The sequence below is a fragment of the Pseudomonas sp. AC255 genome (assembly GCF_979258175.1).
Genome location: NZ_OZ409841.1, coordinates 2162850 through 2278192 on the forward strand (window position 1 = coordinate 2162850; position 115343 = coordinate 2278192).

Below are 115343 nucleotides of genomic sequence, written 5' to 3' on the forward strand. Positions count from 1 at the left end.
CAGCTCCCACAGACTTCTGTGCCGAATCACAAAGCCCGGTCAGCCCCGGGTTTCTCTGTGGGAGCGAGCCTGCTCGCGAAGGCGTCAGGTCAGCCACATCCACACTGACTGACACACCACATTCGCGAGCAGGCTCGCTCCCACAGGTTTTTGTGGTGACCAACAATGTTCATTCCACCCCGAATCCCTGTGGGAGCTGGCTTGCCAGCGATTGGTCGGCACATCCACCACCTTTTTTGACGGACCCACCGCAATCGCTGGCAAGCCAGCTCCCACAGACTTCTGTGCCGAATCACAAAGCCCGGTCAGCCCCGGGTTTCTCTGTGGGAGCGAGCCTGCTCGCGAAGGCGTCAGGTCAGCCACATCCACACTGACTGACACACCACATTCGCGAGCAGGCTAGCTCCGGCAGTGCGTCTACACTTCTGAAACCCTTTTGGGAGCAAGCTTGCTCCCAAAAGGGATTGTTTCAGTGAAATCAGGAGTGGCTGATGTCTTCCAGCGTTGCCCTGCGGTTGCCGTCCATTGATGGGTTGTTGCGTCATCCGGCGTGCGCGCCGTTGGCCGAACGTTACGGCCGGGATTCGTTGCTGACTGGCCTGCGTCAGTTGCTTGATGAGCTGCGGCCCGGCGTATTGAGCGGGCAATTGGCGGCCGTGGAGATCGGCCCCGAAGTGCTCGCCGGCCGCGTCGGCGAACGCCTGGCGCAACAGCAGCGCAGCCAGGTGCGCCGGGTGTTCAACCTGACCGGCACGGTGCTGCACACCAATCTCGGCCGCGCCTTGCTGCCCGAAGAAGCCATCGAAGCGGTGCAAATGGCCGCACGTTATCCGCTCAATCTCGAATTCGATCTGGCGAGCGGCAAGCGCGGTGATCGTGACGACCTGATCGAAGGGCTGATCCGCGAACTGACCGGCGCCGAAGCCGTCACCGTGGTCAACAACAATGCCGCTGCCGTGCTGCTCACGCTCAACAGCCTCGGCGCGCGCAAGGAAGGCATCATTTCCCGTGGCGAACTGATCGAGATCGGCGGCGCTTTCCGCATCCCCGACATCATGGCCCGGGCCGGCGTGCGCCTGCACGAAGTCGGCACCACCAACCGCACCCATGCCCGGGATTACCAAGCGGCAATCGGTCCGCGCAGCGGGTTGATCATGCGCGTGCATGCCAGCAACTACAGCATCGAAGGCTTCACCGCGCGAGTGGCGACTGCGGAACTGGCCGAGTTGGCACACGCTCATGGCTTGCCGTTGCTGGAAGATCTGGGCAGCGGCAGTCTGCTCGACCTGACGCGCTGGGGGCTGCCGGCGGAACCGACCGTGCGGCAGGCGCTGCTCGATGGCGCCGACATCGTCACCTTCAGCGGCGACAAATTGCTCGGCGGGCCGCAGGCCGGGTTGATCGTCGGGCGCAAAGAACTGATCGCGAAGATCAAGAAGAATCCACTGAAGCGCGCACTGCGGGTCGATAAATTGACCTTGGCCGCGCTGGAAGCGGTGCTCGGTCTGTACCGCGATCCGGATCGCCTCGCCGAGCGTCTGCCGAGCCTGCGCCTGCTGACCCGGCCCCAGGCCGACATTCATGCTCAGGCTCTGCGTTTGCAACCGTTGCTCGCCGATGTGTTGGGCGAGGTCTGGCAGGTCAGCGCGGTCGAGGCGTTGGGCATGATCGGCAGCGGCAGCCAACCGGTGGCGCGCTTGCCGAGTGCAGCGCTGTGTTGCCGCCCGCAAGTGTCCAAGCGCTGGCGCGGGCGTTATCTGCTCAATCTCGAAGCAGCGTTGCGCGGTTTGCCGATCCCGGTGCTCGGGCGAATCGGCGACGATGCGCTGTGGCTGGATCTACGCCAGCTCGACGCTGAGCCAGCGTGGCTGGCGCAGTTGCCGCAATTGCAGGTCGATCCGTGATCGTCGGCACGGCGGGGCACATCGACCACGGCAAGACTTCGCTGTTGCAGGCGCTGACCGGGCAAACCGGCGACCGCCGCCCGCAGGAGCGCGAACGCGGCATGACCATCGATCTGGGTTATCTCTACGCCGAACTCGCAGCGGGCTCCGGGCTGACCGGCTTCATCGACGTGCCCGGCCACGAAAAATTCACCCACAACATGCTCGCTGGTGCGCAGGGCATCGATCTGGTGTTGCTGGTGGTAGCGGCCGACGACGGCGTGATGCCACAGACGCGAGAGCATCTGGCGATCGTCGAACTGCTCGGCATTCCCCGCGCGCTGGTGGCGATCACTAAATGCGACCGGGCGGGAGCGGGCAGGGTGGAAGAGGTGCAGCGCCAGGTCCTGGACCTGCTCGCGCCCGGACCATTTGCTGATGCGCCGATTTTTACCGTGTCGAGTGTGAGCGGGCAGGGCGTCGATGGATTGCGCGCGGCGTTGTTGCAGGTGCGGAGCGAGGTGCAGGCGCGCGGTTGCGAAGGCGGCTTTCGTCTGGCGATTGATCGGGCTTTCAGCGTCGCGGGTGCGGGGATCGTGGTCACGGGCACCGCGCTGTCGGGCACGGTTGCGGTCGGCGAAAAACTGGTTCTGGCGCCTGCCGGCAAATCGGTGCGCATCCGTGGCCTGCACGCGCAAAACCAGGTCGCCGAGCAAGCGTTCGCCGGCCAGCGCGTGGCGCTGAACCTCAGCGGCGAACGTCTGGAACTGACGCAGATCCACCGTGGCCAATGGCTGCTGGCGGACTGGCTGCATGCCCCGACCCAGCGCATCGACATCGACTTTCATCTGTTGCCGGGCGAGCGCACCTTCGAACACTTCCACCCGGTGCATCTGCACCTCGGCACCCAAGATGTCATCGCCCGCGTCGCCTTGCTGCAAGGCCCGCGCCTGAGCCCCGGCGAGCGCATGTTCGCGCAACTGCTGATCAACGCGCCGGTGCACGCAATGAATGGCGATCGATTGATCCTGCGCGACGCCAGCGCCCAGCGAACCCTCGGCGGCGGTGTTGTGCTCGACCCATTCGCCCCGGCGCGCCAACGCCGCAGCCCGGAACGCCTTGCGCAACTGCAAACCCTTGTCCTTAGCGTCAGCCTCGAACAGGCCCTGCCGACACTGCTCAACCACAGCCCCGGCGGCTTCGACCCGCAACGCCTCGAACGCCAGTTCAACCGCCCGCGCGCGCAGTGGACGCTGGCGGAAAACATCCGCCTGATCGACACCCGCCAAGGCCCGCTGCTGTTCAACGTGCAGCGCTGGGGCCAGTTGAAATTCACCTTGCTCGAGCAACTGGCGCGATTCCACGAACAGGAACCCGACCAGATGGGGCCGGACCGCGATCGCCTGCGCCGCTTCAGCGCGCTGGCACTGGAACGCTCGACGTTCATCAGCCTGCTCGACGAACTGCTCAACGCCGGCTCGATCCTCGCCAGCGGCCCCTGGCTGCACCTGCCCGACCATCAGGTGCGCCTGAATGCCGACGACGAAATCCTCTGGCAGCAATTACAGCCGTTGTTCGAACAGGCCGGTTTCGACCCGCCGTGGGTACGCGATGCCGCGAAAATGCTCGGCGAAGACGACGCCAGTGTCCGCCTGCTGCTGCGCAAACTCGCACGGCTGGGCCTGATGCACCAGGTGGTGCGCGACCTGTTTATCAGCGACATCGTTCTGCGGCAAATGGCGGCACTGCTGCTGAAACTCGCCGAAGAAAATCCAGCGATTGAGGTGACAACTTTCCGTGATGCGCTAGGCTTGGGACGCAAACGCTGTATTCAGTATCTGGAATATTTCGACCGACTCGGCCTGACCCGCCGGCTCGGCGAATCCCGCCAGATCCGCCCCGACAACGCGCTGGCTAACGCTTGCGCACCCTGAGTTCAGGAAGACAATCGCGCCCGGTGGCGCGGCCGGGCTTCAAACCCGGTTGGGGACGGCATCCGTTCCCGGGCAGGTTCGACTCCGGCTGTCTTCCGCCATCATTATTAAAAGTAAAGATCGCAGCCTCCGGCAGCTCCAACACCGATTTGCAGGAGCTGCCGAAGGCTGCGATCTTTTGATTCTGAATGCAGAAGAAACGTAGTCTGGCCCGTTTGGTTCGCCAGTTATTCAGAGGCAGCCGCGAACTTATGTGGGAGCGAGCCTGCTCGCGAAAACGGTATAACAGTCGACATCTCAGGGATTGACCCACCGCATTCGCGAGCAGGCTCGCTCCCACAAAGTTGGCGGCGTGAATGAAGCTTTGTGATTGACAGAAAACCCTGTGTAGGATTGCCCGCGACGGCGCCTCACTCAGCATCCTTTAGCGAGGCCCGCGACTGCGGCAACTCCAGATTATCCAGCACCCGATCCACCGCCAGTTCCCCGAGACTAGATTGGAGCAGTGGCGTGGATCGGCGTTATCTAAGTAAGTCTTAGAGAACGACGTGTGCTTGCAGTGTGGCCGCTTTTAGCACGGCTAATGAAGGCGCGGCCAAAAATTTATTGGGCGCCGTCTTGCTTAATATGAGAGATCCTATGGTTTGTTTTCAATATTAATCAATGTAATGGTTTGAGGCACCAAGCGGACCACTTTGCCAACGGTACGTCAGAAAAGTAGCCGTTATCATTGCGCTCCTTCATTAAATACCAAAAATCTCCAGGGATTTGAGACGTTTCTGCGCAAAGCCAAATCCCTTGAGCCCTTGGTAACGGTACATTGTAAACAAGGCTTATATCCTCATTAAACTTGAATTTCATTGTCGAACTGCCGCCAATCGAGTTCATCCAGTCTACCGATTCTGATGCTCGCATTTTTACATCATTCACCACCAGGCTCCACACATTAGTCACGCTGACTGGGTATGAAACTTCATTCTGCATTTGGTCGGTCACAAAAATCGTTGCCTCGCCGATCCTGTTGCCGGTAACTTTCCCTTGCTGATCAACTGAAGCAATATCACTGTTACTGGATCTATAGTTATAAGGTGAAACACCGCCCTGAGGCTGGCGAGAGTCAGTGTTGCCAACAGAGTCTCTACCTGTTTTTGGCCATTCGGGAACTTTTACTGAGAACCCATCTAGATTCATTTCGCTTGAATCAATAGTCAACTTTGCCACCACCTTCATGGTTCTTTCGGGTGACGAAGGTAGACCAGTGCCGTATAACGGTTTGGCAGTAAAGCTATACGACTTGATGCTTAACCCGGAAATGCTAAGTGTCCAATTCCCGGTTGTAACGTCGGCATCGGGCTGGCCTTTGGAGGTTGTGCCGTCGAGTACATCGACTTTCTGACCTTTGGCGGCGATCCCGCTGAGGATTACAGCGGTTTCGACGGTAGCGCCGCCGTTGGGAATCTCGGCGCCACTTGGTGAGCCTTTTACCGAGTCCAGGGTCGGCGCTATGTTTTCGTAGGCCTTGACCTTGTAAGTACGTAGAGCAAACGTCACGGCCTCGCTCTCGACTTGACTGCCGTCAAAGCCCGCTTTGAACTCCAATTCCAGATCGCTGTCTTGTTCCAGGTTTCGCAAGTCCACCCACAGAAAGTCGTGAGTGTAAAAACCCTGGTCGATCCACGTCGTATTGGTCTGCGAAGCCGGCGGTTGCCAAAAGGTTTTCGAGTACACACCCCCGCTTTTTAAAGTCCCTTTCGCTTTGAGCCAGACATATTGTTTCAGCGCAATAAGGGGATAGCTGTTCACGCGAAGGGTGGCGTTGGAGGTCAATTGGCTGACGTCCAGCTCGGGGCCTTCGCCTGCTTCGGATGCCTGCGTGATCAGCGGCTTGGGCAAACGGCTTTGGGCAATTGGTAACACCGCCAACGTACGCGTCTGCGAGTCTTTCGGGTCTTGGGTGCCGCGTGTCACGGAGTAATCAAGGGTGATTGACTTGGCGAGGTTGAAGGCGAGCACCGAGACTGCCAAGGGTATTTCCTGCGGGCCGACGGTGGTAACCGGCCATGGATCCGTGGTGTGCGAACCGGCAGGCAGCGTTCCGGGGGCGCCGGTCCAGCGGACGATGATCTTGTCGCCGACCAGCATGCCGTCATAGTTGATCACCGCCGTCAGTGCTTTCTGGGCATCCAGCGGATCGAGGCTGGTGTCGTTCGGCGCTTCCTTGATTTTTGGTTCCTTCAGACCCAGCGCCACCCCGACACTGAACTCCAATGGCTCGGCGTAACTGATCCCGCCAGCCGCGCGTTTGATTTGGTATTTGGCGATCACCGTCCCGCCTTCATTACCCTTGATCACCGCGGCCGGGATCGGGAACGGCACTTCCTTGCCGGCGGTGAGTCCGTTCAGCTTGATCGAATCGGGATACTCACCGGTGATCGAGCCGATCCAGAACATGAAGACTTCGTCGCCGGTTACTGTTTCCGTGTACTTCACGGTCAGGGTGGTGCCGGCCGTGTCGGCTGGCAGGACGCCATCCACCACGCCGTCCACCTCCGGTTGAGGCAGTTCCAGGCGTGGTTTGCCGACTCGCAGGATATCGCTGTGGATCGACTCGCGAACCGCGCGGGTGGCCTCGAACGGGTTCAGCGTGTCGAGCACTGTATCCGGGATCTGTAATTGGTAATAGAACTCCGCCGTGCCGCCGTTGACCGGGTTCAGGTGCGCGCCATCGATGTAGTACCACAGCGATTTGGCTGCGACGACGTCGTTGTGGGTGATGGGCCGAGTTGGCAGGTCTGGCAGGTAAGGCTTGAGGCCTGGCGTGGTGCCGAGCATGACTATCGTGAGGACGTGACCTTCGGCAAAGGATTTGTCGAAGGGAATCTCGAGTTCTACTCGGGCCAGCGCCGGGTCCAGTGCTCCGGAGTCCTCATCCGTCAAGATCGGCGCGGCCAGGCGCTTGACTTCGCCGATGGCGCGGATGAACTGGCTATTGGAGTGTAAATCAGCGGAATTGTCGGCTTTTTTCAGGCGGTACGACAAGGTGATCTGCGACTTGGCCAACAGGCGCAGCACAGAGTTGGGAGCCTTGTGTTCAAAAATGCTCGGCACATTTTCCAGCTCCACGCCCTCTAACTCCACGTCTATCAGCGGCCCTTCGACGGGCGTTCCCTTGATCCTGATGAATACAATGTCACCGACTTCGAACTTGTTCGTATCCCTGGCAACAATTTGCACGGTGCCATCGGCGTCGCCCAGCTTGTCGACGTCCAGTACGTTGTTCAACGTTTCCTTGAGCAACGGCGCGTCCGGCCGAGTCGTATCCACCGCGACCGGTACACGCTGCTCCGGGCTCCAGTCTTCGGAACGGTTGAACACGCAGTCGTACACTTCGAACACCACGGCCACGCCGGGCGCTTCCGCATCACCGGCCTCGCGGATGACGGCTTCTTCAATTTTCACGATGATCGGCGCTTTACCTTCGGCCTGTTCCTCGGTCAGCGGATCGCCGTAGACGAAAATCCCGCCCCAGCTGACGCGACAGACATCGCCGGCCGCGGCGAAGGGATAGGGCGGCGTGCCCTCAGCCTTGCCAATGCTGATCTTCACGCCATCCTTGACGTTGCCTGCGTGGATGCCGTCAAGAATGTCCTGAGGAATGATCATGATCAGTTTGGAATGCCCGTCGTCGCCGTTGTCATCGTGCCCGCCCGGACGAGTGAGCTTGACCAACACCTGCATGACCTCGGACGGTTGATCCGTGCCGCCCAGGGGTTTGACCACATAGGACACCGCGAACTGGCCATCGACCATATGTCGGGTGGGCACGAACATGCTCAGTTGCGTGCCGACCTCGTTTTTGTCGACGGTTTCAACCCAGACGTTCTGCCCGGTGCCCCAAAAAACGGTCAACTTGTCGCCAATCGCCATGTTCCCCCACGGGCCAGCGTGGCACCGCAGCCCGTTAAGCGGAAAATTGCCCAGCGCGGCGGCGATGTTAATGCCCCAGACATCGGGGTCCGTCGACACCGGCTCCTTGCTGCCGCCAGGAATGACGAGTTTTGCGAGTAGCAGGGGGTTGTTGGGGCTGGACATGGCGCTGACTCCGTGTGGTAAGGGACGGAGTGAGTTAACGCGCGTTGCCGGAATTGCGCACCTGTCAAAGTTGACAGGTGCGCAGTGGTATCCGACGAGTGGTTGTCGCCGCGAACCGGCCCGCAGCCACGCTTGGAATGCGGTCAAACTGTGGGAGCGAGCCTGCTCGCGAAGGGGGCTGAAAGGACAGTGAATAACTCAGCTTTCCTGCATTACTGCGGCAACTCCAGATTATCCAGCACCCGATTCACTGCCAATTCCCCGAGCATGATCAACTGCGCGATGCCCATCAGCGTTCGGCGCTGCGATGGCTTGACCAGCCCGGCGAATTCCTGGGCGATGGTTTTGGCCGAGGCGAGGGTTTCGCAGGCGTTGGCCAGCAGGTCTTCGTTTTTCGTGTCGGCGGTGACGGCGTACATGGCGCGGGGGCTGAAGGGTGGTGGGGTCGAGCCGGGTGGGCAGAGGTAGTGGTCGAGGGCGCGATCGGCGGCTTCGTGAAGTTTTTTGAGTCGAGGGATTCGTAGGGGGAAATGGGGTCGGTTTCGGGTGGGTTGGGTGTGGGTTTGATCATGGTAAAGCTCCTTGAGAAATGGAGCCGTCAGCCTTCGCTGCTAAACGAAGAGGGTGGCGGCTTTACGCGGGTTAGCAGACCAGGCTCAAGGATCCCGGCGCACCGAAGTGCCCCACGCAAGCCGCCATAAATAGAGAGGCGGAGCCAGCGTACCTTGAAAATTTGCCAGGCTGCTAAACCCGATCACTGAACAGTCAGCGACCGCACCACAATAGAACCCGCCCTCAAGGCGCACAAGCCGGCGGATTCTGGCTTGGCTGTAGGCAATGGCGCAAGGATTTGTAGCCTTGAGACCGTGTCAGCAGGTGTCTTTTAAACAGCTTCGTTTAAATCGAAGAATTGCGACGGCATTGATGGCCTCTTCGCGAGCAGGCTCGCTCCCACAGTTGGAATCCCGTTTTCAGCAAGAGCTGAGTGGGCTATTCAGAAACCCAGCGGGTACTGGATGACCACGTAAATCCGGTCAATATCATCGCCAGCCTGCGCCTCGTTGGCGCGGTGGGTGACGTGCGACAGCTGCACCGACAGATCCTTCGCGGCGCCGGATTGCACGACATACTTCAGGTCGATATCGCGTTCCCAGTGTTTGCCGCCGCTGCCTTGTTGCGGTTGATAGTCGCCGCTGTCGGCGTCGAACGGGTTGTAGGCGCCGCCCTTCGGCGCGTGCGTACCGTCGATGTGGCTGCCGCTGACGTAGCGGGTCATGAAGTTCAGGCCGGGGATGCCGAAGGCGCCGAGGTCGAGGTCGTAGCGGGCTTGCCAGGAGCGTTCGTTGGCGCCGTTGAAGTCGGCGTATTTGATCGAGTTGGCGAGGTAGATCGAGTCGCCGCCGACGAAATCGAACGGCGTGTCGCCATTGATCCGCTGCCAGCCGAGCATCACCGCGTGTGGGCCGAAGCTGTATTTGCCGGAGAGGCTGAAGGCGGTGTTGTCGATCTCGCCGGCCACTGCGCGGCCGGTGTCGCGGGTGTGGTAGAGGTTGGCGTCGAGCAGCACGCCGGACTGTTTAAAATGCAGGTTGCCGTAATACTGATGCCAGGTGTCGCTCAGTTCTGAGGCGTAGAGTGCGCCGCCGATCGGGCTTGAGCTGAACAGATCGGCACCGACGAAGCTGATGCCACCCGCTTCGGTGTTGGCGCCGTAACCGTAGAAGTCGCCTTGGCCGGAAGAGCTGTCCTGATTCTTGAACGCGGTGAAGTGCCCGGCGACCAGATTGACGTTGTCGAACTCGGCGCTGTTGAGCAAAAAGCCTGTGGCGTATTCCGGTTGCAGGCGTTTGTCGGAGGTGTCGAAGACCGGGGTTTCCACGGTCATTTCGCCGAAGGCCAAAGTGGTGCGCGAGACCTTGAGCTTGAACGCACCGCCAGCGCTGGAATACTTGTTTTCACTGCGACCATCGCTGTCGACCGGTAGCAGACCGGTGCCGGAATGGCCCTTGCCGCCGTCGAGTTTCAGGCCGGCGAAAGCGTGGGCGTCGATGCCGAAACCGACTGTGCCCTCGGTGAAACCGGATGAGAAGTTGCCGATAAAGCCCTGTGCCCATTCCTGTTTGTAGTTTTTTCCGGAGGGCGTGGGCGAGCGGTAGTCGTTGCTGAGGTAGAAGTTGCGCAGCAGGACATCGCTTTTGGCATCGTCGAAAAATCCGCTGGCATGGGCGGTGCCGGTCAGACCGCAGAGCATGGCAAGCAGGGTGAGGCGGGAGGGCGCGCGGTTGATCATGGTCAGGGCCGGTGGTGATTCGAATGGCGCTGATGATCGAAGATTGGGAACAAAGAGGATTGGGTTGATGTGCTGAGTTGGCAGCTTTCACCACAAAACCTGTGGGAGTCGGGGGTAGTCAATTAGAACTGTGGCGGCCGTCAGGCCGCCATCGCTGGCAAGCCAGCTCCCACAGGGTTTGTGGGAGCTGACACAGTGCATTAAGCCAGCGGCGGTGTGCGCGGTGGGATCTGGCGTTTGCTGCCGGTGGATTCGAAAGCGGCGGCGAAGCGCAGCAGGTTCGAGTCGTCATAAGCGCGGCCGGCGAAGGTCAGGCCGACGGGCATGCCGATGTCGGCCATCACGCCCATGGGCACGGTGACGGTCGGAACGCCGAGGTGGCGGATCGCGAGGTTGCCGTTGGCCACCCAGACGCCGTTGCTCCAGGCGATGTCGGCCGAAGCAGGATTGACATCCGCGTCGGCCGGGCCGACGTCAGCGACGGTCGGGAACAGCACGGCGTCGAGGCCGAGGTTGTCCATCCAGTCTTCAAGGTCGATGCGTCGGGTCTGCTCCAGACCGCGCAAGCCATCAGGCACGGTTGGGATTTCATTCCACGGCGTGATGCCGCGTTCGGCCATGCGCACGTATTCGTCCATGCCGGCGGCCAGATCACCTTCGCGGTTGGGCAGGGTGCCCGGGTCGTGCGGGAAGATCTTCGGCCCGTCGACGTCAACCAGACGATTAAGCTTCGGGTCGCCGTTTGCTTGCAGGAAGTCGTCGAACGCCCACGCGGTCAGATCCCACAGTTCATGATGTAGAAACTCTTTCGACACCAGCCCACGGGTGAACACGGTTGGCGCGCCAGGGCGGTCGCCTTCGCAGTTGGAGACCAGCGGAAAGTCGGTTTCGACGACTTCGGCGCCAGCGGCCTCGAGGGCTTGGCGCGCCTGCTTCCACAAATCAATCACGGACGCGCGGGTGTTGATGCGCTGGCCGGTCGGGCCGCCGATGCCGGGGGCTTCGCTGGTGCCGGCGTCCGGGTCGGCGTTGATGTACATGCGCGGGATTGCGAAGCGTTTGCCGGCCAGGGCTTTGGCGTCGGCGGCCAGTTCGCTGTAGGCAGCCGGGCGCACTTCGCTGACACGGGGGATCGGCACCCACGGTTGCAAGCGCCAGAGGTCGCCGCGGGTGTCCGGGTCTTCGGCGACGACCACGTCGAGCACTTCGAGCAGGTCGGCCATGGTCCGCGCGAACGGCACGACGACGTCCATGGTCGGGGTCAACGGCCAGTTGCCGCGCACCGAAATCACCCCGCGCGACGGGGTGTAGGCGCACAGGCCGTTGTTCGACGCAGGGCCACGGCCGCTCGACCAGGTTTCCTCAGCCAGGCCGAACGCAGCGAAACTCGCAGCGGTAGCGGTGCCGGCACCGTTGGACGAGCCGGAGGCGAACGGGGCGGTGAGGTAAGCGGCGTTGTACGGACTTTCGGCGCGGCCATAGACGCCGCGTTGCATGCCGCCATTGGCCATCGGCGGCATGTTGGTCTTGCCCAGGCAGATCGCCCCGGCAGCGCTCAGGCGTTCGATGGTGAAGGCGTCGCGATGGGCGACCAGATCGGCAAATGCCGGACTGCCGGAAGCGGCGGTCAGGCCCTTGACCAGATAACTGTCTTTGGCGGTGTAGGGGATACCATCGAGCGGGCCGAGGGTTTCACCGTTGGCGCGGCGGGCGTCGGAGGCGCGGGCTTCGTTCAGCGCTTCAGGGTTGCGCACGACGACGGCGTTGAGTGCCGTCGAAGTGTCGGCGCCATCGTAGGCATCAATGCGCGCCAGATAGGCCTGCACCAGCTCCACGGCAGTGGTCTGGCCGGATTCAAGGGCGGCGCGCAGTTGGGCAATGGAGACTTCGGTGACTTCGATCATCGGGTCACCTGTTGAGCGTGGATGTTTGGGGCAGGGGTATTCATAGCGGTTCTCGTTGCACGGCTTTAAGCGACAAGGTCAAGACTGGCGCCTATTTAACACCAAGCCGCGCTTCGAGTAATCGGCGGGGTGATGGCCCCGCCGATTTTTTCTGCGTCTAGCGGATCATTCATTGATGCGCGGATGCTGCTGGACCAGCACTTTGCGCTTGGCCTCCAACTCGGCGATCTCGGCATCGATGTCTTCGATTTTCTGCTCGATGTTGTCGTGGTGTTCTTGCAACAACTCCTTGGCCTCTTCCAGGTCGGAAGCCGCCGGGGCCGCGCCGCGCAGGGGCTTGTTGGCGGTTTCCTTCATGGTCACGCCAGTGACCAGACCGACCACGGCGATGACCATCAGGTAATACGCAGGCATGTACAGATCGTTGGTGCTTTCCACCAGCCAGGCCACGGCAGTCGGGGTCAAACCGGCGATCAGCACCGAGACGTTGAAGGCACTGGCCAGCGCGCTGTAGCGGATGTGCGTGGGGAACATCGCCGGCAGGGTCGAGGCCATCACGCCGATGAAGAAGTTGAGCAGCACCGCGAGGATCAGCAGGCCGGAGAAGATCAAGGCGATGCTGCCGCTGTTGATCAGCATGAACGCCGGAATGGCGAAGATGAACAGGCCAATGCTGCCGACGACGATGAAAGGCTTGCGGCCGATCTTGTCGCTGATGAAACCGATCAGCGGCTGCACGAAGAGCATGCCGACCATGATCGCGATGATGATCAGTACACCGTGGTTTTCGCTGTAGTGCAGGTTGTGCGTCAGGTAACTCGGCATGTATGTGAGCAGCATGTAATAGGTGACGTTGGTCGCCGCCACCACACCGATGCAGGTCATCAGGCTGCGCCAGTGTTTGGTCGCGACTTCCTTGAACGACACTTTCGGGCCACCGGCTAGGCCTTCGCGGTCGCCTTGTTCGAGTTTTTCCACGTGTTGCTGGAACGCCGGGGTTTCTTCCAGGGCGTGGCGCAGATACAGGCCGATCATGCCCAGCGGCAGGGCGAGGAAGAACGGAATCCGCCAGCCCCATTCTTCGAAGCGCTGTTCACCGAGGATGGTCGAAATCAGCACCACCACGCCGGCGCCGAAAACGAAACCGGCGATCGAGCCGAAGTCCAGCCAGCTGCCGAGGAAGCCGCGTTTGCGGTCCGGCGCGTATTCAGCAACGAAGATCGAGGCGCCGGTGTATTCGCCACCGACCGAGAAACCCTGCGCCATTTTCGCCAGCAACAGCAGGATCGGCGCCCAGATGCCGATCGAGGCATAGGACGGAATCAGGCCGATGGCGAAGGTGCTCAGGGACATGATGACGATGGTCGCGGCGAGGACTTTCTGTCGTCCGTATTTATCGCCGAGCGCACCGAAGAACAAACCGCCAAGCGGACGGATGAGGAAGGGCACGGAGAAGGTCGCCAGCGCAGCGATCATTTGCACGCCGGGATCGGCGCCGGGGAAGAAGACCTTGCCGAGCACATAGGCGACAAAGCCGTAGACGCCAAAGTCGAACCATTCCATGGCGTTGCCCAGCGCGGCGGCGGTGATCGCCTTGCGCATCTTGGCGTCGTCGACAATGGTGATGTCTTTCAAACCGATCGGTTTGACGGTGTTCTTGCGTGATTTCATTGCGCTGTTCCCGCTCGCTGATCCAGATTACCGCTGCGATGCCATCTCCATGATGGCGCCGGCTCTTCTGGCTCAGATACATGCGGACACGAAATAATTCACCGATAGGCTGGAATTAATTTCGACAGGTGGGGGAGGCGCAACTCCGAGCCTTGTTGGAGCTGTATTGCCTGACCCACCGCTATCGCTGGCAAGCCAGCTCCCACAAGGGTTTTGGGTGTTGCCGGGATTTTGTGTCCGCCGTCAAACCCTGTGGGAGCTGGCTTGCCAGCGATGACGCCATGACATCCATTACAAGGCTTAAAGCGCAGCCTTCACCTGCAAGCCCACCACCAGCGCATTGTCGATGTCCTGCCCGGAAAACGCGCCCGGTTCGATGATGTATTGCAGGTTCGGGCGCAGGGTCAGCCATGGGGTGGCCTGGTAGCCGTAGCCCAACTCGATCAACTGCTCGGCACTGTCCAGATTCGGGAACGCAGCACCGCTGGCCTGCGCGGCATCCTGTTGCACATCGCGGCTGCGCGGGTTCGGCACGGCGCGGCCATAGCCCAGGGCCACGGTGTCACGCGGGCGGCCTTCGAACGGTTTGTACAAAACCACGCCGGTGCCGTACCACTTGCTGAACGGCGAGGCGGCTTCACTGGCCGCCGAATACTGACCGAACGCATGCAGGCTGCGGCCCTCGGAGGTCGGCGAACGCCATACGGCCTGATCGATCAACAAATAATGCCCGCCACGACCGGACACTTCGTCGTCGCTGCCAATGCGTTTGACGTCAGAGCTGTCGTAGTAATAGCCGAGCTTGTACTCACCCGGCAGCTCGCCGGCGTGCTTGTACACCAACTCGATCGGCACGACGGTGCCGGTGGTGTGCTTCGGCCCCAGATGCCAGGCGCGGCTGGAATTGCCGTTGCTCTCGGGGTCGACGTTGAACGCAGCCACACGCAGTTGCCAGGACGGCGACAGGTCGTATTTGACCCGCACGCCCAGACGCGCGTTGGGGTAGTTGGTCCAGCCGCTGCCGCCGGACATGTTCAGCGGGTGACCGCAGAAACCGGCGTTCATGAAGTTGCACAGAATGCCGCTGTCGAGGCCGCCGAGGTCGTTACCCATGGCCATGTAACCGAGCTTCACATTCAGCGCCGGGGTGAACAGGCTGCGCTCGTAACTCAGTTCAGTCAGGCGCGTGTACAGGCCGCCGTAGTTTTCCTGAATCGGCAGGCGGTTGCCGACCAGATCTTCCGAAGCGCTGTTACCGCGACGGTCGTTGATGGTCAGTTGTACTTTGCCGGCGTTGTCGACGCCGTAGAGTTTGCTCAGATCAAACTGCACGCCGAGCTTGATGTTCTGCGAGTAGCGCGCCGAACGGTGCAGGCCGCCGTCGGCGTTGTAAGCGGTTTCGCCGCTGTAATCGCCAGTGAACTTGATGCCGTCTTCATCGAGTTGATGACGCAAGCCGCCCCAGTCACCGGTCAGGGTGCTGCGGGTCAGCAGACCGGAATCGCTGGCGGCCAGCGCGGGTAGGGCAGTAGCGCAGCTCAGGCCCAGCAACAGGCCAGTGGAAAGCTTGGTACGAGAAAAGCGAACAGCCGATGACATGTGAATCCTTCCTGCTGAAATCTTTGACGCAATAAAACAGCGACGCGGTGCTTTGGGGCACCGCGCGCTTGGGGAGGTTGGTTGTGCGGCAGCGAGTTACGGCAGGGCGTAAGCCATCACGTAATCGCCACGATCGGTCGACTGGCGTGCGCCGCCAGCGGTGACGACGATGTACTGCTTGCCGGTCTTCGGCGAAACGTACGTCATCGGGCCGCCCTGACTGCCGACCGGCAGACGGGCTTTCCAGACTTCTTCGCCGTTGCCGCTGTTGAAGGCGCGCAGGTAGAAGTCCTGGGTGCCGGCAATGAAGATCAGGCCGCCCTGGGTCGACAGGGTGCCGCCGAGGGTGGGGAGACCGATCTTGATCGGCAAGTGCATGCGGATGCCCAGGGGACCGGTGTCTTCAACGGTGCCGACCGGAACCTGCCACGCGACTTTCTGGGTCTTCATGTCGATCGCGGTCAAAGTGCCGAACGGCGGCGCCTGGCACGGAATGCCGGCCACCGACAGGAAGCGGTTCTTGTTCACCGCGTACGGCGTGCCTTTGAGCGGAACAGCGCCCATGCCGGTGTTCAGCGCTTCACCACCGCCAGCGGCCTGGCCTTTGTTCTGCGACGGGATCATCTGGATCCACAGACCCAGGCGCATGTCGTTGACGAAGATGAAACCGTGCACCGGGTCAGTGGAGATGCTGCCCCAGTTCATGCCACCCAGCGAACCCGGGAAGCTCAGCGATTTGTCGGTACCCGGCGCTGTGTACAGGCCGTCGTAGCGCATGCTCTTGAAGTCGATACGGCAGAGCAACTGGTCGTACGGCGTTGCGCCCCACATGTCCGATTCGGTCAGGTGCTGCGCGCCGATCTGCGGCATGCCCACGGATTTCGGCTGAGTCGGCGAGTACGGCTCGTTAGGGATGTTCGCAGCTTTCACCGGTACTTCTTTGACTTCGGTCAGCGGCTTGCCAGTGGCGCGGTCGAGCACATAGATCTGCCCGGCCTTGGTGCCGATGACCAGCGCCGGAACGCTTTGACCGTCCTTGTCGAAATCGATAAGGCTCGGCTGCATCGGCAGGTCGAAGTCCCACAGATCGTTGTGCACGGTCTGGAACACCCAGCGTTCTTCACCGGTGCTGGCGTCCAGCGCGAGGATCGAGGCGCCGTACTTGTGGTCCAGTTCGCTGCGCTCGACACCATAGATGTCGGTGGACGAGCTGCCCATCGGCAGGAACACCGTGTTGGTCGCCGCGTCATAGGACATCGGTGCCCAGCTGTTCGGCGTGCTGCGCACATAGGTGCTGCCGTCGGCCGGTGCGTTGCGGTCCTGCGGGTTGCCCGGGTCGAACGCCCAGCGCATGGCGCCGGTGATCACGTCAAAACCGCGAATCACACCGCCGGGCATGTCGCTCTGCACGTTGTCGGCAACACGACCGCCAACCACTACGGTGGTGCCAGCCATCAATGGCGCGGACGACAACTGATAGTAGCTGTCCGGAACATCACCCAGACCGGCCTTCAGATCGACCTGGCCGTTGTTGCCGAAACCCTGGCAGAACTCGCCAGTGTCAGCGTCGACCGCGATCAGGCGAGCATCGATGGTATTGGTCAGCAGACGACGCTGGCAGTTGGCAGCCGGCGCCGGTTTGGCTTCGATGATCGAAGAGTTGCTCGGCTGAGCGATGGTCGCGGTGGCGTCGAAATAGGCCATGCCACGGCAGCGCTGCCAGACTTTCGATTGCGCGTTGATCGCGTTCTTCCAAAGCTCTTCACCGGTGTCGGCATCGAGGGCGATCAGGTTGTTGTGCGGGGTGCAGATGAATACTTTGTTGCCGACCTGCAGCGGGGTGAGCTGGTCTTCGGCGCCGTTGCCATCGCTCTCGGCGACGTCCCCGGTGTGGTAGGTCCACGCGACTTTCAACTTGTCGACGTTGTTGCGGTTGATCTGGTCGAGCGCGGCGAAGCGGCTGCCACCTTCGGTGTTGCCGTAGTGCGCCCAGTCTTTCTGCGCCTTGGCCGGCTCGACCGGAGTCAGGCCCGGGCCAGTGCCAGTGGCGGCAACGGTTGGGTGAGCGACAAACATGTTGCCGGCGGCAACCGCGACACCGACCGCGAGCACAGCGGCCACGGCATACGCACCACGACCGGCCACGCGGCCATTGGCGCGCGCCAGCAGCGGGTAGACCAGCGCGACGACCATACCGATGGCGCTGAACATGAACAGCCGCGAGAACACCGGCCAGAACACCAGCCCGGCGTCAGCCACGGCCCAGATCGCGGTGGCCACGAGAAACGCGGCGAACAACCAGGCGCCTGCGGTTTTCCTCAGTGCGATCAGCACACCGGAAACGGTCATCGCCAGACCGCCGACCAGGAAGTACCAGGAACCGCCCAGGCTGACCAGCTTCACACCGCCGACCGCGAGCGCCAGACCGAGCAGGGCGATGATCACGCCAAGGCCGACCAGAATGAACGTTGAAACGCCTGAGACGCGTTGACTGTGGTTCACATTGAAAGTCCCGTTTGAATGAAGCGCGGGATTATAGCGGTAACTAACCATTCAGTTAACCGCAGTTTTGCCATGAAAACTTGCACTTCTGTGAATCAAGCGTGGTGCAGGATTAGCAAAACGCAAGTTGAGAGGGGTTTCTCGAGGTTTCAGCAGGAGGGGCGGATTGAGCGTGGTATTGCAATGCACATGCTTGGACACCGCGCTGGATTCACCCCTCACCCCAGCCCTCTCCCCGAGGAGAGGGAGCTGATTTGTGGGCTTTTTGAGACCTGTGTTCGCCTCGGTATCTCAGGTCGGTGTAACTCGCGCATTCAACTCGGTCAGTCCTCTCTCCCTCTGGGAGAGGGAGCCGATTCGTGGGCTTTTTGAGACCTGTGTTCGCCTCGGTATCTCAGGTCGGTGTAACTCGCGCATTCAACTCGGTCAGTCCTCTCTCCCTCTGGGAGAGGGAGCCGATTCGTGGGCTTTTTGAGACCTGTGTTCGCCTCGGTATCTCAGGTCGGTGTAACTCGCGCATTCAACTCGGTCAGTCCTCTCTCCCTCTGGGAGAGGGAGCCGATTCGTGGGCTTTTTGAGACCTGTGTTCGCCTCGGTATTTCAGGTCGGCGTTACTCGCGCATTCAGCTCGGTCAGTTCCCTCTCCCTCTGGGAGAGGGCTAGGGTGAGGGGCTTTTGAGGTTGGCCGCGATGGCAACCTTGCCCTTTGCCCGGCCTTTTTCTACGTAGTGCAAGGCGTCAGCTATCTGATCGAACGGAAAAGTACGATCGATCACCGGTTTGATCACCCCGGCCTCAATCAACGCAGTGATTTTCTGCAACTGGATGCCGTCGGCACGCATGAACAGAAACGAATAACCCACCCCACGCTTGCGCGCCTTGCGCCGAATACCACTGCTGAGCAGACGCATGACCAGCCCGAGCAGCCACGACAAACCCTGCTCCTGAGCGAACTGCGCAGTCGGCGGCCCTGACAGGGAAATCAGTTGCCCGCCCGGTTTCAACACCCTCAACGATTTTTCCAGCACATCGCCGCCGAGGCTGTTGAGCACCACGTCGTAGTCGCGCAGCTCAATGGCGAAATCCTGCTGTTTGTAATCAATCACCACATCGGCGCCCAGCGCTTTGACCCACGCAACATTCGCCGTGCTGGTCGTAGTCGCAACAAAAGCGCCGAGGTGTTTGGCCAGTTGAATGGCAACCGTGCCAACGCCACCGGAGCCGGCGTGAATCAGTACCTTCTGGCCTTTTTGCACGTTGGCGACTTCGACCAGTGCCTGCCACGCCGTCAACGCCACCAGCGGCATGCAAGCCGCCTCGGTCATGGCGAGATTGGCGGGTTTCAACGCGACCGCTGTTTCATCGACAGCGATGCGTTCGGCAAACGTGCCAATCCTGTTATCAGGCGCACGCGCATAAACCTCATCGCCCGGCTTGAAACGCTTGACCGCCGCACCGGTGCTGAGCACCACACCGGCGACATCGTTGCCCAATATCAAAGGCATTTGATAGGGCAGGATCATCTTGAATTCGCCGCTGCGAATCTTCAGATCCAGCGGGTTGACGCTACTCGCGCGCACTTCGATCAGCACGTCGTGAGCGCCAACCAGCGGTTCGGGCAGGTCGCCAATCCGGCCGTTCTGCTTGCCGTAGCGCTCGATGAAAAATGCCTTCATTGCGGATGCTCTTGTCGGTAGAAACCCGCCGGCATAGCGGCGGGTTTGAATGAGGTCAGGCCTGAGTCAGATAACGTTGCGCAACAGCCGACTGGCGGATCTGCCCCAACAGGCCTTGCCGCGCGGTTTGCAGGGCATCCCAGCGCTCGCCCTCGTGCAGCGGCGGGATGGTCACGACTTCGCGACGATCGAAGCCGACCAGAGCGGCGTCGACCATGTCGCCGACTTCCATGATGTCGGTGAGGGTGTTGATGTCGATACCGGCGCGGTCCCAGATTTCCGTGCGGGTGGCGGCGGGCAGGACCGCTTGCACATACACGCCTTGTGGCGACAGTTCCAGGTTCAGGCCTTGAGAGAGGAACAGCACGAACGCCTTGGTCGCGCCATACACCGACATGCCGAACTCCGGCGCCAGGCCCACCACCGAGCCGATGTTGATGATCGCGCCGTCGCCGGCCTTGGCCAGACGCGGCGCGATCGCACTGGCCAAACGCACCAACGCGGTGGTGTTGAGCGCGACCAGTTGCGCCACGCTGTCGGTGCTCTGCTCGATGAAGGTACCAGACTGCGCGGCGCCGGCATTGTTGACGAGGATACCGATGCGCGAGTCGTCACGCAGACGCGCCTCGACGGTTTGCAGATCGCTCAGTTGCGTCAGGTCGGCCTGTAGCACTTCGACATGGACGTTGTGTTCAGCGCGCAAACCGGCAGCAAGGGTGTCCAGGCGCGACTGGTCACGGGCGACCAGCAGCAGATCGTGCCCGCGCTGGGCGAAACGTGCGGCGTAGACGGCGCCGATGCCGGTGGAGGCGCCAGTGATCAGAACAGCAGGGCGAGTAGTCATGGTATTGGCTCTTTTTCAGGTGAAGACTGATTTCGGGCTTTTAGGATGATGACCGAAATCTAAGATGTCAACGGTTTTGATTATGGCCAACATCTATGTATCATCGAGCCATGATTTTTCAGCGCTGGAGGATTCAACATGCGCGTATCCAAAGCTCAGGCTCAGGCCAATCGCGAGCACATTGTCGAAACGGCATCAGTGATGTTCCGCGAACGCGGTTATGACGGGGTCGGCGTGGCTGACCTGATGGCGGCCGCCGGTTTTACTCACGGCGGTTTCTACAAACACTTCGGCTCCAAGGCCGACCTGATGGCCGAAGCCTCGGCCAATAGCCTGGCGCAGTCCACGGCCGCCGCCGAAAGCATGAGCGTGCAGGATTTCATCGACGTGTACGTGTCGCGCGACCATCGCGATGGCCGTTCCACCGGTTGCACTATGGCGGCGCTGTGCGGCGATGCGGCGCGACAGTCCGGGGACGTGAAAGCGGCGTTCGCTGAAGGCATCGAGCGCACGTTACAGACGCTCGGCGAGAAATACCCGAAGGCAGCGGATGCACCGCAAGGTGAGGGCAGAATCCGGATGATCGACCTGCTGGCCCGCGCGGTCGGCGCGATCATGCTGTCGCGGGCCTGTCCGGATGACTCGGCGCTGGCCGATGAGATTCTGGCGGTGTGTCACGCTTCGATGACGGCGTCGTTGCCAGTCATCGAGGCGCCCTGACCCTAACCCTCTCCCAGAGGGGACTGACCGAGTTGTTTGGGCGATTTACGCCAGACGCTGATATCGGGTCGAACTCCGGTTCTGAATGCTCTATAGATCAGCTCCCTCTCCCTGGGGAGAGGGCTGGGGTGAGGGGTGAATCCGGCGCGATACCAAAGCCGAACGCCAGCACTTCGCCTCAGAAACTCAAGCGTGAAACGGATAATCGACATAACCACGCTGATCGCCGCCGAAAAAACTGCTCGGATCCGGCGTGTTCAGCTCAAGGCCATCGTGCAGCCGACGCGGCAGGTCCGGGTTGGCCAAAAATGGCCGGCCAAAGGCAATGATGTCGGCGCGATCGGCGCGCAAGGCCTGTTCGGCGGATTCAGCGTCGTAACCGCCAGCGAGGATCAGCACGCCGTTCCAGGTCTGGCGCAGTTGGGCAATGATCGCGTCCCAGCGCGGATCAAAGTTTTCGTCCTTGACCGTGCCGACCATGGCCGGCTCGACCAGGTGCAGGTAGGCCAGATTCCACTGGTTGAGCGCTTCGACCAGATAACCGAAGGTCGCTTCAGGCGTGTCATCGCCCATGCCCATGAAGCGCCCCATCGGCGTCAGGCGCACGCCGACGCGCTCGGCACCGACTTCATCAGCGACGGCGGCGACCACTTCGAGCAGGAAGCGCGCGCGGTTTTCTACGCTGCCGCCATAGGCGTCGTCGCGCTGGTTGCTGTTGCTGTTGAGGAACTGGTCGAGCAGATAACCGTTGCCGGCATGGATTTCCACGCCGTCCATGCCGGCGTTCAACGCGTTACGCGCAGCGCGGCGATAGTCTTCGACGATGTCGGCAATTTCCGCTGTTTCGAGGGCGCGCGGTACCGGCACATCACCCCACACGCCGTTGCCTTGTTCATCGACGATAAAGGTCTTGCCCGGCACTGGCAGGGCACTTGGCGCCACCGGCAAGCCGGCGTCCGGCTGAAAGCTGGGGTGCGAGACCCGGCCGACGTGCCACAGCTGCATGAAGATCAGACCGTTCGCTGCGTGCACCGCCGTGCTGACTTCGCGCCACGCCTGGACTTGCGCATCGGTGTAGATCCCCGGCGTCCACGCATAGCCCTGGCCCTGTTGGGAGATCTGCGTGGCCTCGGTGATGATCAGCGCGGCACTGGCGCGTTGGCGGTAGTACTCGGCGTTCATTGCGGTCGGCACGTCGCCCGGTTGGCCGGCGCGCGAGCGGGTCAGGGGCGCCATCGCCACACGATGGGCAAGGGTGTAAGGGCCGAGGGCAATGGGTTGGAACAGGCGACGGGTCATGGGTAGCTCCGGATTTCGATGAGTAGGGTTCAAGCGCGGCAGCCAGGTGCCGCGCGCTGTGCAGGTAACTTAACCGGGGGCGGCGGGGCTGATAATCCGTGGCCGGCGCTACGCAGTTTTGCGCGCAACGCAACGGCACCCGCGCTCATCGCTGATGAACGCGGGCGTGGTTCAGGCGGGTTGGGTAGAGCGGGTCAGCGGCAGGTTCAGCCAGCGCCGACCGGTGGCATTGCTGACCGCGTTGCCGAGGGCAGCAGCCATTGGCCCTTGGACGATTTCGGCAGCACCGAGGAAGGGTTCGCCCGGTTGATCGAGCAGGTGCACATCGACCTTTTTTGGCAATTGGGTGAAACGCAGAATCGGATAACCGCTCCAGTCGTAGCTGCGAATGCCGCCGGCGTCGTAGGCGACCTGTTCGTAGAGCGTCCAGCTCGCCGACTGGACGATGCCGCCCTCGACCTGATTGCGCAGGCCATCGGGGCTGACGATCTGGCCGACGTCGACCGCTGTCACCACATGATCGACGCGAATTTCGCCAGTCTGCGGATGCACCCGCAGTTTCACCGCGAGGGCGCAGTAACCCATGATGTTCTTGTAGCGGGCGAAGGCAAAACCGATCCCCGCGCCGGGCTCGTTGCTCTTGTGGGGCCAGCCGATTTCATCACGCACGCGCTCGATCACGGCGCGGGCACGCGGATCGCTCAGATGGGCCAGGCGCAACGCCACCGGATCAAGGCCAGCCTTGATCGCCAACTCATCGATACCCGCCTCGATCGCAAAGATGTTGATGTGCGCACCGAGCGAGCGCATGGCCGAAGTGCGGAACGGCATGGTGGTGACGAAATTCATGTTGATCCGCGTCGCGCTCAGTTCGTACAGCGGCACCGCGTTGCGATCACCGTCACCTTCGGGCTGAGCGATTGGCACCGACGGCGCCGAGGCGAAGGGTTTCGCCAATAGACGTGCCGGCAGCAAGCGCCCGGCATTGACGATGCGTTCGTTGTGCGGCGTGGTCCACAGCTCGTAGTTCCAGTCCTGCAAACGGCCGTGGCTGAGGCCGGCATCGACTTCGGTGACCATCGCCGAACTGTACGGCTCCCAGAGATTTTCCTGCTCGCGCATCCATTGCACGCGCACCGGCGTGCCCGGCAGGCGCATCGCGATCAGCGCAGCATCGGCGGCGGCATCATCGGCGCCGTTGTGGCCGTAGCAACCCGAGCCTTCGGTATGAATGCAGCGCACACGCTCCGGCGGCAGACGCAGCATCTCGGCGATACCAGCGCGCAATGGATAGACACCCTGGGTGTGGGTCCACACCGTGAGCACGCCGTCGTTAAACCAGGCGACCGCACAGGACGGGCCGATCGAGCCGTGCATCAAATACTGCTTGGTGACCCGCGCTTTGAAGCGCATTTCGGTCGCGCCGCCGAGATTGCCGGTGTTGCTGATCGGATAGCGCTTGGAGGGCAATTGCTTGAGCAAATCGTGAATCCCGGCGGCTTCGGGAATCGCCTCGCCGCCGCTCCACTTGGCACTCTCGATGCCGCTGCGCATGGCTTTGATCGCTTGCCACTCATCACCGGCGACCACCGCCAGATAGTTGCCGTCGCGGATCACTTTGACCACGCCGCTGAGCGCCTCAATCGATGCCGTATCGAATGCCTGCAGCGTGCAGCCGGGACGCGGCGGGCGAATCACCCGCGCATGCAGCATGCCCGGCAGGCGCATGTCTTGCACGAACGCCGCGCCGCCGCTGACCTTGGCCGGGATGTCCAGGCGCGGCAGGTTGTGCCCGATCAGTTTGAAGTCGGCCGCCGCCATCGCTGGTGATTGTGCCTTGGCGTATTGGTGCACATCGACATGCTTGACTGCTTCGGCATAAGCCATGCGCTGACCGGCTGGCCCTTCGATAATGCCGTCGCGAGTGCTCAGTTGCGCAGCATCGACTTGCCAACTGCGCGCAGCGGCATCGACGAGCATTTCCCGCACCTGCGCGGCGGCGTTGTACAGCGCGGTGCCGCTGTCGAAAATGCTGTGGCTGCCGGCGGTGTAGCCTTCGTTGGGCGTCAGTGCGGTGTCGGCGGTGAGCAAATTGACGGCGCGGGCCGGCACCTGCAAACGCTCGGCAGCGATTTGCAGCAACGCGGTTTTCACTCCAGTGCCCAGTTCGACCTTGCCGGTGTACACGGTGATGCCGTCGGCGCCAATGCGAATCCACGCGTCCAGGTAAGGGTTGGTGCGCAGGCTGCCGGGCAAATCGGGGGCAAGGACCACGGTGCCGAGGGTGTCGACTTCGGTGTCGGCCAAGACACGCTGCGCTACCGGCATCAGGGTGAAGGCCATCAGTAGTGCGCCGCCACGCAGGAAGGCCCGGCGGCTGGGGTTCAAGCCGTTAGCTTCGCTCATGTCCGGCTCCCGTTGTGCCCGGCCACCTGCTTGATCGCCTCGATGATGCGCAAGTGCGTGCCGCAACGGCACAGATTGCCGGCCATGTGCTCGCGGATGGTTTGTTCGTCCGGGTGCGGATCACGTTCGAGCAACGCCTGCGCGCGCATCAGCATGCCGGCGATGCAGTAACCGCATTGCGCCGCTTGCTTGTCGATGAATGCCGTTTGCAACGGGCCGGGTTTTTCTGCGCTGCCGAGGCTCTCCACGGTGCGGATTTTTTCCTTCAAGGCCTGCGCAGGGCGTGAGGCAGGCGAACACCGGCTGGTCGTCGACGATCACCGTGCACGCGCCGCACTGGCCCAGGCCACAGCCGTACTTGGCGCCGTTGAGGTTCAAGTGGTTGCGCAGCGCATACAGCAGCGGCATGTCCGGCTCCAGCTCCAGCGCTTGGGCGGCTCCATTGACGGTGAGAGTGATCTGGCTCATTTCGTCTCCTGACGTAACGCTTCAATAGTGGAAGAGAGGTCGGCCCATGGCTGCTCGGGTCTGGCTTGCTCGCGCAGATACGCGGCGAGGGCGCCGAGCTGGGCGTTGTCGAGGCTGGCGGCGAACGGCGGCATCACCGGGCCGGGCGCGCCGGGAATGGCGGGCACGCCGTCAAGCACGCTCTTGAGAAAGTTGCGCGGGCTGGCCGCTTGTAGCGCCGAGGTGCTTTCCAGGCCTGGGCGGCCGTCGATTTCACGCATCGGCGCGGCGGGTGCGTGACATCCGGCGCAGGCGCTGCTGAAGAGCAGGGCGCCGCTGCTGTGATCCGCTGGACTGCTCGGCGGCTTTTGCGCAGTGATTTCGGTCACCGCGTGCGGGCTTTGCAGGCTCAGCAGGTAGTCGGCAATCGCCTCGGCTTCACTGGCCGGCAAGCGCGCCAGACTCAGGCTGACCGGACGCATCGGGCCGGCGGGTGTGCCGTGGCCATCGACGACATCGGCGCGCAGGTAGCCGACCAATTGCTCGCGACTCCACGGATTGGCGCGCTGCCCGAGGCCGACCAGGGCCGGCGCTTCCCAGCCATCGACGCTGCCGCCCTGCAGATACTCCGAGGATTTCTCCGCGCCAATCAGGTTCAGCGGCGAATGGCAGCCGGCGCAGTGGCCCGGGCCGTCGACCAGATAGCGTCCGCGATTCCATGCCGCGCTGTGTTCGGCCTGCGGCGTGAGCGGCTCGCCATGCAGAAACAGCAGATTCCAGAACGACACCAGCGGGCGGATGTTCATCGGGAAGTTCATCTGGTTCTGCCGCGCCGGGGCGTGTACGGCGGGGCCGCTCACCAAGTAGGCATAGGCGTCGGCGATGTCTTCGGAGCTCATGCGCCGGTAGTGCACGTAGGGAAAGGCCGGGTAGAGAAAGTGGCCGTCGCGGGCAATGCCTTCGCGCATCGCCCGCTCGAAGGCCGGCAGTGACCATTCGCCGATGCCGGTCTGCGCATCCGGGGTGATGTTGGTGCTGTACAGCGTGCCGAACGGCGTCACCAGCGGCAGCCCGCCAGCCAGGTATTCGCCGCCGGGGCGGGTATGGCACACCGCGCAGTCACCGGCCTCGACCACCCGTGCGCCGCGTTGCAACTGCGCAGTATCGAATGACGTCGGCCGTTTGATTGGCGCGATCGCCGGGCGCCACATCAGCGCGACGGCGACGATCAGGCCGAGTACCGCGAGCACGGCGACGCTGAACCACAGGGTTCTGGATTTGAGCAAATGGCTATTCATGGTCGGCAGAAAAACGCGGCGGACAGTGGCAGGACGAGTGCAGTGCGGGTCATGGAAACGCTCCTTGTAGCAGCCGGGAAGGGCGCCGATGCGGACGTCTGCGCCAGGGCCAAAGCGTAGAGAAGACCCTTGCAGCGGAGAATCACCGGCCCACGCAACAGCGCGTTGCGCCACAAGCAACGTTGCGCGCCGCGCATCAGTGCGTTGTCAGTGGCACGGATTCTCGCCCCCGCCGGCTGACCGTAGCCTTGGCACAACTTTCCCGAACTCAACGAGGTGTCACCATGCTTACGGGCAACCCTGCCGTTGCGGCCCCGGCCGAACAGCCTGCTTCACTCTCCGGCCTGATGGTCGCGTTTCTGGCATTTTGCTGCGGCGCGGTCGTCGCCAACCTGTATTACGCACAACCCATCGTCGAACTGATCGCGCCGCAGATCGGCCTCTCCAGCGCCAATGCCAGCCTGATCGTGTCGCTGACGCAGTTCGGATACGCGCTGGGCTTGTTGCTGCTGGTACCGCTGGCCGACCTGATGGAAAACCGCCGTCTGGTGGTCGGCTTCACCCTCGCTGCCAGCGTGACGCTGTTGTGCGCTGGCCTGACTCATTCGCCGTCGCTGTTTCTGCTGCTCTCTTTGCTGATCGGCCTGACTTCGGTGGCAGTGCAGATCCTCGTGCCGCTGGCGGCGCATCTGGCGCCGGAAGCCAGCCGGGGCCGCGTGGTCGGCAATATCATGAGCGGCCTGCTCTTGGGGATTCTGCTGTCGCGGCCGCTGTCGAGCCTGTTGGTCGAAGTGTTCGGCTGGCGCGGGGTGTTTTACAGCGCGGCGGCACTGATGGCGGTGATCGCGCTGATTACCGCTGTGGCACTGCCGCGCCGGGTGCCGACGCACAAAGCCACCTATGTCGCGTTGATCGGTTCGGTGTTTGCCTTGGCCCGACGCTTTCCTGTGTTGCGCCAGCGTTCGCTGTATCAGGGTTTGCTGTTCGCCAGTTTCAGCCTGTTCTGGACGCTCGCGCCAATTGAGCTGATGCGTCACCACGGTTTCAGCCAGGCGCAGGTGGCGATCTTTGCGTTGGTCGGCGCGGTGGGTGCGATTGCTGCGCCGATTGCCGGGCGTCTGGCCGATGCCGGGCACGGTCGTCGCGGTACCTTGGTGGCGTTGCTGCTGGCGCCGCTGTCACTGTTGATCGCCGCGTTGCCGGGCAGTGGTTACGTGTGGCTGGTGGTGTGTGCGGTGCTGCTGGATTTTGCCGTGCAGCTGAACATGGTCCTCGGCCAGCGCGAAGTCTACGCCCTCGACCCGCACAGCCGCGCACGCCTGAATGCGGTGTACATGACCAGCATCTTCGTCGGCGGCGCCCTCGGTTCACTGGTCGCCAGCCCGCTGTACGAACACTTCGGCTGGAACCTCTCGGCCGTCGCCGTAGCGGTGTTGCCGGCGCTGGCGCTGGCGTTGTTCCTGAGCCGCAAGGCTGATGGCTGAGGTCGCGATGAGGCCCGGCAAGCACGACGATACAAGACGTGTGGCGAGCACTGATGCACAATCAGCGGCGTTCCCTCACCACCGGATCCCGCTTATGGACAAGTTGCTGGCATTGAAGATGTTTGTTGAAACCGTGCGCTGCGGGGGCTATTCCTCGGCGGCGCGCAAGCTTGGGATTTCGACGTCTTCGGTGACACGGCAAGTGGCGGGGCTGGAGAACGAGTTGGGCGCCAGCCTGCTCAATCGCACCACGCGCAACACCAGCGTGACCGTCGCCGGTCAAACCTATTTCGAGAAGGCCGTGGCGATTCTCGATGCCATCGACGAAGCCGATGCGGTGGTCGCCGATCGTGGCAGTGATGCCCAAGGCCGCTTGCGCATCAGCGTGCCGGTGGAGTTTGGCCGCCGGCTGATCGCGCCGCACCTGAGCCGCTTGCTTGAACGCCATCCCGGGCTGGAGATCAGCCTGTCGTTGAGCGATCAGGTCAGCGATTTGCTCAGCGAGCAGATCGACGTTTCAGTGCGGCTCGGTTCTACGGTGGTCAGTGAAGACATCGTCAGCAAACGCGTCGGGCAGTTTCAGCGTTGGATTGTCGCCAGCCCGGATTATCTGGCGCGCAGCGGCGTGCTCGAACATCCGCGGGATCTGCTTGAGCACCAATGCCTGCGTTTCGATTACGGCGGCAGCCATCATCACTGGACCTTTCAGGGCGACGAAGAGCCGATTCAGCTCAACGTTGCGGGCCGCCTGCAAAGCAACAACGCCGACATCTTGCGCGAAGCGGCAATTGGCGGTGGCGGGGTGGCGCTGCTGGCCGACTGGCTGGTGCGCGACGACGTCGCCGCCGGGCGCCTGGCGCGCTTGCTTGAGCACTACGAGGTCAATCCCGGCAGTGCCAGCAGTTGCATCAACGCGCTGTACCTGCCCAACCACCGTGGTTCGAGCCGGATCAACGTGTTCATCGATTTTCTCGTGGAAATCCTCAAACCCGCCGCATCCGCTGTTTAGCACTGCACACTCTGTTGCTGCAGCCGCTGCACACTGCTTGTATGCTTGCGCCCCGGAACACGTGGCCGCCGTGAGTGCCGACGTTCGAATGATGGCTGGAATGGATACCGGACTTCCTTAAGGTACTGACGTGAAGCGTGATACTCGCCTTGTAATGCTCCTGCTGCTGGTGATTGGCTGTTCCCTGACTTCGCTGACGATCTGGAAAGTCTGGTCTTCGCGTGAGCGCGCGCTGGCCGAGGTCGATGTGCATGGCCTGAACCTGACCCAGGCGCTCAATACCTACACCGAAGGCATTGTCCGGCAAAGCTCGCTGCTCTTGCTCGGACTGGTCGAACGTCTGGAAACCGAGGGCAACGGCCCGGCGCAGATTCAGCGCATCCAGAGTCTGATCGACCGCCAGCAGCCGCTGATGCCACAGCTCAGCGGCATCATCATCTATGACCGGAACGGGCATTGGCTGATGTCCTCCAACCGGCCGATTCCGGAGGGCGCCAACAGCAGCGACCGCGCCTATTTCATTCACCACCGTGAAAACCGCAGCCGCGAGCCGTTCATTGGCCCGCCGATCCAGAGCCGTGCCAATCACGAATGGGTGGTGACTATCAGTCGGCGCTTCAACGACGATGGCGGGCAGTTCGCTGGCGTGGTAGCGGTGACGCTGGGGGTGGAAAACTTCCTGCGGGTGTTCGGCAAACTCGACGTTGGCCAGGACGGCGCGATAGGCCTGTCGTACACCGATGGCACGCTGCTGGTCCGCTATCCGTTCCGCGAGCAGGACATGGGCCGCAACTTCTCCAAATCGCCGATCTACGCCAAATACCTCGTTGACCGCTCGGTCGGCACTGCCTCCTACACCTCCAGCCTCGACGGCGTTGAGCGGTTGTACGCGTTCCGTAAAAGCGAAACGCTGCCGCTGATCACCACCGTGGCCCTGGGCAAGGACGAAGCGCTGGCGGCGTGGCGCATCGAAGCGGCGCTGTCGGCGGTGGTGGTGATCGGGCTGCTAGGGCTGACCGGGTTGATCGGCTGGTTCCTGATCCTTGATATCCGCCGCCGCACCGAGGCCGAAGAAGCCTTGCGCGATGCCCAGCAGCAATTGCTCGCGTCCAATCGCCAGCTGGAATTACTGGCGCTGAAGGACGCGCTGACCGGCCTGGCCAACCGCCGCTGTTTCGATGAAACCCTGACGGTGGAAGCGCGGCGCGCGCAGCGTGACGGGACTTCGCTGGCCTTGCTGATGATTGATATTGATCACTTCAAATTGTTCAACGATGCCTTGGGCCACGTCGCCGGCGATGCCTGCCTGCAAGCGGTCAGCAAGATTCTTGAAGGCTGCGTGCGACGCCCCTCGGATCTGGTCGCGCGCTACGGTGGCGAGGAAATGGCGGTGATCATGCCGGCCACCGACAGCGCCGGTGCGACGGTGGTGGCGCAACTGATGCTCGAGCGTTTGCAGCAGGCGAACATCGCCCACCCGGGCAGTCCGTTTGCTCGGATCACGGTGAGTATCGGTATGGCGGTAGGGACGGGCGCCCAGCTGGATTCGCTCCCGGCGTTGATCCAGAACGCGGATCAGGCGCTGTACCGCGCCAAAGCGGCGGGGCGCAACGGGATGGCCGGGCAGGCCTGAGGCGCACTAGAAAGCTTCGCCGCTATCCAGTTTCGCCAACAGCATCTGCCCGCGTTGCCACAGCGCATCCTGCTTGGCCAGCGGCATGCGGTCGAGGTTCTTGTACATCATGCCCATGCGCTGATTGCCACGCAGGATATCGTCGTGGCGCATGAGGAAATGCCAGTACAGCGCGTTAAACGGGCAGGCATCGTCCGCGCTGCTTTCCTTGACCTTGTAGGCGCAGTCGCCGCAATAGTCCGACATCCGATTGATGTACTGGCCGCTGGCACAGTAAGGCTTGGAGCCGAGATAACCGCCGTCGGCATGCATGACCATGCCCAGGGTGTTGGGCAGTTCGACCCAGTCGAAGGCGTCCATGTAGATCGCCAGATACCATTCACAGATTTCCTTCGGCGCAATCCCGGCGAGCAAGGCAAAGTTGCCGGTGACCATCAGCCGCTGGATGTGGTGGGCGTAGGCATGTTGCAGGCTTTGGCCGATGGCCTGGCGCATGCAGTTCATCTGTGTCTGCCCGGTCCAGTAGAACTCCGGCAGCGGGCGCGTGTTGCCAAACACATTGCCCTCGGCGTAATCCGGCATCTTCAGCCAGTACACACCGCGCACGTATTCGCGCCAGCCGATCAGCTGCCGAATGAAGCCTTCGGCCGCGTTGAGGCCGATGCTCCCCGACCAGTAGGCGGCCTCGACATCGCTGCACAGCTGGCGCAAATCGAGCAGGCCGATGTTCAGCGCGGCACTGATCCGCGCATGAAACAGAAACGGTTCATCACTGGCCATGGCGTCCTGGTAATCACCGAAGCCGGCCAGCGCATAGTCGAGAAAGTATTGCCACAGGGCCTGGGCATCGGCGTGGGTCACCGGGTAATTGAAGTCATCCAGCGTGCCGTAATGCGTGGCAAAGCGCTCGCCGACCAACGCCAGCACCTCTTGGGTGATTGCGTCATTGGCGAAACGTGCCGGGTAGGGCGGTTTGGCGTGTTTGGGCAGCGCCTTGCGATTCTCCGCATCGAAATTCCACGCACCGCCGACCGGCGTACCGTCCCCGTTCAGCAGCAGCCGACTCTTGCGCCGCATCTCGCGGTAGAAAAACTCCATGCGCAGCTGCTTCTTGCCGCTGGCCCAATTGGAGAACTCTTCGCGGGAGCAGAGGAAACGGCTGTCTGAATGCCAGTGCACGGGCAAGCCCGAATCTTTGATTGACTGCTCAAGGCGCCAGTCGCCGCATTCGGTGATATGAATCTGTTCGGCGCCGGTGAGGGTTTGCCAGCGCTGCAATTCGCCGGGGATGGAGCCGCTGTTATCCGGGTCGTCGAGGCGGACGTATTGGACGCGGTAGCCTTTATCGCGCAACGCCTCGGCGAAGTGGCGCATGGCGCTGAAGATCAGGGCGATTTTTTGCGGATGATGAGCGACGTGGGTCGCTTCCTCCATGACCTCGACCATCAGCAGCAGGTCGTGCTGGGGATCGAGTGGCTGCAGGGAGGCCAGGTCGAAAGACAGCTGGTCGCCGAGGATCAGGAGCAAGCGGTGGGCAGGGGGCATGGAGCTAAGTCCGGTGAACGATTCGAACTCCAATAGTTATACAGATTGTTTGTTATGTATAGGTTTTAGCGGCCACTGACATCCTATTGTGGGAGCGAGCCTGCTCGCGAAAGCGTCCTGTCAGTCAATACAAGTGCTGACTGACCCACCGCCTTCGCGAGCAGGCTCGCTCCCACAGGAACTTGTTTTGGGTTCTTAGGCGGGGTAGGTCGGATAGTCGATGTAGCCCTCGGCACCGCCGCCATACACCGTCGCCGGATTCAATTGGTTCAACGGCCAGTCATGAGCAATCCGCGCCGGCAGATCCGGGTTGGCCATGAACGGTCGGCCAAACGCAACGAGATCGGCCAGCCCTGACTCAAGCAATTGCGCGCCGGTTTTGGCGGTGTAGCGACCGGCATAAATGATCGCGCCGCTGAACGTGTCGCGCACGGCCTGGCGAAAGGTCTGCGGCATCGCTGGCGCGTTGTCCCAGTCGGCTTCGGCGATCGACAGGTAGGCGATGCCGACGTCTTCGAGAATCTTGATCGCCGCAATGTAAGTTGTGTGCGGATCTTCCTCGACCAGGCCCAGATACGTCCGCGCTTCATCAGTTGTAGTGAACAACGGCGCGAAACGCACACCGACCTTGTCCTTGCCGATGCATTCGGCGACGCCGGCCACCACTTCGCGCAAGAAGCGCAAGCGATTATCCAGTGAGCCGCCGTACTGATCGGTGCGCAGGTTGCTGTGGGCGGAGATGAACTGGTTGACCAGATAACCGTTGGCGCAATGCAGTTCGATGCCGTCGAAACCTGCATCCATCGCGTTGCGCGCGGCCTGGATGTACAGCTGAATCAGTTCCTGCACTTCATCGGTGCTCAGCGCGCGCGGAGCGGACGGCGGCACCAGTTCACCGACACCAGGCGCGGTTTCGATGAACACGCTGACGCGGTCCGTCGCCACCGCAGAGGCCGACACCGGCGCATCACCATTGGGCTGCAACGCCGTGTGCGAGACCCGACCGACATGCCAGAGCTGGGCGAAGATCACACCATCCACCGCGTGCACCGCCTCGGTGACTTTGCGCCAACCGGCGATCTGCTCCGGCGTGTGAATGCCCGGCGTCCACGCATAACCCTGGCCGCGCGGTTCGATCTGGGTGCCCTCGGTGACCAGTAAACCGGCACCGGCGCGCTGCTGGTAATACTCGGCCATCAATTCGTTGGCGACATTGCCCGGTTGCGTGCTGCGCTGGCGGGTGAGGGGCGGCAGGACGATGCGGTTTTTCAGGGTGTGTGCGCCCAATTTGGCAGGCGTGAAGAAAGCGTTTTTCATGGAGTAAGCCTGGAATCTGATTAGACCAGTCGACTAGTGACTGGGCAAAAAAACAACGCCGGGCGGTACGCACGCGGCGTTGATCGGGGTAGAGCGAGGGATTCAGCCGAGCATCTTCAACAGCTTTTCGGCAACGGCGGCGGAGCTGGCCGGGTTCTGGCCGGTGACCAGTTGACCGTCAGCCACCACATGCACCTGCCAATCGGCGACTTTCGAATAGCGCCCGCCCAGACGCTGGAATTCGTCTTCGATGAGGAACGGCACCACGTCAGTCAGACCAACAGCAGCTTCTTCGGCGTTGGTGAAACCGGTGACGTCGCGATCTTTGACGATCGGCTGGCCGTCAGCGCGCACCACATGACGCAACACGCCGGGTGCGTGGCAGACAAAACCGTGAGGTTTGTTGGCGCGGTCGAAGGCTTCGATCAGTGCAATCGAGGCCTTGTCTTCGGCCAGATCCCACAGCGGGCCGTGGCCGCCTGGGTAGAACACGGCGTCGAAATCTTCGGCCTTCACGTCAGCCAAACGGCCAGTGGTGGCGAGTGCCTGTTGTGCAGCCGGATCAGCGCGGAAGCGATCGGTTTCGGCAGTCTGCGCGCTTGGCTCATCGCTTTTCGGATCGAGCGGCGGCTGGCCGCCGGCAGGCGATACCAGCGTGACGTCGGCGCCGGCGTCCTTGAAGGCGTAGTAGGGCGCGGCGAACTCTTCCAGCCAGAAGCCGGTTTTCTTGCCGGTGTTGCCGAGTTGATCGTGGGAAGTCAGAACCATCAAGATTTTCATAGAGCACCCTTGGTTTGGTCAGGCATCGGCACAGGGCGAGGAATTCGCTCAGCGTCGGCACCGCATGAATTTGTGTCTCGGGGCGCAGCATAGGTTCCAATTAGACCAGTCGTCTAGTAATTTTTTCAGAAAATGTTTTTGCTCGTCGGTTATGGCAAACTCCCGGCCTTGAGAAGTATACGACTGGTCTATTGTCTGGAATTTTGCGCACCATGAAGCCGACCTTTGACGACACCCGCCAACACTTACTCGACACCGGCCACCGGATGATGGCCGAGAAGGGCTTCACCAGCGTCGGCCTCAACGAGATCCTGCAGACCGCTGGCGTGCCCAAGGGCTCGTTCTATCACTACTTCAAATCCAAGGAGTTGTATGGCCAGGCGCTGCTCGAGGATTACTTCGTCGACTACCTCGCCGACATGGAGCGCCGCCTGACATTGCCTGGGCTGACTGCGTTCGAGCGTTTGATGGATTACTGGCAGGGCTGGCAGAACCGCTGCACCCTCGAAGGCCACGGCGATGAATGCCTGGTGGTGAAACTCAGCGCCGAAGTCGCCGACCTGTCCGAATCAATGCGCTTGACCTTGCGCGACGGCGCCGAACGCATCGTCGCGCGCATCACCGAATGCATCGAACAAGGCCAAAATGACAAAAGCTTGCCCGAGGGCGATGCGCGGAAGTTGGCAGAGACGCTGTATCAGCTCTGGCTCGGCGCGAGTCTGCTGAACAAACTGCAGCGCACCGGACAGTCGCTGGAAACCTCAATGGCGATGACCCGGCAGCTTTTGCGAGTCTGAGCCTCGCCGCAGGTCCCTGTATGAGTGAACCACCGATCTTGATTCAATCCCCAATCCCTGTGGGAGCTGGCTTGCCAGCGATGGCGGTATATCTGCTACATCAATGCTGGATGTGCTGACCTCATCGCTGGCAAGCCAGCTCCCACAGGGATTTGCGGTGGTTGTCGCAGTTATGTCCAGGGAGTACCGGATCAGGCCACTCAACATTCAGTCAGGGGACTTTTCCTCTTCAGGCAGTTGGGCAAACCACTGCGCATACGGTGTATTGCTCACCTTGAAACGGTTGTAGTCCGGGCTGCCGTCATCCCACCACACCGGCCCGCGTTCACCCAGCGCGACTTTGGCGTCGTTGACGCGAGCTCTCGCCGACTTCAACGCCTGTGCATCCTCCGCACGCTTCGCCTCTTTGACCGCACGCCGCGCTGACATGAGTTCGGTTACAAACGCCTCACGCTTGGCGGCTGGCAGCGATGGGTTGCTGCAACGCCACAGCTGTTGCTTGACCACAAAATAGTGGCCATCGGGGGTGGTGGGGTACATGGGCGATATCCTGCGCGATCGAGTCTTAGACCGGGTAGGACAACTCGCCGATGAGTTTATCCAGCGTAATCGGATAATCGCGCACCCGTACGCCACACGCGTTATAGATCGCGTTGGCGATGGCCGCCGCGGCGCCGCTGATACCCAGCTCGCCGACGCCTTTGGCTTTCAACGGGGTTGCATACGGGTCGACTTCATCGAGAAAGATTACTTCCTGATGGGGAATGTCGGCGTGCACCGGCACCTCGTATCCGGCCAGATCGTGATTGACGAAAAAGCCGATTCGATGGTCCACCGCCAGCTCTTCCATCAATGCCGCTCCTGCGCCCATGGTCATGCCGCCGATGATCTGGCTGCGCGCGGTTTTCGGGTTGAGGATGCGCCCGGCGGCGCACACGGCCAGTTGCCGGCGCAGGCGAATTTCGCCGGTCGCCGCATTGACCGCGACTTCGGCGAAATGCGCGCCGAAAGTCTGCTGGGCGAAGCGCTGGGCAAGGTCACCGTATTCCATGCGGTCCTCGCCCGTCAGCTCGCCATTGGCTGCGGCCTGAGCCAAGCCAACCTGCTGCGAGCCTGCGCGAATCTGTGCATCGACAAACTCGGCTTGCTGCGGGTCAATCCCGACGGCGCGAGCGGCGGCTTCACGCAGTTTCATGCACGCGGCATACACGCCGGCAGTGGAGGAGGCGGCTCCCCACTGGCCGCCGGAGCCCGACGATTCCGGAAACCGCGAATCGCCCAAGTGCACCACGACACGGTCCAGCGGCACGCCCATCATTTCGGCGGCGGTCTGGGCGATGATGGTGTAACTGCCGGTGCCGATGTCGGTCATGTCGGTTTCCACGGTGATGACGCCTTGACGATCGAGACGCACCCGCGCCGCCGAAGCGGTGGTCGGTGCGCCGCGAATCGCCGAGGCCAGCCCGATGCCGATCAGCCAGCCATCCTCACGGCGCTGAGCGGGTTGAGGGTTGCGCTGACGCCAGCCAAAGCGTTCGGCGCCAGTGTTCAGGCATTCCACCAACTGCCGTTTGGAGAACGGCCGCGCCGGTTGCTCCGGATCGACCTGCGAGTCGTTGAGGATGCGCAGTTGCAGCGGATCCATCTGCAGCTTTTCCGCCAGTTCATCCATGGCGATTTCCAGCGCCATCATCCCCGGTGCCTCGCCCGGCGCGCGCATCGCCGAACCCTCGGCGAGATCGAGCACGGCGAGATTCAAACGAGTCATGCGATTGGCCCCGGCGTAAAGCAAGCGGGTTGACGCGGTGGCCGCTTCGGCGCGACCACCGCGCAGATTGCCCGACCAGCTCTCGTGGCCGATCGCCGTGATCACGCCGTCACGGTTGGCACCGATGCGCAGGCGCTGAAGCGTCGCTGGACGATGGGTCAGGTTGTTGAACATCAGCGGCCGCGGCAGCGCGACTTTCACCGCTCGCCCGGCATGTCGAGCGGCCAGGGATGCCAACACAGCGTCGCAAAGAATCGTGCCCTTACCGCCGAAACCACCGCCGATATACGGCGAGATCAGGCGCACATCTTCCTTGGCGATGCCGAGGGTTTTCGCCAGATCGCGCACGCCCCAGTTGATCTGTTGGATCGATGTCCACAAGGTCAACTGCGTGCCACTCCAGCGGGCAATGGTTGCGTGCGGTTCCATCATCGCGTGGGCCTGGTCAGGCGTGCTGTAGTGCTGATCGATTTGCACTGGCGCAGCGTTGAAGGCGCCTTCGAAGTCACCGACGCTGGTCTGCGGCGGCGGGCCAAAACCGGCCGGTGGCGGTGGGGTTGCGGAGTCTTTCGCAGCCGCCAGATCGAATGAACCCGCTTCGGCCACGTAGCGGATGTCGAGCAAGCCGGCGGCCGCGCGCGCCTGTTCAAAGGTGTCCGCGACGACAATCGCCACGGCCTGGTGATAATGATCGACCTGCGGCCCGGCCAAGGCCCTGGCTACGTAAAACTCGCCTTTGGCCAATGCCCCGGCGTTTTCGTAAGTGACGATGGCAATCACCCCGGACGCTTCCCGCGCTTGCGTCGAATCGATCGAGGCAATGCGCCCCTTGCCGATCCCGGCGCCGACGATATAGCCATAGGCGGCGTCCGGCACCGCTGCGTTTTGCTCGTAGGCGTAGGGGGCGGTGCCGGTGGTTTTCAGCTTGCCGTCGATGCGGTCGGCAGGTTGGCCGATCACCTTCAGCTGGTCGATCGGATTGGAGCCGGCCGGGGTGTCGAATTTCATCTGCAAATTCCTTCCAGACAGGCTGGCGACGCACACGTAGCGCGGCGCAGCCATCGGTTGACGTCGGATCTCTACGAGCCTAGGCCATCGACGCGCCACTGATAATGCGCGGATTCAGGATGGAATGATGAATCTCGCTCACCAATCCTGATCAACATGACAAATAGGAATACGTTTCAATTACTAATGCGACCGTATACCATGCGCGACGTTTTCACTGGCGGTTTTGCCCTTCGTTCTGGCCTATTCGTAAAGGTTTTCACCTCATGCGTCGAACTCTGCTTTCCATTTGTGTGCTGCAGGCGTTGTCTTCTTCCTCGTGGGCTGAGTCAGCCGAACCGACTTCTTCAACGCTTGAGCTGGAAGCCACCGACGTAGTCGGCACAGCGGATTACGAACGGGCAGACGGCCCGGTGCAGGGCTACCGCGCGACGCGTTCGGCCAGCGCCACGCGCACCGACACTTCGATTCATGAAACCGCGCAATCGATCAGCGTGGTGACCAAGGATGCCGTTGAAGACCTCGGCGCGACGCGTTTGCAGGATGCGCTGGATTACGCCGGCGGCGTCGGGCGGGCGAACAATTTCGGTGGGCAGGGCCTGACCACCTTCACCGTGCGCGGCTTCACCACGGGCGAGTTCTACCGCAACGGTTTCCCGATCAACCGTGGCTACCCGAACATGCCCGACGCCAACACCATCGAGCGTCTGGAAGTGCTGCGCGGCCCGGCGACCATGCTCTATGGCCGTGGCGACCCAGGCGGTACCTTCAACGTGGTGTCGAAACAGCCGTTGCCCGAGCGCACCGTTACGTTAGGCAGCCAGTTGAACGACCAAGGCATGACGCGCGGCACCCTCGACGCTTCCGGGCCACTCGACGAAGAAGGGCGTCTGGCCTATCGCTTGAATGTGGTGGGCGAGGGCGGTGACACCTTCCGCGATCATGTCGAGAACGAGCGCTACGGCATCACGCCGGTGCTGACCTGGCAGGCCACCGATGCGACCAAGCTGATTTTCGAAGGCGACTTCATGCGCAACAACGCGCCGCTCGATCGTGGCGTCACGCGCTACCCGGCGCAGATCGGCACCGCCTCGCGCGATACCTTCTTTGGCGAGAAGGACGTCGGCAAACTGCACAACGACAACAACATGGCGCAACTGGGTTTCGAGCACATGCTCAACGATGAGTGGACCCTCGGCGGTGGTTTCCAGTGGCTCGACGGCTCGCTCAAGGGCAACGCGATCGAGGCCAACGGCATTGCCGCTGACGGCCGCACGCTGGGGCGCAACTTCAACTACCGCAAGCTGGAATGGACCGACAAGGACACCCAGCTCAACCTCACCGGGCATTTTGATACTGGCGGTCTGCAGCACACCTTGCTCACCGGCATCGAGTATGAAGATTACGATTACAAGTCGATCATCCAGCGCTCCAGCGGCGCGGTCAGTGCCTACCCGATCGACATCTTCAATCCGGTTTACGGCCAGCCACGCCCGGCGCTGACCCGCACGCCGACCCACGACAAAGAGAACCTCAAGACCTACGCGGCATTCGTGCAGGATCAGGTAGCCCTTACCGACAAACTGAAAGTGCTGGCCGGCGCGCGTTTCGAGCGCTTCGAGCACGATTACGAAACCTACGTGCCCGGCGGCAAGAGCTGGCAGGCCAGCGACAACGCCGTCACCCCGCGTATCGGCGTCACCTACGACCTGACCGAAACCCTGGCGGTCTATGCCAACACCGCGCGCTCGTTCAAACCCAACACCGGCGCCAGTCGCGAAGGCAGCGGCTTCGCTCCGGAGAAGGGTAAGTCGTACGAGATGGGCGTGAAGTGGGAAGCGCTGGATCAGCAGTTGAGCGTCGACGCGGCGATCTACCAGATCGAAAAACGCAACGTGCTGACCACCGACCCGGTAGATTCGACCTTCAGCGTCGCCGCTGGTGAAGTACGCAGCCGTGGTTTCGACGTCAACGTCACCGGCAATCTCACCCCAGAGTGGCGAGTAGTCGGCGGTTACGCCTACGTCGACGCCGAGGTGACCAAGGACAACACGCTGCGCTCCGGCACGCGCCTGCTGAACATCCCGAAGAACAGCTTCAGCCTGCTCAATATGTACGAATTCCAGGACGGCACGCTCAAAGGCCTTGGCCTTGGCACTGGCCTGAAATACGTCGACGAGCGCGCCGGGCAGACGTCCAACACCGCGTTTTCCATGGGCAGTTACACCGTGGTCGACCTGCTGAGCTTCTACAAGGTCAACGACAAGGTGCGCCTCAATCTCGATGTGAAAAACATCTTCGATCGCGACTACGAAGAAGGCGCCTTCGGCAACGTTTACGCCTACCCGGGCGCGCCGCGAACCGTGCAGGTGGGGATTTCCTACACGCTGTAAATTGCCGCAGCGGTTGCCGCCGCCCCATGCTGGCCTGAGAGTGGCATGTCGAAATCAGACATCGGCATGCCGCACTCAGGCTAGTTGCGCGGCGGTCGGGCCACGTAAGGTGAAGCATCATTTCGTCGGCAAAGCGTCTGCGTCGCTGCTTTCGCCTGAGTCGACTCAAGGAAATGATGATCGCCTGACGCACAGTCAGTGGCCCAAACGTCGATCATGAGAACAATAAGAACCCATGACTAGCCTGAACCCCAAGGACTCCAACGGTCAGTTGGCGCAAGGTTTCAAACCGCGTCACGTCACCATGCTTTCCATTGCCGGCATCATCGGCGCAGGACTTTTCGTTGGCTCAGGCCACGCCATCGCCGCCGCAGGACCTGCGGTGCTGCTCGCTTATCTGTTCTCCGGTCTGCTGGTCGTGCTGGTCATGCGCATGCTCGGCGAAATGGCTGTCGCGCATCCCGACACCGGCTCATTTTCCACCTACGCTGATCAAGCCATTGGCCGCTGGGCCGGGTTCACCATCGGCTGGCTGTATTGGTGGTTCTGGGTGCTGGTGATTCCCATCGAAGCACTGGCCGCCGGTCACGTGCTCAATCAGTGGTTTCCCCAGGTCGATGCCTGGTTGTTCGCCTTGCTGTCGATCGTCCTGCTGGTGATCACCAACCTGTTCAGCGTGTCGAAATATGGCGAGTTCGAATTCTGGTTCGCCATGGCCAAGGTCATCGCAATCATCGGTTTCATCGGCCTGGGTTTTGCGGTGCTGATGGGCTGGATTCCCGAGCGTGAAGCCAGTGGCTTGAGCACGCTGATGGCCGAGCACGGCGGCTTTGCGCCGAACGGCATGTCGGCGGTGGTCGGCGCGTTCATCACCATCATGTTCAGTTTCATCGGCACCGAAGCGGTGACCATTGCCGCTGCGGAATCGAACAATCCGGCGCAGAACATCGCCAAGGCCACCCGTTCGGTGATCTGGCGTATCGGCATTTTCTATCTGCTGTCGATCTTCGTGGTGATTTCCGTGGTGCCGTGGAATGACCCGCAACTTGCCTCGGTCGGTTCCTACCAGCGCGCACTGGAACTGATGAACATCCCCAACGCCAAATTCCTCGTCGACGTGGTCGTGTTGATCGCGGTGGCCAGTTGCATGAACTCGTCGATCTACATTTCCTCGCGCATGCTCTATTCGCTGGGCCGACGCGGCGATGCGCCGCCGGCATTGAAGGTGACTTCGGCGGCCGGCGTGCCACGCGCGGCGGTGATCGCCAGCACGGTGATCGGCGCAGGCGTGACGTTACTCAGCTATTTCATGCCGGCCGGGCTGTTCCAGTTCCTGCTCGCCAGCTCCGGCGCAATCGCCTTGCTGGTGTACCTGGTGATCGCCATTTCGCAGTTGCGCATGCGCCGCCGACTGGAACGGGAAAAGGTCGAAATGACCCTGCGCATGTGGCTGTTTCCCTGGCTCACCTGGCTGGTCATCGCCTTTATCTGCGCGGCTTTGGCAGTGATGATGATCACCCCTGAACATCGCCTGGAAGTGACCTCGACCATTGGCCTGGCGCTGCTGATCTCGTTCATTGGCCTGGTCACCAGCCGCCAGCACGGGCCGGCGGGCAGAGTGGCGGCGGTGAGCAAAGCCTAAGCAAACAACGCCTTGAGCCCACGGGAAAACCAGCCGTTCGGGCTCGAAGGCAGATGCTCACGTTGATTGAATGAGCCCGTCAACGCGCAGGTTTCACCGGCGAGTGAACCCATCAATTGCGGCAGCAAAAAGCTGCGTTCGCATTCGCTGGCGGACAGTCCGGTTTTCTCTTGCGGCCAAACGACGCTGGTTTCGGCAAACGGCTTCATGGCACACCTCCTCAACATTCAAACATCCAGCACCAGGGTGTCGCTGCCCTGCGCCGGGGCGGCGCAGCAGATCAGCACTTCGTCATCCGCCAGACGCATGGCCGGCGGGGTGAGGTAATGCACCTGGCCGCTGGTAAGGCGGGTTTTGCAGGTGCCGCACGAGCCGCCGCGACAGCTGAACTCAGGATTCAAGCCACGCGCCTCGGCCAGTTCCAGCAAGGTGCCGCTGCCCGGTTCCCAGCGTGCTTCCTTGCCGGACGTGGCAAACAGCACCTTGACCGGCTCTTCCGCGACCGGCACTTGCGGCGGCGCCGGGGTGCTGATTTCGACATCGCGGATCAGCGTCGACGGGCCGAAGGTTTCGGCGTGGATGCGATCGTCCGGGATGCGCATTTTGCGCAGGCCGTCGTACAGCGCCTGGGTAAAACTGCCCGGGCCGCACAGGTAGAAATCGTAGTCATCCAGCGGCAGCAGGCTCTTCAGCAAGGCGATGTCGATGCGCCCGGCATGATCGTAACCCTGCGCTGTTGCTTCCAGCGGCGGCTGGCTGACCACGCGCAGCACCTTGACCTTGTCACCGGCGCGTGCAGCCAAGGCGTCGATTTCTTCGCGAAAGGCCAGATCCTCGACGGTGCGACTGCTTTGCACGACCCAGGTCGGGCGCATGCGGCTGATGCGTTTGCCCTGATAGACCACCTCGCGCAGCATCGACAGCAACGGCGTCACCCCAACCCCGGCGGCCAATAGCACCAGTGGCCGGCGTTCGGTGGCGTCAACGGTGAAATCGCCTTGCGGCGCGCGGGCTTCGATCAAATCCAGTGCCTGGACCCGATCATGCAGATGCGAGGATACCGAGCCATCGCGTTTGACGCTGATACGCAGAAACTCGTCCGACGGCGCGCTGGACACGCTGTAGGTGCGGATCGACGCGGCATCCTGGCCGTCGAGCAAGACCTTGATCGGCAAGTGCTGGCCCGGTTCGAAGCGCGGCAGGCCGAAGCCGTCGTTGGCTTGCAGGTAAAACGAACGGATCTGCGGACTCTCATCGACCACCCGCGTGACGTGCAGCGCGCGCCATTGATTGCGCAGCGCCTCGGCCTGCAAACGCTCGCGGGTCTGCTCCCAGCTGCCGGTCATTTGCGAATTGGGCGAATCGCCTTGCGGCTGCTCGGCCCAGCGCAGCGGCAGCGCGGCCTGACGGTAAACGATGCGCTGCGGCCTGAAGCGCCACAGACGTTCGGCACCCTGGAACGCGGCGATTTGCGGATCATCGAGCAGCACTTCCGCGCTACCGGTCATCTGCAACAGATCGCCGCTTTCAAAATCGATGAAGGTCAGCCCGGCGCGCGGGTTGAGCAGGATGTTGCCCAGGGTGTTGAAGAACAGATTGCCGGAGAAATCCGGGATGGTCAGGGTGCCGTCCTCGTCCATATGGACGAAACCGGATTTGCCGCCGCGATGGGACACATCGACTTGCCGCTCACCGTCGCGCACCACGTAAGTGGCCACGTAGAACGAATCGGCGGCGGTGATCATGTCGCGCACCAAGGGTTCGCTGACCGGCAGGTCGAGCGCGGTGTCGGTGGTTTCGTCGACGAACGCGTAATGGCGCAGGTTGATGTAGCGCGGGCAGTTGCCGTAAGCCTGGGTCACGCCGATCTCGAGGCTGTTGTCAGCGCGGCGGCTGATGTTGCCGTTCATGCGATTGCGCCGACGGGTGTGCAGCTCGATGCCGAGCATGCCGATCGCGTCGCCGGGCTGCAGGCCTTGATTCGCCGGATCGTTAGGCTGGGCGTCGAGTTTGATCTTCAGCACCTGTGGCGACGGCGAATCCATGAAGCCCGGTTGACCGGTGCGCAGCGTCGCCCACGGGTCGCCCTGGCCATCAACGGCGCCGAGCACGACGAAGGGCAGTTGCGCATAGAACTCGCGGTGCTGGTCCGGCATCCAGTCGCGGGCCAGTTGCCGCTGGCCGACACCGACCATCATCTCCACCGCGCCGACGGCACGTTGCAGGGTCAGCTCACCTTCATGCCAGGGCGAGGGCTGCGGTTTCGACGCTGTGTCCATTTCGATTCTCCTCGGGTGCAAACGGGCCGGTGAGCCGCCAGGGGCTGAAGCTCAAGTGGGCTCATGTTCGCCCTCGGCCGGTTGCGAGGGAATGGCCAGAAACTGCAATCCACTGTTTCACGCGGTGAAATGATCCCTACGCGCGCCTAAGGACGAGGATGATTATTTCACTGGCTGAAATGCTCGATTGTATTTGCTGAGGATTCCGCGATTTGCGGCAGGGGAGCAGGATGAGCCCATCGACACGATCAGCGGGTCGACCTCAAAAAATCCAGGAGCACGTCATGTCTCAGTCAGCCGTCAAACTGTATCGCCATCCGTTATCCGGCCACTCGCATCGCGTCGAGTTGATGCTGTCCCTGCTGAATGTTCCGACCGAACTGGTGTTCGTCGACCTGATGAAGGGCGCACACAAAACCCCTGAATTCCTCGCCCTTAACCGTTTCGGCCAAGTGCCGGTGATTGACGACAACGGTACGGTGCTCGCTGATTCCAACGGCATTCTTGTTTATCTGGCGAGCAAATACGGCAATGGCCAGTGGCTGCCGAGCGATCCGGTCGAACAAGCCAAGGTGCAACGCTGGTTATCGGTAGCTGCCGGGCAGATCAGCTCCGGCCCGGCTACGGCGCGCTTGATCACGGTGTTCGGCGCCGGTTACGACGCAGCTGATGCGATCAAGCGTTCCCATGCGTTGTTGCAGGTGATGGAAGACGAGTTGGCCAACAGCGCATTCCTTGCCGGCGACAAGGCAACCGTTGCCGATGTGGCCGCCTACACTTACGTCGCCCACGCACCGGAAGGCAATGTCTCGCTTGAGGATTATCCGAATGTGCGGGCGTGGCTGGAACGGGTCGAGGCGCTGCCGAAATTCGTCGGCATGCAGCGCACAGCGGTGGGCCTGCAAAGCGCTTGATATCAGCACACGCCAAAAACCTTGTGGGAGCGGGCTTGCCCGCGATAGCGGTGGGTCATTCAGCATCGTTGTTGACTGACAGGACGCCATCGCGGGCAAGCCCGCTCCCACAGGGGCCGGTGGGTTTTCAAAATCTTCGACAGGTCCCCAGCTATGGATCGTTTTCAGGAAATGCGCATGTTCCTGGCCGTGGCCGAGGAGGGCGGCTTTGCGGCGGCGGCCCGGCGCTTGAACACCTCGCCCCCAGCGTCACCCGCGCCATTGCCGCGCTGGAACAACGCATCGGCACGCGTCTGTTGTCGCGCACCACGCGCAGCCTGCACCTGACCGAAGCCGGGCATCGTTATCTGGACGATTGCCGAAGAATTCTGTGCGACGTCGACGAAGCCGAAGAGGCCGCTGCCGGCAGTTATCGGGTGCCGTGCGGGCACTTGAGCGTGACCGCGTCGGTGTTGTTTGGCGAGTTGTTCATCGCGCCGTTGCTGGCGCAATACGTCGATGCGTTTCCTTCGGTGCATCTGAAGGCTTTGCTGGTTGATCGCGTGGTGAACATGGCGGAAGAGGGTATCGATGTCGCCGTGCGCATCGGCCATTTGCACGAGAACAATCAGCATGCAATCAAGGTCGGCGAGGTCCGTCAGGTCATCTGCGGCACCCCCGATTACTTCGCCCGCTATGGCCGACCACAACATCCGAACGAGCTGAGCCGCGCCAATATTGTCATGTCGTCCGCCAGTCATTTGCTCAGCGATTGGCAATTCGCCCATGCCGATGGCCCGTTGAGTTTTCGCTTCGAGCCGCGTCTGGTGGTCACCGCGAATCAGGCGGCGATCAACATCGCCAGCTCCGGTTGGGGCATTACCCGGGTGCTGTCCTATCAAGTCGCCAGCCAGGTCGCGGCCGGTGAACTGGAATTGGTGCTGGAGGCCTTTGAGCCGCCGGCGTTACCTGTGCAACTGGTCTATCTGAAACATCCGCGCGTACCGGCGAAGGTGCGCACGTTTGTGGATTTTCTCAGCGAGCGGCTGCAACACCACCCAGCGCTGAAAGCCGTGAACAGGGTTCACGGCTAAGGCTTCAAGGTTCAACTCAGCGCTTGATCACTTCCCGGCCGCAGCGGTTTCGATCAGGCTGGCAACGGCTTTCGGGTTGGACACCATCACCACGTGCGAAGCGCCTTTGACCACGACGGTCTGCTTGGAGTGCGCGCGCTCGGCCATGAACGCCAAGGCTTGCGCCGGGATGTTCTTGTCCTGGTCACCGTAGACGAAGTACGACGGCACGGTTTTCCATGCAGGCTCGGTGGCGGCTTCGTTGAGCGCGGCGACGGTCACCGGGCGCTGGGTGGCGGCCATCAACTTCGCATCTGCCGGGGAAACATCGGCTGCGAACTGCTCATGGAATTTGTCCTGCTGGATGTACAAATCCTTGCCACCATCGGCCAGCTCAACCGGGGCCGACAGGGTCGGGCCAAGGGTGCTGCCAGGGAAACGCCCGGACAGCTCAGCGGCGGTTTCACCCTTTTCCGGTGCAAAAGCTGCGACGTACACCAGCGCTTTGACATTGGCATTGCCGTAAGCGGCTTCACTGATCACCGGGCCACCGTAGGAGTGGCCGACCAGTACCACCGGAGTTTTCACGCTGGCCAGCACATCCGCCACCGATTGCGCATCACCCTTGACCGAGCGCAGCGGGTTGGCAGCGGCGATCACCGGATAGCCATCCTTCTCGAGAATCTTGACCACGCCGTTCCAGCTGCTCGAATCGGCGAAGGCACCGTGCACCAGCACCACGGTGGGTTTGACCGGCGCGGCGAACGCAGCGTTTCCGCCGAACATGGCGGCGGTAAGGGCGAGGGTTGCGAAGACTTTGTTCATGGTGATGTCCTGTCGATTGGTTAAGGTAGTAATGGAAGCGACAGTGGTATTTAGCGCGCTAAATGTGTCAGTTGTGTGTGCGCACGGCCGAACTTCGCATGCGTGTGTATCTGGGGCGGCGAACGCTACACGCTGATACAAAGCGATCCATTCAATCAGATCGCGCGGCGGACTTTGCCCGGGGCCTCGCCGTAGATTTCCTTGAATTTCTTGCTGAAGGCAGCCTGCGACTGATAGCCGACCTGTACGGCAATGTCGTTCAGGCCCAGATGCGAATGGCTCAGCAGACTGAACGCCAGCTCCATGCGCAACTGGGTCAGCAGCACCCACGGCGATACGCCAGCGACCCTGGCGAAGGTGCGCATGAACGTCGCGCGGGACATGTTCGCGGTGTCGGCCATGGCTTCGATGGTCCATTCGTGCGCCGGGTCGGCCAATATCGCCTGACAGGTGCGGCCCAGGCGCTGGTCGCCGAGCAGCGCCAGGGTGCTTTTGTCCTGCTCCGCACGGGCCAGGTGCGCACGCAGAATCAAGGTGAACAACGCTTGGGACAGTGAGTCGAGGAGGAACCGTGCGCCCGGCTGTTCGCTGTCGGCTTCGCTGCGCAACAGCGCAATCAGGGCGGTCAGTGGCGCATCAATCGGCAAGCCATCGTTGGCAATCAACAGGTAATCGGGGAGGGCGGCGAACAGCATCGATGCGCGGTTGTAATGAAAGCCACCGCAGAGCATGTCCAGATCTGCGCTCGCGCCACCCAGCCGATAGATCGGCAACACCCCGCCGGGAACCAGCGTTGGCGACATCGGCGCTACGTCTTTGCCGGCGCTGTGCAGCACATGCGGCGTACCCCGTGGCAACAGCAGAATATCGCCGGCGCGCATCGCCAGGCGTTGCCCGCTGGCCAGCTCAACCCGGCATTCACCCTTGAGCACGACGTGATAGGGCGCCTTGCCCAAGGCTTCCTGTGGGTGATCACGCGCCCAGTCGCCCTGAAACTGGCAGCGCAGATCAAGACTGCCGCGCACGTTGGCCAGGCTGATGAGCTTATCGAGCGAGTTCATTGGCACCCATTACGAAGGAATCCGCAAAGTTGAGACGATTGAGCAAGACGTTGAGCATGACCGACAAAAGCGCGATTCGATAGCACCGCAGACTGACTCCACTTTCATTGATCTGGAGACGTCGCATGTTCACCTCAATCAACGCCGGACTACAACAGCTCGGCAAACTCGATCGCCTCGGCATCCCGCTGATGCGCGTGGCCATCGCCATCGTGTTCCTGTGGATCGGCGCGTTGAAATTCGTCCCGTACGAAGCCGACAGCATTACGCCTTTCGTCGCCAACAGCCCGGTGATGTCGTTCTTCTACGAACACCCGCAGGACTACAAGGCGCACCTGACGCATGAGGGCGAGCTGAACGCCGACAAGCGCGCCTGGCAGACCGCGAACAACACCTACGGTTTTTCCACCGGGCTTGGCGTGGTGGAAATCTTCATCGGTCTGCTGGTCCTGTCCAACCCGCTTTCCCGCCGCACCGGCCTGCTCGGTGGCGCGCTGGCGTTCGTTACGCCGCTGGTGACCCTGAGCTTTCTGGTTACCACGCCTGAAGCCTGGGTCGCTGCGCTGGGCGATGGTCAGCATGGCTTTCCCTATCTGTCCGGTGCCGGACGCCTGGTGCTCAAGGACGTCCTGATGCTCGCCGGAGCGCTGCCTGTCATGGCCGATTCCGCGCGCCAATTGCTGACCGAACGTCAGGCTTGAATTCCCCATCCTTTATAGAGAGATCACACCATGAAACCGTTTTTTGCTTTGGCCCTGGCCATCCTCGCCGGCAACGTGTTCGCCGCCACCGAACCTGCACAGACCGGCGTGCCACTGGACATCGCCAAAACCATCAGCATCACCGACACCAGCGCCGCCTGCGGAATTGTTCCGGTGGAGGTCGTCTATGAAGACAGCCACGGTCAGCGGCATGTCGCCACTTACAGCGTTTTAGGCAATGGCTGCGGTGGCGATTAGCTCAGGTTTGGCCCATAACCGCAGCGGACTCGATTTTCTCAGTCCGCTGCAGCGTTTCCGGGACACCGATCAACAGCAGCAGGAACGCTGCCGCTGCAACCCCGGCAAGGGTCAGGAATGCCGCGCTGTAACCGGCGGCCTCAACGACAAAACCCGCCAGCCCGTTGCTCAGCGCCGCGCCCAGGCCAAACGCTGTGGTCAGCGCGCCAAGGCTGACATTGAAATGCCCGGAGCCGAGGGTGAGATCCTTGACCATTACCGGGAACAGCGCGCCGAACAAACCAGCGCCGACACCGTCGAGCAACTGCACGGCGACCAGCCAGTACGGATCATCCGAGAAGGTGTAGAGCAAGCCACGCAGCGGCAGGATCAGAAAACCCGCCAGCAATAACGGTTTGCGCCCCCAGACATCGGCTTTCGCGCCGGCCAGCAACGCCATTGGCACCATGACCAGTTGCGCGGCTACGATGCACGCCGACGTCAGCGGTGTGGCCAGGTGCAAATTGGCTTGGGCGAGTTTCTGGCTCACCAGCGGCAGCATCGCCGCGTTGGCCAAGTGGAACAGCGCGCAGCACAGGGCGAACATCAGCAACGGGCGATTGCTCAGCAGTACCTTGAACCCGGACGGCTGATGGCTTTGATCGCCAGGCTGCAAACCGCGCGCGACGTCGTGATCTATCGCTTCGGCCGAGACGAACAGCACGGCAATCACGCTGGCCAGCGCCATGACCGCCATCAGATAAAACACCGCCACCGGACCGAACAGATACGCAAACAAACCGGCCAATAACGCTGCGCACGCGTTGCCGGCGTGGTTGAACGTCTCGTTGCGACCGGTGCGCCGGGTGAATGCTCGTGGGCCGGTGATGCCCAAGGTGATCGCGGAGATCGCCGGGGCGAAAATTGACGCTGCCGCCGCGCTCAAGGCTTGAGTCAACGCCACCAGACTGAATGAAGTAATGAACGGCAGCACCAGGCAACTCACCGTGACCAACAGCGCGGCGATGATGACCAGCGCACGTTTCGCCCGGCTGCTGTCAACCAGCGCACCGGCCGGTGTCTGCGTGACCAGCGCGGCGATACCGGCGAGGGTCATGACTACACCGATGCTGGCCGGGTCCCAGTGGTGCACGGCGAGCAAGTAGATAGCGAGGTACGGCCCGAGGCCGTCGCGGACATCGGCGAGAAAGAAATTCAGACTGTCCAGCGAGCGGTTGTTGCGGCGATCGAGATGGCTGATCACGAGGGCAGTCTCTTGAAAGTGAGGTCTGCGTAAATGTATCAACCTCGGCAAACCTAATGACCGAAGCGGCGGGAGATTAGTTGCAGAACGGCGGAGCAGTTGCTGCTCCGCAGATATTCATGCGTCCGGCGTTTGCAGTATCTCGATCCACAATGCGCCTTTGCCGGAGGCCGCTTCACCGACACGCTTCAGCGCGCCATCCTTGCTCACCGCGTACGTACCGACCTTGGCGCTTTTCTCGCCCGTCACCAGCAGCCAGTGGCCATCGGGGGAGAAGGCGATGTTGCGTGGTTGCTGTTCCTGCACTGAGTAGTTATCGAGGAACTTCAGTCCTCCGGTTGCCGGATCCACGGCAAATGCCGAAACGCTGCTGCTGGTGCGCTCACTCATCAGCAGCAGTTTTCCATCCGGCGACATGCGCAGGTCGGCAGCCCAGATGCGCGGGGTCGGGTCGTCTTTGAGGTCGTTGTTGCGCGCATCACGGACTTCGCCTTGGGCCAGTTGCAAACGTTCGGGAATGCCGTTGGCCACAGCGATTTGCGTTAACGCGCCGCTGGCCTCGTCGATTGAAAACGCGGTCACGGTGCCGCTCATTTCACCGACTACGTAAAGGAATTTGCCGTTCGGCGAGAACGCCAGGTGCCGAGGGCCGGTGTTGTCCGGGACGCTGACCGAGCCGTTGCCGATCGGGCTGAGCTCGCCAGTCTTGGCATCCAGGCGATATTGCAGCACCTTGTCGGTGCCCAGGTTGCCGGCGTAGGCAAAGCGATTGCTCGGCTCGGTGCGAATCGAATGCGCGTGCAGGCCGGTCGGATAACGCAGGATGTTGGCGGAAGGTTGCTGATCTTCGCCGATCTTTTGAACGCTGAGGGTGTCGGCGCCATAGGACGCGGCGAGCAGGTAGCGACCTTTTCGGTCAGTCGACAGATAAGCCATGCTCTCTGCCAGGGGCGCTTGGGTGAATTTTGTCAGGTGACCGCTTTGGCGATCGATCCGGTAACCCAGCACCTGAAAGGGTTTGACGCGCAAGGCTGCAAACAGCACCTTGCCATCCGGGGAGAGAGCCATGGGATTGACCTGATCACCGGCCTGGATCTGTTCGACCAGGGTAAGCGCGCCGTTGCTCTGATCAAGGCGATACTGCGAGATCAGACCGTCGCCGGGGCTTGAGATGTAAGCATAGGTGGCGGCATTGGCCGTCACGCTCAACGTGGAGGCGAGCGCAGCAATCAAGAGCGTTCTGTTCATCATTTTCAGCCTTATTGTTGTTGTGATCAGTCATCCTATGAGTGATTGGCAGGGGCATCAATGGCTATTTCGTGAGCCTTATAAGGTCGCTACGCTTATTCATAGGCGCGTATTAGAAGATTTTTATCAGCAAAAATGATCGGAGAGGGTAGTCGCCATTGAGGTTTGACACATTTCTACATACTCTCCTGTTAGCGTTGTTGTACGACATCCTACCTAATGTGCGCACTGCATCAATTCTCACAAAAACAATAACGGAGATACCCCTATGACGAGCATGGCTCCACTCGATCATCAGGCCGCTGCGAAACCGCAAAACCTGTTCCTGCGTACGCTGAAACTGCTCGGCCCCGGCATTATCGCCGTGCTGTCGTGGCTCGGTGCGGGTGACCTGATCACATCCTCCGTGGCCGGTGCGAATTACGGCTACGCAATGATGTGGGTGCTGGCGGTCTCGCTGTTGCTCAGGTACCTGATCGTCAACATCATTGCCCGGTTCCAGCTGTGTAATAACCAAGGCATGACCATCCTGCAGGGCTACGCCCAGCTCAACCCGGTGTTTGCCTGGTTCATGCTGGTTTATGCCCTGTTGATGGGGCATTTGATGAACGCCTACATGATCAAGGGGGCAGGGGAGTCGCTGGCGATGCTGTTCAAGATCGATCAGCCATTGCTGTGCTCGGTGGCGGTGGTGCTGGCGGTCTGGATGCTGGTCGGGCGCAACATCTACACGATGATCGAAGGCGTGATGAAGCTGCTGCTGGCGATCATGACCCTGGCGTTTATCGCCCTGGCGGTGATGTCCGGCCCGGATGTCACAGGCATCATCAAAGGCACCATCGGCTTCAGCATTCCACCGGACGAAGGCGTGCATGGCGCGTTGCTGGTGGCGGTCTCGGTAATCGGCGCGGTAGCCGGGTCGATTGCCAACTTCGTGCACCCGTATGTCATGCGCCAGAAAGGCTGGACCGGGCCGCAGCACAAGCGCATTCAGCGTAACGACCTGCTGTTTGCGGTGTTCGTCGGGATCATCATCAACCTGGCGATCTGGATTGTTGGCGCGGAAATCCTGCGGCCCAACGGCATCGAGGTGAAAACCTTGGGCGATCTGGGCAAGGCGCTGGAAATCTTCTTCGGCCCGATCGGCTGGTACGTGTTCTTCATCGGTGTGTTCGCGACGCTGTTCGCCAGTATTTCAGGCAAGACCACGGCGTTTCCGATGCTGATCACCGATGCCTTCCAGCATGTTCGTCCTGAGCGCCGCGAGAAGTACGGCAAAGAGTTCCATCACGACCCGATGCACAAGTGGTTCATGCTGTTCATCCTGGTCACGCCGCTGATCTGGTCGATGCCGGGCATGCCGGATTTCGTCACCCTGACCATCGGTGTCAGCGCATTGAACATCATTGGTTTGCCAGTGATTTCCCTGGGCTTGCTGATCATGTCCAACCAGAAATCGTTGCTGGACAAGCAATACCGCAACAACCTGTTTGAAAACATCGCGCTGTTGTTTGCCACCGGGCTGGCGCTCTGGGTAGCGTTTCAGTTGGGCGTTGATCTGTTCACTTGATGACGAAAAGTCGAGGGGGCACACGCCCCTCGAATCGCCGCTTACAACGGCACATCCATTTCGATCCGGCGCCAGGCCGCTTCGGAAAAGCTGTACACCGAAAACGCGATCAGCCCCAAGGCCATCAGCATCAACAGCACACCGCCTGCCGGCAGATTCTGCAAAGCATCCAGCGCTTCCTTCATGCCGGGTGGATTGGTCGCTTGATAAACCGAGCCACTGACCGCCATCAACAGCGCAATCTCGATAAACACCACGCCTCGGGCGATCAAGCCAAAGCGCGACACCGGGCGCACGTAACGCATCACTTCGTCATCTGCCTCGAAGTACTTCTCGAACGTGGCCTTCCAGCCTTTGATGATGTGGGCGATACCGACGCCGAGCGGGATCAGCGCGATCAGGTAGATCAACAGGTTCGAATGCTCGAACGACAGCAGCTGCGCAAGCAGATCCTTGGTCTTGCCATCGCCGGAACCGCCCGAACTCCTGAGACCACTCACCAACAGACCCAAGGCGAAGAAGGCCAGCGCCGCGTTGACCAGACCGCCAGCAAGCAAACCTGCACGGATGACCAGACCTTTGAACTCGCTGCCGTGGTGGTCGACATCGCGGATCGCTTGCAGCGCACGCCACGCGGCGAAGGCCAGCAGGCCGGCGACCACAACACCGATCAGCACATAGCCAAAGGGCTGACTGAGCAATGCTTCGAGGCTTTTGTGACTGTCTTTCGGTTTGGTGGAGTCGTGCGCCGCCAGCAGCGCGAAGATACCGATAATCAGATACAGAACACCGCGCGCGGCGTATCCGCCTCGGGCAAGCAGGACAAGCGTGTGTTGAGTGGACATGGGGTTTACTTCCAGGGAATCGATGTGAAGCAGACCCGTGGACGGGACAGGGGTTCGATAAATGCGTCGCCCTTGGGCGACGCGCGCCTTATCAGCCTGCCATTCAGTGCTCGCCGCGCTTGAGCCTCATAAAGGCGTGGTCAGCGAAAACGGAATGCGCAGCTCTTCAACCGGCCCTGAATCCCGACCGCACATTTCGTCGTGCACGCATTGTTGCACCAGTACGCAGGGAAACGCCGGCACGGTCTGCAGCAAGTCGCGCAGGTGAGTGATCGAGCGCAGGTGCATTGGCTTGGCCGCGTCATCGAGCAAGGTGAACTGGCCTTGATCCAGGCGAATCCGCGCCAGATAAAATCCACCTTCAAGTGACAGCAGCTCCAGTTCGCGAACTTCACTGTTGGCCGCACGTTCGGTGAGGGTTTGCAGATTCATGCTTCACTCCTTGCCTACCAGGGCAGGCGTTCTCCATCGTAGGCGAAGAAATGGCCGCTGTCGGCCGGCGTTAGCGTGTCAATCAGAGTCAGTAATTGCCCGGCGGCAATGTCTGCCGGGCGGGCGCTCGAGGCTCCGCGAAAAGGTTGCGACAACGGCGACACTACTGTGCCCGGGTGCAGACTGAGCAAGCGGCTCTGCGGGCGCGTGCGCGAAAGCTCGATGGCGGCGGTCTTGATCAGCATGTTCAGCGCAGCCTTGGAGGCGCGATAGGCGTACCAGCCGCCCAAACGGTTGTCGCCGATGCTGCCGACTTTTGCCGAAAGCATTGCCATCGCGCCTTGAGGCGCAAGCAACGGCAGAAAGTCGCGCAGCAGCAATGCAGGCCCCAGCGTGTTGACCTGGAATACGGCCTGCAGCGACTCGGCTTCGATCGCGCTGTAGCTTTTTTCCGGCTTGATCCGGTCACGATGGAGGAGGCCGGCCGCGTGAATGATCAGGTGATACGGCGCTTCGCCTGCCAGTTCAGCGGCGGCGCTGGCGATCGTTTCGGGTTGCTCGAGGTCGAGCTTCGGCACAGTCTGGCGTCCCAGCGCACGGACGCTGGCGCAGCGTGGATCCTGTTTCAAATGTTGGCAAAACGCCGTGCCGAGGGCGCCACTGGCGCCGATCACCAGAGCGCGATAACCGTCGCCGAACGAGGTCAGGGTCAACCCACTGCTCATGGGTTCGTCCCAGCGTTCTGGCGCCGGAAGAACACCGTCACCTGACCGACTTCGAAACCCCACTTGGACATACGGGTGCGGTTGATCAGCGTGTCCTCGTCGACCAGGTACATCCAGTCGTCCATGCTCATTTCGTAGGTCGAGTCGTCGACTGGCAGGTTCAGGCGATAACGCCAGTGGAAGGTGTTTCCAGCGATCTGGCCCTGAGCAACCCCGACCACATCGTGCGCGCGACCGCTCCACTGACCATTGCCCCCGGGAGTGAGGGTCCAGACTCGGCGTTCACGGGTGCCGTCGCTGTAACGGAAGCGCTCGTCGAGGATCAGGTTTTCACCTTCACGACGGCTGGCGATATCGACCTCGAAACGTTTGACCACTTCGCCGTTGCGCTTCTGGAACATTCCCCAGGCTTTGACGGGCTGGCTGAAAAACTGCTCCAGATTCAATGCCGGTTGCTGATCCGCGTAACGAGCAACATCGACACTGCCGCAGCTTGCGATGCTGAGCGCCAGTCCTAACAGCAGCAGAAATCGGGTCATGTGCCTACTCCTTGAGCTTGTACAGGTAACAGATTATGTATAGGCCTAGCGCCGTCCGATGAGCTGGAGAAATTCCTGCCGCGTCGTCGAGCTGTCGCGAAAGGCACCGAGCATGACAGAGGAGGTCATGATCGAGTTCTGCTTCTCAACACCGCGCATCATCATGCACATGTGCCTGGCTTCAATAACCACCGCGACGCCGGCGGCATCGGTGATCTGCTGGATCGCCTGAGCAATCTGCCGAGTAAGGTTTTCCTGGATCTGCAGGCGCCGCGCGAACATGTCGACCACCCGCGCCACCTTCGACAGCCCCAACACCCGGCCAGTGGGGATATACGCCACATGCGCCTTGCCAATAAACGGCAGCATGTGATGCTCACACAGCGAATAAAGCTCGATGTCGCTGACGATCACCATTTCATCGCTCTGCGACTCGAAGAGCGCGCCATTGGTGACGTCTTCCAGGCTCATCCCGTAACCGTTGCACAGGTATTGCATCGCCTTGGCGGCGCGCTGGGGCGTATCCAAAAGCCCCTCACGCTCGGGGTTTTCGCCGACGCCAACGAGGATTTCACGGTAATGGCTGGCTAATAGTGGGCTCATTCGGGTCACTCGTGGCGGTGCTGCGTGAGGGCCAATGTCTGGCGAAAAGGTTGTACGCATACAGGTTGTCTGTATAGGTTTTATTCAAGATAGGCCGAAAAAATCAACTGACAATGAATCGGTGATTTTTTTGTGCGGGTTTGGGAGTTCAGGCAGGACAAACCTGCGCCAGGTTTGGTGAGCGGCTTGCTTGGCGCAGATGTGCTGGCATCTCGCCTGATAGCTACTCGGGATCGATAACTGCCGGTGGCGACTGGCAGCAATCGGCTACAAGCGTACTCCGCGTGATTCATCTTGAGGCCACGACTCAGAGCGCTAGCCCTACAGCCGCATTACCGCGAGTGCCCTGCGCAGGGGCTCGTCGGATATCTGGATAGGCCCGTGAAATGGTATGTCCATGTCCAAAACAAGGTACACGGAAGCTGCAATGAGCAATGACGAGATGATGAACATTCCTCTCACCATCGAATTACGGGGAGCGCGGTAGCCAAAACTGGCGAAGATGAGCGTCAACCAGGCTACAAGCATCCCGATAAGCGGGCCAGGAATCGCTCCCTCTGACTGTTCGACGATTCTCCAGCGTTGCTCGATGAGCGAATGATATTGCTGACGAATATCCTGAAGCATCGTTTCATGGTAGCGGTCCGCAGGCTTTATAAGGGCCAAAGACTTACCTATGTCATCCAGGTATTTAGCCGCCTCGCTGTTACGGTGCTGCAGCGCCTCGTCTCCTCGATAGGGGGTCTCGATAGCGCGCTCAAGATAGGTGATCAGGCGATTTCGCGTGTCTTGCGCCGCATCGCCATAGCCCCGCAGTGTCCGATCAAAAATGATCATGCTGGTTGCATACCCATGGAAGTTCGCATCAATAGACTCAAAGGTGTTTTTGGCAGAATTGATCATCAAGCCAAAAACCAGCGAGGTCATCACCACAAAAATGTTGGCTACCAGACGAATCACGGAGTTGGTTTCGTCGTCCCTGTGCTGGGCTGCCAGCTTTGGGTACCACTGCATCATGAGAAGCGAGGCAGCAACGAGGCATCCGAAAATGGCCAGTGCTATCCATAGAGAGTTCATACAGCAGTGCCTCGATCAATGTGAGTCAAGTCTTGAAGGATAGACCGCCAGTTCTTCGCGAATCCTGGTCGTCAGTTTGCAGGTCGGCAATGGCGCCAATATCGGTGTGAACGCCAGCGCTGATCACCGGAAGATTGTGATCGATCTCCGTACGTTCAGTTTCTGACGACAGGCAGTTCAACCTCTGACGAGGCTGCCATTGTGAAATAACTTGCAACTCTTGATCGATTGAGAAATCGCACACGGCTCTCTAAATTTTTCCTCACAACGCCGGGCCCCTCTGACAGCGAATCGCTGCCATGTCGGAGTTGCAGTTTGTACAACTTCGACACTAGAGGAGGGGGCTCATGACTGCCCTGGAACCGTTCTTTTTGCCGAGTTTCTCGGCACCGCCACTTGGTTGTGGCTCGTTTTTGTCAGCATCGTTTTGGGCCTTTTGATCTTCGATCTTGGGGTGCTGCACCGTGAGCATCGAGAGATCGGCGTCCGTGAAAGCCTGCTGCTGTCTGCGGGCTATATTGCCGCCGGCTTGCTGTTCGGCTTTTGGGTCTGGCAGGTCAAGGGCGGTGATGCCGGGATGGATTTCTACACCGGCTTTCTGATTGAGAAATCGTTGTCGATGGACAACGTCTTCCTGATGGCGATGATCTTCAGCTTTCTCTCAATTCCGCGTAAGTATCAGCACGAGGTGCTGTTCTGGGGCATTCTCGGTGTAATAGTGCTGCGCGCTATCATGATTGGCCTGGGTGCAGCGCTGATCGCCGAGTTCAGCTGGATTCTGTATGTGTTCGGCATCTTCCTGCTGTTGACCGGGGTAAAGATGCTGTTCAGCAAGATCGATGCCCATCCGGACCTTAGCGAGAACCTGCTGGTGAAGTTCCTGCGCAAGCACATGCGCGTGACCGATCGCTTGCATGAAGGGCACTTCTTCGTTCGCCAGACCGATGCCAGTGGCAAGTCCGTGGTCTGGGCGACGCCGTTGTTCCTGGCCTTGGTGCTGATCGAGTGTGCCGACCTGGTATTCGCCGTCGACAGCGTGCCGGCGATCTTTGCCATCACCCAGGATCCGTTCATTGTCTACACCTCTAACATCTTCGCCATCCTCGGCCTACGTGCGCTGTATTTCGCTCTGGCGGCGATGATCCACCGCTTCGCCTACCTCAAGTACGCCCTGGCGCTGGTGCTGGTGTTTATCGGCGGCAAGATCTTCATGGTCGGCATCATCGGCAAGATTCCGGCAGTCCTGTCTCTGAGCGTGACGGTGACTTTGTTGCTTGGCGGTGTGCTGCTTTCGCTGTGGAAAACCCGCGGCAAGCACTCCGCTGGCCCGCGGGTTTGAACCAGGCAGGAGTCGGCCGCTAAACGAAATTCGCCAACCCGGCGTAAGCGCTGGGTTTGGCGATTTCTGCCTGTTGGGAGGGTTGTAATTGCCCCATGGCTACGACTTGGCTCCCGCAGCCTGACTGATTGCAGGTCAAAATTTTACGGAGAATTTACGCAGTCTTTATTGAGGGCATCCGATACTGCGCGGCGCTAATTTGGAACGCTATCGTGATGTCCCTCGCAGCAATTCGGCTTATCGGCTTCATCTTGGGTATTTTTCTGATCACCCTGGCGGTAAGCATGGCTATACCCATGTTCACGCTGGTGGTCCATGAGCGTAGCGACGATCTGTCGGCCTTTCTCTGGTCGAGTCTGATTACCTTCATCTGTGGTCTGCTGTTGATCGTGCGAGGGCGTCCGGAGACCGGCAATCTTCGGCCCAGGGACATGTACCTGCTGACTACCGCGAGCTGGGTTGTTGTGTGCGCCTTCGCAGCGTTACCAATGGTTTTCATCAGCGACATCAGCTACACCGATGCATTCTTTGAAACGATGTCGGGCATCACAACCACTGGCTCGACGGTACTCACCGGTCTGGATAGCGCCTCTCCCGGCTTGTTGATCTGGCGTTCCATGCTGCATTGGTTAGGCGGCATCGGTTTTATCGGCATGGCTGTCGCGATTCTTCCGCTCTTGCGAGTCGGCGGCATGCGTCTTTTCCAGACAGAGTCCTCGGACTGGTCGGAGAAAGTGACACCACGTTCTCATGTCGCAGCCAAGTACATCCTTTTGCTCTATCTAAGCCTGACGGGTATCGGCACCTTGGCGCTCTGGCTCGCAGGAATGACCCCATTCGAAGCGATCAACCACGCAATGTCGTTGATCTCTACTGGTGGGTTCTCGACGTCGGATTCCTCCATCGGGCATTGGGAGCAGCCAGCAATTCACTGGGTGGCGGTGGTCATCATGATCCTGGGCAGCCTGCCATTCACCTTGTACGTCGCTACATGTCGAGGCAATCGGCGTGCGCTGATCAGGGACCACCAGGTACGCGGGTTTATTGGATTCCTGCTCGTCACATCGTTGGCGGTAGGTACCTGGCTGTATTTTCACAGCGACTACGGATGGTGGGATGCGTTTCGTATCGTGGCGGTCAATGTGACCTCGGTTGTCACGACCACTGGAATTGCGGTTGGCGACTACACCTTGTGGGGCAGCTTCGCTGTTTTGCTGTTTTTCTATCTGACCTTCGTCGGTGGCTGTTCCGGCTCAACGGCTGGCGGGCTGAAAATCTTCCGTTTTCAGGTGGCCGCCGCGCTTCTGGTCAGCAGCTTGAAGCAGTTGATCCACCCTCGCGCCGTGATTCAGAAAAAATACAACGGCCATCCCATCGACGAGGAAATCGTCCGCTCGCTGCTGACCTTCTCGTTTTTTCACCATCACGATTGCCGCCATCGCTTTGGGCCTGGCTCTGATCGGGCTTGATTGGATTACTGCCCTGAGCGGTGCCGCTACGGCGGTGTGTAACGTCGGCCCCGGCCTGGGCACCATTATTGGACCGGCAGGTCATTTCTCGTCACTGCCAGATGCGGCGAAATGGCTACTCACCGTTGGCATGCTGCTAGGCAGGTTGGAAATCCTGACGGTGTTGGTGCTCGTGACCCCGGTTTTCTGGAGGTATTGAGCCAGTCATTCGTAGGCAGAGACGCCGATTGTTGCCTGTTTCGGTGAATAGCACGGCAGTCATGGTTTTACCGCGTGATGATCGTCAGTACGGGGAGCGTCCATCGGTTTCTTCTCCGGTACTGTAAAACTCACTGTCGTACTGGTGATGATCTGGTGCGTCGGGTCGGCCACTTCCAAGAGAACCTTGTGAGCACCGGGGGTTAGCCCGACCAGGATAATCGGGTCTTCACTGGTGTGCGCCCACGTACCTTTCCAGTCATCGACGGTCACGTGAAGGTGACCTAAGCGTGGTGATACCTGCGCAGCCACCTTGCCAAATACCGGCATGATCCTGGCGTGCTCTGTTCGAAACTGGATGATGACCACTCCACGGGCGAGCGGCTCGGCAAGCGGCGCGTAGGCAATGAGTTTCGGCGCACTCTCGGCTGCCAATGGCAGTATCGCCGGTGGAGAATCGCTGTCTGCTGCCCCTTGTCCGAGCACGGATGTGCAAAAGCAGACACCCACAGCCAGGGCCAATAGACATCCGGGAGCGAGGGACATGATCTGGTTCTCCGCGTGATTTCATTCAAGCGTAGATCAACCTGAGTATGCCCGTAGTTAACGGTGCTCGCGGTAACGCGGGCACCGTTTCCTTTACGAAAAAATAGGCTACCCGCCTAATTACCAGTTGTAGCTCAGCTTGGCGGTGATCTCGCGGCCCGGGTTGTAGAAGTTCGCCGTGCCGGAGCCGACCACGTGCTGCTCATCCAGCAGGTTGCTGACGTTCACCGCCAGGTCGGTGCCCTTGGCGATCTTGTAGTTGAAGGCGGCGTCGAACAGGGTAGTGCCATCGCTTTTGCCGGAGTTGGCTGCATCGAAGTAATAAGCGCCGACGTAGCGCGCACCCAGGCCCACGCTGACATCAGTGGCGGGTACGTCGTAGTAACTCCAGAGCGAAGCGGAATGCTTGGGTGCCGTGGCGAACTCGTTGCCCTTCAGGGAACTGCCGTCATACAACGAACCGCGCAGTACCTCGGACTCCATGTAGGAATAGCCACCGATCAGGCTCAGGTTCTGCGTCACCTGCGCTTTGGCCTCCAGGTCGAGGCCACGCGCCCTCGATTCGCCCACCGTCTGCTGCTCGATGATGCCGCTCGGCAGCACCACAGCGATGGTGACATTTTCCTGGGTCAGGTCGTACACGGCGGCGGAGAACAGTGCATCCATCCCCATCGGCGCATACTTCACGCCGACTTCGTACTGCCTGCCTGTCTGCGGTGTCACGCCGACCTGCGGCGGCGAGACGGATTCGACCATGCTCACATAGGTGGAGACTTCATCGTTGACGATATAGGTCAACGCACCTCGGTAGGAGGTTTCGGAGAAGTTGTCTTTCTCGGTGGATTGCAAGCCTTTGCTGGTCAGGTCCATCGAGTCGTTGCGCACACCCCCGGTGACGATGAAACGCTCGTAGAACGACAGGTTCTGCTGAAGGAATACGGCCTTGGTGGTCGCGTCTCGTTTGTTGACGGCATACGGCGCGATTGAGCGTGGAACGCCAGTAAACACCGGGTTGGCAATGTCGATCGGGGTTGTCAGGGCGTAGACCGAGCTTTCCTTGGTGGTCGAATCGAGGTACTCCACGCCCACCAGACTGCTGCTGTCGATGTTCTCGAAACGGGCATCGTATTGCAGCATCAGATTGCCGTTGAACTGATCGGCTTCAGTGTCCGTGCCAAACAGGTATCGATCGACGGTGGTACCGACACGTGCGGCGCTGTCGCTGAGGTACACGTAGCCAAAATCATCGGTCAACTTGCTGTAACGCAGATTGCTGCGCAGTACGAAACCGTTGTCGAAATCATGGGTGACGTTACCGCTGAGGCTGGTGCGCTCGACATCGTGGAAGTTGTAGCTGGGCTCGCCATAAAACTTGCTGCGGTCGTATTCCCGATCCAGTGGATAGCCGCCGCTGTTGGGCGAACTCTCGGTTTTCAGGTAGTCCAGAATCATCGTGGCCGACGTGTAATCCGTCGGTGCCCAGGTCAGGCCACCCATAAACAACTGGTTATCGTCCTGCGAGTGATCGTACTCGCGATCGCTGTTCTGGCCTTTGGCAGTAAAACGGCCGGCCAGGGTTTTCTCGTCGTTCAGCGCATCGCCGACATCGATGCCGGTCTCGACATGGTCAAACGAACCGTAGGTCACATAGCCCTGGCCAAACTTCTCGAAGCGCGGCTGTTTGGTCACGAAATTTACCGAACCGCCCGGGTCCGCAGGGCCAAACAGGGTGGAGTTGGCGCCACGCAGGATTTCGATGCGCTCATAAGCGAACGGATCTTCGCGTACGCCGCGCATCGAACTGAGGGTCAAGCCGTCACGGTAGGTGGTGGCCTGGAAGCCGCGGATCTGGAAATAGTCGTTGCGATCATCCGTACCATAAAAGTCACTGACCACGCCCGGCGTATATTGCAGCGCCTCTTCCGTAGTGCTGACGCTGCGTTGCTGCATTTCCTTGTTGGTCACCACCGACACCGATGCCGGTGTATTGAGAATGCTGGTGGCGACCTTGCCGCCAACCCAGAGCTCCTTGGCCACCACCGAGTTGGCGTCGTCGTCGGCACTGACCCGAACCTTGGCATTGATGATGAGCGGGGCGAGGCGGTAGTCCTCGACGGCCGTTGCATCGAGCTCCAGCGGGCCGGCGGTTTTTGCTTGAGGGTCAGCAGGTAAGCTTTCGCGCCTTGCTGTTCGATCTGCAACTCGCTGCCCTGGAGCAAGGATGACAGCGCTGCCGAGGTATCGAGCGTGCCATTCACGCCAGCCGTGGTGCGGTTCGCCACACTCGACGCGTCGAAGGAAAGGCTGATGCCAGCTTCGCGCGCAAAGCGGTCAAGCGCCGGCGCCAGTGGCCCGGGGGCGATATTCCACTGTTTGACTTGATTGCTGTGATCAGCGCCCGAGGTTTGCGCCAGCGATGGCAATGCGTAGCTGCTCACGATCAAACCCAAGATCGCACCGTGCATGGCACGACTTAATGGATGGCGCTGTGAAACCGGGGACGAACTCATTTTCTCGCTCCAAGAAAGGACATCGGCAGACTGGCCTGTATTCCGGCCTTCCTTAGAGGTCGAACGAGAATGAGAAACCACCTCATTATTTTTCATATAGCAGAAAAATATTCAGGTGGACTCAGGTGGCAGCGGTTACGGTCACCCAATAACGGGTTCGGTAATCAATGTGCAGGCGCAGTGACTGCGCGATCAATGCCAGGACCCGATCGTTGTCGGCGAGCTGGAAGGTGCCGGAAACGCGTCGATCAGCGACCTCTTCGGCGCAGCGCAAGACTCCTGGGCGATAACGCGACAACTCTGCGATGAAGTCACCAAGGCGCATATGGTTCGCACTGATCACACCGTCACCCCAACCCCATAGATCAAGGCCGTTGTCCCTGAACGTTCGGGCGTCACTTGAGGTGAACAGCAGTTGGTTTCCTGCCAGGACGTTGCGGCTCGCAGACGCTTGGCCGGAACCGGGGAAAACCGTGACTGATCCCTCCTGGGCCGCGACCAGAGTGCCGTCGTCACGCTCGCGCACCAGAAAGCGCGAGCTATGGGCTCGCATGATCCCGTCGCGTGATTGCACCCACAACGGTCGTGCTTGCGGGGAGTATTGATCCGCACCGACATTCACGATGATTTCACCGCGGCGCAGGATGATCAGGCGCCGCTGGGCGTCGAAATCGCTGTCGACGGCGCTATCGCTATTGAGCTGGATAAGGCTGCCATCATCGAGTTGGAAACGTCGTTGCTCGCCGGTGCTGCTGCGCTGCTGTGCAAGCATGGAGGGCAGGGGGTGTAGTCGCGGCCGAGCCAGGCTGCCGTGCCGACCGTCGCCAATACGCCCAGTAGCTTCAGGCTTTCCCGCCGGCGCATTCCATGTTGGGCGCCCTTAAGGGTTTGTCGAGCCAGCTGAGCTGGCACGCCTTCGAATTCATCGCCCAGCGTTTCCACACGCTGCCACGCCAATCCATGCTCCGGGCGCTGCTGCAGCCAGTGTTCAAACGAGCGCTGTGTCTGTTCATCGGCTTGATTGAAGCGAAGGCGCACCAGCCATTGGATCGCCTGGTCGACAATGGCCGGATCCAGCGCCTCGGGCTCAGGCCTCGACATAACGCAAGCGATAGCAATGTTGCAGGGCCGTGGCCAGATCGCGCTCCACCGTCGCGCGGGAAACACCGAGCTTTTCGGCGATTTGTGCGCAGGTTAGACCGTCGAGTCGGGCAAATAAAAACGCCTGGCGTACTCTTGGTTTAAGCGAGTCAAGCAGACGGTCTATGCGCTCGAGCGCATCGAGAATCATCAGCCGGCTTTCTTCCGATGGAACCTCGTGTTGAGGCAGCAAGGTGATGCTTTCCAGGTAGGCACGTTCCAGTTCGCGACGACGATACTGATCAATCATCAACCCTCGGGCAATGCTGCTCAAATAAGCACGTGGTTCGCGCAGGGCGCCGGATTGATGACGGTGTTTGAGCACACGGACGAAAGTGTCCTGCGCCAGATCTGCGGCGTTGTCGCGACAGCCGATGCGCCGAATCAGCCAGCCCTGTAACCACGAGAAGTGGGTGCGATAGAGCAGCCCTGGATCTGCAGTACCTAGTGTTTCGTCGCTACGCATCGGCATCCCGGGACATACATGATTGATAATGAATCGCATTCTACTCAGGCGTTGGGCCATCAGGCAAATACGTCGCGCGTAGTGTCTGTTTCGGGCGAAATGACGCCCCGGGTTTCTTGGACAATTGGCCACAGTTCAGGCTGACGCGCCGATCCCGGTAATAGGCCCAGGCTGGGTTGCTGCGTTACTGGTCAGAGGTGCAGTCATTCTTGGTTTGTCCCTTCATCGCATCACCTTGGGTTCGAACGTCTGCTCTTGGCCGATTTCTGCCTCACAAGAGGCTCCCTCCGCTTGCAAAAATCGATCAGGCCGGCATGGGCAAAGGGCACTGGACACCTTGTCATCGATGATCTCCTCGCTGGCCAGACGTCCCACTATCGCCGCCAGAGTAATTCCAGGGTGCATTGCACAAACGTAGACGCCACCTACTTTGGGGAGATAACCGATGATCGGGATGCCATCGGCAGGCATGGGCCTGAGGCCGACACAAGCCCGTTCCAGTTCTATGGAGACGACACCATGGAGTTCGTTCTGGATTGTCTTGGCAGTGCGAAGCGCTATCGCTGCCGGCTGATTTTCCACGGCATCGTTCAGATAATCTTCCGCCGCGAGCAACGCACCATCCGAACTTTGCCGCACTTCCATTTCAGGGCTGGATATGAGGGTGTGTACGAGATCGGGTTGTGACTTGTAACGGATGAAAATGGCAGGGGAGGCCTCTATTGGCAGGGACACTCCAAGCATGTCTGTCAGTTTCGTGATGCCTGCCCCGGCTGCCAATACGACAATATCGGCATCGATGACGCCTTTGGTTGTTTCGATTCCTGTCACCGTTGCGCTCTGGGTTACAAAACCGAGCACTCGCGTCTGAGTGAGAATCTTCGCCCCATATGCCTGCGCACCTGCGATCAACGCATGCGTAGCTGCTACTGCGTCCAGCGCTCCTTCTTCAGCCGCATACAGAGCAGACTGGGGAGGGTTCTTGAGATTTGGTTCCAAGTCGAGAATCTGCGATCGAGACACCTGGTTTACCGAAGCCTGGTGACCTGAGATCGGCAGCGCCTCAATCGCCATCGCACTGTAAGACAAGGCACCTGTCCATCTTATCTCCAGACCTGGCAGCTGCGTTTCGAGTCGGCGGTACTCCTTGATGGCAGAACCGCGCAGTTGCGCGATTGGGTCGGGTTCGGGGTGTGAGGCATTGAGCCAGGCGAATGAGCTGCCAGTCACTCCCGAAGCTATATCTTCAGCTTCTAGCAAAGTGACATTCGCGCCTTTACTTGCCAAGTGATACGCCAATGACGCGAGCCAACGATGCCTGCCCCAATGACAACGACCTTTTTGCCCTGACCATTTCCCATATCAACCTCCGTTTTGTCGATGTGCCGATGGTACGGCAGCCGGATGATTTCATGACATGAGAACCTGATCGTTGAGCTTTTTAAGTGTCTGCTCCTGGCCGAATCCGACAACGGTGCCGCGCGACTGATCCACCCCGGTCCTTCACCCACGTGGAGGGCACCACCATGTACACAATCGCTAAATATCGACCTCAGCCATGAACTAAGGGGAAGCTCGTCGGCCAGAAAGCTCCGCTTCGAGTCAGGGATATCTGAGCCTTGAGGCAATCAATCTCCTTCCATCTACTTATGGCCGATTGATGTGGCTCATCAGGTGCTGCAATCACTATTGACTCACCGATCGCTAGCGGATGAGACCGGCTAAGATGAGTGGTTGGCGACTGCGTAAATCCAGGGAAACCGCACATGCGCAAATATTTGGTCTTGCTACTGATTGGCGTCACAGGCGTTGCCAAGGCGCAATCTCAATGCTCAAACACGTGGTATCAATCGGTCGATAAGGTTCTGCATACGGCTGATATGCAAGGGCACGGACCGGATCTAGGTTCTGATGAATGGAAGTCAGTGATCGAGATAAAGCTGGGGGTTCAAGATGGGTCAGATGTCCCTGAGCGAAGCTCCGAGCAGTGGTGCAATTACATTGATCAGCAAATCAGTGCGATACAGTCGACCGGGGCGCGCACGGGAACATCGTTGGCTATCAATTCGTCACCTGGTCCATCTTACGATTGCTCAAAGGCGGAGCCTGGCGGTATCGAAGCATTGATATGTAAAGACAAGGAATTATCTGCCCTCGATCGCAAACTCTCGGCAGTGTATGCCAGTGCGAGTATCAAGGCCGCCAACGAGCATCCTCCAATGCTCAAAGCAGAGCAGCGGGGGTGGATCAAGGGGCGGGACGAATGCTGGAAGAGTGATGACGTCGGTGCATGCCTGCGCATGGAATACCATAACCGTATCGCTGAGTTGCAAGCACGGTACCGACTGATCTCTGGCACTGGGCCTGTCTTTTACGAATGCGACGGCAACCCTGCAAACGAGGTAACTGTCAGGTTCTTCGAAACTGATCCGCCGACATTAATAGCCGAGCGTGGCGACAGCGTATCGCTGATGTACCAGCAACTCAGTGGCATTGGCATCAAGTACGTCGGGCGTAATGAATCGCTTTGGGAACATAAGGCCGAAGCCATCATCACTTGGGGATATGGTGCGCCCGAAGAGCAATGCAAAAGAAAACCTTGAGCAGCGGTTTGTTCAGGCCAGGTAAATACAAATGGGTGAGAGGCCAGCTCTCATAGAAAGAGCCGCCTACAGGGATCGGGTTGCCATCCATATGGTGTGCGGCCCATGCCAGTAGGTGTGCCATACGTTCGGCAGCAACTGGCGACAGCGTTTTGGGCTGGAGAAGACCATGGGGGCGGCAGCTCTTGGCCGAAAGCGGTTGCCCTTGTGTGGCAACTAACGGCCAAAGGCGAACGCTTTTGGCCGTTAGCGCTATGAAGAGATTACAAGAAGCTATGCACCCACAAACTCGATCACCGTCTTGCCCTTGCCGCGGCCTTCGGCGACTTGGCGAAACGCCTCGTTGACGTCTTGCATTGCAAAGTGCTGTTGATCCACGCGGATCGTCAGTTGACCCGCATTGGCCAGCGCAGCGGCCTCGCGCAGGATAGCGCCGTGATGTTCGCGTCCTTTGCCGGTGAGCAGCGGAGCCAGAGTGAAAACCCCCGAGTAGGTGGCACTTTTGAACGACAACGGTGCCAGGCTGTGCTGGCCCCAGCCCAGGCAGCTCAGCACGTGCCCGGTATAGGCTTTCACGGCTTTGAATGATGCATCCAGCGTGCTGCCGCCGACGGTGTCGTAGACAATGTCAAACCCTTCGCCGGCGGTGTAGTGCTCGACATAATCCTCAACGCTCTGTGCCTGATAGTCGATCGCCGTCGCCCCCAGCGAGCGTATGAAGTCGAGACTGCCCGCCGAACCGGTGGCGTAGACATCGGCACCGCGAGCCTTGGCCAGTTGCACAGCCACTTGACCGACCCCGCCCGCGCCGCCATGAATCAGGACACGCTGACCGGAGCGGATATTGGCGCGATCGACCAGACCTTCCCACGCGGTGATGAATACCAAAGGCAATGCAGCCGCCTCACGCATGCTGAGGGTCTGTGGCTTGACCGCGATCAGGCGAGCATCCACGGCAATGTACTCGGCCATGGTGCCTTGGGCACCGCCGATCCCGCCGGGCATGCCGAAGACTTCCTGGCCCGGGGTGAACCCGTCGACCGCTTCGCCCACTTCAACGACCGTACCGGCGAGATCAAGGCCGAGCACGGCCGGCAGCGTTTGACGGGCGTGAGCCCCTGCGCCGGCGGCGATTTTGGTATCGAGCGGATTGACCCCTGCGGCGTGAACCTTGACCAGGACTTGCCCCTTACCGGCAACAGGGCGGTCGATGTGACGGATGGCCAGCGGGGACTGAGCGGACTCGGCGATGGCGGCAAGCATGGAATGTTTCATGGCGCGAACCTGTGTTGGGATGGACGCTTACAGATTGCCGCGCTTTAATCATTCCGATAAGAAACCCAATTCGCATATGACTTATTCCACAAAGAGAACCAATCGTCGATGGATCTGTTCGACAGCATGCATGTCTTTGTTCGCGTCGTTGAGCGCGGGTCTTTCTCGGCGGTCGCCCGTGAACTGAACATGGGGCAGCCGGCGGTGAGTAAACAAGTGCGCGCGCTGGAGCAGTATCTGGGTGGGCCATTGTTCGCACGCAGCACTCGGCATTTGGCCCTGACCGACCAAGGTCAACGCTTCTACGACCACTGCCAGAAAATTCTCGGCCACGTCGAAACTGCTACACGGAGCTTTACCAGTGGCCAGGAGCAGATCGCCGGCCCTTTACGAGTCGCCGCGCCGGTCAGTTATGGAAGGTTATGCATAGCACCGCTCATAGGGATTTTCCTGCAACGCCATCCTGACGTGCGGATTGACCTGCGCCTGAGTGACCACAATGAAGACCTGCTCAAGGAAAACATCGATCTGGCTATTCGCATTGGCGCAGTGAAGAGCGAGGGATTGGTGGCACTGCCACTGGGCAATAGCCCACGGCGTGTCTATGCCGCGCCCGGTTACCTGGCTCTGCACGGCGTGCCACTTGAGCCAAGCGAACTGTCCGATCACAACTGCATCGGCTTCACGTTGCTGGAGCATTACGACCGTTGGCACTTTACGCACCTCGGCCAGGCGTTCGATGTAGTTATCCAGGGTAATGTCACCAGCAACAGCAGCGAGGCCATCCGCGAAATGGTGCTCTGCGGCTTGGGTATTTCCCTCTCACCGCAATGGCTGTTCACAGCTGACGTCGAGCAGGGCAGGGTGAGTACCGTACTCGACAACTATCAGACCAGCGCGCTGCCTGTCAGCGCCGTACTCAGCCGCGAGCGACGACGTTCAGCGCGGACGATGGCGTTCATCGATTTTCTACGCGAGCAATTGTTGTAGCAGCGCCTTGTCATACGCCGTCCGCTGCTTTCTTCTCCGGGACCCTAAAACTATCTGAGGACAGTCCCGGCATTTGATGCGGGCGAGTATTGGCACGGCAGCGCGTGCCGGGGAGATCAGCTCATGAGCGTACGCCTGCGGCCTGCTGCAACCGCCGCACCGCGTCTCGGGCCTGGGCGCCGAGTTCGGCCAGGTCGAAGTCAGGCAACTGGTCGTCGTGTACGGTCAACCGCCCAGCGACCAGCAAGGCGCGCAAGGTCGGGCGTCCTCCGCCCACCACCGGCCCGATCGCCGGGTCATGCAGGCCGAAGTATCGCGGCTGGTCCAGGCGGTAGATCGCCAGGTCGGCCGCCATGCCCACTTGCACGCTGCCCACGGCGTCCAGCCCCAGCACCCGAGCCCCGCCAGACGTACCCCAGCGCACCACGTCTTCCACCGTGGCCGCGCTGGCACCGCCTTCCTCGTCACCGCCGGCATAACGCGGGCGGGCCCGTTCGCCAAGTCTGGCCCGTTGCATCAGCCAGGCGGCGTGGGTCTCGCTGATCATGTCGCAGGCCTCGTTGGAGGCGGCGCCATCCACGCCAATCGACACTGGCATTCCCGCAGCCTCCATGGCCACCACATCGGCAATGCCACTGCCCAGGCGGCCATTGCTTTGCGGGCAATGGGCAATGCCCGTACCGCTGGTCCCGAGCATGCGTATTTCCTCGGCGTCGAGTTTCACTAAATGCGCGAACCACACGTCCGGGCCGAGCCACTCGTGTTCGGCACAGAACGCCACTGGCGACATGCCGTGGCGTTGCTGCACCTCATTTTGATATTCGACGGTTTCGCTCAGATGGCTGTGCAGGCGAATGCCCAGTCGCCGGGCGACCCGGGCGGTTTCGCGCAGGTGTTCGGCAGGCATGGAGTAGGGCGGGCTGGTGGGCGCCATCACCACCCGCCGCCAGGCATCAGCGGCCGGGTCGTGGTAGCGCCGCACCAGACGCTCGACGTCGTCCAGGTATTGCTCCAGGGTCTCCGGCCCGGCCACGGACTTGCCTTCGGCTTGTCGTGCTTGCGTGGCTCCGCCACGGCAGAGAACAAACCGCAGCCCCAGCCGTTCGGCTTCCTCGAACAGCACCTCGGCACTGTCAAAGCCCATGCCCGGCAAGTACAGGTAATGATGGTCTGCGACGGTGGCGCAGCCGGATCGTGCCAATTCGACCAGGCCAATGCGCGCGGCGAGGCGAAAGCTTTGCTCGTCAAACGCGCCGCGATAGCGATAGGGCACGGCACCCAGCCAGGCTCCCAGACTCTGGTCGATACCTGCGGGAATGCCTTTGAGCAGCGATTGAAACAGGTGATGGTGGGTATTGACCCACGCCGGGTAGACCACGCAATCGGTGGCATCCAGCACTCGCTCGCCGGGCTGGGGTTGCAGGGCGCCGATGGCGCTGATGCGGCCGTCGACGATACGGATATCAGGCCCGGCATGGCGCGCCGCCGCACCGGACAAGCCGGTGAGGATGGTGCTGGCGTTACGTACCAGCCAGCTATTTTGAATCTTCATGTGAGGCTCCATACGCCGCGCCTGCGGCGGATTCAAAGGGTCAGCCGAGTTCGCTTTCATGCCAGTTGCGCAGGCTCAACCGGGCCAGCACGGCCATCAGGCTGAATAACGCGACACCGGTCAAGGCGATCAGCAGCAGGGCAGCGAACAGCCTTGGAATATTCAGTTGAAAGCCGGCCTGGAGAATCTGATACGCCAGCCCTGCACCGGTGCCCCCGGTGCCGGCGACGAACTCCGCCACCACCGCGCCGATCAACGCCAGCCCGCTGGCAATGCGCAGCCCGGCAAAAAACACGGCAGGGCGCTGGGAATGCGCAGGCGCAACAGCACCTGCCAGCGGCTGGCGCGGTTCAGGCGGAACAGATTGAGCAGGCCGGGGTTGACGCTGCGCAAGCCGAGTACGGTGTTGGCGATGATCGGGAAAATCGCCACCAAAGTCGCGCAAATAATCAACGCCAGCGTGGTGTTGCTGCACCAGATGATGATCAGCGGCGCGACGGCCACCACCGGCGTCACCTGCAACAGGATGGCGTAGGGAAACAGGCTGGCTTCCAGCACGCGGCTCTGCACAAACACAAAGGCCGCCAGGGTGCCGATAAGCACCGCCAGCGCAAAGGAGAAAAAAGTGATCTTCAAGGTCATCCACAATGCACCGAACAGCATCGGGCCATCGCTGATCAGGGTGCGGCCGATATCGACCGGGGAGGGCACCAGATACACCGGCACCTTCCAGGCCACACATGCCAGTTGCCACAGACCCAGCAATACCGCGCCGAGCAGCAGCGGCGAGACAATGCGCAACACCGTGGGGTGACGTAACCAGGGAGTAAAGGACGGGTTCATGAGCGGGCTCTCAATAAAGTCAGCAAGGATCGCCATTGGCCTGGGCCAGGAGCTGGGACAGACGTGCGCACTGCGCGATAAAGGCCGCAGAGGTGCGGTAGGCCTCGTCTCGTTCCAACGGGCCGTCGATTTCGATGTCGGCGATTACTCGGCCCGGGCGCGCACCCATCACCACCACCCGCGATGACAGGTAGACGGCCTCGAAAATGCTGTGGGTGACGAACACCACGGTCAGGTCGCGGCTAGCCCACAGTTGACGCAGGTCGCTGTCGAGCTTGTTGCGGGTGAACTCATCCAGGGCGCCGAAGGGCTCGTCCATCAACAGCAGATTGGGCTCGGTGGCCAAGGCCCGGGCAATGGACGCGCGCATTTGCATGCCGCCGGACAGTTCTCGCGGGTACACCTGGCTGAAGCGGTCCAAGCCGACAAGAGCAAGGGCAGCGTCGACTTTTGGCTGGCTCTGGGTTTTGGGCACATTGGCCAGATCCAGCGGCAGGCGCACGTTGTCGCTGACCTTCGCCCAAGGCATCAGGGTCGCCTCCTGGAAAACCATCGCCAGGCTTTGCCCTTGGGTCGGGCTGGCCGGGCTGTCCTTGCCCCACCAGCGGACGTGGCCGGCGGAGGGCTTTTCGAGGCCGGCGAACATTTTCAGCAGGGTGCTCTTGCCGCAGCCCGACGGGCCGAGCAATGAAACGAACTCGCCGCGCTGAATGGCCAGCTTCACCCGGCTCAAGGCCTGGGTACCGTTGCTGTAGGTTTTTTCCACCTGGTTGGCGAACAGCGGCGTTTGCACGCCGACGCTGTCGCCCCGTGGCAACGCCTGTGGCAGGGCGTTGGGCCCAGTTATGGTTTGCATCAACATAGCGCTCTCCCCTTGGGTCATGAGCGTCCGGTAAAGCCCCGGCACACCGGGGCGCTGACTTCAATGGCTGAGGAACACTTCACTTTCACCGTGAGCTTCGAGCAGGCCCAGCAATTGCCGGCGAATCACCAGGCCAGGCTTGTCCGACGGCATGTGCAGTTCCACTCGCCGGCGAGTATCGACACAGGCGTCGTAATCGGTGGCTTCGAGGATGTCGCGGTCTTCGGCGGTGATCGCTGCGTCCCAGTCGATCAGTTCCTGGGTCGAGCATTGCTGTTCACTGTCATTGCGGTACAGCCACTGGACCAGCATCAGGCGCCCGTCTTCCATGGGTGTCGCGCAGTTGTAGATGATGTGATGGATGCCGCTGTCCGGGTACATGCAGCCAAAGCGCCGGGAGAATGGCAGGTAGTAGCGGTTGATCAGATGGCGCTGGGTAATCGGCTCGCGGGTGCCGGTGATGCGATAGCTCTCCTCAGGATTGCGGATCGGCACACGGGTCTCCGCCTCGAAGCCATAGTCGGTTTCGCGAAACTCGTAGCCGGCCGGCGCGGGCTGGTCGAAAAGGCCGAAATTGGCTTTGTGGACGAAGGAAAAATGCGAGTTGTCAAAGGAGTTTTCCATGACCCGCAGCGGGCTGGTTTTCCACTCTTCATAAAACTGGAAGATGCGCCGGTAGCCCGGGGCGCCATCCTCGGGAAACTCAGGGATTGGTTGCAGAGGATCGTCGAGGGCAACCCAGGCGTAGCCGTATTTTTCCTGGCAGTGAAAGGCCTGGACCGAGGCGCCCGGCGGAATCATGCCAGCGGGGTTTTGCGGGATCTTCACGCAGGTGCCGGTGCAATCATATTCCCAGCCGTGATAGCCGCAGGCGATGTTACCGTCCTCGCTGACAAAACCTTTCGAGAGCCTGGCGGTGCGGTGGCAGCAACGGTCGCGCATGGCCACCGGGGTGCCGTCGGGGCGCTTCCACAGCACCAGCGCCTCACCGAGTAAAGTGAAGGGCTGCGGGCCGGCATCCAGCGCGGTCATGGGCAGCAGGGCATACCAGAAACGGCGCAATACAGGTTGTTTGGTGACCAACATAACAAGTGTCCTCACGGTATTCGTTCAGCCGGCTCTTGGGCTCGGGCTCTGGGTTCAGCAGTCTTGCAATCAGGCTCAGCGGCTGGCGGACTGTTCGGCGCCAGGCAGTACCTTCAAGTCCTCGACGAAGCGCGTGGTGTAGGCCTTCTGCCAAGGCGCATCGGCACCGAGCAGGCCGGCGTCGACCATGAAATTTCGGGTGGCCTGCCAGCGCGCATCGCTCATCACGCCGATGCCTTGGGTGGCGGCATCACCGCCGGTGACCAGGCGATATTGCTTGAGCGTCGACAAGCCCCAGGCGAGCAATTCATCGCTCATGTTCGGGTTATCGGCCTTGATCAGGTGGTTGGCGCTCGGGTTATCGAGGTAGCGCTTCCAGCCCTCCATCGAGGCGCGAACAAAGCGCTGGACTCGCTCAGGATGCTGATCGATCACGTCTTGGCGAGTGGCCAGCGTCGAGCCGTAGGGTGGGTAACCGGCGTCGGCGAACAGGAAGAAGTTGGCTTTCTCCCCGATCTTCAACGCCTGGAACAACTCGGAGCTGGCATAGGCCTGCTGCGTGGTGTTGGCGTCCGCGAGGAAGGGTTGCAGGTTGAAGGTGTAGGGACGGGCCTGGCTGTCCTTGAGCTGATATTTGCCCTTGAGCCACGGCCACCAGGTTTGCTGGCCGGAGGTGGAAACCAGCACCTGCTTGTTCTGCAAGGCATCCAGGCCGCTCACATCGGCATGGGTCAGCAGACCCTGAGGATCACCTTGAAAGGGCGCGGCCACGGCCACCACCGGCAGGCCTTGCTCCACACTTTTGAGAATCTGCAAGTCGTAGTTGACGATGAAATCGGCCTGCTTGTTGAGCAGCAGCTGCATGCCATTGACCTGCGGCCCACCCATGCGGATGGTCACGTCCAGGCCTTCTTTTTCATACAGTCCATCCGCCAGGGCCTGGTAGAAACCACCCTGTTCGGCTTGGGCATACCAGGAAGTGAGCAGCACCACCTTGTCATTGGCCGAAGCCAGTGGAGACGCGATCAGGGCGGCGGGCACAAGCGCCATGGCCAGTAGCGAGCGAAGCGGTTGACCCAAGGCAAAGCGAATTTTCATGATGTGTTCTCCACAACGATTCGAAAACCGCCGCGCGCCAATCGGCACGCCAGCGCGGAACCGATTGGAGAGAACAAGGGGAGGAGAGAGGGCGTATATGCGTAGTTACACGGCTGACACTTCTCTCTTGCCCGGGGCGCTGGCGCCGCGTTCAAGCATCCAATCGGACGTACGCCCACAGGGAAGGGCGCAAGAGCAATGCCCGGTGCCATTGCTGGCACTGACCGCTTCTACTCGAAAGTGGTAATAGCCAAAAGTGTGCCAAGCCGTCGCAGGCCCGCCCTCACGGGATCCGGCGGGCGAGGCAATCAGCAGGAGGTGGGCAGGCGAATCGCAACAGTGCGAATTCAAGTGGGCGCGCCTCAATCTGGTGCGCAACCGATGGCTGCAAAGTATTCAGTTTTACGCATCGATTGTGCTGAATGAGGGTTGAAGATTGTATTCGCTCAGTTGGCACAACCTCTGCTTAGTCTGGAATCGAGTAGAAGCGGTCAGCACAGTGGGCTCTCAACAGGACCCGAGGTGCAGGGCATTGCTCTGGCGGCATTACGCCGCGTACCCGGCAAGGGTCGCCCCTCGTTAATTTGAGGGCCAGAGCAGCTGCTTGATCCGCAGCTCGGGCATGCCTTGCCGGTGATATCCGCCAATCACCTGAAAAGGGCAGCCCATGAAAACATCGCGTATTCCATTACTTGCACCTTCGCTGCTGCGTCGCAGCCTGCCTCCGCTGTTTGCGCTGGCCAGCGCCGGCGCCGAAGCTGGCCCTCTGTTGTGGAACGACAACAGCTTGAGCTACCTCTACGGCCAGCATTTCAAAGTCGACGGCACTGGCGACGATACTCAGCAAACGCTGAGCTTCGAACACGTCAGCGGCTGGACGTGGGGCGATATCTTCATGTTCGTCGACAACAAATGGTCCAGCGGACTCTCGGGTGCCGACGGCCATTCCTACTACGGTGAATTCTCCCCACGGCTGTCGCTGGGCAAAATCAGTGACCGCTCCCTGAGCTATGGCATCGTCAAGGACGTCCTCATCGCTGCCACCTACGAGCGCGGTGAAAACCGCAATCGCAAATACCTGCTGGGTCCTGCTGTCGACCTCGTGCTTCCAGGCTTCGATCGCTTTTCCCTGAATACCTACTACCGCAAACCCGACGGCATCACCGGTAAGGCCTCAGGTCAATGGCAGATCAACCCGACCTGGTCCATGACCCTCCCGGTGGGTCGCTCCGACATTCTTTTCGACGGCTATCTGGAGTGGTACGTCAACGACGTCGGCAACAAAGGCACCTCCAACTATGTGGCCAGGAGCTTTCACTTCAACCCACAAGTCAAATACGACGTGGGCAAGGCGCTGGGGCAACAGCAAAAACGTTTTTATGCGGGACTTGAGTGGGATTACTGGTCGAATAAATACGGGATTGAAGACACGAGCGGATTCCCTACCGACCAGAACGCGTTGAGTCTCTTGCTCAAGGTGCATTTTTGATGGGGGCCGATCGCCCATTGCAGAAAGCGGCCTTGACGCACCACCTCGGCCAACTGGCGAAATCGGTGAGGTTCATCGCCATTACACCTGCGCTGCAAGCGCCTCAATCAGTTCTTGGGTAGTCACGATTGAATGAGCGAAAGTCGGCCCGTTCAACTCGTGGGCGGCGTGCATCATTTCCGCACGGAAAGCGGCGGTCGCATCGCGCACCAGCGTGACGTGGTAGCCCAGTTCCGAGGCGTAGCGGGCGGTCGCTTCGATGCAGGTGTTGGCGAGCAGGCCGACGATGATGACGTGGGTGATACCTTTCTGCTTCAAACGAAAATCAAGGTCGGTATTGGCAAAGCCGCTGGAGCCCCAGTGCTCCTGCACGACAATGTCGCCGTCCTTCGGTGCGAAATCGGGATGCCATTCGCCGCCCCATTCACCGCTTGCGAAGTGGTGCATGTGCATGATTTTGCATTGGGTAGGTGTTGGATGGTCCCAGCCTTCATAGTCGCCATGTTCCCAGCGGTGGTGCGGCACGATGACCACCGGAATGTTCTGCGCCCGTACGGCGCGATCGAGCGCCCGCAGGTTGTCGAGCAGCCCGACCTGCTCGGCAATCGGCTTGATCAAGGGGAAGACCTTGCCGTTTTCCGAGAGAAAATCGTTGTACGGATCGACCAGCAGATAAGCGGTGCGGTTCAGCGGGTAAGAGGCGTTCGACATGACGATGTACTCCACGCAAGTTGAGTGACCGATGCCGTGGGCTCGCCCGGGCATCAGTTTTTTATGACGACGAAAAAGCTCAAGTCAGTTGAAGGCGCTGCGGTAGGCAAAGAGGCCAGGCAAGCCGCCGGTCATCACAAACAGTAGATTGCTTCCTGGCGGGTAATCGCCTTGGCGCACGGCAGCGAGCAACCCGGCGAAGGCCTTGCCACCGTAGACCGGATCCGTCAGCAAGCCCTCAACGGAGGCCAGCAGTCGAACCGCTTCCAACATTGATTCGGTGGGGGCGCCATAGGCGTCGCCACGTTGACTGCCATCCACAGTGATTGCGCTTTGCAGAAGGGTTGCGGACGGGTCCAGGAGCTGCAAGGTTTCCCGAGTTTTTCCAGGGTCGCGGCCGTGGCCTGCTCCTCAGTTGCCAACACCGAGTAGCCGATCACTTCGGTTGATGATCGAGCCAGTGCCAGACCCGCCTGCAGTCCTGAATGGGTCCCTGCGCTGCCGTTGGGGATGATGATCCGCTCGAATTGCACACCGAGCGCGTCTGCCTGGCGGAGGATCTCTCCCGCACAAGCGGCGTAGCCCAGACTGCCCCTGGGGCTGGAGCCGCCCAATGGTATGAGGAAGGGTTTTTTGCCTTGGCTTTTGAGCGCGCTGAGCAGTTCGCCAGCGTAGCTATCGGGCGTCAAACCGCGCGGCAGTCGATGGACCTTTGCGCCAAACAGGCCATCGAGCAATACGTTGCCGTTATGGCAAAAATCATCATCACTGCGCACCGCCGACGGGGTCAGGATCAGCTCGCAGCCCAAATCTTGGCGGGCGGCGACGGCGGCGGTCAGCCTGGCGTGATTGGATTGAAAACCGCCCCAGGTAACCAGTGTGTCCGCGCCTTCGGCCAATGCTTCGCCAAGCAGGAATTCGAGTTTGCGCAGTTTGTTACCACCGCCGCCGAGGCCCATCAGGTCATCGCGTTTGACGTAGAGATCGCAGCCATGCAGCTCGGCGGCCCGGCTCAGACGGGACAGTTTCTGAATCGGTGTCGGGCCTTCCAGCAGCGCCACTCGGGGGTAAGCAGCCAGCGCAGTTTCCAGTTGATTCAAGTCGTGAGGCATGACGGTTCACTTGACGTTGATGGAAGGAAGTGGGGCGGTCACTTCAACAAGCCCCGGCGAAATGCTTAATAACTGAGATTGCAGTTAAGTCGCTTTGTCAGGCAGTGGCGGACTCTCGTGCGACTTGCCTGAGGATTTGTTCGTATTCCTTGACGGATAGCGATCCGGACACCAACTGACGACCGTTCAGCACCATGGCCGGGACCGAGTTAATCCCGCGCTCAAGATAAAAACCTTCAAGTTCACGGACCTCGAGAGCGAATGCCTCGCTAGTCAAAATCTCGCGGGCGCGGGTGGTTGAAAGTCCAGCTTCACCGGCCAGGCGCACCAGTGTTTCGTGGTCGCTGGGGTTCTCGCCATTGGTGAAATAAGCCTCGATCAGGATTTTCTTCAGCGCGACCTGGCGGCCTTCCTGCACGGCCCAGAGCAGAAGGCGATGGGCATCGAAGGTGTTGTAGAAATGGCTGCGCTTGTCCAGGTCGAACTGAAAACCGATGGCTTTGCCGCGCGCGACGATCATTTCATTGCGCGTGGCGACTTCTTCGGCGCTGCGCCCGTATTTGCGCATCATGTGCTTGATGGCGTGCTCGCCCTCGGCCGGCATGTCCGGGTTCAGTTCGAACGGCTTGAAGGTCAGCTCCACGGCAACCTCGCCGGCAACATTGGCGATGGCTTGTTCCAGCGCCGTGGCGCTGAGTGCGCACCAGGGGCACACCACATCCGACACAAAGTCGATACGGACGGGGAAAGTCATTTCTTCGACTCCGCCAGCTGTTGGCGGTACTCGGTGGTGGTAATTCCGGCATAGCCCCAGTTATCGGTGTCGACCTCTTCAATGACGATATGGGTGAGGTGCGGGTCCTTGTTGAGGACTGTTTGCATGGTTTTGGTGATCTCGGCGATGACTTGGGATTTCTGTTCTTTGGTAACGCCGTCGCGAGTGATACGAACGCTGATGAAAGGCATGGGATAAGTCTCCTGTGGGCGCCCCATCGACATGATGAGGGGAGCAGTGGGATGGACTTTAGAGTGTTGCGTTCAGGGGATAAATCAGGGGCGGAGAACATCACTTATAACGCGGTGTAATCAATACAACTGGTGGCTTTGCAGAAGGTAAATCGCCCTCCCTGGCTGCAGGCGCGGGGAGGGCGAATGCTACGGCGGGAGGAATCAGTTCTGCGCTTTGCTCATGCGGGTAAATAGCTCGGTGGGTACTTTCTTGCCGTTGGAAATGTACTGGTTGGTTCTGAACTTGTAGACCTCACCTTCCGAAAGAAAACCATCGTGGTTGGTGTCCATCGCTTTGAATTCTTCACCGCCCTGAGGTGCCACAGCCAGCAGCTCTTTAAGAGAAACGAGGCCATCATGGTCGGTATCTGTGCGAGCGAAAGAGTCGTCCCCACATTTGCCTTCACCGCACTTGCCCTCGGCAGTAGCGGACTTGTCGCTGGCTTCGCTGGCGCCGCATTTGCCTTCGCCACACTTGCCTTCGCCGGTTTTATCGGCCGATGCCAGTTGGTAGCCTTGGGGCAATGGCTCAACAGCAAAAGCCGCAGACGATGCCAGGCTCATGCCACCGGCTAAGGCAATTGCGGCCAGGCCGATACTGGTTTTGTTCGACATTGGTTTACGGTACATAGTGTTTCTCCAGATGCTTTGCGCGGCGAGGCCGCGATTCATGTCACGGGGCGGATAGACCCTCAAGGAAGCTCGAGGCGAAGGGCGCAAGCGTCGTCCACTTCGACAGAGCGACCTTATTCGGGCAGGCCTATTTAGCGGGAGTCATGTATCGGCGATGTATCGGCGAGAGGAGCATTTGTAAGCCAATCCCAAGACTTCGCGTTTGGGTACATAGAGATACAAAAACCGACCTCAGCCTTTGCGCGTCAGTCAGGACAACAGCTTTAAACGGGTGTCGCTGCTACCCCGACGGCAGCTTGCGCATGCAGCTGGCGCAGCAGAACCAGTGCGTCAGCGACGAAGCCGGTCACGTCTGAAGCACCAGCCTCCGCAGCCAAAGCGTGCAACTGCGCTCGACCATCCATGTCAGGGAACTGCTCGATCCGCTGCAACAAACGGAACGCGAGAGGGCTGACCTGGGAGAATTGCACCTGGCCACTCTGCACACGGCTGATCAGCAGCAACGTCGGTTGTTCTGGCGGTTCAGAAGGCAGATGACCTGGCCCGAGACGATGTACGGCCCAGGTGTAAGCCAGCGGCCAGACGAGCGGGGAGAGCCTGAGGGGGCGGTCGAGTAAGTGCGCCGCATCACTGGCCTTTAACGGCGCAGCGTCCAACTGTTGCAGCGCCATTTCCACCCACTCGTAATGCGCCAATTCAGGCAAGAACGGGTACCAGGGGTGTTCGTGATCAGGCGAGTCCTCCAGGCTCGCTACGAAGTCTACAAACTCACGAGCAATTTCTCCGAAGCGTGGCGTTTGCGCGCGGTAATCACGCAAAAAACGTCGCACCAGCGCACGCCAACCGGCATCACCCAGCACGGCAACCAGCACCGGAAACGTCCCACCCAGCAACCCCAACAGATTGTTCAACACCAAGTTGAGATAGACCTGCGCTCTTGCGGGATTCATCTGCGCAGGCGGCGCATAACTGTCCGGGTCACGCAGGTACCGGGTCAGCGCGAGCTGCTGACTGTGCAAACTTGAAGGGGAGTCAGCCATCGACAGTCACCCGCGCCAAAGCACCCGCGTCGCGTTGCAAGCGCCTGATGGTGTTCAGCTCAGCCACCAGTTCGTCGTAGGACGGAAAGTTGAAATCGCGCTCCAGCAGGGTTGGCTTCACGCCGAAAAGGTCATAAGCCTGTCCCAGCAATGACCAGACTACCGGTTTGACCGACGCACCATGGGTGTCGATGATCAGGTCATCAGCTTCGTCGTAATGCCCAGCCACATGCATGGCGACTACGCGTTCTGGTTCCAGGCCGGCGAGGAAAACCGTTGGATCAAAGCGATGGTTCACTGAGTTGACGTACACATTGTTGACGTCGAGCAACAGGTCGCAATCGGCCTCGCGGAGCACTGCATTGGTGAACGTCAGTTCGTCCATGTCCTGATGAGCAGCGGCGTAGTAAGAGACGTTCTCTACAGCAAGACGACGACCGAGAATGTCCTGTGCACGGCGGATGCGCGCAGCAACGTGATGAACGGCCTCCTCAGTGAATGGCAACGGTAGCAGGTCGTATAAATGGCCATCGTCATTGCAGTAACTGAGGTGTTCGCTATAAAACGGCACGTTGAAACGATCAAGAAACCCGCGGACTTGCTCAAGAAAAGACTCGTCCAGCGGCGCACTGCCACCCAGCGACAGTGACAGGCCATGGCATGACAGCGGGTAGCGTTCAGCCAGCAACTGCAGGACCTCACCATGAGCGCCGCCGATGCCGATCCAGTTCTCTGGAGCCACCTCCAGAAAATCGAAATCACCGACCGGAGCGTCACGAAGCGTATTGAGCAGCGCACGGCGCAACCCGAGCCCGACTGTCGCCTCCAGGGGGAGCTGTGGATCTAAATGCGTTGGTGATGAAGTGTTCGTTTGCATGAGCTCAATACTCCGATTCGACGTCTGAAACGCCCGATCCACGCCACCTCCACGGTCACCTTTGGCAGCCGGGTGGGCGTGGATCGGGCGATTGAAACCCGCCACGGTTCTGCTCAAACGAGGTTGATCACCACGTTGATGTTGTTCCGCGTCGCTTTGGAGTACGGGCATGTCTGGTGTGCGGTGTCGATCAGCTCTTGAGCGACGTTGCGATCCAGCCCGGGAAGGGAGACGTTGAGGCGAGCCTGGAGGAAATAAGCGCCATCGGTTGTGCCTAGATCCACTTCGGCGTCGACCGCAAGGTCACCCGGGAGGGTGACTTTCAGCTTGCTCGCCGCAATCCCCATCGCGCCGATAAAACAGGCCGACCAACCTGCGGCGAACAACTGCTCTGGGTTGGTACCGGCGCCAGAGGTGCCAGGCGATGACAGCTTTATATCCAGTCGGCCATCGTCACTGAGGGCGGTGCCATTGCGTCCACCCGAAGAGGTATGGACTTTGCCGGTGTACAGCACTTTATCAATATGGGTCATGGTGAAACTCCTGATTAACTAGCGGGGGTTGAGAGCGATAACCTCGGTGACGCGATAACACTCAGCGTGCATTCAAGCGCTTGAGATACCGACCGATGAATGCATCCAGGCTCAGCTTGCCGGCGCCTGTGCATACCAGTGGCAGAAGTGCGACGAGATAGATCAACGGCAGCTTGAAATTGCCGTAGCCTTTGTTGCTGATGGAGTAGCCCATAGCCAGTTCGCTCAACGTCGACCACTCTGCTGGCCAGTGAACTGCGGCAGTTGCCACGACGGTGACCACTATGAGGATCAGTGCAGAGAGGCGTGTTCCCAGACCTAAAAGCAAAGCAATGGAACAGAGCAGCTCTGCCCACATGGATAACTGCCAATTGAACGTAGCCGGCAGCTGATTGAAAGGAAAAGGAAAGGCCCCTTGAATGCTCGGGAACCAGTTCTCACCGTTCCACTTTTCCCATCCCGCTTCAAAAAACTCCCAGGCCAGAAACACGCGCAGGCTTAAAGGGGCGACCCAGTCTCCAGCGCGATCGAGGTTATGCTGGAGCCGATTCAAGACCGATGACGCGTTTGTTTGCATGGGTTTAATCCTCCGACTTGTCGTCAAGAAAGTGGAAGCCGTTAAGGTGCTCCCAATGACAGGTGTCAGGCACAGCAGCACTGCGCTGGCCGTGGGCGCAGTTCATCCTGTTGGTGTATCTCGCTTGTGTCTGAGGGGGCGGGAAGATCAATGTTGTGTAACGTGTTTGCGTCCGTACACACTTGGATACAGAGCAGTGCCTGTCGAAGGCGCTATTTTGGAGTTGGGCTATACGATTGGCTGCGTTCTGCCGGTGACAGGCAGGAGGATTTCACAGGGCGAATGAAAGTCGCAGATGTGGGGGGCGAGGGCGTGGAAATTACTGTTGAATGAGGGGACACGCCAGGTGCCCACCTTATCTGTCTGGAACCGCCTAAGGTATCAAGCGCATCTCGCGCAGTTTGTCGAACACGTCAAAAAATGCCTGATCGCTCGCCTGGTAGGCAGTGAAGCCCATCAGTCGGCTTTTCGACATATCCGTGACCACTTCGATAGGGCGACCGAGATCTGCATCGGTATGCCATGGGGAAATCAGACGTCCAATGTCGGACTCTTTCAAACCGTGCTCGGCGACTATTTTCGTCCATACGGCTTGATCGTCTGCCATCTGCTTTTCAAGGGTGAGGCTGAAGCGGGATAATCGGCAGCAGGCAGGTCGAAGTATTCGGCAATGCGGCCCCACATCCATTTCCAGCGGAATACATCGCCATTGGTGATATTGAATGCCTGATTCGCCGCAGTCGGCGTAGTAGCCGCCCACAGTTGTTGTTTCGCCAACTGCCGCGCATCGGTCATGTCGGTGAGGCTGTCCCACTGCACCCTGGAACCGGGAAACACAAAAGGGCGATTGGTGTGCTTGCAAATCGAGGCATAGACGGCGAGGGTGGTCGCCATGTTCATCGCATTGCCCACGGCCACCCCAGTGACGGTATGCGGGCGATGCACGCTCCAGGTGAAACCGTCCTTTTCCGCAGCGGCGAAGAGTTCGTCTTCCTGAGCGTAATAGAAATTCTCGATATCCAGACGACCCTGTTCTTCGCGAAACGGCGTCTGTGGCAGGCTGCCCTTACCATAGGCTTCGAAAGGGCCGAGATAGTGTTTCAGGCCGGTAACCAGTGCTACGTGTTTGACGCTTTTCGCTGGGCGAATGGCGGCGAGGACGTTGCGCACCATGGCGGCATTGACGCGAATGTTCTCGGCCTCCGTGTTTTGCCGTGACCACGTGGTAATGAACACATGCGTGGGTTTCACATCCCTCAGCGCATGTTCCAGTGAAGCAGGGTCCTGAAGGTCTGCCGCGACAGGGATCACGCCTTGAAGTTGAGATGGATGCCTCGACAGCGCGGCGACCTGCCACTGGTTGTCGATGAGTAACTGGGTGATGGCGCTGCCGACAATGCCGCTGGCGCCCACGACTAGAGCTGTCTGGGTCATAGGTTTCTCCTGGATTTGAGTTTGGGAGTCCTGCTGAGCAACAGAGGTTCAACCTGAAAATCCGTTAGAGTGTTCGCTACTCCCTGTTAAAGCCTGTGAGAAAAATGACTCGTCCGCTGTTTGTCGCTTTGGATGGCCCCAAAGGCGTCGGCAAAACCTCGCTGTTGGAGGCCATCACTGAAGTCTTGAGGGCAGACAACCAGAAAGTCATCCGACTGTGCGAGAAAAAAAGCGACCCGTTCAGGGGCGAGACAATGCATCTGGTGAACCGACTCGTCCGACATCCCGACCGGATTCTGGAGCTGGAAGTTTGCCAACGCCTGGCTGATAGCCGCAGTTGGATTTCCCGAAACGTGCTGACCAAACAACCCGCCGACAGCATCATCCTCATCGATCGCTGGTACCCGTCCGATGCCGCGTTTCGCCGGATAGTCCCGTTTGCTGAAATCCTGCAATTGAACATTGACCGCAACGTACAGGTGCCAGACCTGCATGTCGGGGTGGTTACAGCGGCGGAGATTTCGTGGGCGAGAGCAGGGGCACGCCGGCGTGGCTTGAGCAGCACTGTGCTTCGCGGTCTGGAGGAGCATGTCGCTTGTACTGAGGCGTTTGAGCTGGCCGCTACCGATCAGGGTTGGTTTTTGTGTCGGAATGAGGGAACGATCGAGGAGGCGACGGGGCGGGTGGTAGGGGAGATTAATCGGGTGGTGAGCCGCCGGTGCAGCCGCTCGATCTGACGCCTGAGCAATCGTGCGAATCTGCGCCACCGACGAGCGGCGCAAATATGACAAAGTATTTCGCCACCATACGAGGTCAAGTGATTAGGTTTATTCAGAGGTTTCAAGATGAGATTTGCACGCTTTTGCCAGACACTGTCCAACAGGGCGGGTAGCCCGAAGACCTTTTTGACAGCGATCGTTCTGATCGTCGCCTGGGCTGGCACAGGGCCGTACTTTCATTACAACGACACTTGGCAACTGATCATCAACACCTCGACAACGATCATTACGTTCCTGATGGTATTCCTCATTCAAAACACCCAGAACCGCGACAATGACATTCTGCATCTGAAGATCGATGAGCTGATACGAGCTACCCACGAGGCACAGAATGCTACGTTGGGGCTGGAGCAAATGGGCTCGAGTGAGCTGCGAAAACTTCGTGAACAATACCGCATGCTGGGTGAGTCAGGGCAGATCAAGTTTGATTGAAACTGGCGAAGCACCCGCAAAGCTACGGGGCTCCAGCATTGCGAGCATTGCTGGAGCCCCGCATCGATCGGCTATCAGTCGAAACTCAGTTCCTGAGTCTTGATGTGATTGGCCACTGCGCCGGAGATGGCGTCGAAGATTGCTTTTTCATTGTTGCTGTAGACCTCCATGTCGAGATCCAGGGTAATGGCAGCGCTGCGGATCATTACACCTTCATGGTGGTAGCTGACAAACAGTGAGTGCCAGTCTGTGAATTCCACATCCAACACGAGGTAAACCACTGTCACCGAAGCCATGCCCTGGTCGTTCTTGATGGGGCCAAAGGCGACAGTCGTGCGGCCGTCCTTAGTGCTGGCCTTGTTCCACCAGAAGGTCATGAAGTCGTGGGTGCCCGAATCGTTGGGATCCTTGGCCAAGAGCGTCGCGAGCTGCTTGAAACTCTCGAGTTCCGTCGCTCCCAGATACGTGCCAACGATGGTGGTCAGCAAACTACCGATGTCCACGTCACCTGAAGAGACATCCTGCCTGACCTGGCCGCCACTCGCTGCCTTTACGGTAAAGCCCAGATCGGTCAGTTGGTAAACCACAGCATCGAACCATTGCTTCGTCTGCAGATAGTCCGTATTGGTGATGTCCACGCCCTTGTTTTTCAGGACGGCGCGCGCAGCCCCCTGTGCGTAGAGGTTCAGGTGGGAGTATGCGCTGACCTGCTCCGGGGTAGCATCGGTCATGGCATAAACCAACTGCGAGTCGATGGCTGTGGCGTCGATTGTCGTCGTAGTTCCACCGGTTAGCACGCTGCCCAGCTTAGGCGGCGCAAGGGCAGGCCATGCGCAGGTGATGATCCTGCTCGTAAATCCCACACCATCGCGAAGATAGGCTTGACGAGAGCGCCAGTCGGGATGGGAAGTGCGGTCGATAGTGAAAGGGACGTCACGCAAGCCTTCGGGAGGGTTACCTATGGACTTGTCGATTGCCACGTTGAGTCTCTTCAGAAGCCCGTCGCACTCGCATTTCGCGAAAACATTCAGATGGTAGTTCAGGCCTTCTGTGTTGGTGACTTGCACGTGAGCACCAGCCCCCAGGGCCGCTTGGCAAGTTGAGATGTTCCGACCGAAAAGGCTGAACGTTTTCTGGGACTCGAACTTCACTTCTACATCAGCTTTTGCAGATTCCTTAGTGCACATGATGATCTCCAGCTCATACCCAGGCGTCATTGCTCGGGCATCTAGAAGTTATCAATATCGGACCCTTCGTGAAGCTCAGTCGGTTGAGCATTGCTCACGAATTGCCCTGAAAATGTTGCGTGGCGCTCAAGTTGCTGGAGTGGTTACTTCATCAAGAAACTTGGCGAGGTTACGAACGTCGTTGTCGGCCATTCTTTCAATCACGTCCGCGAGCGCTTTGCGATGCGGCGCGTCATGCATGGCGCCGAGCGTATGCTGTCCACGGCCGAGCAGAAGCCAATCGGCATTGACGTTCAGCTCGACGCACAGCTTGGCGAAGTTCTCCATACTGATTGGCTCTGAACGAAACCACCGACTGAGGGCGCTGTCAGTCACACCGATTCGGTGTGACAGCGCGTAGAGTTTTGGAAACCCACGAAGGGTATATGCGAACTGAAGTCTCTCGCCGTAGCTTTTGATGCCATGCATTTCCATATCTTTCTTCGTCCTTTACTCGGAGAGGCATCGAAAGCTTCAGAAGTCCGCAGCCTCTCCGGGTTTAAGGCGGGTGAAGCCCCCAAGAGCGAATCGAGTGTGGTGAGAGGCACATGGCAGCGCGCCAACGATTGCTCTCGGCCATGCTAAAGACGAACTCATGTGCAGTGATATGAACTTTACCGACTGAGAGCTCAGGTAGGTGTCCGGCCAAGGTGATTGTCTGGTTCGAGCGATTATGGCCTGAGCGCCAGCCAACGACTTGGTTATAGAGGGTAGGGCTAGCGAAAATGAGGTCGCGGCAGAGCTTCTGGATGACCAGGGGCGGACTGCCGCAATCTACCGGCTGGACGTTTCAGCAGCTGATAATAAGCTCGGCGGCCAGGCATTCGCTGCCATGGTTGAGGCTATTCTGGATTTCGACCCGGCTCTCGTTATGGGCACAGAAGAGGCTCAGTTTGGAATTGGCCATGATGGAGCGCTAACCAACGCGCATCTGCAGTATGCGAGGCTGAGGCGCTATGGGGATCGGTTTCACCGCGCGCTCACACAGATATCTCAGCGGCCGTTAACAACCTTGAAGAGTGATCGCACGTCGGTGAGTGCGCACACGGTCAAGCGGTTGGACTCCGCATCCGTGCATAAGGCACTCAGAGGGCCGACGGGACAGGCACTCTTGCATCCTGCCAGCACTCAGCGTCCGGCCTTGAATACTGTTCGCTTTGAGGTCAGCAGATCTTACGAGGAAGAGGACAATCCGGCCAATCAGGCCATTGGACTCGCCTTCGACGAAGCGCTTCTTGGTTTTCGACGCGAAGTATCGCAGCGCCCGCGCCAGCGTCCTGGATGCAATGGAGTCAGCGCACATTTATCACGACAGTCTCCAGTGGAAGGGCATCAAGCCTGACGTTTCATTGCTGCTGATACCTAGGGCAGACAAAGTAACGGCGCTTATCAGCCCGACTTATCATGCGGACTATGGGGTCGGAGCCTGGCAAATCAGTGCAGAATCAGAAGGGGAGGCACTGGGGATCGAACTCAAACGAATTCTGAGTGCAATACCAATCGCGGCCGCTCCAGCCCCTACAATTGCTATTGGAACGGCGAAGTAATCGATTACGCACAGTAGCGCTAAACTCGCTGACAATCCCGCAACCCGAAATAAAGTCGTCGGGCTCCAGGCGTATTGGTTCGCGACGCCGGTGCAAAGGACTCGATCGAACTGCGCAGGTCTTGACGACTCTTCCCGAGATCACCTGATTACGTTCAGGTTCACAAGCGGCAATGTTTTCGATCTTCACAATCGTTCAGCGCTGGTGGACAATCCGCGCTCTGTTCCGGGGTAGTTCAGCGGTAGAACACTCGGCTCTTAACCGGGTGGGCGCTGGTTCGAATCCAGCCCCCGGACCCACAACATCGCAGGCTCGGAAGGACTCATGCTCAGGGACGATAGGGAATCGAATGCGAATGCCGGCATAGGTGCCGGCTATGCAGCCTTTCAACTGTCTCGGGCACTCGCTGCATCGGGCCTCGACGATAACGGACAGACGAGCAAGCGCATCGAGCGCTGGCGCAATGTAATCGAGCACATATTGCAGGGATCTGCGTCGTATGGCTCACGAACTCCATTCGCGGATGTGCCTGAGTGGGTCACGCTGGAAGTCGCCACGGGTGGCTTTGCCACTGGGCAGTACATGGCCGGTGGCGCACTGACCGAGTACGAGCGACATTTGGCTGCTTCGATTCCTGGTATCCGTCCTGGCTTCGAGCGACTCGATCTCAACACTTGGCACCTTACGGAGGAGGGGATTGAGGTACTGCAAACGAAGCTGGCGAGCGGGGATTATCGAATCGAGGTGCCAGAAGAAGCTGCACTGCTGACGGTGGCCTGGTTGCTGGGCCAACAACGTACAGAGAACGCATGGGATCTGGTTGAAGCGATAGCGCCTTTCTTTGAACAGCTGCGATTCTTTCCGATGGCTTCTGACGGTTCGCCGCTTTCAGCAGGGCAAGTGCAGGTTTTTACTGTCGGTGATGTCAGAACCGTGCTTTCAAACCGCCCAGCACAGACGCGTCTGGCAGCGCAAAAACATGTCGTCGAGACTCGCTTGCCGCTCTACGATGCGGCGGTGTCGCTTTTCCTTTTGACGTATCAGGATGATTGGCCTTGCCGCCGGTATCCCCAAGGCTGGTTTGAGCAGGCGAATACTCTGAAGCGGCAGTTCGATGCTTCTTGCCCCAGCGCTCCGTGTGAAGCTGAAAACCGGCGGGATCGGGTAGGGGAGTTGTTTGCACTGCTGGGGGTTTGCGCCAGCGATGCGGCGTTGCTTACCGGACGACAAGTCGGACGAATTCGCAGGATCGTCGACGATTTCGTACGCAAGCATGGTCATACCGAATCCGAGTCTCATCAAAAGCACAGAGACTCTCAACGCGGTCACGTGTCCGCACCCGGTCACCATCTATTTGCTAAAGCGGTTGCCGCACGTCTGAGCAAGTATCCCGGTTCGGACGGAGTTTCCGACTTTTCATCTCTGCTGCAACCCGTTACCTGCGAAGAAGCGACCGCATATTCGCTGTTAACAGGTATCGGCATTCCTCCTGATATTCGTCGACGCGTCGAGCGGTGTCGAAAGGGCACAATTGCCGAGCTGATCGATAAGGGATTGATTACATCCGGGGATACCGTGGCGCGGCTGCTGCCAGCGATAACGGCTGAGATCTGCAGTGCAGGATTTCGCGATATGTCGCTGCGGATGCTCTCTGTAGCAACCTATCGCGCCTTTCGACAACGCCGATCATTGTTGCTGTTGGATCTGCAAAGTCAGGTCAGGATGAATGAATTGCCGTGGGTGGCGGCTGTTGAGGACCAGCGAGAAACGGACGCGGTGGTCGCTGACGCAGCCAGACAGGTCCTGATCGAATGCGCAGCGATGACTCTTTGCGCTTTTCCTCAAGCGATCCTGCCCAACAAACTCATTCAGGAATTTGCTGCGCTTGGTGCGATGGCCAAGCTGGATCTGCCTTTTGTTGAAGAAGTCGCCTCGGACATTTTCATGGGCGCTTTCTCGAACAAGTACATAAGAGCTGCCAGGCAGGCGGCATCTTTGACAGGTGGCACGCTATACGCCAATTACTACGACATTGATGCAAGCCAATTGGCGATGCTTCCTGATCAACCGAAATCCAGGCGGAAAAGGTTCTCCAGACCTGACGCTAGTTCCAGGGACGCATTGGCCAGATTGTGCTCCCAGCGGGCTGATGCGGGCCTGGGGACATGGCGACCGGCGACTAACGGGAAAATCATCGAGCAACAACAGATCCTGACGACGCAAAACCTTGCGCTGTTGTTTGGTGAGCTCGGGCTGAAGGCGCTGTTGCAGTATCGCCTGGCTTCGATGGCCGAGGAATGCTTCAGATGGATATGCGTACGCCAGCAGATGAAGTTGCGGTTTTATCACTCCAGCCTGGTGGTGATCAAAAATACGGCTTATGCCTGGCGGCAAATGGTCTTTTATCTAGCGATGCTTGATGAGGCAGAAATGCGTTTCGCGATTGAACGTATCGAAGCTCATTTCGCGATTCAGCCTAGTGCATTTCGTGAAAGGTTTCTGCCGGCGATTAGAGGATTGCGAGTAGCGGCTTCTGGCGCACCGTTGACCGAGGCTCGCCAAGCAAGCGAAGGTGCTCAGGTTTTTATCGGATGGACTACCGAGAGACATTGGTTGTTGAAGCTGCAAACGAATGGCGTTGCTTAGACTGAGAGGTTGGGAGTGGTGGATCTGATATCTAAAGCCTGAGGCCATTCGCATACATGATTTAACATAATATACATTACACGTAACAAGATATTACAGGGTTAGCGTGGTTGCCCGAGAGATTTGAATCTGCGCGGTCGCTTCAAAACCAGCTTTCCCTGCAAACTGCATTTGTCCCAATGTACAACTCTCAATCTTCACCGCGCGTAAGCATTTCAATCAGCGCTCCATGCTGCGGATACTGTGCGGTCAATTTTGCTCGATCACCTATTTCCATCTCGGCAAAATCAAATCCTGGCGAAACCGCTTCGCTGATCAAGCCAAAGCCATTCGAGCCTTCCAGCAATCGAGAGGCTTTCCAAGTTCCACCCGGTACGTGCAACTGCAGTTGCTGACCAGCTAAAACATCGCTGCCCATTACCAGCGTTTGCAATGAGCCGTCGGCGTGGATCAGGTTGTATTCGATGGCGTCGCCCAACTGGAAATAATGCAGGATGTCGGACTGATTGAAATGAAACTGGCCCACTGGCGATTGCTCAGTAAGCAGATAGTAGATCGAGGTCAGCAGATATCGCGTGCCTTGCTGCGTTTCGAGGCCGGCACGGTGATCGGCTTGATAGGTTCTGCGGTAATAACCGCCCTCGACATGAGGCTGTAGATTCAGCGCAGCAATCACATCTGTAGCATTCGGCTTGCGCTGAATCATGGCCTTCTCCGTTGCAGGTACGGTTTTTTGTTAGCTCAACTAAACGGTCATTTAGTGTAGTTAACGTGTTTTCGAAGACGATCGACGCACTTACCCTGCTCCATTAGAAATCTACCGTCGCCGACAGCAGATACGTTCGCGGCGTCGAAAGCGTCAATCCCGGCTCACTATCATCCGAAGCACCCGCTGAGCTCCAATAGCGTTTATCCAGAACGTTTTCGACATTGGCGCGCAAGGTGATCGTTTTCTCGTCCAGCCTGAAAGCATAGCGTGTACCTACGTCGAACCGCTCCCAGGAGTCGATTTCCTTATCATTCGCCTGATCCAGATACTGCGAACTCGAATAGATTCCACGACTGGTCAACGTCAAACCCTGCACAGTCGGCACGTCCCACTCTGCACCAAGGTTAACGTTGTATTTCGGTGTCGCCGGTGCGCGGTTGCCGTCGAATGTACCGTTGGTGGTATCGGTCAGTTCGCTGTCGATATACATCACCCCGCCGAGCAATCGGAAGCCCTTCAGCGGTTCGCCAAACACGCTCAGTTCTACGCCGTTGTTTTCGCGTTTGCCGTTCGGGCCGAAGACTCGTGTGGTCGCATTGGTTTCGTAGGCAGGTTGTTTGATGCGGAACACCGCTGCCGTCAGCGCGTATGCACCCGCGTCGTACTTGGCGCCGACTTCGACCTGGCGGCTGATGAATGGCGGGAAGATTTCGTCTTCGTTGATCGACGTCGATGGCGCGACTTTGCCTTGGCTGAGGCCTTCCATATAGTTGGCGTACAGCGAAAGTTTGTCCGTCGCCTTGAACAGAATCCCGCCCGACGGCGAGACCTTTTCTTCATCGTAGGCCGTGTCGCCCTTGATGCCGTCGCTCCAGTCATCGACTTTGACCCGCTGCCAGCGCGCACCCAGAGTCAGCAGGAGTCGATCCTCGAAGAAACCGAGCGTGTCGGACAAGGCCACGCCGCTGAAGCGATTTTCGGTGTAGACCTTGGCGTCATTGCGGGTCGGCGTGCCGGGTCTGGCGATTTCCACCGGGTCGTAGAGATTGCTGCGGCCGGCCGCGTAACGGGCGCCGCCGTTTTCGAAGTCCATATAATAGTAGTTGGCCGCCAAGTTCACTTCATGGCTGACCGGTCCGGTCTGGAACCAGTTACGCACCCCAGCGGTAGCCGTGCGAACGTTTTCGTCGCGAGTGAAGTCGCGCGGCTGGACGCTGAAGTCGCCGGCGTCATTGGTCACCGAAACCGCGTGGCGCAAGAAGTCGTGATTGCTTTTACGTGCGCCGACGCCGCCATACAGCATGACTGAATCGCTGACATCGTACTCGCCGTTGAGCGTGCCGAAAGTGTCTTTGGTTCGCGCCCGGCTCCAAGGTTGCGCGTAGTTGTCGCGCACATCATTGGCGTTCGGCACCTTGGCATTGGCCGCAACTTGCACGCGTTCCTGCGGTGCGTCGGTGTCGCGTTCGGTGTGGCCGATATCGGTGGAAAGTCGCAAGCGTTCACCACGGAAATCCAGACCGAGTACCGCCATGTCGCGATCGACGCTCTGATGATCCCATTCGGTATCGCCGGACTGTTTGACCCCGTTGAAGCGCACCCCGAATTGATTGTCTTCGCCAAAACGCCGTCCGACATCCACTGCGCCGCCGACCTGGTTGTTGGAGGCGTAATTGGCTGTCAGCGAGGTGATCGGCTTGTCGGTCGCGCGTTTCGGCACGACGTTGATCCCCCTCCTACACTGCCCCGTGGCGAAATCCCGTTGATCAATTGGCTCGGGCCTTTGAGGATGTCGACGCGATCGGCCATTTCCATGTCGATGGTGTAAGTCGGCAACACACCGTAGAGGCCGTTGTAGGCAACATCACTGTTGAACAAGCTGAAACCACGAATGGTGAATTGCTCATAGCGGCCACCGGCCGGGTTGGTGGCGCGTACCGAAGGGTCGGTACTGATCAGATCGCCGAGCGTGCGCGCCTGTTGGTTTTTCACCGTTTCGCTGGTGTAGGTGGTCATGCTGAACGGGGTTTCCATGAAATCCCTGGAACCCAACAACCCTTGCGAGCCACGCCGCGCGACCTGACCGCCAGCAAACACGTCGGCATCCGCTGAACCGCTCGCGCCGAGAATCGATGTCGGCGCAAGTTGCAAGGTGCTGCCTTGCGCTGCGGGCACCAGCGTATAAGCCTGATCGCCGACCGGTTGCAGCTGCAAACCAGAGCCCAACAACAACCGGCTGAACCCCTCCTCCACGCCATATTCACCGGACAAACCATTGCTGTTGCGGCCGCTGACCAGTGCCGGATCCACCGAAAGATTGACGCCGGCGAGACCGGCGAAGCGCGTCAGCGCTGTACTCAGACTACCGGCCGGCACCTGATAACTGCGGCGACTGCCATCGTCGGCCCAGCTCGATTGGATCAACATGGGGCTGGCACTCAGGCTCAGCAAAAGGCTCAACTGCAACAACGGACGCAAACGACCTGGAAATACTGCGGGCATTGGAAGAAGCTCTCGATTTTGTTCACTTGCCTGGAATGACCAGCGAGGCGAAAAAAGGGACAGGCTTCAGCCAGTTTTTCCGCACGCGGTACCAGTGACACCCAAAATCGCGTTCGCGCATGCACATCGACGGGCAAACTGGCAGCCAGCAGTGCCAGCACTTGATCGGTATCGTCGAGGCGAAAGCTGCCAGTGACGCGCAGCGATTCCAGCGCCGGATCCCAGCGCAGAACACCCGAGCGGTAGCGACTCAGCTCGCGGAGGAAATCACCCAGCGGCTGGTTTTGCGCCATGACCACACCGTCGCGCCACCCGGGCATCAACGCATCGAACGCCGTCACCGCCCCGGCGCCCGAAGCTTGCAGGCTGACTTGCTGGCCCTGCTGCAATACCAGCGCCGGGCCGTGCAGCGGCTGCAATTGCACCGAACCACGGAGCACGCAGACCTGGCAATCGCGGGAATTGAGGCGCACCGAGATGTCGCTGTGATTGACGATCATCCGCCCATAAGGCGCGTTGACGATAAAGGCTGAATCGCCCGCGACGTTGAGCGCCATCTCGCCACGAATCAGCGTCAACTGACGTGCCGCCAGATCGACATTAACCGCGCTGTCGGTGTTGAGTTGCAATGAATAATCCTGGGCCAACTGCACTTTGCGCCGCTCGCCAGTGCTGGTGTGCAGGTCGGCGCGCCAGACCTCCAGCGGCAGCTCCCGACTGATCAACCACGCCGCCGGCACCAGCGCCGCCACGCCCAAGGCACGCTTGAGAGCAGCGCGCCGCGCCGGATCCGGCCGATCCAGCGTGGCCAGGGCAAGCGCCGGGGGCAAGCCTGCAAAGCGCTGACGCAGTTGTTGAATTTTCTGCCACGCGTTCTCGTGGCGACTGTCGCTGGCGCGCCAATGCTGTAATCGCGCGTGATCTTCCTCGCTGGCACAACCGGACTCGAGCAGTGCCAGCCAGTGCGCCGCTGCCCGCGCCACTTCCCGCATTTCATCATTGGGTGCAACGCGCATCAGAGATCCACCAGCAAACAATGCTCGTACGCCTGGGCCATGTAACGTTTCACCGTGCGCTCGGAAACCTGCAAGCGTTCGGCAATCTCGCGGTAGCCAAGGCCCTCGAGTTGACTCCAAAGAAATGCCCGGCGCACGGGGCGCGGCAAGCCATCGAGCAATTCATCCAGTGCCTGCAAGGTTTCCAGCAGCAACCAGCGCTGCTCCGGCGACGGCGCGCACGCTTCCGGCAATTGCGCCAAGGCGTCGAGGTAGGCTTTTTCCAGATGGCGTCGCGTGTAGAAATTGCTCAGCAGCCGTTTGCCGACGGTGAGCAAGTACGCGCGGGGCTCGCGCAATTCGGCCAGTGGCGGCGCGTTGCACAAGACGCGCACAAAGGTGTCCTGACTCAGGTCCGCCGCATCCCACGCATTGCCCATGCGCCGGCGCAGCCAGGTTTCCAGCCAGCCGCGATGTTCACGGTACAACTGCTGCAGGCTCTGCTCCGCCGGTGACGTGGCTTCAATCATCTCAAGAGACCCTGCGCGAAGGTAGATTCAAATGAGACTGATTCTATTTAACTTCGCCAAGGACACAAAGCCTTTTTCTGCTCAGCGCTTGAGCGTCTCGCTCGGCAGCTCCTTGAACAGCGCGCGGTAACTGCTGGAAAACCGCCCCAGATGCCAGAACGACCAGCGCATCGCCACTTCCGCAACAGTGGTTTCCGTCGGCCGACGCTTGAGCAATTCACGGTGCGCACTGTTTAGCCGCCTCAGGCGCAACCAGTGGCTCGGGGTCATCCCGGTGTAGGCCTTGAAAGCTTGCTGCAACTGGCGCAGGGGTACGCCGGCAACGTGGGAAAGTTCGAGCAGATTGACCGTGTCTTCCGGCGAATCAGCCGCCCACTCCCCTACTCGCTTCATGATTTGGCGTTCGTTATTGCGCTGCTGCAATCCTCCACGATCAAGACGGGTTTGAGCGTTGTCGAGGATGAACAGGCAGTCCTCGAGCAGTTGCCGAGTCAGGCGATCTTTATCAAGTGGATCAGAGGCTTGCGACAACTTCGTGAGAATCGAGCTTAACCAGCCGCTGAACAAAGCGTTCTGTCCGCAGTTCAGCGGCGCCATGAACAGACCTTCGAGCTTTGCCACTTGCAAACCGTGCTCGCGGACGAAATCCGGACCGAACACCACAGCGATTTCACGGTAGTTCTCCGGGGTGATCCAGATGTTGCGGCTTTCTTCGTTGAGCAGATACAGCGCGTTGTCACTGCGATCAAAACAGAACGCCAGAGCCCCGGATGGCGCGCTGAAATTCTGTTCGACCCGGGTGTTCATCTGTTCTTCGTAAACCTCGACGCCCTGCAGATCCAGATAGCGAATCTGCCCGGCGAAATGCCCCGGCGACATCTGCTGGTAATGCTGGACCCAGCCCGGTGTAGCGCGGATTTGCTCGGCCACATCGGCGGTATTGAACGCTTGAACCTGAAGCGGATTGCACGTTGTCATGGGTTGACCCTGCGCACTCTTTTGGTGCGCTTTGGTGCTGCTGAAAGTGGATAGATGGAATCGCAAGCCGCGCCCAAGATAGTCGCCAACGCGCCACAGGGGAAGGGGCGGAAGATGAAACCCGCCCTCCCCGGCGTCTACAAAACCAATAACGAGGTCTTTATGAACGCCCCTTTCGATCAGCTGTTCACCTGGCTGAAAGATCACAAGATTACCGAAGTCGAATGCGTGGTCAGCGACCTGACCGGCATCGCCCGCGGCAAGATTGCACCGACCAACAAGTTCCTGCATGAGCGCGGCATGCGCCTGCCGGAAAGCGTGCTGCTGCAAACGGTAACCGGGGATTTTGTCGACGACGACATCTACTACGACCTGCTCGACCCGGCTGACATCGACATGGTTTGCAAGCCGGTTTCCGATGCCGTGTATGTCATTCCTTGGGCAATCGAGCCGACTGCCATCGTCATCCACGACACCTTCGACAAGTTTGGCAATCCGATCGAACTGTCGCCGCGCAACGTTCTGAAGAAAGTTCTGCAGCTCTACACCGACAAGGGCTGGAAGCCGATTGTCGCGCCGGAAATGGAGTTCTATCTGACCCAACGCTGTGAAGACCCGGACCTGCCGCTCAAGGCACCACTGGGTCGTTCGGGTCGTGCGGAAAGCGGTCGCCAGTCATTCTCGATCGATGCCGCCAATGAATTCGATCCGCTGTTCGAAGACGTCTACGACTGGTGCGAACTGCAAGGTCTGGATCTCGACACGCTGATCCACGAAGACGGCCCGGCGCAGATGGAAATCAACTTCCGCCACGGCGATGCGCTGGATCTGGCTGACCAGATCACCGTGTTCAAACGCACCCTGCGCGAAGCAGCGCTCAAGCACAACGTCACCGCGACGTTCATGGCCAAACCGATCGGCGACGAGCCCGGCAGCGCCATGCACTTGCACCAGAGTGTGGTCGAGATCGCGACGGGTCAGCCGATCTTTGCCGATGCCGAGGGCAACATGAGCGAGCTGTTCCGTCATCACATCGGTGGCTTGCAGAAATACATCCCGAAAGTGCTGCCGATGTTCGCGCCGAACGTCAATTCGTTCCGCCGCTTCCTGCCTGACACCTCGGCACCGGTCAACGTCGAATGGGGTGAAGAGAACCGCACGGTGGGCCTGCGGGTGCCGACATCGGGGCCGGAATCGATGCGCGTGGAGAACCGCTTGCCCGGCGCCGACGCCAACCCCTATCTGGCGATTGCCGCGAGCCTGCTGTGCGGCTACATCGGCATGGTCGAGAAGATCGAGCCGAGCGCGGCGGTCGAAGGCCGGGCCTATGAACGGCGCAACCTGCGCCTGCCCATCACCATCGAAGAAGCCCTGACGCAGATGGAAGACTGCCCGAAAGTCGCCGAATACCTGGGCAGCAAATTCGTCCGCGGTTACGTTGCGGTCAAACGCGCCGAGCATGAAAACTTCAAGCGCGTGATCAGCTCGTGGGAGCGTGAGTTCCTGCTGCTGAGCGTCTGACGGCGCAGCCGTCCCTGTGGGAGCGAGCCTGCTCGCGAAGACGGCCGCACAGTTGATCGTTCCCACGCTCCCGCGTGGGAATGCATCCCGGGACGCTCTGCGTCCCATCCAAAGCCGAACGCGGAGCGTCCGTTGCGGCATTCCCACGCAGAGCGTGGGAACGATCATTACAAGAAGAGGTGTCGATATGCGTCCATTGAAATCCATACTTCCCGTCGCGCTGAGCGTGCTGTTCAGTGCAGCAGCCCACGCCGAGCCCCAGGTCAGCGTCTACAACTGGACCGACTACATCGGCGAAACCACCCTCGCCGACTTCCAGAGCAAGACCGGGATCAAGGTGATCTACGACGTCTTCGACTCCAACGAAACCCTTGAAGGCAAACTCCTCGCCGGCCGGACCGGTTACGACGTGGTAGTGCCGTCCAACCACTTCCTCGCCCGTCAGGTAAAGGCCGGCGCGTTCATGAAGCTCGATCGTTCACAGTTATCAAACTGGAAGAACTTGGACCCGAAACTGCTTGAATTGCTAGAGAAAAATGATCCAGGCAATGCGCACTCGGTTCCCTATTTGTGGGGCACCAACGGCATCGGTTACAACGTCGACAAGGTCAAGCAAGTGCTCGGCATCGACCACATCGATTCCTGGGCCGTGTTGTTTGAACCGGAGAATCTGAAGAAGCTCAGCCAGTGCGGTGTGTCGATGATGGACTCCGCCGACGAAGTCTTCCCGGCCATCCTCAACTACATGGGCATGGATCCGCGCAGTGAAAACCCTGAAGACTACAAAAAGGCCGAAGCCAAGCTGCTGAGCATCCGTCCGTACATCACCTATTTCCATTCTTCCAAGTACGTGTCGGACCTGGCCAATGGTGACATCTGCGTCGCGTTCGGTTACTCCGGCGATGTGTTCCAGGCGGCCAACCGCGCCAAGGAAGCGAAGAACGGAGTCAATATCGCTTACGCCATTCCCAAGGAAGGCGCCAACCTGTGGTTTGATCTGCTGGCGATTCCCGCTGATGCGAGCAACGCCAAAGAGGCCCATGCCTTCATCAATTACCTGCTCGATCCGCAAGTAATCGCCAAGGTCAGCGCCACCGTCGGCTACGCCAACCCGAACCCTGCGGCCAAGCCGTTCATGGATCAGGAACTGGTCAACAATCCTGAGGTTTATCCGCCGCAGTCGGTGCTCGACAAACTCTACATTTCCTCAACGCCGCCTCAGGCGATCATGCGTCTGATGACCCGGTCGTGGAGCAAAGTGAAGTCGAACAAATGAATCAGCACAGCGCACAACACACCCGCTCCTGGTACGCCGCTTCTGCGCGGGCGACCACGCCCTACGCTGCGCTCGACGGAGATTTGATTGCCGATGTCTGCGTGATCGGCGGCGGCTTCACGGGCGTCAACACGGCGATTGAACTGGCGCAGCGTGGTCTGTCGGTGGTGCTGCTCGAAGCGCGACAGATCGGCTGGGGCGCCAGCGGGCGCAACGGTGGTCAGCTGATTCGCGGCATCGGCCATGAAGTCGAGGGTTTCGCCCGTTACGTTGGCCAGAACGGCGTGCGCTATTTACAGCGCGCCGGCATCGATTCGGTGGAGCTGGTGCGCCAGCGCATCACTGACAACGCCATCGACTGTGATCTGCGCTGGGGCTTTTGCGAACTGGCCAACACCGCCGCGCAATTTGCCGCGCTCCAGCAGGAACAGGACAGCCTTGCCGAACTCGACTATGCCCACGCAACGAGGCTGGTCGGGCCGGAGCAGATCCGTGCGCAAGTGGTCGACGCCGGAGTGTACGCCGGCGGATTGATCGACATGGGCTCGGGGCACTTGCATCCGCTTGATCTGGTGCAAGGTGAGGCGCGTCTCGCGGCATCGCTGGGCGTGCGTATCTTTGAGCAGAGTCCGGTGCTGGAAATCCTCCATGGCCCGACCGTCGAAGTGCGCTGCGCCACCGGTTCAGTACGCGCCGGCAGCCTGGTGCTTGGCTGCAACGCGCATCTGGATGACCTCGAGCCGAAACTCAGCGGCAAAGTGCTGCCCGCCGGCAGTTACATCATTGCCACCGAGCCGCTGGAAGAAACTCGCGCCGTGCAGTTGATCCCGCAGAACCTGGCGCTGTGCGATCAGAAAGTCGGGCTCGATTATTACCGTCTCTCGGCGGATCGACGTCTGCTGTTCGGCGGTGCTTGTCATTACTCCGGGCGCGATCCGGCGGATATCGCCGCCTACATGCGACCGAAAATGCTCAAGGTGTTCCCGCAACTGGCCGACGTGCGCATCGACTACCAATGGGGCGGGAAGATCGGTATTACCGCCAATCGTTTCCCCCAGGTTGGCCGGCTCAAACAGCACCCGAACGTGTTTTACGCGCAGGGCTATTCCGGCCATGGCCTCAACGTCACCCACTGGTGCGCGAAATTGCTGGGCGAAGCCATTCACGCCGGCCATAGCCAAGGCATGGACGTGTTCAGCAGCGTGCCGCACATGACCTTCCCCGGTGGCCCGGCGTTGCGTTCGCCGCTGTTGGCGCTTGGCATGTTCTGGTATCGCCTGCGCGAAATGCTCGGCTGAGCCCGCCACGACTCTGGCCCCTGTAGGAGCTGCCGAAGGCTGCGATCTTGGGACGCAGAGCGTCCCGGGCTGCATTCCCACGCAGAGCATGGGAACGATCAGGTCGCAACCTTCGGCAGCTCCTGGACTGCAATCGCGTCCCACGCCAGCTATACACATTTGCTCTATCGCCAAGCACTTCTATATTGATGAAGTGCTTTTGCGTTCCTGACGCTCAGTGCCCGATTAATTGAGGAGGACATGGATGAAGTCGTCAGCCAGCGACGAGCCGCGAGCACCCGGTCAGGCGCCGGTCAAAACCCGCCGATTCGGTATCTCGCTGGTATGGATCGTGCCGATCGTGGCGGTGCTGGTGGGCATTTCGCTGGTGATTCACAACATCCTCCAGGAAGGCCCGACGATCACCGTCACATTCAAGACCGGCGATGGCCTGACCGCCAACAAGACCGAAGTCAGGTACCGCAACGTAGTCATCGGCCATGTCTCCGATGTTGAACTGGCCAACGACCATAAACACGTCAACGCCACGATCAAACTCGCCAAGCAGGCCGAAGCCTTCACCCGCGAGGACTCGCAATTCTGGGTGGTACGTCCGCGCATCGGCGCCGGCGGGGTATCGGGCATCGACACATTGCTGTCGGGCGACTACATCGGTGCCGACATTGGCCAGGCCAATACCCGCTCAAAAAACTTCAAGGGTCTGGAGAACCCGCCGCCGATCACCTATGGCGAACCGGGCAAGCGCTTCACCCTGCACACCGCCGACCTCGGCTCGCTGGACATCGGCTCCCCCGTCTATTACCGCAAGATCCCGGTTGGCCAAGTGGTGTCCTATGCCTTGGACCAGGACGGCAAAGGGGTCAACATCGAAGTCTTCGTGCATTCTCCGAATGACGCCTACGTCACCGAAAACACCCGTTTCTGGAACGCCAGCGGCATCGACATCAATGTCGGTGCCAACGGCTTTGCGGTGAAAACCGAGTCGCTGTCGACCCTGCTGGTGGGCGGCATCGCTTTCCGCGCTCCGGATTACAGTCCCAACGATTCGCCAGCCAGTGAAGACAAGGGTTTCGAACTGTTCGCCGACCAGACCACCGCCCTCGCGCCGCCCAACGGCAAGGCACAATATCTGGCGCTGCGCTTCGATCAAGCCTTGCGCGGGCTCAAGGTTGACGCGCCGGTGGAGTTCCTCGGAGTTGAAATCGGCCGGGTGGTGGCAGTCAATCTCGACTTCGACGAGGTCAAGCGCACCTTCCCGGTGAATGTCGGCATCGTCATCTATCCGCAGCGCCTGGGTCGCGCCCACGCGAAGATGCTCAAGGCTTACCATGGCGACGAAAACGATGAGGCCACCGGGGCGCGCCTGATCGGCACGTTCATCGAAAATGGCCTTCGCGCCCAGGCCCGCAACGGCAACCTGCTCACCGGTCAGTTGTATATCTCGCTGGATTTCTACCCCAAAGCGCCGAAAGTCGCTTTTGACCCTACGGCACGGCCGGTCACCATTCCGACCGTCCCCGGCAGCCTCGAGCAATTGCAGGAAAAACTCGAGGCGATGGTCAACAAGATCAACGCGCTGCCAGTGGAGCGCATCGCCAGCAACCTCGACGGCAATCTGGTCGAGCTGCGCAAAGGCCTGAAGCAGTTCAACGCCAGGACCCTGCCGGGTGTACAGAGCACCCTCGCCGACGTCAGCAAGACCTTGCAGTCCGCCAATTCGACCCTGGCCGAGGATTCACCGCAGCGCGAGCAACTCACCGAGACCCTCGACGAGCTCGGGCGCATGTCGCGCTCGTTGCGAGAGCTGTCGGATTACCTCGGTCGCCACCCTGAGTCGCTGATTCGCGGACGCCCCGACAACGCCGCGCCGCTGGACCTCAAAGGACCGCCACGCAATTGAGCACAGGAGCTGAATCCATGGGTTTACCGTTGAAGATCACCCTGTTCGCTGCGCTCGTGTTGCTGGCCGCGTGCCGTAGCGACCCGATCAGCTTCCATACGCTGACCCCGGCGCAACCGGGTGCCAGCCGCAACGGCGCCGACATCGCCATCGAAAGCATCAGCGTGCCGCCGCAGGTCGATCGCGCGCAGATCGTGATTCGCCAAGGCAACAGCGGCGTGGCAATCCTGGATACCGATTGGTGGAGCGCCACCCTTGCCGATGAGTTGCGCGGTGCGCTGGTCGATCAATTGAGCGGCGGCGTCGGCCAGCAGCGCGCTTCCGTGCGAATCGACGTGCAGCGCTTCGATTCGATTCCCGGTCAGTACGCCTTGATCGACGTGAAATGGCGAGTGCGCCCATTAGGTGCGGCGGACGCGGCGCTGCTGAGCTGTCGCTCGGTCTTGCAGACGCCTTCAGGGCCGAGCATCGACGAACTGGTAACCGCGCAACAGAACAACGTCAAACGCCTCGCTGCGCACATCGCGCAGGGTGCCAGCGGCTCGCGCTGCCCGCCGCAGACCTGACACCGCTTACAAATCGAAGCGATCCACCGCCCGCCGCCGCTCGTTGTCATCGCGCACATCGTAGTTGGCTGTCGTCTGGATATTGCTGTGATGCGCCAGTTTCTGCGCGATCGACAGGTCGTGCTCTTCGATCACCCGGGTGATGAATGAACGACGGAAGTCATGGGGCATGATTTTCACCCCGACCTGCGTACCGCGCTGGCGGGCAATGTAGTAAATCGCGTGTTTGGTGATGCGCTCGCGGGTGATGTGGCTGCCCCGGCGAATACGGTTGAACAGAAACGCATCGTCGCTCTCGCCTTCCTTGAGCTGTGAACGACGCAGTTCCAGCCAGGCATCGAGCTTGGCAAAGGCCCAGGCCGGCGCGTACTTGATCAACTGTTTGTTGCCCTTGCCGGTCACCGTCAGGCTGCGTTCGTGAAAGTCGACCTGGCTCAGATCCAGATCCACCGATTCCGACTTGCGCATGCCGGTGCCGTACAGCAGCGCTATCACCGCCGCATCACGCAGGCCCTGCGGGCGCGGGTCGGCAGCGCAGACTTCCATCAGTTCATGAATCAGCGTGCGCTTGAGGTTGCGCCCCTGGGACAGCCGCGTGCCGGCTATGCCCTTGACCGACCGCATCTTCAGCAGGTGATCCTGGCTGATCAGGCTCATGCGCCATGCTTCGTTCATCACCCCGCGTACGGCGTTCACGTACAGCGACGAGGTGTTCGGTGCATAACCATCGGCACGCAAAGCGGCGACCAGCGCTACCACGTCTTCCGGTTGCAGGCCGTGCCAGGGGATTTCTTCGATATCGACGTCCTCGAAACCGAGGCGGTCGGCGGCATCTTGCAGCACATAGCGCATGGTCAACTGGCTGGAAGGTGCCAGTCGCGCCAGGTAAACGGTCAGCGGATTGCTGGTGGACGATGCAGGTTGGGTACTCGACAAATCACTCAAACGAAACGGCCTTGAAATAAAAAACGATTCAACAAAAACAATAAATGCATGAAATGAAACGCAAAAAAACGGCGTGACTCAATGACAGGGGTTGCCGCGAAAGGCCGACAACCTGCCGTTCGAGGCGGTAAAAGTCAATCGGGCATTCCCCGAACGGTCTGTTTGCTGCTTTATCACCGCAGTAGGCGAACTGAAACATCGCACTCTTATGTTCAATGCAGGGACTGCGAACAGGAGTGCGGCATGAAGATCACGGTGTTTGGCAGTGGTTATGTCGGTCTGGTGCAAGCGGCGGTGCTGGCCGAGGTCGGTCACGACGTCGTGTGCATGGATGTCGACGCGCAAAAGATCGAGCAGTTACGCCAGGGCCACGTCAGTATTTTCGAGCCGGGGCTGGCCAGCCTGGTGCGCGAGGGCCTGGATTCGCAGCGCCTGCAATTCACCACTGATGAGCGGCTTGCGGTGTTGCATGGGCGGGTTGCGTTCATCGCGGTGGGCACGCCGTCACGCGAGGATGGTTCGGCGGATCTGCGCTACGTCCTGTCGGTTGGCGACGCGATTGCCCGGCATCGCCAGCAGCCATTGATCGTGGTGGAAAAGTCCACGGTGCCGGTGGGCACGGGCGACGCTTTGCGCAGCCACATCGAAAAGGCCCTGATCAAGATTGGCCGCCTGCTGCAATTCGATATTGTCTCCAACCCGGAATTTCTCAAGGAAGGTTCAGCGGTTGCTGATTGCCGGCGACCGGATCGCATCGTCATTGGTTGCGAAGGCGCTGAAGTGCGCGATGTGATGCGCGATCTGTACGCGCCGTTCAACCGCAACCATGACCGCATCCTGTTCATGGACCTGCGCAGCGCCGAGCTGACCAAATACGCCGCCAACTGCATGCTGGCGACCAAGATCAGTTTCATCAACCAGATCGCCGAACTCGCCGAGCACCTGGGCGCCGATATCGAAGCAGTGCGCCAGGGCATCGGTGCCGATACGCGGATTGGCTATCACTTTATCTATCCGGGTTGCGGCTACGGCGGTTCGTGTTTTCCCAAAGACATGCGCGCGTTGATTCACAGTGCCGAACAAGCGCACTGTTCCAGCGACTTGCTGCAAGCGGTGGAGGCGATCAACCAGCGCCAGAAGCACAAGCTGTTCGAGCGCATCAAAGCGTTCTACCGGGGCGATTTGCGCGGCAAGACCTTTGCTCTGTGGGGCCTGGCGTTCAAACCCAACACCGACGACATGCGCGACGCGCCGAGCCGGGTTCTGCTAGAAGATTTATGGGCTGCCGGGGCCAGCGTGCGCGAGTTTGATCCAGAAGCCATGGTGGAAACCCAGAATCTCTATCCAAACGAATCAAAACTGATGCTGATGGGCACGCCGGAATCGGTACTGGCCGGCGCCGATGCGTTGATCATCTGCACCGAATGGCAACAGTTCAAGGCCCCGGATTTCGAGCTGATCAAACAGCGCCTCAACAGCCCGGTGATCTTTGACGGCCGTAACCTGTACGACGCCGAGCGCCTGGCGCGCAATGGCTTTCAGTATTTCCCGATGGGGCGCGGTGAGTCTTGCAAGTTGCCGATCACCTTGCGGCAGTGGCCGGCGGCTTCGGATGTGGCTTGAACTGGCCCTGTGGGAGTCATTGTAAACTGTGAGCTACACCGACCCTGTGGGAGCGAGCCTGCTCGCGAATACGGTACGTCAGCGACATCGCAGGTGACTGATCCGCCGCCTTCGCGAGCAGGCTCGCTCCCACAGGGAAATCATGTGTTCCCAGGGACGCTGGTGTATCAGCTTGACCGGTGGCGGCTGCCCAGAGAGCATGGCGTTCCCCAGCCATTCCGAATAAGGACATTCCCCTTCCGTGGCCATCTATTCGCCGTTTATTCGCCGGTTGATGCTCAGCTCGTTGACCGTGGTCATCAGCCGCGCCCTGATCAGTCCTCTGCTGACGCTGTTCCTCAGCAACAAGCTTGGCCTCAATTCGCAGGATGTCGGCTTGCTGCTGGGTATCGCCGTGTTCAGCGCAACATTGCTGTCGCTGTACGGTGGCTACATCATCGACAAGCTGGACAAGCGCCAGTTGCTGATCCTGGCCATGCTCTCCAGCGGTATCGGCCTGATTCTGCTGACCTTCGCGCAGAATCTGTATGTGGTCACCCTGGTGCTGATCATCAGCGAAACCGCGTCGGCGCTGTTCCTGATCGGCTCCAAGGCGATCCTCAGTGAACAGCTGCCGGTGGGCCAGCGGGTCAAGGCGTTTTCCCTCAATTACACGCTGACCAATATCGGCTACGCCGTCGGCCCGATGATTGGCGTGGTGATTGCCGGGGTGCAGCCGTCCGCGCCGTTCATCGTTGCCGGTGCGATTGCCATTGGCAGTATTTTTCTGCTGCTCGGCGCAGTCCGCGCTGCCCGTCCGCTAACTGCCGCCAGCGCGCCGCAGAGTTTTCTCAACACCCTGATGATCCTCAAAAACGACCGTACCATGGTGCTGTTCACCCTCGGTTGCCTGCTAAGCACATTGGTGCACGGGCGCTTTACGCTGTACCTGTCGCAATACCTGCTGGTCACCCACACCCAGCAACAAACGCTCGACACCATGGCCGCCCTGCTCGCCTGCAACGCAATCACAGTGATCCTGCTGCAATACCAGGTCGGTCGCTGGCTCAGTCGCGAACACCTGCGTCACTGGATTGCCGGCGGCACTGCGCTGTTCATCGTCGGGTTGATTGGCTTCAGTGTGGCGGACAGCCTGCTCGGCTGGTGCGTGGCGATGTTCATCTTCACCCTGGGCGAGATGATCATCTACCCCGCCGACTTCCTCTTCGTTGACACCCTCGCACCGGAGGCACTGCGCGGCAGCTACTACGGCGCGCAGAACCTGTCAGCGCTTGGCGGGGCTGCCAGCCCGGTAATGTGCGGGTTTCTATTGATGCACACGCCTGCGCCAAGCATGTTCTACGCCTTGAGCGGCTTGGCGGCGCTGGGCGGTTATCTGTGCTTCGTCAGCGCTCGGCGCACCGCTTCAATGCAAAAATAGTGCACTAAAACTGCATTTATATGAATTTGTCAGCATCGATTTTGATCGGCAAACTACGCGCGTTCCTCCCCCAATGTTGGAACGCTTCTAGGGCTTTCCGGATTTGCCGGACAAGTCCTTTTTTTGCCCCGGATTTTGTAAAGGATCAGTTCTACATGCTTGCTCGCTGGTTGCCCGCTGCCATCAACACCCGCCCCACTGAATGGAGCCGTGCCGCGATCGGCATGGGCCTGGGCACGCTGTTCAGTGTGTGGATGTGCGCGCAGGTGTTCGGGCACGACGTTGCGTTTCACCTGGTCGGCCCGCTCGGCGCTTCGGCGGTGCTGCTGTTCGCGGTGTCCTCGGGCGCCCTCGCCCAGCCATGGTCGATTCTCGGCGGCTACCTGTGTGCTGGCGTGGTCGCCTTGCTGGTCGCCCATGTGCTTGGCCGTACGCTGGGCAGCGCCTGCCTTGCTGCCGGCATGGCGGTGATTCTGATGTGCTGGCTGCGTTGCCTGCACCCACCGGCCGGCGCCTTGGCGTTGACGCTGGTGCTGGCCGACCCGGCAACCATCGCCATGGACTGGAAAGCCATGGAGCCGGTGATGCTCGGCGCGCTGTGCATGCTCATTAGTGCGCTGGCGTATAACAACCTGACCCGCATCCGCTATCCGAAACGCGCTGCTGACCCGGCTCCGCCAGTGGTCCCGATCGATAGCCAGGCGATCACCGCCGAAGACCTGAAACTGGCGCTGGCCGACATGGAAGCCTTCATCGACGTCACCCCCGAAGACCTCGAACGCCTGATTCACGCCAGCGAACTGCACGCCAAGCGGCGCAGCATTACCGAAACGTTCAGATGATCCCTTTGTAGGAGCTGACGAGTGCAACGAGGCTGCGATCTGTTGATTTCAAAAAACAAGATCAAAAGATCGCAGCCTCGTTGCACTCGTCAGCTCCTACACAAATAGCGTGCCTAAGAGAAAAACGCAGATTCCCCCTGCACATATCCCCGTTGTACACGACAAATTTGCACTGTTACGATCCGCTAACGCCCGCGCGCGGGCTTTTCGAATAAAGACAATAAAAGCAGGGAGTTACAGATGACAGCTCAGGCTTCATCCCGGCGGACCCCGTCCATGGATGCCATGCAAAACGACGTGATGGCCGAGGTGCGCAACCATATCGGCCACCTGACCCTCAACCGCCCTGCGGGCCTCAATGCCATCACCCTCGACATGGTGCGTCTGCTGCAACAGCAGCTCGATGCCTGGGCGTCTGACGCCAATGTTCACGCCGTGGTATTGCGCGGCGCTGGTGAAAAGGCCTTCTGCGCCGGCGGCGATATTCGTTCGCTGTACAACAGCTACAAGAGCGGCGACACGCTGCACGAAGATTTCTTCGTCGAGGAATACGCCCTCGACCTGACCATTCATCACTACCGCAAACCGGTGCTGGCCCTGATGGACGGTTTCGTCCTCGGCGGTGGCATGGGCCTGGTGCAAGGCGCCGATCTGCGTGTGGTCACCGAAAAGAGCCGTCTGGCGATGCCGGAAGTGGCCATCGGTTATTTCCCTGATGTCGGCGGCAGTTACTTCCTGCCGCGCATCCCCGGTGAGCTGGGGATTTATCTGGGCGTCAGCGGCGTGCAGATTCGCGCCGCCGATGCACTGTACTGCGGCCTCGCCGACTGGTACCTGGACAGCAGCAAACTGGCGCTGCTCGACGACAAGCTCGACCAGATGGAGTGGCAGGACACGCCGCTCAAGTCGCTGCAGAACCTGCTGGCCAAGCACGCCGTACAAACCCTGCCGGACGCACCACTCGAGGCGTTGCGCCCGGCCATCGATCATTTCTTTGCCCTGCCCGACGTGCCGAGCATGATCGAGCAATTGCGCGCTGTCACTGTCGCTGACAGCCATGAATGGGCGGTCACCACGGCGGATCTGCTGGAAACCCGCTCGCCGCTGGCCATGGCCGTGACCCTGGAAATGCTCCGTCGCGGCAGGCACCTGAGTCTGGAGAATTGCTTTGCGCTGGAGCTGCATCTGGACCGCCAGTGGTTTGCCCGTGGCGACCTGATCGAAGGCGTGCGCGCCCTGCTGATCGACAAGGACAAGTCACCGCGCTGGAACCCGCCGACCGTCGCTGAGCTGGACGCTGCGCAGGTTGCGAGCTTCTTCCATGGTTTTGATGAGAGCGGGAGCTGAGTCATGCACGATCTCGAACTGACTGAAGAACAAGTGATGATCCGCGACATGGCCCGGGATTTTGCCCGTGGCGAAATCGCGCCCCACGCCCAGGCCTGGGAAAAGGCTGGCTGGATCGACGACGCCCTGGTGGCGAAGATGGGCGAGTTGGGCTTGCTCGGCATGGTTGTGCCGGAAGAATGGGGCGGCACCTACGTCGATTACGTCGCTTATGCGCTGGCGGTTGAGGAAATCTCTGCCGGTGACGGCGCGACCGGCGCGTTCATGAGCATTCACAACTCGGTGGGCTGCGGCCCGGTGCTCAACTACGGCAGCGACGAACAGAAACAGACCTGGCTGGCCGACCTGGCCAGTGGGCAGACCATCGGTTGCTTCTGTCTGACCGAACCCCAGGCCGGTTCCGAAGCGCACAACCTGCGCACCCGCGCCGAACTGCGCGACGGCCAATGGGTGATCAACGGTGCCAAGCAATTCGTCAGCAACGGCAAACGGGCAAAACTGGCGATCGTCTTCGCGGTAACCGATCCGGATCTCGGCAAAAAAGGCCTGTCAGCGTTTCTGGTGCCGACCGACACACCGGGTTTCATCGTCGATCGCACCGAACACAAAATGGGCATCCGCGCCTCCGACACCTGCGCGGTGACGCTGAACAACTGCAGCATCCCCGAGGCCAATCTGCTCGGCGAGCGTGGCAAGGGCCTGGCGATTGCCCTGTCCAACCTTGAAGGCGGACGCATCGGCATCGCCGCGCAGGCATTGGGCATTGCCCGGGCGGCTTTTGAAGCGGCGCTGGCTTATTCGAAAGACCGGGTGCAATTCGACAAGCCGATCATCGAGCACCAGAGCATCGCCAATCTGCTGGCTGACATGCACATGCAGATCAACGCCGCACGGTTGCTGATCCTCCATGCAGCGCGGCTGAGGACGGCGGGCAAACCATGCTTGTCCGAGGCTTCGCAGGCCAAGCTGTTCGCATCGGAAATGGCCGAGAAGGTGTGTTCGTCGGCGATCCAGATTCATGGCGGCTATGGCTATCTGGAGGATTACCCGGTCGAGAAGTACTACCGCGATGCGCGGATTACCCAGATCTATGAAGGGTCGAGCGAGATACAGCGGATGGTGATTGCGCGGGATTTGAAGAACTATCAGCTGTAATGGCGTTGGCCCTTCCCCTCACCCCAGCCCTCTCCCCAGGGAGAGGGAGCCGACCGGGTCGGTTACGGATTCAGCGGCAACCTTTCAGGTCGGCGTAATTCGCCCATATCACGCGGTCAGTCCCCTCTCCCCAGGCAGAGGGAGCCGACCGAGTCGGTTACGGATTCAGCGGCAACTTTTCAGGTCGGCGTAATTCGCCCATATCACGCGGTCAGTCCCCTCTCCCCAGGGAGAGGGAGCCGACCGAGTCGGTTACGGATTCAGCGGCAACATTTCAGGTCGGCGTAATTCGCCCATATCCCGCGGTCAGTCCCCTCTCCCCAGGGAGAGGGAGCCGACCGAGTCGGTTACGGATTCAGCGGCAACTTTTCAGGTCGGCGTAATTCGCCCATATCACGCGGTCAGTCCCCTCTCCCTGGGGAGAGGGCTAGGGTGAGGGGCTTGTGAAGCTCACACACTATTTGCCTTGGAATGCAGCCTCACGCTTGGCAATAAACGCCGCCATCCCTTCCTTCTGATCCTGCGTCGCAAACGCGGCATGAAACACCCGACGCTCGAAACGCACGCCTTCGCTCAGGTTGACCTCGAACGCCCGATTCACGCTCTCCTTGATCATCATCGCAATCGGCAGTGACTTGCCGGCGATCACCGCCGCGACTTTCAGCGCCTCATCAAGCAGCTCATCGCTCGGCACGATCCGCGCGACGATGCCGCAGCGCTCGGCTTCGACCGCGTCGATCATGCGCCCGCTCAGGCACATTTCCATGGCCTTGGCTTTGCCCACCGCGCGGGTCAGGCGCTGGGTGCCGCCCATGCCCGGCAGCACGCCGAGGTTGATTTCCGGCTGGCCGAATCTGGCGTTGTCGCCAGCCAGGATGAAGTCGCACATCAGCGCCAGTTCACAGCCGCCGCCGAGGGCAAAACCATTGACCGCTGCGATGATCGGCTTGCGCCGGTTGGCCACGCGATCGCTGTCGCTGAACAGATCGTCCATGTAGATCTGCGGATAGGTCAGCTCAGCCATTTCCTTGATGTCGGCGCCGGCGGCAAAGGCTTTTTTCGAACCGGTGAGGACGATGCAGCCAATATGCGCATCGGCTTCCAGCGTATCGAGCGCGTGGTTCACTTCGCTGACCAGTTGCGCGTTCAGCGCGTTCAGTGCCTGCGGCCGGTTGAGGGTGATCAGGCCGACGCGGTCGCGGGTTTCCAGCAGAATCGTTTCGTAAGTCATGAATAAAATTCCTTGTCAGAGATTGCGCGAAATGACCATGCGCTGAATGTCGCTGGTGCCTTCGTAGATCTGGCAGACGCGCACGTCGCGGTAGATGCGTTCCAGCGGGAAGTCGTTGAGGTAACCGTAACCGCCGAGGGTTTGCAAGGCCATGGAGCAGACCTTTTCAGCCATTTCCGAGGCGAAGAGCTTGGCCATCGACGCCTCGACCAGCGCCGGTTGGCCGCTGTCACGCAAGGCCGCGGCGTAATGCACCATTTGCCGGGCGACGGCAATTTGCGTGGCCATGTCCGCCAGGCGGAACGCCACGGCCTGATGCTCGATGATCGGCTTGCCGAAGGTGTCACGCTCGCGGGCATAGTCGCGGGCAGCTTCGAACGCAGCGCGGGCCATGCCGACAGCTTGCGAGGCGATACCGACGCGGCCGCCTTCAAGGTTGGCCAAGGCAATCTTGTAGCCCTCGCCCTCCTCGCCCAGCCGATTGGCCACCGGCACTTTCACATCTTCAAAAAGAATCTGGCAGGTGTCGGACGCGTGCTGGCCGAGTTTGTCTTCGACCCGCGCGACCTTGTAGCCTGGAGAGTCGGTCGGCACGATAAAGGCGCTGATCCCGCGCTTGCCGGCGCTCGGGTCGGTCACGGCAAACACGATCACGATGCCGGCGTTTTGCCCGGAGGTGATGAACTGTTTGCAACCGTTGAGCACGTAGTGATCGCCGTCCAGCCGCGCGCGGGTTTTCAGGCTGCTGGCATCGGAACCGGCCTGCGGTTCGGTCAGCGCGAAGGCGCCGAGCATCGCGCCGCTGGCCAGCGGTTTGAGGAAGCGCTCGCGCTGATCGTCATTGCCGAACTTGAGAATCGGCACGCAGCCGACCGAGTTGTGCACGCTCATGATCGTCGAGCAGGCACCGTCGCCGGCGGCGATTTCTTCCAAAGCCATGGCGTACGCGAGGTAGCCTGTGTCACAGCCGCCCCACTGCTCCGGCACGAGCATGCCGAAGAAACCCAGCTCGGCCATCTCGGCGATGGCTTCCTTGGGGAAACGATGCTCGCGATCCCATTCGGCGGCGAACGGCTTGAGCCGCTCCTCGGCAAACTGCCGGGCCATGTCGCGGATCTGGGTCTGGTCTTCGTTGGGGATCATGGTGAGTCCTTAATTCTTCCAAACAACCACATAACCTGTGGGAGCTGGCTTGCCAGCGATGAGTCCGTCACATCCAACATTGATGGTGACTGATCCATTGCCATCGCGGGCAAGCCCGCTCCCACAAGGTCAACTGTCAACCTCAATAGACGCATTCCACAGCCATGGCCGTGGCTTCGCCGCCGCCAATGCAGATCGCTGCAATGCCGCGCTTGAGCTGTTTCTGCCGCAGTGCCGCGAGCAACGTCACCAGAATCCGCGCCCCCGAGGCGCCGATCGGATGGCCCAGCGCGCAGGCGCCGCCATGCACGTTGAGCTTGTCGTGGGGAATCTCCAGGTGCGTCATCGCCGCCATGCCGACCACGGCAAACGCTTCGTTCACTTCAAACAGATCCACCTGATCCAGCGCCCAACCGGTCTTCTTCACCAGTTTCTTGATCGCGCCAATCGGTGCGGTGGGAAACAGCCCAGGGGTATCAGCGAACGCAGCATGCCCATGAATCACCGCCAGCGGCTTGAGGCCCAGTTGCTGCGCATGGGACTGGCGCATCAGCACGAGCGCCGCCGCGCCGTCGGAAATCGAGCTGGAGTTGGCTGCGGTGACCGTGCCGCCCTCGCGGAACGCCGGTTTCAGCGAGGCAACCTTGTCGAGTTTGGCTTTTGGCGGCTGTTCATCGTTGCTGATCACCACCTGCTCTTTACCGACAGTCACAGTCAGCGGGACGATTTCGTCCTTGAAGCTGCCATCCTTGATCGCCTGTTGCGCGCGGGTAGTCGAGGCAATTGCGAAAGCATCCTGCGCTTCGCGGCTGAAGCTGTTGGCCTCGGCGCAATCCTCGGCGAAGGTGCCCATCAGGCGGCCCTTGTCGTAGGCGTCTTCGAGGCCGTCGAGGAACATCGAATCAAGCACGCGGCCATGACCCATGCGATAGCCGGCGCGGGCGCGATCGAGCAGGTACGGCGAGTTGGACATGCTTTCCATGCCGCCGGCGATCACCACGTCGGCGCTGCCGGCAAGCAGCATGTCGTGAGCCATGATGGTGGTCTGCATGCCCGAGCCGCACATCTTGTTCACCGTGGTGCAGCGCGTCGATTTATCCAGCCCGGCGCCCAGCGCAGCCTGACGTGCCGGCGCCTGACCGAGGCCGGCGGGCAGTACGCAGCCGAACAGCACTTCATCAACCGCGTCGCTGGCGACACCGGCGCGTTCGACCGCAGCCTTGATCGCCGCCGCGCCGAGTTGCGGTGCGGTGAGGCTTTTCAGTTCACCTTGAAAACCGCCCATCGGTGTGCGGACAGCGCTGACGATAACAATCGGATCATTGGACATAGTCATGACTAATCCTCCTTACTTGGCGGCCATGCGCAAGGCGCCGTCGAGACGGATCACCTCGCCGTTGAGCATGCTGTTTTCGATGATGTGGCGCACGAGCGCGGCGTATTCGGCAGGCTTGCCCAGACGCGGCGGGAATGGCACACCCGCGGCCAGCGAATCGCGCACTTCCGGGGTCATGCCGGCCATCATCGGCGTTTCGAAAATGCCCGGTGCGATGGTCATCACGCGGATGCCGAAGCGCGCCAGCTCGCGGGCGGCTGGCAGGGTCAGGCTGGAGATCGCGCCTTTCGACGCCGAGTACGCAGCCTGGCCAATCTGGCCGTCGAACGCTGCGACCGAGGCGGTGTTGATGATCACTCCACGCTCGCCGTCAGCATTGGCTTCGCTCTCGGCGATCGCCGCCGCAGCCAGGCGCAGCATGTTGAAACTGCCGATCAGGTTGACGTTGATCACTTGCGCAAAACTGCTCAGGGCGTGCGGGCCGTTCTTGCCGAGAATTTTCTCGCCGCGAACGATGCCGGCGCAGTTGATCAGGCCGTTGAGGCTGCCAAATGCGGCAACGGTCGCCTGCACAGCGGCTTCGGCGGCGGCTTCAATGCTGATGTCGGCAACCACGCTTTGCGCACCCAGGCGCTGAGCCTGAGCGGCGACGGCTTCAGCGTTCATGTCGACCAGCATGACTTTGGCGCCGG

At 60.2% G+C, this 115343-nt stretch carries 88 protein-coding genes, 2 tRNA genes and 9 pseudogenes (1 of these 99 only partly in view); 34 read left to right on the forward strand and 65 right to left on the reverse strand.

Annotation, left to right across the window (positions count from 1 at the left end):
- Positions 1-491: 491 nt before the first annotated feature.
- The 3 genes from selA to ACZZ0K_RS09950 all read left to right on the forward strand — a co-directional run bounded on the left by selA (position 492) and on the right by ACZZ0K_RS09950 (position 3918).
- On the forward strand, positions 492-1904 hold the full coding sequence (gene selA / locus ACZZ0K_RS09940) for an L-seryl-tRNA(Sec) selenium transferase (RefSeq protein WP_258706737.1): 1413 nt from the start codon (positions 492-494) through the stop codon (positions 1902-1904).
- Positions 1901-3817: a selenocysteine-specific translation elongation factor gene (gene selB, locus ACZZ0K_RS09945; protein ID WP_258706736.1), complete on the forward strand. Its 1917-nt coding sequence runs from the start codon at positions 1901-1903 to the stop codon at positions 3815-3817. The genes selA and selB overlap by 4 nt, the downstream gene beginning before the upstream one ends.
- Positions 3818-3822: 5 nt before the next feature.
- Positions 3823-3918 (forward strand) — tRNA-Sec (locus ACZZ0K_RS09950).
- A gap of 559 nt (positions 3919-4477) precedes the next feature.
- Here ACZZ0K_RS09950 and ACZZ0K_RS09955 read toward each other — a convergent pair.
- The 9 genes and pseudogenes from ACZZ0K_RS09955 to ACZZ0K_RS09995 form a co-directional block, all read right to left on the reverse strand.
- The gene (locus ACZZ0K_RS09955) at positions 4478-7909 is read right to left on the reverse strand and encodes an Ig-like domain-containing protein (RefSeq protein WP_258706735.1); all 3432 of its coding nucleotides are present in this window, start codon (positions 7907-7909) and stop codon (positions 4478-4480) included.
- Between the two features lie 212 nt (positions 7910-8121).
- Positions 8122-8480, reverse strand: a pseudogene (locus tag ACZZ0K_RS09960) (DUF6124 family protein).
- Between the two features lie 423 nt (positions 8481-8903).
- A complete protein-coding gene (locus ACZZ0K_RS09965) occupies positions 8904-10199 on the reverse strand; it encodes an OprD family porin (protein WP_258706733.1) in 1296 nt (431 codons plus the stop codon).
- A 200-nt stretch (positions 10200-10399) separates the two neighbouring features.
- A complete protein-coding gene (locus ACZZ0K_RS09970; protein WP_258706732.1) occupies positions 10400-12103 on the reverse strand; it encodes an amidase in 1704 nt (567 codons plus the stop codon).
- A gap of 165 nt (positions 12104-12268) precedes the next feature.
- Positions 12269-13774: a glycine betaine/L-proline transporter ProP gene (proP, locus tag ACZZ0K_RS09975; RefSeq protein ID WP_041480305.1), complete on the reverse strand. Its 1506-nt coding sequence runs from the start codon at positions 13772-13774 to the stop codon at positions 12269-12271.
- Between the two features lie 300 nt (positions 13775-14074).
- Positions 14075-15373: a carbohydrate porin gene (locus ACZZ0K_RS09980; RefSeq protein ID WP_150635203.1), complete on the reverse strand. Its 1299-nt coding sequence runs from the start codon at positions 15371-15373 to the stop codon at positions 14075-14077.
- Between the two features lie 96 nt (positions 15374-15469).
- A complete protein-coding gene (locus tag ACZZ0K_RS09985; protein WP_258706731.1) occupies positions 15470-17875 on the reverse strand; it encodes a glucose/quinate/shikimate family membrane-bound PQQ-dependent dehydrogenase in 2406 nt (801 codons plus the stop codon).
- A gap of 659 nt (positions 17876-18534) precedes the next feature.
- Positions 18535-19551: an NADP-dependent oxidoreductase gene (locus tag ACZZ0K_RS09990; RefSeq protein ID WP_258706730.1), complete on the reverse strand. Its 1017-nt coding sequence runs from the start codon at positions 19549-19551 to the stop codon at positions 18535-18537.
- Positions 19552-19606: 55 nt separating this feature from the next.
- Positions 19607-20395: an SDR family NAD(P)-dependent oxidoreductase gene (locus ACZZ0K_RS09995; protein WP_258706729.1), complete on the reverse strand. Its 789-nt coding sequence runs from the start codon at positions 20393-20395 to the stop codon at positions 19607-19609.
- 138 nt (positions 20396-20533) lie between these two features.
- Between ACZZ0K_RS09995 and ACZZ0K_RS10000 the strand changes: the two genes are divergently transcribed.
- Positions 20534-21115 carry a TetR/AcrR family transcriptional regulator gene (locus ACZZ0K_RS10000; RefSeq protein ID WP_252876345.1) on the forward strand — a complete coding sequence of 194 codons (582 nt, stop codon included), beginning with the start codon at positions 20534-20536 and terminating at the stop codon, positions 21113-21115.
- A 186-nt stretch (positions 21116-21301) separates the two neighbouring features.
- On the opposite strand, the gene ACZZ0K_RS10005 is transcribed toward ACZZ0K_RS10000, so the two are convergent.
- From ACZZ0K_RS10005 to ACZZ0K_RS10020, 4 genes and pseudogenes are all read right to left on the reverse strand, one after another.
- On the reverse strand, positions 21302-22414 hold the full coding sequence (locus ACZZ0K_RS10005) for an alkene reductase (protein WP_258706728.1): 1113 nt from the start codon (positions 22412-22414) through the stop codon (positions 21302-21304).
- Between the two features lie 171 nt (positions 22415-22585).
- Positions 22586-24820 carry a xanthine dehydrogenase family protein molybdopterin-binding subunit gene (locus ACZZ0K_RS10010; RefSeq protein WP_258706727.1) on the reverse strand — a complete coding sequence of 745 codons (2235 nt, stop codon included), beginning with the start codon at positions 24818-24820 and terminating at the stop codon, positions 22586-22588.
- Positions 24817-25288 (reverse strand): annotated as a pseudogene (locus tag ACZZ0K_RS10015) ((2Fe-2S)-binding protein). The gene ACZZ0K_RS10010 and the pseudogene ACZZ0K_RS10015 overlap by 4 nt, the downstream one beginning before the upstream one ends.
- Positions 25285-26553, reverse strand: a complete 1269-nt coding sequence (locus tag ACZZ0K_RS10020) for a c-type cytochrome (RefSeq protein ID WP_374046273.1) — start codon at positions 26551-26553, stop codon at positions 25285-25287. The pseudogene ACZZ0K_RS10015 and the gene ACZZ0K_RS10020 overlap by 4 nt, the downstream one beginning before the upstream one ends.
- Positions 26554-26849: 296 nt before the next feature.
- On the opposite strand from ACZZ0K_RS10020, the gene ACZZ0K_RS10025 reads away from it, so the two are divergent.
- From ACZZ0K_RS10025 to ACZZ0K_RS10035, 3 genes are all read left to right on the forward strand, one after another.
- Positions 26850-28049 carry an MFS transporter gene (locus ACZZ0K_RS10025; RefSeq protein ID WP_076562840.1) on the forward strand — a complete coding sequence of 400 codons (1200 nt, stop codon included), beginning with the start codon at positions 26850-26852 and terminating at the stop codon, positions 28047-28049.
- 94 nt (positions 28050-28143) lie between these two features.
- Positions 28144-29058: a LysR family transcriptional regulator gene (locus ACZZ0K_RS10030; protein ID WP_258706724.1), complete on the forward strand. Its 915-nt coding sequence runs from the start codon at positions 28144-28146 to the stop codon at positions 29056-29058.
- A gap of 130 nt (positions 29059-29188) precedes the next feature.
- Entirely contained in the window at positions 29189-30691 is a 1503-nt protein-coding gene (locus ACZZ0K_RS10035; RefSeq protein ID WP_258706723.1) for a sensor domain-containing diguanylate cyclase, read from the forward strand.
- A gap of 6 nt (positions 30692-30697) precedes the next feature.
- On the opposite strand, the gene ACZZ0K_RS10040 is transcribed toward ACZZ0K_RS10035, so the two are convergent.
- The 3 genes from ACZZ0K_RS10040 to ACZZ0K_RS10050 form a co-directional block, all read right to left on the reverse strand.
- Complete coding sequence (locus ACZZ0K_RS10040; protein ID WP_258706722.1) at positions 30698-32236, reverse strand: cryptochrome/photolyase family protein; 1539 nt, start codon at positions 32234-32236, stop codon at positions 30698-30700.
- Positions 32237-32431: 195 nt separating this feature from the next.
- Positions 32432-33553: an alkene reductase gene (locus ACZZ0K_RS10045; protein WP_258706721.1), complete on the reverse strand. Its 1122-nt coding sequence runs from the start codon at positions 33551-33553 to the stop codon at positions 32432-32434.
- 102 nt (positions 33554-33655) lie between these two features.
- Complete coding sequence (locus ACZZ0K_RS10050; RefSeq protein WP_150635214.1) at positions 33656-34333, reverse strand: type 1 glutamine amidotransferase domain-containing protein; 678 nt, start codon at positions 34331-34333, stop codon at positions 33656-33658.
- A 212-nt stretch (positions 34334-34545) separates the two neighbouring features.
- On the opposite strand from ACZZ0K_RS10050, the gene ACZZ0K_RS10055 reads away from it, so the two are divergent.
- Complete coding sequence (locus tag ACZZ0K_RS10055) at positions 34546-35130, forward strand: TetR/AcrR family transcriptional regulator (protein ID WP_056786121.1); 585 nt, start codon at positions 34546-34548, stop codon at positions 35128-35130.
- A 207-nt stretch (positions 35131-35337) separates the two neighbouring features.
- Here the strand turns inward: ACZZ0K_RS10055 and ACZZ0K_RS10060 are convergent, their stop codons facing one another.
- Positions 35338-35670, reverse strand: a complete 333-nt coding sequence (locus tag ACZZ0K_RS10060; RefSeq protein ID WP_258706720.1) for a hypothetical protein — start codon at positions 35668-35670, stop codon at positions 35338-35340.
- Between the two features lie 25 nt (positions 35671-35695).
- Positions 35696-37906 carry an aldehyde oxidoreductase molybdenum-binding subunit PaoC gene (gene paoC / locus ACZZ0K_RS10065; RefSeq protein WP_463559087.1) on the reverse strand — a complete coding sequence of 737 codons (2211 nt, stop codon included), beginning with the start codon at positions 37904-37906 and terminating at the stop codon, positions 35696-35698.
- 266 nt (positions 37907-38172) lie between these two features.
- Here paoC and ACZZ0K_RS10070 point away from each other — a divergent pair, with 266 nt between their 5' ends.
- Complete coding sequence (locus ACZZ0K_RS10070) at positions 38173-40299, forward strand: TonB-dependent siderophore receptor (RefSeq protein ID WP_258706718.1); 2127 nt, start codon at positions 38173-38175, stop codon at positions 40297-40299.
- Between the two features lie 235 nt (positions 40300-40534).
- Positions 40535-41941 carry a GABA permease gene (gene gabP / locus ACZZ0K_RS10075; protein WP_252867640.1) on the forward strand — a complete coding sequence of 469 codons (1407 nt, stop codon included), beginning with the start codon at positions 40535-40537 and terminating at the stop codon, positions 41939-41941.
- On the opposite strand, the gene ACZZ0K_RS10080 is transcribed toward gabP, so the two are convergent.
- The gene (locus ACZZ0K_RS10080; protein WP_041480326.1) at positions 41938-42150 is read right to left on the reverse strand and encodes a hypothetical protein; all 213 of its coding nucleotides are present in this window, start codon (positions 42148-42150) and stop codon (positions 41938-41940) included. The two genes, gabP and ACZZ0K_RS10080, sit on opposite strands and share 4 nt — an antisense overlap.
- A gap of 18 nt (positions 42151-42168) precedes the next feature.
- Positions 42169-44220, reverse strand: coding sequence for a pyridoxamine 5'-phosphate oxidase family protein (locus tag ACZZ0K_RS10085; RefSeq protein ID WP_258706717.1), 2052 nt, complete (start codon positions 44218-44220; stop codon positions 42169-42171).
- 284 nt (positions 44221-44504) lie between these two features.
- Here ACZZ0K_RS10085 and ACZZ0K_RS10090 point away from each other — a divergent pair, with 284 nt between their 5' ends.
- The gene (locus ACZZ0K_RS10090) at positions 44505-45134 is read left to right on the forward strand and encodes a glutathione S-transferase family protein (protein ID WP_252878219.1); all 630 of its coding nucleotides are present in this window, start codon (positions 44505-44507) and stop codon (positions 45132-45134) included.
- 153 nt (positions 45135-45287) lie between these two features.
- Positions 45288-46207, forward strand: a pseudogene (locus ACZZ0K_RS10095) (LysR family transcriptional regulator).
- A 27-nt stretch (positions 46208-46234) separates the two neighbouring features.
- Here ACZZ0K_RS10095 and ACZZ0K_RS10100 read toward each other — a convergent pair.
- Together ACZZ0K_RS10100 and ACZZ0K_RS10105 are read right to left on the reverse strand one after the other, a co-directional pair.
- Complete coding sequence (locus ACZZ0K_RS10100) at positions 46235-47011, reverse strand: alpha/beta fold hydrolase (RefSeq protein WP_258706716.1); 777 nt, start codon at positions 47009-47011, stop codon at positions 46235-46237.
- Between the two features lie 155 nt (positions 47012-47166).
- Positions 47167-48072, reverse strand: coding sequence for an AraC family transcriptional regulator (locus ACZZ0K_RS10105; RefSeq protein ID WP_258706715.1), 906 nt, complete (start codon positions 48070-48072; stop codon positions 47167-47169).
- 125 nt (positions 48073-48197) lie between these two features.
- On the opposite strand from ACZZ0K_RS10105, the gene rclC reads away from it, so the two are divergent.
- The gene (gene rclC / locus ACZZ0K_RS10110; RefSeq protein WP_123442445.1) at positions 48198-48773 is read left to right on the forward strand and encodes a reactive chlorine resistance membrane protein RclC; all 576 of its coding nucleotides are present in this window, start codon (positions 48198-48200) and stop codon (positions 48771-48773) included.
- A 30-nt stretch (positions 48774-48803) separates the two neighbouring features.
- A complete protein-coding gene (locus ACZZ0K_RS10115) occupies positions 48804-49031 on the forward strand; it encodes a DUF2790 domain-containing protein (protein WP_258706714.1) in 228 nt (75 codons plus the stop codon).
- A 1-nt stretch (position 49032) separates the two neighbouring features.
- On the opposite strand, the gene ACZZ0K_RS10120 is transcribed toward ACZZ0K_RS10115, so the two are convergent.
- Positions 49033-50274: an MFS transporter gene (locus tag ACZZ0K_RS10120; RefSeq protein ID WP_258706713.1), complete on the reverse strand. Its 1242-nt coding sequence runs from the start codon at positions 50272-50274 to the stop codon at positions 49033-49035.
- 117 nt (positions 50275-50391) lie between these two features.
- Positions 50392-51525: a lactonase family protein gene (locus tag ACZZ0K_RS10125; protein ID WP_374046272.1), complete on the reverse strand. Its 1134-nt coding sequence runs from the start codon at positions 51523-51525 to the stop codon at positions 50392-50394.
- Between the two features lie 274 nt (positions 51526-51799).
- Here ACZZ0K_RS10125 and ACZZ0K_RS10130 point away from each other — a divergent pair, with 274 nt between their 5' ends.
- Positions 51800-53092 (forward strand): Nramp family divalent metal transporter, encoded by a 1293-nt coding sequence (locus ACZZ0K_RS10130; protein WP_371857525.1) that lies wholly within the window; start codon positions 51800-51802, stop codon positions 53090-53092.
- A 41-nt stretch (positions 53093-53133) separates the two neighbouring features.
- Here ACZZ0K_RS10130 and ACZZ0K_RS10135 read toward each other — a convergent pair whose 3' ends face one another.
- The 6 genes from ACZZ0K_RS10135 to ACZZ0K_RS10160 form a co-directional block, all read right to left on the reverse strand.
- Complete coding sequence (locus ACZZ0K_RS10135; protein WP_110645324.1) at positions 53134-53937, reverse strand: DUF1206 domain-containing protein; 804 nt, start codon at positions 53935-53937, stop codon at positions 53134-53136.
- Positions 53938-54063: 126 nt separating this feature from the next.
- A complete protein-coding gene (locus ACZZ0K_RS10140; protein ID WP_252878214.1) occupies positions 54064-54369 on the reverse strand; it encodes a DUF6482 family protein in 306 nt (101 codons plus the stop codon).
- A 14-nt stretch (positions 54370-54383) separates the two neighbouring features.
- On the reverse strand, positions 54384-55094 hold the full coding sequence (locus tag ACZZ0K_RS10145; protein ID WP_258706711.1) for an SDR family oxidoreductase: 711 nt from the start codon (positions 55092-55094) through the stop codon (positions 54384-54386).
- Complete coding sequence (locus ACZZ0K_RS10150) at positions 55091-55633, reverse strand: DUF3833 domain-containing protein (protein ID WP_041480338.1); 543 nt, start codon at positions 55631-55633, stop codon at positions 55091-55093. The genes ACZZ0K_RS10145 and ACZZ0K_RS10150 overlap by 4 nt, the downstream gene beginning before the upstream one ends.
- A gap of 45 nt (positions 55634-55678) precedes the next feature.
- Entirely contained in the window at positions 55679-56236 is a 558-nt protein-coding gene (gene folE, locus ACZZ0K_RS10155; RefSeq protein ID WP_041480339.1) for a GTP cyclohydrolase I FolE, read from the reverse strand.
- Between the two features lie 321 nt (positions 56237-56557).
- Positions 56558-57313 (reverse strand): bestrophin-like domain, encoded by a 756-nt coding sequence (locus ACZZ0K_RS10160; protein WP_041480340.1) that lies wholly within the window; start codon positions 57311-57313, stop codon positions 56558-56560.
- Positions 57314-57713: 400 nt separating this feature from the next.
- Here ACZZ0K_RS10160 and ACZZ0K_RS10165 point away from each other — a divergent pair, with 400 nt between their 5' ends.
- Together ACZZ0K_RS10165 and ACZZ0K_RS10170 are read left to right on the forward strand one after the other, a co-directional pair.
- Entirely contained in the window at positions 57714-58652 is a 939-nt protein-coding gene (locus ACZZ0K_RS10165) for a TerC family protein (RefSeq protein WP_463559088.1), read from the forward strand.
- A 215-nt stretch (positions 58653-58867) separates the two neighbouring features.
- Positions 58868-60320 (forward strand): annotated as a pseudogene (locus ACZZ0K_RS10170) (TrkH family potassium uptake protein).
- Between the two features lie 59 nt (positions 60321-60379).
- On the opposite strand, the gene ACZZ0K_RS10175 reads toward ACZZ0K_RS10170, so the two are convergent.
- The 5 genes and pseudogenes from ACZZ0K_RS10175 to ACZZ0K_RS10195 all read right to left on the reverse strand — a co-directional run bounded on the left by ACZZ0K_RS10175 (position 60380) and on the right by ACZZ0K_RS10195 (position 66342).
- A complete protein-coding gene (locus tag ACZZ0K_RS10175; protein ID WP_258706708.1) occupies positions 60380-60865 on the reverse strand; it encodes a DUF6130 family protein in 486 nt (161 codons plus the stop codon).
- A 120-nt stretch (positions 60866-60985) separates the two neighbouring features.
- Positions 60986-63375: pseudogene (locus ACZZ0K_RS10180) on the reverse strand (TonB-dependent siderophore receptor).
- Between the two features lie 121 nt (positions 63376-63496).
- Positions 63497-64476, reverse strand: a pseudogene (locus ACZZ0K_RS10185) (FecR domain-containing protein).
- Positions 64463-64981, reverse strand: a complete 519-nt coding sequence (locus ACZZ0K_RS10190) for a sigma-70 family RNA polymerase sigma factor (RefSeq protein WP_051600722.1) — start codon at positions 64979-64981, stop codon at positions 64463-64465. The pseudogene ACZZ0K_RS10185 and the gene ACZZ0K_RS10190 overlap by 14 nt, the downstream one beginning before the upstream one ends.
- Before the next feature lie 222 nt (positions 64982-65203).
- A pseudogene (locus ACZZ0K_RS10195) lies at positions 65204-66342 on the reverse strand (NAD(P)/FAD-dependent oxidoreductase).
- A 405-nt stretch (positions 66343-66747) separates the two neighbouring features.
- Between ACZZ0K_RS10195 and ACZZ0K_RS10200 the strand changes: the two are divergent.
- A complete protein-coding gene (locus ACZZ0K_RS10200; protein ID WP_258706704.1) occupies positions 66748-67584 on the forward strand; it encodes an MliC family protein in 837 nt (278 codons plus the stop codon).
- A 273-nt stretch (positions 67585-67857) separates the two neighbouring features.
- Here the strand turns inward: ACZZ0K_RS10200 and ACZZ0K_RS10205 are convergent, their stop codons facing one another.
- Positions 67858-68859: a zinc-dependent alcohol dehydrogenase family protein gene (locus tag ACZZ0K_RS10205; RefSeq protein ID WP_258706703.1), complete on the reverse strand. Its 1002-nt coding sequence runs from the start codon at positions 68857-68859 to the stop codon at positions 67858-67860.
- Between the two features lie 108 nt (positions 68860-68967).
- Between ACZZ0K_RS10205 and ACZZ0K_RS10210 the strand changes: the two genes are divergently transcribed.
- A complete protein-coding gene (locus tag ACZZ0K_RS10210) occupies positions 68968-69849 on the forward strand; it encodes a LysR family transcriptional regulator (protein WP_252884233.1) in 882 nt (293 codons plus the stop codon).
- A gap of 121 nt (positions 69850-69970) precedes the next feature.
- On the opposite strand, the gene ACZZ0K_RS10215 is transcribed toward ACZZ0K_RS10210, so the two are convergent.
- From ACZZ0K_RS10215 to ACZZ0K_RS10240, 6 genes are all read right to left on the reverse strand, one after another.
- A complete protein-coding gene (locus ACZZ0K_RS10215; protein ID WP_258706702.1) occupies positions 69971-71401 on the reverse strand; it encodes an amidohydrolase family protein in 1431 nt (476 codons plus the stop codon).
- Positions 71402-71441: 40 nt separating this feature from the next.
- The gene (locus ACZZ0K_RS10220; protein WP_243243262.1) at positions 71442-71696 is read right to left on the reverse strand and encodes a hypothetical protein; all 255 of its coding nucleotides are present in this window, start codon (positions 71694-71696) and stop codon (positions 71442-71444) included.
- Positions 71654-72244 (reverse strand): ABC transporter permease, encoded by a 591-nt coding sequence (locus tag ACZZ0K_RS10225; RefSeq protein ID WP_463559089.1) that lies wholly within the window; start codon positions 72242-72244, stop codon positions 71654-71656. The genes ACZZ0K_RS10220 and ACZZ0K_RS10225 overlap by 43 nt, the downstream gene beginning before the upstream one ends.
- 19 nt (positions 72245-72263) lie before the next feature.
- Complete coding sequence (locus tag ACZZ0K_RS10230; RefSeq protein ID WP_309475360.1) at positions 72264-73106, reverse strand: ABC transporter ATP-binding protein; 843 nt, start codon at positions 73104-73106, stop codon at positions 72264-72266.
- 60 nt (positions 73107-73166) lie between these two features.
- On the reverse strand, positions 73167-74192 hold the full coding sequence (locus ACZZ0K_RS10235; protein WP_258706700.1) for an aromatic ring-hydroxylating dioxygenase subunit alpha: 1026 nt from the start codon (positions 74190-74192) through the stop codon (positions 73167-73169).
- Positions 74193-74267: 75 nt separating this feature from the next.
- Positions 74268-75290 carry an ABC transporter substrate-binding protein gene (locus tag ACZZ0K_RS10240; RefSeq protein ID WP_258706699.1) on the reverse strand — a complete coding sequence of 341 codons (1023 nt, stop codon included), beginning with the start codon at positions 75288-75290 and terminating at the stop codon, positions 74268-74270.
- Between the two features lie 667 nt (positions 75291-75957).
- Between ACZZ0K_RS10240 and ACZZ0K_RS10245 the strand changes: the two genes are divergently transcribed.
- Entirely contained in the window at positions 75958-76779 is an 822-nt protein-coding gene (locus ACZZ0K_RS10245; RefSeq protein WP_258706698.1) for an outer membrane protein OmpK, read from the forward strand.
- Positions 76780-76860: 81 nt separating this feature from the next.
- On the opposite strand, the gene ACZZ0K_RS10250 is transcribed toward ACZZ0K_RS10245, so the two are convergent.
- From ACZZ0K_RS10250 to ACZZ0K_RS10300, 11 genes and pseudogenes are all read right to left on the reverse strand, one after another.
- Positions 76861-77490, reverse strand: a complete 630-nt coding sequence (locus ACZZ0K_RS10250; RefSeq protein WP_258706697.1) for a cysteine hydrolase family protein — start codon at positions 77488-77490, stop codon at positions 76861-76863.
- A gap of 84 nt (positions 77491-77574) precedes the next feature.
- Positions 77575-77763, reverse strand: coding sequence for a hypothetical protein (locus ACZZ0K_RS10255; protein WP_463559090.1), 189 nt, complete (start codon positions 77761-77763; stop codon positions 77575-77577).
- Positions 77718-78590, reverse strand: a complete 873-nt coding sequence (locus ACZZ0K_RS10260) for a pyridoxal-phosphate dependent enzyme (RefSeq protein WP_463559091.1) — start codon at positions 78588-78590, stop codon at positions 77718-77720. The genes ACZZ0K_RS10255 and ACZZ0K_RS10260 overlap by 46 nt, the downstream gene beginning before the upstream one ends.
- Positions 78591-78699: 109 nt before the next feature.
- Positions 78700-79356 carry a DsbA family oxidoreductase gene (locus tag ACZZ0K_RS10265; RefSeq protein WP_258706695.1) on the reverse strand — a complete coding sequence of 219 codons (657 nt, stop codon included), beginning with the start codon at positions 79354-79356 and terminating at the stop codon, positions 78700-78702.
- Entirely contained in the window at positions 79353-79568 is a 216-nt protein-coding gene (locus ACZZ0K_RS10270; protein WP_024012974.1) for a tautomerase family protein, read from the reverse strand. The genes ACZZ0K_RS10265 and ACZZ0K_RS10270 overlap by 4 nt, the downstream gene beginning before the upstream one ends.
- A gap of 204 nt (positions 79569-79772) precedes the next feature.
- Positions 79773-80240, reverse strand: coding sequence for an HvfA family oxazolone/thioamide-modified RiPP metallophore (locus tag ACZZ0K_RS10275; protein ID WP_463559092.1), 468 nt, complete (start codon positions 80238-80240; stop codon positions 79773-79775).
- A 266-nt stretch (positions 80241-80506) separates the two neighbouring features.
- Positions 80507-81283: an HvfC family RiPP maturation protein gene (locus ACZZ0K_RS10280; protein ID WP_252886210.1), complete on the reverse strand. Its 777-nt coding sequence runs from the start codon at positions 81281-81283 to the stop codon at positions 80507-80509.
- On the reverse strand, positions 81276-82160 hold the full coding sequence (locus tag ACZZ0K_RS10285; RefSeq protein ID WP_236168811.1) for an HvfB family MNIO-type RiPP peptide maturase: 885 nt from the start codon (positions 82158-82160) through the stop codon (positions 81276-81278). Before ACZZ0K_RS10285 ends, ACZZ0K_RS10280 begins: the two co-directional genes overlap by 8 nt.
- 113 nt (positions 82161-82273) lie before the next feature.
- Positions 82274-82693, reverse strand: a complete 420-nt coding sequence (locus ACZZ0K_RS10290) for an organic hydroperoxide resistance protein (protein ID WP_258706694.1) — start codon at positions 82691-82693, stop codon at positions 82274-82276.
- Positions 82694-82754: 61 nt separating this feature from the next.
- Positions 82755-83270 (reverse strand): HvfX family Cu-binding RiPP maturation protein, encoded by a 516-nt coding sequence (locus ACZZ0K_RS10295; protein ID WP_258706693.1) that lies wholly within the window; start codon positions 83268-83270, stop codon positions 82755-82757.
- A gap of 373 nt (positions 83271-83643) precedes the next feature.
- Positions 83644-84704, reverse strand: a pseudogene (locus ACZZ0K_RS10300) (SDR family oxidoreductase).
- Positions 84705-84808: 104 nt separating this feature from the next.
- Here ACZZ0K_RS10300 and ACZZ0K_RS10305 point away from each other — a divergent pair.
- A complete protein-coding gene (locus tag ACZZ0K_RS10305; RefSeq protein ID WP_258706691.1) occupies positions 84809-85441 on the forward strand; it encodes a dTMP kinase in 633 nt (210 codons plus the stop codon).
- Between the two features lie 108 nt (positions 85442-85549).
- The gene (locus tag ACZZ0K_RS10310) at positions 85550-85915 is read left to right on the forward strand and encodes a low affinity iron permease family protein (RefSeq protein ID WP_258706690.1); all 366 of its coding nucleotides are present in this window, start codon (positions 85550-85552) and stop codon (positions 85913-85915) included.
- A gap of 74 nt (positions 85916-85989) precedes the next feature.
- Here the strand turns inward: ACZZ0K_RS10310 and ACZZ0K_RS10315 are convergent, their stop codons facing one another.
- Positions 85990-87102 (reverse strand): hypothetical protein, encoded by a 1113-nt coding sequence (locus tag ACZZ0K_RS10315; RefSeq protein WP_252876305.1) that lies wholly within the window; start codon positions 87100-87102, stop codon positions 85990-85992.
- A gap of 126 nt (positions 87103-87228) precedes the next feature.
- Entirely contained in the window at positions 87229-87570 is a 342-nt protein-coding gene (locus ACZZ0K_RS10320; protein ID WP_252876304.1) for a helix-turn-helix domain-containing protein, read from the reverse strand.
- A 1342-nt stretch (positions 87571-88912) separates the two neighbouring features.
- Here ACZZ0K_RS10320 and ACZZ0K_RS10325 point away from each other — a divergent pair.
- Together ACZZ0K_RS10325 and ACZZ0K_RS10330 are read left to right on the forward strand one after the other, a co-directional pair.
- Positions 88913-88987: transfer RNA gene (locus ACZZ0K_RS10325), tRNA-Lys, on the forward strand.
- Between the two features lie 25 nt (positions 88988-89012).
- Positions 89013-91334 (forward strand): hypothetical protein, encoded by a 2322-nt coding sequence (locus tag ACZZ0K_RS10330; protein WP_463559093.1) that lies wholly within the window; start codon positions 89013-89015, stop codon positions 91332-91334.
- A 190-nt stretch (positions 91335-91524) separates the two neighbouring features.
- On the opposite strand, the gene ACZZ0K_RS10335 is transcribed toward ACZZ0K_RS10330, so the two are convergent.
- The 5 genes and pseudogenes from ACZZ0K_RS10335 to ACZZ0K_RS10355 form a co-directional block, all read right to left on the reverse strand.
- Positions 91525-92040: a cupin domain-containing protein gene (locus tag ACZZ0K_RS10335; protein WP_258706688.1), complete on the reverse strand. Its 516-nt coding sequence runs from the start codon at positions 92038-92040 to the stop codon at positions 91525-91527.
- Positions 92041-92143: 103 nt separating this feature from the next.
- Positions 92144-94545: pseudogene (locus ACZZ0K_RS10340) on the reverse strand (TonB-dependent siderophore receptor).
- The gene (locus ACZZ0K_RS10345) at positions 94500-95561 is read right to left on the reverse strand and encodes a FecR domain-containing protein (RefSeq protein WP_463559094.1); all 1062 of its coding nucleotides are present in this window, start codon (positions 95559-95561) and stop codon (positions 94500-94502) included. Before ACZZ0K_RS10345 ends, ACZZ0K_RS10340 begins: the two are co-directional and overlap by 46 nt.
- Complete coding sequence (locus ACZZ0K_RS10350) at positions 95561-96070, reverse strand: sigma-70 family RNA polymerase sigma factor (RefSeq protein WP_150742140.1); 510 nt, start codon at positions 96068-96070, stop codon at positions 95561-95563. The genes ACZZ0K_RS10345 and ACZZ0K_RS10350 overlap by 1 nt, the downstream gene beginning before the upstream one ends.
- A gap of 81 nt (positions 96071-96151) precedes the next feature.
- Positions 96152-97048, reverse strand: a complete 897-nt coding sequence (locus ACZZ0K_RS10355; protein ID WP_252876299.1) for a helix-turn-helix domain-containing protein — start codon at positions 97046-97048, stop codon at positions 96152-96154.
- Between the two features lie 162 nt (positions 97049-97210).
- Between ACZZ0K_RS10355 and ACZZ0K_RS10360 the strand changes: the two genes are divergently transcribed.
- The 5 genes from ACZZ0K_RS10360 to ACZZ0K_RS10380 all read left to right on the forward strand — a co-directional run bounded on the left by ACZZ0K_RS10360 (position 97211) and on the right by ACZZ0K_RS10380 (position 103609).
- Complete coding sequence (locus ACZZ0K_RS10360) at positions 97211-98569, forward strand: glutamine synthetase family protein (protein ID WP_041480368.1); 1359 nt, start codon at positions 97211-97213, stop codon at positions 98567-98569.
- Between the two features lie 187 nt (positions 98570-98756).
- Positions 98757-99845: a polyamine ABC transporter substrate-binding protein gene (locus tag ACZZ0K_RS10365; RefSeq protein ID WP_258706686.1), complete on the forward strand. Its 1089-nt coding sequence runs from the start codon at positions 98757-98759 to the stop codon at positions 99843-99845.
- Positions 99842-101143: an NAD(P)/FAD-dependent oxidoreductase gene (locus ACZZ0K_RS10370; RefSeq protein WP_258706685.1), complete on the forward strand. Its 1302-nt coding sequence runs from the start codon at positions 99842-99844 to the stop codon at positions 101141-101143. Before ACZZ0K_RS10365 ends, ACZZ0K_RS10370 begins: the two co-directional genes overlap by 4 nt.
- Positions 101144-101387: 244 nt before the next feature.
- Positions 101388-103043: a PqiB family protein gene (locus ACZZ0K_RS10375; protein WP_258706684.1), complete on the forward strand. Its 1656-nt coding sequence runs from the start codon at positions 101388-101390 to the stop codon at positions 103041-103043.
- Between the two features lie 17 nt (positions 103044-103060).
- Positions 103061-103609 (forward strand): PqiC family protein, encoded by a 549-nt coding sequence (locus ACZZ0K_RS10380; RefSeq protein WP_252883858.1) that lies wholly within the window; start codon positions 103061-103063, stop codon positions 103607-103609.
- A gap of 6 nt (positions 103610-103615) precedes the next feature.
- On the opposite strand, the gene ACZZ0K_RS10385 is transcribed toward ACZZ0K_RS10380, so the two are convergent.
- The gene (locus ACZZ0K_RS10385) at positions 103616-104554 is read right to left on the reverse strand and encodes a site-specific integrase (protein WP_374046271.1); all 939 of its coding nucleotides are present in this window, start codon (positions 104552-104554) and stop codon (positions 103616-103618) included.
- Between the two features lie 243 nt (positions 104555-104797).
- On the opposite strand from ACZZ0K_RS10385, the gene ACZZ0K_RS10390 reads away from it, so the two are divergent.
- From ACZZ0K_RS10390 to ACZZ0K_RS10410, 5 genes are all read left to right on the forward strand, one after another.
- Positions 104798-106177 (forward strand): UDP-glucose 6-dehydrogenase, encoded by a 1380-nt coding sequence (locus tag ACZZ0K_RS10390; protein ID WP_463559095.1) that lies wholly within the window; start codon positions 104798-104800, stop codon positions 106175-106177.
- Positions 106178-106418: 241 nt separating this feature from the next.
- A complete protein-coding gene (locus tag ACZZ0K_RS10395) occupies positions 106419-107597 on the forward strand; it encodes an MFS transporter (RefSeq protein ID WP_258706682.1) in 1179 nt (392 codons plus the stop codon).
- 155 nt (positions 107598-107752) lie between these two features.
- Positions 107753-108439 (forward strand): HPP family protein, encoded by a 687-nt coding sequence (locus ACZZ0K_RS10400; RefSeq protein WP_258706681.1) that lies wholly within the window; start codon positions 107753-107755, stop codon positions 108437-108439.
- A 240-nt stretch (positions 108440-108679) separates the two neighbouring features.
- Positions 108680-109786, forward strand: a complete 1107-nt coding sequence (locus ACZZ0K_RS10405; RefSeq protein ID WP_258706680.1) for an enoyl-CoA hydratase/isomerase family protein — start codon at positions 108680-108682, stop codon at positions 109784-109786.
- 3 nt (positions 109787-109789) lie between these two features.
- Positions 109790-110941, forward strand: a complete 1152-nt coding sequence (locus tag ACZZ0K_RS10410; protein ID WP_041480377.1) for an acyl-CoA dehydrogenase family protein — start codon at positions 109790-109792, stop codon at positions 110939-110941.
- Positions 110942-111398: 457 nt separating this feature from the next.
- Here the strand turns inward: ACZZ0K_RS10410 and ACZZ0K_RS10415 are convergent, their stop codons facing one another.
- The 4 genes from ACZZ0K_RS10415 to ACZZ0K_RS10430 form a co-directional block, all read right to left on the reverse strand.
- Complete coding sequence (locus tag ACZZ0K_RS10415) at positions 111399-112172, reverse strand: enoyl-CoA hydratase (protein WP_016774718.1); 774 nt, start codon at positions 112170-112172, stop codon at positions 111399-111401.
- Positions 112173-112187: 15 nt separating this feature from the next.
- Positions 112188-113315, reverse strand: coding sequence for an acyl-CoA dehydrogenase (locus ACZZ0K_RS10420; protein ID WP_095180012.1), 1128 nt, complete (start codon positions 113313-113315; stop codon positions 112188-112190).
- Between the two features lie 142 nt (positions 113316-113457).
- The gene (locus ACZZ0K_RS10425) at positions 113458-114651 is read right to left on the reverse strand and encodes an acetyl-CoA C-acyltransferase (protein ID WP_056785976.1); all 1194 of its coding nucleotides are present in this window, start codon (positions 114649-114651) and stop codon (positions 113458-113460) included.
- A 12-nt stretch (positions 114652-114663) separates the two neighbouring features.
- A protein-coding gene (locus ACZZ0K_RS10430) for an SDR family NAD(P)-dependent oxidoreductase (RefSeq protein ID WP_258706679.1) crosses the window boundary here: on the reverse strand, positions 114664-115343 show its 3' portion. Its footprint extends 82 nt past the window's final position; only the last 680 of its 762 coding nucleotides appear in the window; its start codon lies beyond the right edge, outside the window — the gene reads right to left on this strand; its stop codon occupies positions 114664-114666.

Bases quoted from the DNA above. Each gene is read 5' to 3' on its own strand.
- selA (WP_258706737.1), top strand. From the start codon at position 492: ATGTCTTCCAGCGTTGCCCTGCGGTTGCCGTCCATTGATGGGTTGTTG.
- ACZZ0K_RS09955 (WP_258706735.1), bottom strand. From the start codon at position 7,909: ATGTCCAGCCCCAACAACCCCCTGCTACTCGCAAAACTCGTCATTCCT.
- ACZZ0K_RS09965 (WP_258706733.1), bottom strand. From the start codon at position 10,199: ATGATCAACCGCGCGCCCTCCCGCCTCACCCTGCTTGCCATGCTCTGC.
- ACZZ0K_RS09970 (WP_258706732.1), bottom strand. From the start codon at position 12,103: ATGATCGAAGTCACCGAAGTCTCCATTGCCCAACTGCGCGCCGCCCTT.
- proP (WP_041480305.1), bottom strand. From the start codon at position 13,774: ATGAAATCACGCAAGAACACCGTCAAACCGATCGGTTTGAAAGACATC.
- ACZZ0K_RS09980 (WP_150635203.1), bottom strand. From the start codon at position 15,373: ATGTCATCGGCTGTTCGCTTTTCTCGTACCAAGCTTTCCACTGGCCTG.
- ACZZ0K_RS09990 (WP_258706730.1), bottom strand. From the start codon at position 19,551: ATGAAGGCATTTTTCATCGAGCGCTACGGCAAGCAGAACGGCCGGATT.
- ACZZ0K_RS09995 (WP_258706729.1), bottom strand. From the start codon at position 20,395: ATGACTACTCGCCCTGCTGTTCTGATCACTGGCGCCTCCACCGGCATC.
- ACZZ0K_RS10000 (WP_252876345.1), top strand. From the start codon at position 20,534: ATGCGCGTATCCAAAGCTCAGGCTCAGGCCAATCGCGAGCACATTGTC.
- ACZZ0K_RS10005 (WP_258706728.1), bottom strand. From the start codon at position 22,414: ATGACCCGTCGCCTGTTCCAACCCATTGCCCTCGGCCCTTACACCCTT.
- ACZZ0K_RS10010 (WP_258706727.1), bottom strand. From the start codon at position 24,820: ATGAGCGAAGCTAACGGCTTGAACCCCAGCCGCCGGGCCTTCCTGCGT.
- ACZZ0K_RS10025 (WP_076562840.1), top strand. From the start codon at position 26,850: ATGCTTACGGGCAACCCTGCCGTTGCGGCCCCGGCCGAACAGCCTGCT.
- ACZZ0K_RS10030 (WP_258706724.1), top strand. From the start codon at position 28,144: ATGGACAAGTTGCTGGCATTGAAGATGTTTGTTGAAACCGTGCGCTGC.
- ACZZ0K_RS10040 (WP_258706722.1), bottom strand. From the start codon at position 32,236: ATGCCCCCTGCCCACCGCTTGCTCCTGATCCTCGGCGACCAGCTGTCT.
- ACZZ0K_RS10045 (WP_258706721.1), bottom strand. From the start codon at position 33,553: ATGAAAAACGCTTTCTTCACGCCTGCCAAATTGGGCGCACACACCCTG.
- ACZZ0K_RS10050 (WP_150635214.1), bottom strand. From the start codon at position 34,333: ATGAAAATCTTGATGGTTCTGACTTCCCACGATCAACTCGGCAACACC.
- ACZZ0K_RS10055 (WP_056786121.1), top strand. From the start codon at position 34,546: ATGAAGCCGACCTTTGACGACACCCGCCAACACTTACTCGACACCGGC.
- ACZZ0K_RS10060 (WP_258706720.1), bottom strand. From the start codon at position 35,670: ATGTACCCCACCACCCCCGATGGCCACTATTTTGTGGTCAAGCAACAG.
- paoC (WP_463559087.1), bottom strand. From the start codon at position 37,906: ATGAAATTCGACACCCCGGCCGGCTCCAATCCGATCGACCAGCTGAAG.
- ACZZ0K_RS10070 (WP_258706718.1), top strand. From the start codon at position 38,173: ATGCGTCGAACTCTGCTTTCCATTTGTGTGCTGCAGGCGTTGTCTTCT.
- gabP (WP_252867640.1), top strand. From the start codon at position 40,535: ATGACTAGCCTGAACCCCAAGGACTCCAACGGTCAGTTGGCGCAAGGT.
- ACZZ0K_RS10080 (WP_041480326.1), bottom strand. From the start codon at position 42,150: ATGAAGCCGTTTGCCGAAACCAGCGTCGTTTGGCCGCAAGAGAAAACC.
- ACZZ0K_RS10085 (WP_258706717.1), bottom strand. From the start codon at position 44,220: ATGGACACAGCGTCGAAACCGCAGCCCTCGCCCTGGCATGAAGGTGAG.
- ACZZ0K_RS10090 (WP_252878219.1), top strand. From the start codon at position 44,505: ATGTCTCAGTCAGCCGTCAAACTGTATCGCCATCCGTTATCCGGCCAC.
- ACZZ0K_RS10100 (WP_258706716.1), bottom strand. From the start codon at position 47,011: ATGAACAAAGTCTTCGCAACCCTCGCCCTTACCGCCGCCATGTTCGGC.
- ACZZ0K_RS10105 (WP_258706715.1), bottom strand. From the start codon at position 48,072: ATGAACTCGCTCGATAAGCTCATCAGCCTGGCCAACGTGCGCGGCAGT.
- rclC (WP_123442445.1), top strand. From the start codon at position 48,198: ATGTTCACCTCAATCAACGCCGGACTACAACAGCTCGGCAAACTCGAT.
- ACZZ0K_RS10115 (WP_258706714.1), top strand. From the start codon at position 48,804: ATGAAACCGTTTTTTGCTTTGGCCCTGGCCATCCTCGCCGGCAACGTG.
- ACZZ0K_RS10125 (WP_374046272.1), bottom strand. From the start codon at position 51,525: ATGATGAACAGAACGCTCTTGATTGCTGCGCTCGCCTCCACGTTGAGC.
- ACZZ0K_RS10130 (WP_371857525.1), top strand. From the start codon at position 51,800: ATGGCTCCACTCGATCATCAGGCCGCTGCGAAACCGCAAAACCTGTTC.
- ACZZ0K_RS10135 (WP_110645324.1), bottom strand. From the start codon at position 53,937: ATGTCCACTCAACACACGCTTGTCCTGCTTGCCCGAGGCGGATACGCC.
- ACZZ0K_RS10140 (WP_252878214.1), bottom strand. From the start codon at position 54,369: ATGAATCTGCAAACCCTCACCGAACGTGCGGCCAACAGTGAAGTTCGC.
- ACZZ0K_RS10145 (WP_258706711.1), bottom strand. From the start codon at position 55,094: ATGAGCAGTGGGTTGACCCTGACCTCGTTCGGCGACGGTTATCGCGCT.
- ACZZ0K_RS10150 (WP_041480338.1), bottom strand. From the start codon at position 55,633: ATGACCCGATTTCTGCTGCTGTTAGGACTGGCGCTCAGCATCGCAAGC.
- folE (WP_041480339.1), bottom strand. From the start codon at position 56,236: ATGAGCCCACTATTAGCCAGCCATTACCGTGAAATCCTCGTTGGCGTC.
- ACZZ0K_RS10160 (WP_041480340.1), bottom strand. From the start codon at position 57,313: ATGAACTCTCTATGGATAGCACTGGCCATTTTCGGATGCCTCGTTGCT.
- ACZZ0K_RS10175 (WP_258706708.1), bottom strand. From the start codon at position 60,865: ATGTCCCTCGCTCCCGGATGTCTATTGGCCCTGGCTGTGGGTGTCTGC.
- ACZZ0K_RS10190 (WP_051600722.1), bottom strand. From the start codon at position 64,981: ATGCGTAGCGACGAAACACTAGGTACTGCAGATCCAGGGCTGCTCTAT.
- ACZZ0K_RS10200 (WP_258706704.1), top strand. From the start codon at position 66,748: ATGCGCAAATATTTGGTCTTGCTACTGATTGGCGTCACAGGCGTTGCC.
- ACZZ0K_RS10205 (WP_258706703.1), bottom strand. From the start codon at position 68,859: ATGAAACATTCCATGCTTGCCGCCATCGCCGAGTCCGCTCAGTCCCCG.
- ACZZ0K_RS10210 (WP_252884233.1), top strand. From the start codon at position 68,968: ATGGATCTGTTCGACAGCATGCATGTCTTTGTTCGCGTCGTTGAGCGC.
- ACZZ0K_RS10215 (WP_258706702.1), bottom strand. From the start codon at position 71,401: ATGAAGATTCAAAATAGCTGGCTGGTACGTAACGCCAGCACCATCCTC.
- ACZZ0K_RS10225 (WP_463559089.1), bottom strand. From the start codon at position 72,244: ATGAACCCGTCCTTTACTCCCTGGTTACGTCACCCCACGGTGTTGCGC.
- ACZZ0K_RS10230 (WP_309475360.1), bottom strand. From the start codon at position 73,106: ATGTTGATGCAAACCATAACTGGGCCCAACGCCCTGCCACAGGCGTTG.
- ACZZ0K_RS10235 (WP_258706700.1), bottom strand. From the start codon at position 74,192: ATGTTGGTCACCAAACAACCTGTATTGCGCCGTTTCTGGTATGCCCTG.
- ACZZ0K_RS10240 (WP_258706699.1), bottom strand. From the start codon at position 75,290: ATGAAAATTCGCTTTGCCTTGGGTCAACCGCTTCGCTCGCTACTGGCC.
- ACZZ0K_RS10245 (WP_258706698.1), top strand. From the start codon at position 75,958: ATGAAAACATCGCGTATTCCATTACTTGCACCTTCGCTGCTGCGTCGC.
- ACZZ0K_RS10250 (WP_258706697.1), bottom strand. From the start codon at position 77,490: ATGTCGAACGCCTCTTACCCGCTGAACCGCACCGCTTATCTGCTGGTC.
- ACZZ0K_RS10255 (WP_463559090.1), bottom strand. From the start codon at position 77,763: ATGTTGGAAGCGGTTCGACTGCTGGCCTCCGTTGAGGGCTTGCTGACG.
- ACZZ0K_RS10265 (WP_258706695.1), bottom strand. From the start codon at position 79,356: ATGACTTTCCCCGTCCGTATCGACTTTGTGTCGGATGTGGTGTGCCCC.
- ACZZ0K_RS10270 (WP_024012974.1), bottom strand. From the start codon at position 79,568: ATGCCTTTCATCAGCGTTCGTATCACTCGCGACGGCGTTACCAAAGAA.
- ACZZ0K_RS10275 (WP_463559092.1), bottom strand. From the start codon at position 80,240: ATGTACCGTAAACCAATGTCGAACAAAACCAGTATCGGCCTGGCCGCA.
- ACZZ0K_RS10280 (WP_252886210.1), bottom strand. From the start codon at position 81,283: ATGGCTGACTCCCCTTCAAGTTTGCACAGTCAGCAGCTCGCGCTGACC.
- ACZZ0K_RS10285 (WP_236168811.1), bottom strand. From the start codon at position 82,160: ATGCAAACGAACACTTCATCACCAACGCATTTAGATCCACAGCTCCCC.
- ACZZ0K_RS10290 (WP_258706694.1), bottom strand. From the start codon at position 82,693: ATGACCCATATTGATAAAGTGCTGTACACCGGCAAAGTCCATACCTCT.
- ACZZ0K_RS10295 (WP_258706693.1), bottom strand. From the start codon at position 83,270: ATGCAAACAAACGCGTCATCGGTCTTGAATCGGCTCCAGCATAACCTC.
- ACZZ0K_RS10305 (WP_258706691.1), top strand. From the start codon at position 84,809: ATGACTCGTCCGCTGTTTGTCGCTTTGGATGGCCCCAAAGGCGTCGGC.
- ACZZ0K_RS10310 (WP_258706690.1), top strand. From the start codon at position 85,550: ATGAGATTTGCACGCTTTTGCCAGACACTGTCCAACAGGGCGGGTAGC.
- ACZZ0K_RS10315 (WP_252876305.1), bottom strand. From the start codon at position 87,102: ATGTGCACTAAGGAATCTGCAAAAGCTGATGTAGAAGTGAAGTTCGAG.
- ACZZ0K_RS10320 (WP_252876304.1), bottom strand. From the start codon at position 87,570: ATGCATGGCATCAAAAGCTACGGCGAGAGACTTCAGTTCGCATATACC.
- ACZZ0K_RS10330 (WP_463559093.1), top strand. From the start codon at position 89,013: ATGCTCAGGGACGATAGGGAATCGAATGCGAATGCCGGCATAGGTGCC.
- ACZZ0K_RS10335 (WP_258706688.1), bottom strand. From the start codon at position 92,040: ATGATTCAGCGCAAGCCGAATGCTACAGATGTGATTGCTGCGCTGAAT.
- ACZZ0K_RS10345 (WP_463559094.1), bottom strand. From the start codon at position 95,561: ATGCGCGTTGCACCCAATGATGAAATGCGGGAAGTGGCGCGGGCAGCG.
- ACZZ0K_RS10350 (WP_150742140.1), bottom strand. From the start codon at position 96,070: ATGATTGAAGCCACGTCACCGGCGGAGCAGAGCCTGCAGCAGTTGTAC.
- ACZZ0K_RS10355 (WP_252876299.1), bottom strand. From the start codon at position 97,048: ATGACAACGTGCAATCCGCTTCAGGTTCAAGCGTTCAATACCGCCGAT.
- ACZZ0K_RS10360 (WP_041480368.1), top strand. From the start codon at position 97,211: ATGAACGCCCCTTTCGATCAGCTGTTCACCTGGCTGAAAGATCACAAG.
- ACZZ0K_RS10365 (WP_258706686.1), top strand. From the start codon at position 98,757: ATGCGTCCATTGAAATCCATACTTCCCGTCGCGCTGAGCGTGCTGTTC.
- ACZZ0K_RS10370 (WP_258706685.1), top strand. From the start codon at position 99,842: ATGAATCAGCACAGCGCACAACACACCCGCTCCTGGTACGCCGCTTCT.
- ACZZ0K_RS10375 (WP_258706684.1), top strand. From the start codon at position 101,388: ATGAAGTCGTCAGCCAGCGACGAGCCGCGAGCACCCGGTCAGGCGCCG.
- ACZZ0K_RS10380 (WP_252883858.1), top strand. From the start codon at position 103,061: ATGGGTTTACCGTTGAAGATCACCCTGTTCGCTGCGCTCGTGTTGCTG.
- ACZZ0K_RS10390 (WP_463559095.1), top strand. From the start codon at position 104,798: ATGAAGATCACGGTGTTTGGCAGTGGTTATGTCGGTCTGGTGCAAGCG.
- ACZZ0K_RS10400 (WP_258706681.1), top strand. From the start codon at position 107,753: ATGCTTGCTCGCTGGTTGCCCGCTGCCATCAACACCCGCCCCACTGAA.
- ACZZ0K_RS10405 (WP_258706680.1), top strand. From the start codon at position 108,680: ATGACAGCTCAGGCTTCATCCCGGCGGACCCCGTCCATGGATGCCATG.
- ACZZ0K_RS10410 (WP_041480377.1), top strand. From the start codon at position 109,790: ATGCACGATCTCGAACTGACTGAAGAACAAGTGATGATCCGCGACATG.
- ACZZ0K_RS10415 (WP_016774718.1), bottom strand. From the start codon at position 112,172: ATGACTTACGAAACGATTCTGCTGGAAACCCGCGACCGCGTCGGCCTG.
- ACZZ0K_RS10420 (WP_095180012.1), bottom strand. From the start codon at position 113,315: ATGATCCCCAACGAAGACCAGACCCAGATCCGCGACATGGCCCGGCAG.
- ACZZ0K_RS10425 (WP_056785976.1), bottom strand. From the start codon at position 114,651: ATGACTATGTCCAATGATCCGATTGTTATCGTCAGCGCTGTCCGCACA.